The sequence below is a fragment of the Mycolicibacterium sp. XJ879 genome, assembly GCF_053483935.1.
Genome location: NZ_JBEFTH010000015.1, coordinates 1 through 82,122, shown reverse-complemented (window position 1 = coordinate 82,122; position 82,122 = coordinate 1). Strand labels below are relative to the sequence as shown.

Annotated in this window: 74 protein-coding genes; 44 read left to right on the top strand and 30 right to left on the bottom strand. The window is 68.2% G+C overall.

All coding sequences use genetic code 11. The features are described from left to right. Positions 1 to 328 precede the first annotated feature (328 nt). Positions 329 to 1,312, bottom strand: coding sequence for a sigma-70 family RNA polymerase sigma factor (locus ABQF13_RS23280; protein ID WP_448395164.1), 984 nt, complete (start codon positions 1,310 to 1,312; stop codon positions 329 to 331). 58 nt (positions 1,313 to 1,370) lie between these two features. Here ABQF13_RS23280 and ABQF13_RS23275 point away from each other — a divergent pair, with 58 nt between their 5' ends. The 4 genes from ABQF13_RS23275 (at position 1,371) to ABQF13_RS23260 (ending at position 4,526) form a co-directional block, all read left to right on the top strand. Further along, positions 1,371 to 2,210: an alpha/beta hydrolase gene (locus tag ABQF13_RS23275; RefSeq protein WP_416584166.1), complete on the top strand. Its 840-nt coding sequence runs from the start codon at positions 1,371 to 1,373 to the stop codon at positions 2,208 to 2,210. Further along, positions 2,207 to 3,199, top strand: coding sequence for a hypothetical protein (locus ABQF13_RS23270; protein WP_448395163.1), 993 nt, complete (start codon positions 2,207 to 2,209; stop codon positions 3,197 to 3,199). Before ABQF13_RS23275 ends, ABQF13_RS23270 begins: the two co-directional genes overlap by 4 nt. A gap of 86 nt (positions 3,200 to 3,285) precedes the next feature. Then, complete coding sequence (locus tag ABQF13_RS23265) at positions 3,286 to 4,035, top strand: DUF2786 domain-containing protein (protein ID WP_448395162.1); 750 nt, start codon at positions 3,286 to 3,288, stop codon at positions 4,033 to 4,035. After that, positions 4,032 to 4,526 carry a TIGR04338 family metallohydrolase gene (locus ABQF13_RS23260; RefSeq protein WP_448395161.1) on the top strand — a complete coding sequence of 165 codons (495 nt, stop codon included), beginning with the start codon at positions 4,032 to 4,034 and terminating at the stop codon, positions 4,524 to 4,526. The genes ABQF13_RS23265 and ABQF13_RS23260 overlap by 4 nt, the downstream gene beginning before the upstream one ends. 4 nt (positions 4,527 to 4,530) lie before the next feature. On the opposite strand, the gene ABQF13_RS23255 is transcribed toward ABQF13_RS23260, so the two are convergent. The 5 genes from ABQF13_RS23255 to ABQF13_RS23235 form a co-directional block, all read right to left on the bottom strand. Further along, positions 4,531 to 4,860 (bottom strand): YbaB/EbfC family nucleoid-associated protein, encoded by a 330-nt coding sequence (locus tag ABQF13_RS23255; protein ID WP_448395160.1) that lies wholly within the window; start codon positions 4,858 to 4,860, stop codon positions 4,531 to 4,533. Next, on the bottom strand, positions 4,857 to 6,317 hold the full coding sequence (locus tag ABQF13_RS23250) for a PPE domain-containing protein (protein WP_448395159.1): 1,461 nt from the start codon (positions 6,315 to 6,317) through the stop codon (positions 4,857 to 4,859). The genes ABQF13_RS23255 and ABQF13_RS23250 overlap by 4 nt, the downstream gene beginning before the upstream one ends. Positions 6,318 to 6,319: 2 nt before the next feature. Next, positions 6,320 to 7,717, bottom strand: coding sequence for a type VII secretion protein EccE (gene eccE / locus ABQF13_RS23245; RefSeq protein WP_448395158.1), 1,398 nt, complete (start codon positions 7,715 to 7,717; stop codon positions 6,320 to 6,322). After that, entirely contained in the window at positions 7,714 to 9,060 is a 1,347-nt protein-coding gene (gene mycP / locus ABQF13_RS23240) for a type VII secretion-associated serine protease mycosin (RefSeq protein WP_448395157.1), read from the bottom strand. The genes eccE and mycP overlap by 4 nt, the downstream gene beginning before the upstream one ends. 314 nt (positions 9,061 to 9,374) lie before the next feature. Continuing rightward, positions 9,375 to 9,791 carry a DUF3224 domain-containing protein gene (locus tag ABQF13_RS23235; RefSeq protein WP_448395156.1) on the bottom strand — a complete coding sequence of 139 codons (417 nt, stop codon included), beginning with the start codon at positions 9,789 to 9,791 and terminating at the stop codon, positions 9,375 to 9,377. A 221-nt stretch (positions 9,792 to 10,012) separates the two neighbouring features. Here ABQF13_RS23235 and ABQF13_RS23230 point away from each other — a divergent pair, with 221 nt between their 5' ends. From ABQF13_RS23230 to ABQF13_RS23220, 3 genes are read left to right on the top strand one after another with little or no spacing between them, the layout of a single operon-like run. Beyond that, positions 10,013 to 11,248 (top strand): MMP alpha-(1->4)-mannosyltransferase, encoded by a 1,236-nt coding sequence (locus tag ABQF13_RS23230; RefSeq protein ID WP_448395155.1) that lies wholly within the window; start codon positions 10,013 to 10,015, stop codon positions 11,246 to 11,248. After that, positions 11,242 to 11,973, top strand: a complete 732-nt coding sequence (locus ABQF13_RS23225) for a class I SAM-dependent methyltransferase (protein ID WP_448395154.1) — start codon at positions 11,242 to 11,244, stop codon at positions 11,971 to 11,973. The genes ABQF13_RS23230 and ABQF13_RS23225 overlap by 7 nt, the downstream gene beginning before the upstream one ends. Then, positions 11,960 to 13,045, top strand: coding sequence for an MMP endo-(1,4)-3-O-methyl-alpha-D-mannosidase (locus ABQF13_RS23220; protein ID WP_448395153.1), 1,086 nt, complete (start codon positions 11,960 to 11,962; stop codon positions 13,043 to 13,045). The genes ABQF13_RS23225 and ABQF13_RS23220 overlap by 14 nt, the downstream gene beginning before the upstream one ends. A 4-nt stretch (positions 13,046 to 13,049) precedes the next feature. Here ABQF13_RS23220 and ABQF13_RS23215 read toward each other — a convergent pair whose 3' ends face one another. Next, positions 13,050 to 13,721 carry a class I SAM-dependent methyltransferase gene (locus tag ABQF13_RS23215; protein ID WP_448395152.1) on the bottom strand — a complete coding sequence of 224 codons (672 nt, stop codon included), beginning with the start codon at positions 13,719 to 13,721 and terminating at the stop codon, positions 13,050 to 13,052. 63 nt (positions 13,722 to 13,784) lie between these two features. On the opposite strand from ABQF13_RS23215, the gene ABQF13_RS23210 reads away from it, so the two are divergent. After that, a complete protein-coding gene (locus ABQF13_RS23210; protein ID WP_448395151.1) occupies positions 13,785 to 14,387 on the top strand; it encodes a TetR/AcrR family transcriptional regulator in 603 nt (200 codons plus the stop codon). On the opposite strand, the gene ABQF13_RS23205 is transcribed toward ABQF13_RS23210, so the two are convergent. Beyond that, positions 14,384 to 14,986 (bottom strand): TetR/AcrR family transcriptional regulator, encoded by a 603-nt coding sequence (locus ABQF13_RS23205; RefSeq protein ID WP_448395150.1) that lies wholly within the window; start codon positions 14,984 to 14,986, stop codon positions 14,384 to 14,386. The genes ABQF13_RS23210 and ABQF13_RS23205 overlap by 4 nt on opposite strands. A gap of 100 nt (positions 14,987 to 15,086) precedes the next feature. On the opposite strand from ABQF13_RS23205, the gene ABQF13_RS23200 reads away from it, so the two are divergent. Further along, positions 15,087 to 16,424: a cytochrome P450 gene (locus ABQF13_RS23200; RefSeq protein WP_448395149.1), complete on the top strand. Its 1,338-nt coding sequence runs from the start codon at positions 15,087 to 15,089 to the stop codon at positions 16,422 to 16,424. A gap of 63 nt (positions 16,425 to 16,487) precedes the next feature. Here the strand turns inward: ABQF13_RS23200 and msrA are convergent, their stop codons facing one another. Beyond that, positions 16,488 to 16,955, bottom strand: coding sequence for a peptide-methionine (S)-S-oxide reductase MsrA (gene msrA / locus ABQF13_RS23195; protein ID WP_448395168.1), 468 nt, complete (start codon positions 16,953 to 16,955; stop codon positions 16,488 to 16,490). A 147-nt stretch (positions 16,956 to 17,102) separates the two neighbouring features. On the opposite strand from msrA, the gene ABQF13_RS23190 reads away from it, so the two are divergent. From ABQF13_RS23190 to ABQF13_RS23170, 5 genes are read left to right on the top strand one after another with little or no spacing between them, the layout of a single operon-like run. Next, the gene (locus tag ABQF13_RS23190) at positions 17,103 to 17,441 is read left to right on the top strand and encodes a hypothetical protein (RefSeq protein WP_448395148.1); all 339 of its coding nucleotides are present in this window, start codon (positions 17,103 to 17,105) and stop codon (positions 17,439 to 17,441) included. A gap of 17 nt (positions 17,442 to 17,458) precedes the next feature. After that, positions 17,459 to 17,863 carry a hypothetical protein gene (locus ABQF13_RS23185; protein ID WP_448395147.1) on the top strand — a complete coding sequence of 135 codons (405 nt, stop codon included), beginning with the start codon at positions 17,459 to 17,461 and terminating at the stop codon, positions 17,861 to 17,863. A gap of 38 nt (positions 17,864 to 17,901) precedes the next feature. Further along, positions 17,902 to 18,408, top strand: a complete 507-nt coding sequence (locus tag ABQF13_RS23180; protein WP_448395146.1) for a nuclear transport factor 2 family protein — start codon at positions 17,902 to 17,904, stop codon at positions 18,406 to 18,408. After that, positions 18,405 to 19,418, top strand: coding sequence for an NAD-dependent epimerase/dehydratase family protein (locus ABQF13_RS23175; protein WP_448395145.1), 1,014 nt, complete (start codon positions 18,405 to 18,407; stop codon positions 19,416 to 19,418). The genes ABQF13_RS23180 and ABQF13_RS23175 overlap by 4 nt, the downstream gene beginning before the upstream one ends. Positions 19,419 to 19,466: 48 nt before the next feature. Continuing rightward, the gene (locus tag ABQF13_RS23170; protein ID WP_448395167.1) at positions 19,467 to 20,240 is read left to right on the top strand and encodes a class I SAM-dependent methyltransferase; all 774 of its coding nucleotides are present in this window, start codon (positions 19,467 to 19,469) and stop codon (positions 20,238 to 20,240) included. 84 nt (positions 20,241 to 20,324) lie between these two features. On the opposite strand, the gene ABQF13_RS23165 is transcribed toward ABQF13_RS23170, so the two are convergent. After that, positions 20,325 to 20,981, bottom strand: coding sequence for an enoyl-CoA hydratase-related protein (locus ABQF13_RS23165; protein ID WP_448395144.1), 657 nt, complete (start codon positions 20,979 to 20,981; stop codon positions 20,325 to 20,327). Further along, complete coding sequence (locus ABQF13_RS23160; protein ID WP_448395143.1) at positions 20,981 to 21,460, bottom strand: SRPBCC family protein; 480 nt, start codon at positions 21,458 to 21,460, stop codon at positions 20,981 to 20,983. Before ABQF13_RS23160 ends, ABQF13_RS23165 begins: the two co-directional genes overlap by 1 nt. A gap of 26 nt (positions 21,461 to 21,486) precedes the next feature. Here ABQF13_RS23160 and ABQF13_RS23155 point away from each other — a divergent pair, with 26 nt between their 5' ends. The 3 genes from ABQF13_RS23155 (at position 21,487) to ABQF13_RS23145 (ending at position 23,420) form a co-directional block, all read left to right on the top strand. Then, positions 21,487 to 21,861 carry a DUF427 domain-containing protein gene (locus ABQF13_RS23155; RefSeq protein ID WP_448395142.1) on the top strand — a complete coding sequence of 125 codons (375 nt, stop codon included), beginning with the start codon at positions 21,487 to 21,489 and terminating at the stop codon, positions 21,859 to 21,861. Positions 21,862 to 21,870: 9 nt separating this feature from the next. Next, on the top strand, positions 21,871 to 22,794 hold the full coding sequence (locus ABQF13_RS23150; protein ID WP_448395141.1) for a DNA-3-methyladenine glycosylase family protein: 924 nt from the start codon (positions 21,871 to 21,873) through the stop codon (positions 22,792 to 22,794). 77 nt (positions 22,795 to 22,871) lie between these two features. Continuing rightward, positions 22,872 to 23,420, top strand: coding sequence for a Dps family protein (locus ABQF13_RS23145; RefSeq protein ID WP_448395140.1), 549 nt, complete (start codon positions 22,872 to 22,874; stop codon positions 23,418 to 23,420). Between the two features lie 234 nt (positions 23,421 to 23,654). Here ABQF13_RS23145 and ABQF13_RS23140 read toward each other — a convergent pair whose 3' ends face one another. Further along, positions 23,655 to 25,037 carry a chloride channel protein gene (locus ABQF13_RS23140; protein ID WP_448395139.1) on the bottom strand — a complete coding sequence of 461 codons (1,383 nt, stop codon included), beginning with the start codon at positions 25,035 to 25,037 and terminating at the stop codon, positions 23,655 to 23,657. 43 nt (positions 25,038 to 25,080) lie between these two features. Next, positions 25,081 to 25,884: a PaaI family thioesterase gene (locus ABQF13_RS23135; RefSeq protein ID WP_448395138.1), complete on the bottom strand. Its 804-nt coding sequence runs from the start codon at positions 25,882 to 25,884 to the stop codon at positions 25,081 to 25,083. A 60-nt stretch (positions 25,885 to 25,944) separates the two neighbouring features. On the opposite strand from ABQF13_RS23135, the gene ABQF13_RS23130 reads away from it, so the two are divergent. From ABQF13_RS23130 to ABQF13_RS23110, 5 genes are all read left to right on the top strand, one after another. Next, a complete protein-coding gene (locus tag ABQF13_RS23130; RefSeq protein ID WP_448395137.1) occupies positions 25,945 to 28,083 on the top strand; it encodes a heavy metal translocating P-type ATPase in 2,139 nt (712 codons plus the stop codon). A gap of 408 nt (positions 28,084 to 28,491) precedes the next feature. Next, entirely contained in the window at positions 28,492 to 33,123 is a 4,632-nt protein-coding gene (gene gltB / locus ABQF13_RS23125) for a glutamate synthase large subunit (RefSeq protein ID WP_448395136.1), read from the top strand. Then, positions 33,116 to 34,582 (top strand): glutamate synthase subunit beta, encoded by a 1,467-nt coding sequence (locus ABQF13_RS23120; RefSeq protein WP_448395135.1) that lies wholly within the window; start codon positions 33,116 to 33,118, stop codon positions 34,580 to 34,582. Before gltB ends, ABQF13_RS23120 begins: the two co-directional genes overlap by 8 nt. Before the next feature lie 123 nt (positions 34,583 to 34,705). Then, positions 34,706 to 35,542, top strand: coding sequence for a polysaccharide deacetylase family protein (locus tag ABQF13_RS23115; protein ID WP_448395134.1), 837 nt, complete (start codon positions 34,706 to 34,708; stop codon positions 35,540 to 35,542). Between the two features lie 23 nt (positions 35,543 to 35,565). Then, complete coding sequence (locus tag ABQF13_RS23110; protein WP_448395133.1) at positions 35,566 to 36,228, top strand: O-methyltransferase; 663 nt, start codon at positions 35,566 to 35,568, stop codon at positions 36,226 to 36,228. 18 nt (positions 36,229 to 36,246) lie between these two features. On the opposite strand, the gene ilvD is transcribed toward ABQF13_RS23110, so the two are convergent. Beyond that, complete coding sequence (gene ilvD, locus ABQF13_RS23105) at positions 36,247 to 37,971, bottom strand: dihydroxy-acid dehydratase (RefSeq protein ID WP_448395132.1); 1,725 nt, start codon at positions 37,969 to 37,971, stop codon at positions 36,247 to 36,249. Between the two features lie 77 nt (positions 37,972 to 38,048). Between ilvD and ABQF13_RS23100 the strand changes: the two genes are divergently transcribed. The 3 genes from ABQF13_RS23100 to ABQF13_RS23090 all read left to right on the top strand — a co-directional run bounded on the left by ABQF13_RS23100 (position 38,049) and on the right by ABQF13_RS23090 (position 40,167). After that, positions 38,049 to 38,669, top strand: coding sequence for a DUF305 domain-containing protein (locus ABQF13_RS23100; RefSeq protein ID WP_448395131.1), 621 nt, complete (start codon positions 38,049 to 38,051; stop codon positions 38,667 to 38,669). Next, positions 38,662 to 38,970 (top strand): copper-sensing transcriptional repressor RicR, encoded by a 309-nt coding sequence (gene ricR, locus ABQF13_RS23095; RefSeq protein ID WP_448395130.1) that lies wholly within the window; start codon positions 38,662 to 38,664, stop codon positions 38,968 to 38,970. The genes ABQF13_RS23100 and ricR overlap by 8 nt, the downstream gene beginning before the upstream one ends. A 162-nt stretch (positions 38,971 to 39,132) precedes the next feature. Then, positions 39,133 to 40,167 carry a L,D-transpeptidase gene (locus tag ABQF13_RS23090; protein ID WP_448395129.1) on the top strand — a complete coding sequence of 345 codons (1,035 nt, stop codon included), beginning with the start codon at positions 39,133 to 39,135 and terminating at the stop codon, positions 40,165 to 40,167. Between the two features lie 76 nt (positions 40,168 to 40,243). Here the strand turns inward: ABQF13_RS23090 and ABQF13_RS23085 are convergent, their stop codons facing one another. Continuing rightward, the gene (locus tag ABQF13_RS23085) at positions 40,244 to 42,247 is read right to left on the bottom strand and encodes a M13 family metallopeptidase (RefSeq protein ID WP_448395128.1); all 2,004 of its coding nucleotides are present in this window, start codon (positions 42,245 to 42,247) and stop codon (positions 40,244 to 40,246) included. 59 nt (positions 42,248 to 42,306) lie between these two features. Here ABQF13_RS23085 and ABQF13_RS23080 point away from each other — a divergent pair, with 59 nt between their 5' ends. After that, on the top strand, positions 42,307 to 42,909 hold the full coding sequence (locus ABQF13_RS23080) for an Rv1363c family protein (RefSeq protein WP_448395127.1): 603 nt from the start codon (positions 42,307 to 42,309) through the stop codon (positions 42,907 to 42,909). After that, on the top strand, positions 42,906 to 43,595 hold the full coding sequence (locus tag ABQF13_RS23075) for a hypothetical protein (RefSeq protein WP_448395126.1): 690 nt from the start codon (positions 42,906 to 42,908) through the stop codon (positions 43,593 to 43,595). Before ABQF13_RS23080 ends, ABQF13_RS23075 begins: the two co-directional genes overlap by 4 nt. Positions 43,596 to 43,652: 57 nt before the next feature. Here ABQF13_RS23075 and ABQF13_RS23070 read toward each other — a convergent pair whose 3' ends face one another. Genes ABQF13_RS23070 through ABQF13_RS23060 form a run of 3 tightly spaced genes read right to left on the bottom strand, consistent with a single transcriptional unit; the run spans position 43,653 to position 47,438 of the window. After that, positions 43,653 to 44,048 (bottom strand): CoA-binding protein, encoded by a 396-nt coding sequence (locus tag ABQF13_RS23070; protein ID WP_448395125.1) that lies wholly within the window; start codon positions 44,046 to 44,048, stop codon positions 43,653 to 43,655. Beyond that, a complete protein-coding gene (locus ABQF13_RS23065; RefSeq protein WP_448395124.1) occupies positions 44,038 to 44,544 on the bottom strand; it encodes a helix-turn-helix domain-containing protein in 507 nt (168 codons plus the stop codon). Before ABQF13_RS23065 ends, ABQF13_RS23070 begins: the two co-directional genes overlap by 11 nt. Continuing rightward, complete coding sequence (locus ABQF13_RS23060) at positions 44,541 to 47,438, bottom strand: MMPL family transporter (RefSeq protein WP_448395123.1); 2,898 nt, start codon at positions 47,436 to 47,438, stop codon at positions 44,541 to 44,543. The genes ABQF13_RS23065 and ABQF13_RS23060 overlap by 4 nt, the downstream gene beginning before the upstream one ends. Before the next feature lie 313 nt (positions 47,439 to 47,751). On the opposite strand from ABQF13_RS23060, the gene ABQF13_RS23055 reads away from it, so the two are divergent. The 4 genes from ABQF13_RS23055 (at position 47,752) to ABQF13_RS23040 (ending at position 50,990) form a co-directional block, all read left to right on the top strand. Then, positions 47,752 to 48,321: a hemophore gene (locus ABQF13_RS23055; RefSeq protein ID WP_448395122.1), complete on the top strand. Its 570-nt coding sequence runs from the start codon at positions 47,752 to 47,754 to the stop codon at positions 48,319 to 48,321. Between the two features lie 190 nt (positions 48,322 to 48,511). Continuing rightward, positions 48,512 to 48,904 carry a heme-binding protein gene (locus tag ABQF13_RS23050; protein ID WP_448395121.1) on the top strand — a complete coding sequence of 131 codons (393 nt, stop codon included), beginning with the start codon at positions 48,512 to 48,514 and terminating at the stop codon, positions 48,902 to 48,904. A 56-nt stretch (positions 48,905 to 48,960) separates the two neighbouring features. Further along, entirely contained in the window at positions 48,961 to 49,629 is a 669-nt protein-coding gene (locus ABQF13_RS23045; RefSeq protein WP_448395166.1) for a response regulator transcription factor, read from the top strand. Between the two features lie 23 nt (positions 49,630 to 49,652). After that, positions 49,653 to 50,990 carry a HAMP domain-containing sensor histidine kinase gene (locus tag ABQF13_RS23040; RefSeq protein WP_448395120.1) on the top strand — a complete coding sequence of 446 codons (1,338 nt, stop codon included), beginning with the start codon at positions 49,653 to 49,655 and terminating at the stop codon, positions 50,988 to 50,990. Here the strand turns inward: ABQF13_RS23040 and ABQF13_RS23035 are convergent. Together ABQF13_RS23035 and ABQF13_RS23030 are read right to left on the bottom strand one after the other, a co-directional pair. Next, positions 50,961 to 51,341: a DUF3054 domain-containing protein gene (locus ABQF13_RS23035; protein ID WP_448395119.1), complete on the bottom strand. Its 381-nt coding sequence runs from the start codon at positions 51,339 to 51,341 to the stop codon at positions 50,961 to 50,963. The two genes, ABQF13_RS23040 and ABQF13_RS23035, sit on opposite strands and share 30 nt — an antisense overlap. A gap of 12 nt (positions 51,342 to 51,353) precedes the next feature. Further along, positions 51,354 to 52,424 (bottom strand): lysylphosphatidylglycerol synthase transmembrane domain-containing protein, encoded by a 1,071-nt coding sequence (locus ABQF13_RS23030; RefSeq protein ID WP_448395118.1) that lies wholly within the window; start codon positions 52,422 to 52,424, stop codon positions 51,354 to 51,356. Positions 52,425 to 52,511: 87 nt separating this feature from the next. Between ABQF13_RS23030 and ABQF13_RS23025 the strand changes: the two genes are divergently transcribed. Then, on the top strand, positions 52,512 to 53,660 hold the full coding sequence (locus ABQF13_RS23025; protein WP_448395117.1) for an AI-2E family transporter: 1,149 nt from the start codon (positions 52,512 to 52,514) through the stop codon (positions 53,658 to 53,660). A gap of 87 nt (positions 53,661 to 53,747) precedes the next feature. Here ABQF13_RS23025 and ABQF13_RS23020 read toward each other — a convergent pair whose 3' ends face one another. From ABQF13_RS23020 to trmB, 3 genes are read right to left on the bottom strand one after another with little or no spacing between them, the layout of a single operon-like run. After that, entirely contained in the window at positions 53,748 to 56,765 is a 3,018-nt protein-coding gene (locus tag ABQF13_RS23020) for a trehalose monomycolate exporter MmpL3 (RefSeq protein WP_448395116.1), read from the bottom strand. A gap of 40 nt (positions 56,766 to 56,805) precedes the next feature. Then, the gene (locus tag ABQF13_RS23015; protein ID WP_448395115.1) at positions 56,806 to 57,507 is read right to left on the bottom strand and encodes an NYN domain-containing protein; all 702 of its coding nucleotides are present in this window, start codon (positions 57,505 to 57,507) and stop codon (positions 56,806 to 56,808) included. Continuing rightward, complete coding sequence (trmB, locus tag ABQF13_RS23010) at positions 57,504 to 58,361, bottom strand: tRNA (guanosine(46)-N7)-methyltransferase TrmB (protein WP_448395114.1); 858 nt, start codon at positions 58,359 to 58,361, stop codon at positions 57,504 to 57,506. The genes ABQF13_RS23015 and trmB overlap by 4 nt, the downstream gene beginning before the upstream one ends. A gap of 150 nt (positions 58,362 to 58,511) precedes the next feature. On the opposite strand from trmB, the gene ABQF13_RS23005 reads away from it, so the two are divergent. The 3 genes from ABQF13_RS23005 (at position 58,512) to ABQF13_RS22995 (ending at position 62,989) form a co-directional block, all read left to right on the top strand. Further along, positions 58,512 to 59,531 carry a hypothetical protein gene (locus tag ABQF13_RS23005; RefSeq protein WP_448395113.1) on the top strand — a complete coding sequence of 340 codons (1,020 nt, stop codon included), beginning with the start codon at positions 58,512 to 58,514 and terminating at the stop codon, positions 59,529 to 59,531. Next, positions 59,528 to 60,973 carry a hypothetical protein gene (locus tag ABQF13_RS23000; RefSeq protein WP_448395112.1) on the top strand — a complete coding sequence of 482 codons (1,446 nt, stop codon included), beginning with the start codon at positions 59,528 to 59,530 and terminating at the stop codon, positions 60,971 to 60,973. The genes ABQF13_RS23005 and ABQF13_RS23000 overlap by 4 nt, the downstream gene beginning before the upstream one ends. A gap of 189 nt (positions 60,974 to 61,162) precedes the next feature. Further along, positions 61,163 to 62,989 (top strand): phosphoenolpyruvate carboxykinase (GTP), encoded by a 1,827-nt coding sequence (locus ABQF13_RS22995; protein WP_448395111.1) that lies wholly within the window; start codon positions 61,163 to 61,165, stop codon positions 62,987 to 62,989. A 36-nt stretch (positions 62,990 to 63,025) separates the two neighbouring features. Here ABQF13_RS22995 and ABQF13_RS22990 read toward each other — a convergent pair whose 3' ends face one another. After that, positions 63,026 to 64,624 (bottom strand): GMC family oxidoreductase, encoded by a 1,599-nt coding sequence (locus tag ABQF13_RS22990; protein WP_448395110.1) that lies wholly within the window; start codon positions 64,622 to 64,624, stop codon positions 63,026 to 63,028. 144 nt (positions 64,625 to 64,768) lie between these two features. Here ABQF13_RS22990 and fadD4 point away from each other — a divergent pair, with 144 nt between their 5' ends. Continuing rightward, entirely contained in the window at positions 64,769 to 66,295 is a 1,527-nt protein-coding gene (gene fadD4, locus ABQF13_RS22985) for a fatty-acid--CoA ligase FadD4 (RefSeq protein WP_448395109.1), read from the top strand. After that, positions 66,292 to 67,176, top strand: a complete 885-nt coding sequence (locus ABQF13_RS22980; RefSeq protein ID WP_448395108.1) for an enoyl-CoA hydratase/isomerase family protein — start codon at positions 66,292 to 66,294, stop codon at positions 67,174 to 67,176. Before fadD4 ends, ABQF13_RS22980 begins: the two co-directional genes overlap by 4 nt. A gap of 50 nt (positions 67,177 to 67,226) precedes the next feature. Here ABQF13_RS22980 and ABQF13_RS22975 read toward each other — a convergent pair whose 3' ends face one another. Continuing rightward, positions 67,227 to 67,976 (bottom strand): GntR family transcriptional regulator, encoded by a 750-nt coding sequence (locus ABQF13_RS22975; protein ID WP_448395107.1) that lies wholly within the window; start codon positions 67,974 to 67,976, stop codon positions 67,227 to 67,229. Then, positions 67,977 to 69,137 (bottom strand): acyl-CoA dehydrogenase family protein, encoded by a 1,161-nt coding sequence (locus tag ABQF13_RS22970; protein WP_448395106.1) that lies wholly within the window; start codon positions 69,135 to 69,137, stop codon positions 67,977 to 67,979. Positions 69,138 to 69,158: 21 nt separating this feature from the next. On the opposite strand from ABQF13_RS22970, the gene ABQF13_RS22965 reads away from it, so the two are divergent. From ABQF13_RS22965 to ABQF13_RS22955, 3 genes are read left to right on the top strand one after another with little or no spacing between them, the layout of a single operon-like run. Beyond that, on the top strand, positions 69,159 to 70,151 hold the full coding sequence (locus tag ABQF13_RS22965; protein WP_448395105.1) for a MaoC family dehydratase: 993 nt from the start codon (positions 69,159 to 69,161) through the stop codon (positions 70,149 to 70,151). A 52-nt stretch (positions 70,152 to 70,203) separates the two neighbouring features. Next, positions 70,204 to 71,319, top strand: coding sequence for a CoA transferase (locus ABQF13_RS22960; RefSeq protein ID WP_448395104.1), 1,116 nt, complete (start codon positions 70,204 to 70,206; stop codon positions 71,317 to 71,319). Then, positions 71,313 to 72,617, top strand: a complete 1,305-nt coding sequence (locus tag ABQF13_RS22955) for an amidohydrolase family protein (RefSeq protein ID WP_448395103.1) — start codon at positions 71,313 to 71,315, stop codon at positions 72,615 to 72,617. The genes ABQF13_RS22960 and ABQF13_RS22955 overlap by 7 nt, the downstream gene beginning before the upstream one ends. A 1-nt stretch (position 72,618) precedes the next feature. Here ABQF13_RS22955 and ABQF13_RS22950 read toward each other — a convergent pair whose 3' ends face one another. Together ABQF13_RS22950 and ABQF13_RS22945 are read right to left on the bottom strand one after the other, a co-directional pair. After that, positions 72,619 to 73,494 (bottom strand): alpha/beta hydrolase, encoded by an 876-nt coding sequence (locus tag ABQF13_RS22950; RefSeq protein ID WP_448395102.1) that lies wholly within the window; start codon positions 73,492 to 73,494, stop codon positions 72,619 to 72,621. A 297-nt stretch (positions 73,495 to 73,791) separates the two neighbouring features. Beyond that, entirely contained in the window at positions 73,792 to 75,960 is a 2,169-nt protein-coding gene (locus tag ABQF13_RS22945) for an acyl-CoA dehydrogenase family protein (protein WP_448395101.1), read from the bottom strand. Positions 75,961 to 76,137: 177 nt separating this feature from the next. Here ABQF13_RS22945 and ABQF13_RS22940 point away from each other — a divergent pair, with 177 nt between their 5' ends. Together ABQF13_RS22940 and ABQF13_RS22935 are read left to right on the top strand one after the other, a co-directional pair. Beyond that, positions 76,138 to 77,361, top strand: a complete 1,224-nt coding sequence (locus ABQF13_RS22940; RefSeq protein WP_448395100.1) for an alpha/beta hydrolase fold domain-containing protein — start codon at positions 76,138 to 76,140, stop codon at positions 77,359 to 77,361. An 8-nt stretch (positions 77,362 to 77,369) separates the two neighbouring features. After that, complete coding sequence (locus tag ABQF13_RS22935; protein ID WP_448395099.1) at positions 77,370 to 78,782, top strand: WS/DGAT/MGAT family O-acyltransferase; 1,413 nt, start codon at positions 77,370 to 77,372, stop codon at positions 78,780 to 78,782. Here the strand turns inward: ABQF13_RS22935 and ABQF13_RS22930 are convergent. After that, positions 78,772 to 80,028, bottom strand: a complete 1,257-nt coding sequence (locus tag ABQF13_RS22930; RefSeq protein ID WP_448395165.1) for an alpha/beta hydrolase — start codon at positions 80,026 to 80,028, stop codon at positions 78,772 to 78,774. The two genes, ABQF13_RS22935 and ABQF13_RS22930, sit on opposite strands and share 11 nt — an antisense overlap. 44 nt (positions 80,029 to 80,072) lie before the next feature. Next, positions 80,073 to 80,888, bottom strand: a complete 816-nt coding sequence (locus ABQF13_RS22925; RefSeq protein WP_448395098.1) for a lysophospholipid acyltransferase family protein — start codon at positions 80,886 to 80,888, stop codon at positions 80,073 to 80,075. Between the two features lie 55 nt (positions 80,889 to 80,943). On the opposite strand from ABQF13_RS22925, the gene ABQF13_RS22920 reads away from it, so the two are divergent. Together ABQF13_RS22920 and ABQF13_RS22915 are read left to right on the top strand one after the other, a co-directional pair. Next, complete coding sequence (locus ABQF13_RS22920) at positions 80,944 to 81,759, top strand: crotonase/enoyl-CoA hydratase family protein (protein ID WP_448395097.1); 816 nt, start codon at positions 80,944 to 80,946, stop codon at positions 81,757 to 81,759. A gap of 37 nt (positions 81,760 to 81,796) precedes the next feature. After that, positions 81,797 to 82,120: a DUF8129 domain-containing protein gene (locus ABQF13_RS22915; RefSeq protein ID WP_448395096.1), complete on the top strand. Its 324-nt coding sequence runs from the start codon at positions 81,797 to 81,799 to the stop codon at positions 82,118 to 82,120. Positions 82,121 to 82,122: the final 2 nt, after the last annotated feature.

Below are 82,122 nucleotides of genomic sequence, written 5' to 3'. Positions count from 1 at the left end.
ACGAAACCGAGGCTTCCGCCATGGCCGCGAACGACTCCGGCGTTGACAACGACGATCTGATAGACGGCGACTATGACCTCCTCACCGTTGCCGAGGCCAGCAGCCGACTCGAGCGTGAGGTTCAAAGCTGCCGAGCCGAGCTCGAACGTGCCACAGACCATCATGATCGAACGAGGCACGAAGCCAGGCTCGCGGCACTCCAGAGTGCCCTCGGCCGTGTGCGGAGAAACGCCACCGGGCGGAAGGACGCGGACGAGACTCCTTCGATCAGTCCTCAACGTCACGCATAGGGCTTAGCCGCGACCTGCGGCGATGCCGTGAGTGGTCGCTAGACCGAGTCGGGGAGGCCCCACTTCTCGAATGACTTGGCGTGAAACGCTACGACGTGCGTGATGCCGTCGGCACCGACGTCGAGAACGTGCAGCTGAAAGGGTTCGTGCACGCCGGTTTCCGGGTTGCGCATGTACATCGCCCCGGCGGGTTGACCGTTGGCGGTGGTGGGGATCAACCGCATGTCGCCGGGCCGCTCTGCGGGGCAGTGTGTCTTCGACAGCAGCACGATCTCGCGCGGACCCTGGTACCAGCCGTCGAACGGCGGCATCTCCCACACCGCGTCGGCGGTGAACAGCTCGACGAGTTTGTCGATGTCGTAGCTCTCGAACGCCGCGATGTAGCGCGAAAGCAGATCCTGCGCCTCGGGTGACTCCGGCGGCGCCGACACATCGTCCTCGCTGGGGCCGACCGCGTCGAGTTGCGCGCGCGCCCGCTGCAGGAGGCTGTTGACCGCCGCCGTCGAGGTGCCGATCGCGTCGGCCACCTCGGCGGCCTTCCACTGAAGCACCTCACGCAACACCAGCACCGCCCGTTGCCGCGGTGAGAGGTGTTGCAGCGCCGCGACGAACGCCAACCGGACCGACTCCCGCGATCCCACGATGTTCGACGGGTCGGTGGCGTCGTCGGGAAACGGCTCCAGCCACGGCACCTCTTCGCGCGCCACGATGTCGTCGGCCGGATCCGAGCTGGGCGCGCCCAGCCCCGTCGGCAGCGGCCGGCGTTGCCGGCCCTCCAGCGCGGTCAGGCAGGTGTTGGTGGCGATGCGGTACAGCCAGGTGCGCACCGACGATTTGCCCTGGAACCCCTTATAGGACTTCCACGCCCGCAAGTACGTTTCCTGCACCAGATCCTCGGCGTCGTGCACCGATCCGGTCATCCGGTAGCAGTGCGCGAGAAGCTCGCGACGGTACTGCTGCGCGTCGGCCAGAAAGGCGTCCTCGGTGCTGCTGTCCCCGAGATCATGGGCCAGAACGGTCACCTTGCCGAGCTTAATCGCCGTCACCGACAAGTGACGGCGCGACCGCTAGTCTCCGGGGATGGCCACAACCCGCAGCGAACGAAGCTTCGACGGTGTCAACGGTGTGCGCATCGTCTACGACGTGTGGACCCCCGACGGTGAACCCCGCGGTGTGGTGGTGCTCTGCCACGGGTTTGGTGAGCACGCCCGCCGCTACGACCACGTCGCCGAACGCTTCGGCGAGGCCGGGCTGATCACCTACGCGCTGGATCTCCGCGGGCACGGCCGCTCCGGTGGCAAACGTGTCTACCTGCGCAACATCGGCGAGTACACCACCGACTTCCGCACCCTGGTCGGCATCGCGACCCGCGATCATCCCAGCCTCAACCGCGTGGTGCTCGGCCACAGCATGGGCGGCGGGATCGTGTTCGCCTACGGCGTCGAGCACCTCGACGAATACTCCGCGATGGTGCTGTCCGGGCCCGCCGTGTACGCCCACGACATGGTGTCCTCGCCGATGATCGTGCTGGCCAAGGTCGTGGGCTCGATCCTGCCGGGTCTGCCGGTCGAGCAACTCGAGACCGAGGCGGTGTCCCGCGACCCCGAGGTGGTGGCCGCCTACATGGCCGATCCGCTGGTGCACCATGGCAAGGTGCCCGCCGGCGTCGCCAAGGCGCTGATCAAGGTCGGCGAAACCATGCCGCAACGCGCCGCGAAGCTCACCGCGCCGCTGCTGGTCGTGCACGGCGAGCAGGACAAGCTGATCGCGGTCGAAGGCAGCCGCCGACTGCTCGAGTGCGTGGCATCGACCGACGCCCACCTCAAGGTCTATCCCGAGCTCTACCACGAGGTGTTCAACGAGCCGGAACGCGCGCTGGTGCTCGACGACGTCACTGCGTGGATCGAGGCCCGGCTTTGAAAGCCGTTCTCGGACTTCTTCTCTCGCTGACACTGGTGCTGGCCGGTTGCTCAACTGACGAACCGCAGGGCTGGGTCGAGGACGACGTCAGCTTCGTCGACGACGGGCTGACCATCCACGGCACGTACCGGCACCGGGCCGACGCCGCACCGGGGCCGGCCGCGCTGCTGATCTCGGAGAGCGGCAACACCGACCGCAACGGTGACAACGCCGTTGCCGGCCCGGTCGGCAACATGCGTCAGCTCGCCGAGCTGTTGTCCGAGCGTGGGGTGGCCAGCCTCCGCTACGACAAGGTCGGCACCGGCAAGACCGGTCTGGGTCCCTACGCGCAGCGGCCCGCCGACGTGGTCAGCGCCGTCTACACCTCCGGCGCCAAGGCGGCGCTGCGTTTCCTGGCCGATCAGCCGGGCACCGACACGGACCGCGTCTCGGTGTACGCCCTCGGCGAGGGCACCGTCCACGCGATGTCGCTGGCCACCGACACCGGCGCGGACGCGCCGAGGATCGGTGCGCTCGGCCTCTTCCAACCGCTGCCCGGCCGCTACCTCGACATGGTCACCAACCGGGTGCGCGCCAACGGTGACCCGGTTGCGCTGCAGGCGTGGCTGGCCGCCGTCGACCAGGTCCGCGCCACCGGCACCGTGCCGGACCACCTGCCCGAAGGCCTCGGCGCGCTGCTCAACGCGGGCAACGTCAAGGCCGTCGTCGAGGCCGACAAGATCGACCCGGTGGCGCTGGCCGCGCAGGTGCCGGCGGACACCCGGGTGCTGCTGACGTGTTCGGACGCCGACGGTCAGGCCAGGTGTGACGACGTGAAACCGCTCGTCGATGCGCTCGCCCACACCGTGCTGACCGTCGTGGAACTCACCGGGGTCAACCACGTGCTGCGCGACGACGCCAGCGACAACGTCGCCAACTACGCCAACCAGGAGCCGCTTTCTCCACAGGTTGTGGAGGCGCTGGATGGATTTGTCGGCAACTCGACCTAGATTTGGCCCATGAGCACCCGAAGACGACCGCGAGTGAGGATCGCAGCGAGGCACGAACGAGGACCGGAGCGAGCGGGAGTCGAGGCATGACAGACGACAAGATGCTGGCCCGCATCGCCGCGCTGCTGCGCCAGGCCGAGGGCACCGACAACCCGCACGAAGCCGACGCGTTCATGGCCGCCGCCCAACGGTTGGCGACGGCGACGTCGATCGATTTGGCGGTGGCGCGCTCGCATTCCGATAACCGCACCAAGGCGCAGACGCCCGTGCAGCGCACCATCACGATCGGCAACGCCGGCACCCGCGGCCTGCGCACCTACGTGCAGCTGTTCACGGTGATCGCCGACGCCAACGACGTGAAATGTGACGTCGCGTCGAACTCGACGTTTGTGCACGCCTACGGTTTCGCCGAGGACATCGACGCCAGCCACGCCCTCTACGCCAGCCTGGTGATGCAGATGGTCAAGGCGTCGCAGGCCTACATCTCCTCCGGCGCGCACCGCCCCACACCCACGATCACCGCGCGGATCAACTTCCAGCTGGCGTTCGGCGCCCGCATCGGCCAGCGGCTGGCGCTGGCCCGCGAAGAGGCCCGCCGAGAGGCCACCAACAGCCGCGACAGTCAACCGGGAACTGCGCTGGCGTTGCGGGACAAGGACATCGAGCTCAGGGACTTCTACCGGGAGACCTCACAGGCCCGGGGAACCTGGCGGCCCACCAGCGCGACGGCGGGATACTCGTCGGCAGCGCGACGCGCCGGTGACCGCGCGGGCAAGCGGGCGCGGCTGGGCGCCAGCCCCGAGCTCGCGGGGGCGCGCTCGGTGCTGGAGAGGTGACTTCGCGGGACTTTCAACGGGCCAAGGTCTATGCCGCAGAGGATTTCGTGCGCACGCTGTTCGACCGGGCCAGTGAGCGCGGCAATCCGGTGGTGGAGTTCTTCGGCACCCAGTTGACGCTGCCACCCGAGGGACGGTTCGCTTCGGTGCCTGCGGTACAGCGCTACATCGACGAGGTGTTGGCCATGCCGGCGGTGCGGCAGCGCTGGCCTGACACCGTGCCGTTGACGGTCCGTGCGCGACGGGGGGTCTCCGCCGCGCACTATGAACGCAGCGACGACGCGGCGCTCATCGCCGTGCCTCCGCGGGGCAACGGTTGGGCCCTGCGCGAACTCGTCGTGCTGCACGAGATCGCACACCATCTGTGCGACAACCTTCCGCCGCACGGGCCGCAGTTCGTCGCGACGTTCTGCGAGCTGACCGAAACCGTGATGGGCCCGGAGGTGGCCCACGTGCTGCGCGTGGTGTACGGCAAAGAGGGTGTGCGCTAAGGGGTTACGACGCGGGATCAGTGATCTCGGCGACCGCAGCGTCGATCCGCTCGCGATCGGCTTCGATGGCGGTGCTGGCGGCGGCCGAGGCGTTACGCAACGCCTCGTTGAGCCTCTGCTGGAGTTCCTCGACGCCCAACCGCATCGTGCCTTCGGCGATGGACGCCGCCTTCAGTTGGTGGTGGCCGTCCACCGTCACCTCGACGGTGCCGGATTCATCGGCGGCGGTGAAGGTTCGGCTGTTCATTTTGTGAAGCTGCTCATCCATGATCGACTGCAACTGCTGCGCCTGCTGCAAAACAGCGGCGACCTGCGGATGCATCTCGTCGGTCACTGGTCTTCCTTGCTCTCCCTGCGTCGACGGTTCCCGATGACCCCCTCCGTCCAGGGTCGATCCTCGGTGTAGAGGTCCTCATCGGGTGCCAGCGCCGGGTTGCGCCGCTTCTCCTTACCCTGCCCCGCGCCGGCGGCACCGTGCATGGGCGCCATACCCATCCCGCCGCCTGCCATCATGCCGGTCGTCGAGGGACCGGGTGCCGCGCCCGACGCCGACGTCGACACGGGAACCGGGGCCGGCGCCACCGTCTCGGCGGTCACCGCAGGCGACAGCGGTTGCGAGCCCGCCCCTTTGGCTCCCCCGCCCCCGCCTGCGGATCCACCACCGGCGACCGCGGCCGGTCGCAGGCTCGGGTCGGAGTGACGCGGCGGCGCACCCGTCGACGCCCCGCCGGGTGTGCCACTGGGCGCACCACCGGGAGCACCGCCGCCGGACGGTGACCCGCCACCCGAGGGTGCACCGCCACCTGTGGGCGCCCCGCCGGGGTTACCGCCGGCAGCGGGACTCTGCGCAGCGAGCGACTCACCCAGCCGCTCCGCCATCGCAGCCGGATCACCGCTGGGCTGACCACCCGCCCCACCGCCCGCGGACGTACTCACTGCGGAACCCGAATTCGGTGGATTGTCAACGCGCACCGCATCGAACGAGGCGTTCCTGGCATACTCCGCGCGTATCTCGTCAGACTGCCGCTGAAGCTCTTTCATCTCCTCGACGGTCGCGGAGACGTCTGTGCCCGCGCCCGCCTGCGCCAACGACGCCTCCAACGCCACGTACCGGGCATAGACTGGAATGTGCTGCGTATTTGCGTTCAGATGTGACGCCTGGACCTTGGCGGCGGCCATCGCCAGCTTTCGCCACGCGCCGGACAGGTCGTGCAGCCACGAACTGAACGCGTTCATCCTGGCGTGTGCGGCGTCGGCGGCTTCCCCTTCCCAATCGGTGATGTTCTTCGACGCGGCATGGCCCTCGGCGAAGGTACCGGCCAACCCCCACTGAACCTCGGCCACCTGCAACGAGTTTCCGTGGTCGCCTCCGTCGAGCAGGGCGTGGGTCTGCGGCACGGGACTGTATTCGTCGGCGCGAAGCGACGCCGGTGCTGGCGTTCCGGCGGGCAGCGGGGGCATCGCGGTCGACGGGGCGGGCAGCGCGATGTTGCCGATGGCCTCCGCGCGGCCGGGGTCGTCGAGCTTGTCCTGGTAGCTTTCGTCGACCTCGCGGTACGCCTTGGCCGCGTCGTCGAGGATTTCGGCGATACGCAGGTTCTCGGCCTCGGCCCACTTCTGGTATTCGGTGAGCACCCTTGCGGTTTCGTTGAGCCGGTCGACCGCGTCCTTGGCGAACGGCAGCGCGTCAGCGGGGATGGGCGCCACCTCCGGCGTCTGCCAGGTGATCGACCGCATGGCGGACGCCTGCGCCGCCAGCTTCGCCGGGTCGACACGCACTTCGCTGCTCATGGTCAGCCCTCCAGCACCATCTGATAGCGGCTTTCCTCACGCGGGTTGATCAACCGGATCGGCAGCTGGCGATGCCGAGGAGTGCCGATAAAGGTGTCGCGCAACACCACTCGGCCGACACCGGCATGCGGCCCGAGATAGGTGGTCGCGTTCGGCCATGCCACCTTGGCCACCTCGCCGATGCGGCCGTTGACGAACCCCGCGAACTCACCGAACTGCGGCAGCAGCGTGACGACGCCGCCCGCCGCGGCCGAGCGCACGATGAACTGGGTGAACAGCCGCGCATCGCCCAGGTTGATGCTGGCGTCGACGTCGTCGAACGGCATGTACACCGGGTAGCGGTCGGCGGTCTCCCCGACCAGCACTCCCGCCGAGCCGATCGGCAGCTCGTAGTGGCGGTCGGTGACTGGGCTGATGCCGTGGTACGCGGCCCGCTGGCCACCGAACAAGCACGAAAAACCGCGCGGCGTCGTCGGATTGGCCAGCGTCGTCAACAGCACTGTCGTCGTCGGTGCCGCTCCCGGCCGCACCCGCACCCGGGTGATCGTGTGATCGGCGCGCGCCGACCACCACACGTCGGGGCCGCCCGGCGCGCTGTAGGCGGCGGTGAACGTGCTGCGTCCCTTGATCGCCGACCACGTTTCGCGTTCAAAGCTGATCTCGGTCGCGTGGTCGTATGCATCGAAGCTGCGGACCACGCGGGCGTCGATTCCATTGCTGGCCAACTGGTCTGCGATGCGGGTGGCCGAGGCCACCAGGTAACGCGCCAACCCGGCCACGCCGGCCTCGCGGCGCTGCGCGGATCTTCGAGTGTGTTCCGGGTCGGCGCGCAGCACGATCCAGGTACGCCGGTTGGCCGGCGCCGGGTACGGCCCGACCACCTGCTCGTAGAGCGACAGCAGCGCCGTCGGCGCCGTCCTGCCGACCCGGTAACCCCCCGACACCACGTCGGCTTCCAGGTCGGGACAGTGCGCGGCCAGCAGTCGTTCGACGAGCATCGTGTCGACCACGTCGTCGGTGTAGGCCTCGCCGTTGACGATCACCGTCGGCGTGAACGGCCGCGGTACCAGTTCGATGGCCGACGTCAGCCGCTCGTCCTGCCAGCGCACCGCCACGTGATCGCCGGGCATCACCGTCGCGCCGACGGCCGGTTCGGAGGGCCGCTCGGGAACGTTGCGGTGCCTGCGCCGCCACGCGAACACCGCAGCCACCCAACCGGTGACCCGCCGGCCGCGGATCGTCACCATCGCGGCAAGAGCGATGAGCACCGCAAGCGTGATCCCCAACCAGAGCAGGTCGAGTTGGGCGAACGCCACGATGGCGGCCGGTGCCAGGACCGCCGCCCAGGCGGTGTGGCCGGTCGTCACGCGCAGCCCGAACAGGGCACGGATCTTGTTCATTGACGCCTCAGCGCGCGTCGGGCCAGCGCGCCGAGCCCGAGCGCCAACGCCAGCCCCGTGCCGATGACGACGACCGTTGTGATCGGCCCGCGGTCCGGCGGCGGGATGTGCACGGGCGGCGGAATCTCTTTGACCTTGTAGGGGGCCCGTTCGGGCCCGGCGGGTACGTCCCACGTCAGCGCCGCCACCGGGTCGATGACGCCCGCGCCGACGTAGTTGTCGACCCCACCGCCCGGATGCCGTGCAGTCGCGGTGATGCGGTTGATGATCTGGGCGGGTGTCAGGTCGGGGAAGCGCTGTTTGAGCAGCGCCGCCAGACCCGAGACGTAGGCGGCCGCGAACGAGGTGCCGCTGATCGGGATCAGGCCCTCGTCGCCGTGCAGGGCGTTGACCGGGTTGCCGTCATAGCCCAGCGCGATCAGGTTCTCGGCGGGCGCGGCGGCTCCCAGCCACGGTCCCGACATCGTGAAGGTGCTGGGCTGTCCGTTCTGGGCGATGCCGCCGACCGTCAGCACCAGCGGCGCGTACCAGGCCGGGCTGACGACGGTCTGCACCTGCTCCCACCCGCGCGGATCGTTCGGTAGCGCCGGATCCGGTGGCGGGTTCTGCGTGCAATCCTGGCCGGTGTTGCCTGCGGCGACGATGAGGACGGTGTTCTTCACGTGGACCGCGTAGTTGATCGCCGCGCCGAGGCTGGTCTCGTCGATCGGGCGGGTGACTTTGTAGCAGGCGGCCTCGCTGATGTTGATGACCTGCGCGCCGAGGTTGGCGGCGTGGACGACGGCGCGGGCCAGGCTGCGCAGGGATCCCGCGGTCTGCGTGGTGTTGGGGTCGTTGGGGTCGGTGCGCGACCCGACCGGCTGAAACGCCGCCGAGGTCTGGCGCAGCGAGAGGATGCGGGCGTCCGGGGCCACGCCGATGAACCCGTCGGTGGGTGCGGGCCTGCCCGCGATGATCGACGCGGTGAGCGTGCCGTGCGCGTCACAGTCCGACATGCCGTTGCCGGCCGGGTCGACGAAGTCGCCGCCGGGTTCGGCGGGCACCCGCGGTGAGCCGTTCACGCCGGTGTCGATCACCGCGACGGTGATGCCCGCTCCCGTCGCGAACTTCCGCGCTTCTTCAAGCCGCAGATAGTCATTTGCCCACGGCTTATCAGCGAAGTTGGAGTCGGGAAACACCGCGGGCGCCGCACACGCGCTGCGCTGTTCGGTGGGCTGGTCGGGGCCGGTCTCGTCGGGCGGGACGGCCGAGGGGTCGATCGTCGGCGGTTCGAGCGCACCTGCGACAGGTGCGCTGATGAACGCCAACAGCAGCGCGGCCAACAGCGCAGCGATGCGGCGCATGCGCTTACCGACCTCCCGCCGTGCGCCGGCGGAACCACAGCAAACACCACGGAGCTGTCTGGTCGGCACGAAGTCTCACGTCAAGCCGATGGGCCGATAACACGCAGCCAATCTTAAGGGCCTGGCGAGGCACCGAGTTCCGCATTCTGCCGGCGCGACGCTGCTGTGCAGGTGAGACCGTCGCCTCTTGTGGGCGCGAACGTGGGTTACCCGCACGCGATCGCGCCGGTTTGCGTGACACGAGCCCACACTCGCGGTCACAGGGTCAATGCGGTCAGGCCCTGTGGCCGGGTTCCAGCAGGTGTCCGACGTGGTCACCCAGGTCGTAGCGGCGCGATAGCGGTGTCGAGGCCGTCGAGGTCCAGCGTGATCGAACCGTTCGGATCGGCGCGGAAGCTGCCGGTGCCCGCCGCGTTGGCCAACTCGCCGGTGCCCGACGCGATGCGCAGTTCCGCGCTGGCCACTCCGTCGCGGTAGCTGCCGTCGTGCAGCAGCACCAGGCCGCCGGCGCGGCCGCCCACGGTGCCCGTGAGGTGTTCGATGCCGACGTAGAGCGCCGACTTGTCCGGCGCGTAGGCCAGCAGCCACTTGGTGGTCGACGTGCCCTTGATGTCGCCCTCGTAGCGCTTGGCCACTAGCGCCTCGGTGAGTTTGGTGGCGTCGTCGCCGTCTTCGAACGGTGTCTCGTCCCAGCTGCCGATCTGGAAGGTGGCCTCGATATGCCTGCTCATGGTCGGCGGATACCCCGTCGGCGGGGGGCGGAACCGAGAGGCCGGAAGCGCCGTCTCCGACGACTGTGGTAGTCAAGGCAGTGCGGCCGCTTTGCGTCCCATAGCCCGTCAAACTATAGTCTGGACACATGTCCAGAGGGTTCGGAGTTGTTGCGTGACACGTTCTGTCCTGGCCGCCGACCTCGGATTTTTCCGCTGCAGCGCATTGTCGTGAGTTGAGCATGCGCATCGCTTTGTTGTCGTACCGGAGCAAGACCCACTGTGGCGGACAGGGGGTCTACGTCCGCTATCTCAGCCGCGGCCTGGCCGAGTTGGGCCACGATGTCGAACTGTTCTCCGGTCAGCCCTACCCCGATGGGCTCGATCCGCGGGTCCGGCTGACCAAGGTGCCCAGCCTGGATCTGTATCGCGAGCCCGATCCGTTTCGCATCCCGTGGCCCAACGAGATCAAGACCCGAATCGATCTGCTCGAGTTGTTGACGACGTGGACGGCCGGCTTTCCGGAACCGCGCACGTTCAGCCTGCGCGCCGCGCGGATCCTCGCCGAGCGCCTGGCGGACTTCGACGTCGTGCACGACAACCAGTGCCTCGGCACCGGGCTGCGCAAGATCGCCGAGATGGGTCTTCCGGTGGTGGCCACGGTGCATCACCCGATCACCCGCGACCAGGTGCTCGACGTGGCGGCCGCGAAGTGGTGGCGTAAGCCGTTGGTGCGCCGCTGGTATGGCTTCGCCGAGATGCAGAAGCAGGTGGCCCGCGAGATCCCCGAGATCCTGACCGTGTCATCGACGTCGGCGGCTGACATCGCCGAGGACTTCGGGGTCGCTCCGAGCCAACTGCACGTAGTACCGCTCGGTGTGGACACCGAGATGTTCAAACCGGCCCAGCACCGGGTCCGCAACCGCATCATCGCGATCGCCAGCGCCGACGTGCCGCTCAAGGGCGTCAGCCACCTGCTGCACGCGATCGCGCGGCTGCGCGTCGAGCGCGACCTCGAGCTTCAGCTGGTCGCCAAGCTCGAGCCGAACGGGCCCACCGAGAAGCTGATCGCCGAGTTGGGCATCTCCGATATCGTGCACAGCTCGAGCGGGCTGTCCGACGCGGAGCTCGCCGACCTGCTGGCATCGGCCGACGTCGCTTGTATCCCTTCGCTTTACGAGGGTTTCTCACTACCGGCGGTAGAGGCGATGGCCAGCGGCACCCCGATCGTGGCCAGCCGTGCCGGCGCGCTGCCGGAAGTGGTCGGCGCCGACGGTGAGTGCGCCAGGCTGGTGCAGCCCGCCGACGTCGACGAGCTGACCAAGGTGCTCGGCGAGCTGCTGGACTCACCGCAGGAACTGTGCCGGCTCGGCGCCGCGGGCCGGCGCCGCGCGCTGGAGGTGTTCAGCTGGGAATCGGTTGCGGCGCAGACGGTTGCGGTCTACGAGCGGGCGTGTGAGCGGGTCAGCGCATGTTGACCGTCGACTTCGACCGGCTCGGTGTCGGTGCGGGCACCAAGGTGATCGACGTCGGATGTGGTGCGGGGCGGCACAGCTTCGAGGCGTATCGACGCGGTGCTCACGTCATCGCGTTCGACCAGAGCGCATCCGACCTCAACGACGTCGACGAAATCCTGACCGCGATGCGCGAGCAGGGCGAGGTTCCGGCCGCGGCCAAGGCTGAGGCCGTCAAGGGTGATGCTCTTGACTTACCTTACGGTGACGGCACTTTCGACTGCGTGATCGCCTCGGAGATCCTCGAACACGTCCCCGAGGACGACCGCGCGATCGCCGAACTGGTGCGGGTACTGGCTCCCGGTGGCACGCTGGCGGTCACGGTGCCGCGCTGGCTGCCCGAGAAGATCTGCTGGGTGCTGTCCGACGAGTACCACGCCAACGAGGGCGGCCACGTGCGGATCTACCATGCCGACAGGCTGCGCGACAAGGTGCTGACCCACGGCCTGAAGCACACCCACACCCACCACGCCCACGCGCTGCACTCTCCGTTCTGGTGGCTGAAATGCGCCGTGGGAACTGAAAACTCGGATCATCCGGCGGTCGCGGGGTATCACCGGCTGCTGGTCTGGGACATGGTCAGCCAGCCGTGGCTCACCCGCACCGCGGAGTCGGTACTCAACCCGCTGATCGGTAAGAGCGTGGCGATGTACTTCAGGAAGCCGGGGGTCGCTGTTGCTGCGGGATGATCTCGCCGACGTGCCCGGCGTGTGCGGTGTCTTTACGCCCGCGCAGTGTCGACAGACCGCTGAGTCGATCGCCGCAATCCAGGAACCCTCCGGCGCCATCCCGTGGTTCGACGGCGGCCACACCGATCCGTGGGACCACGTCGAGAACGCGATGGCGCTGAGCGCGGCAGGCCTGCTCGAACCGGCCCGCGCCGCGTACGATTGGTGCCGGTTCAACCAGCGCGCTGACGGCTCGTGGCCGCTACAGGTCCGCAACGGCGTCATCGAAGATGCCAACAGCGACAGCAACTTCTGCGCCTACATCGCCACCGGCGTCTGGCATCACGTGCTGATCACGCAGGATCGCCGGTTCGCCGAGACCATGTGGCCGGTGGTGAGCAAGGCCATCGACTTCGTCATCGACATGCAGCTCGACGGCGGTCAGATCTCCTGGGCCAGGAGTGCATCGGGACTGGAGCCCGACGCGTTGCTGACCGGTTGCGCGAGCATCCACCACAGCATCCGCTGCGCGCTGGCGCTGGCGGACTACCTCGACGAGCCCCAGCCGGAATGGGAGGTGGCGGTCGGGCGACTCGGTCACGCGATCGCCCACCACCAGGACCTGTTCGTGCTCAAGGACCGGTGGTCGATGGAGTGGTACTACCCGGTGCTCGGCGGCGCCGTGCGTGGTGCGCAGGCCAGCGCCCGCATCGCCGAGCGGTGGGACGACTTCGTGGTCCCGGGCCTCGGCATCCGGTGCGTCGACGACCGACCCTGGGTGACCGGTGCCGAAACCTGCGAGTTGGTGCTGGCTTTGGACGGGATGGGCGATACCGTCCGCGCCCATGAACAGTTCAGCGCCATGCAGCACCTGCGTGACGACGACGGCTCCTACTGGACGGGCCTGGTCTATGCCGACGGCAAACGGTGGCCGGTGGAGCGGTCCACCTGGACCGGCGCGGCGGTGATCCTGGCGGCCGACGCGCTGTCGCGCACCACCACGGCCAGCGGCATCTTCCGCGGCACCCACCTGCCGCGCGGGCTGGAAAGCGACTACGACTACGACTGCGCCTGCGCGACCAGCGACCGGTAACGCGCTAAAGCACCTCGCCGGGCACACCGGAGATGCGCTCGAGCACCCGCATCGACCCAGTGGCCGACACCTCGCGAAAGTCGCCGGTGTCCAGCGCGCGACGGTAGACGTGGTACGGCGCCTGCCCACCGTCAGCGGGGTCGGGGAACACGTCGTGGATGATCAGCGCGCCGCCGACCTCCACCCATCTGGCCCAGCCGTCGAAGTCGCGTTGCGCGGCCTCCTCGGTGTGGCCGCCGTCGATGAACAACAACCTCAGCGGGGTGCGCCAACCACGCGCTGCCACAGGGGATTTCGCGACAATCGCGGCGACGTGTTCGTCAAGGCCGGCGGCGTCGAGCGTATGCCGCAGCGTCGGAAGCGTGTCGAACAGTCCGGTGACCGGGTCGACCATGGACGTGTCGTGATACTCCCAGCCGGGCTGGTGCTCTTCGGAGCCGTGGTGGTGATCGACGGTGTAGAGCAGGCCGCCGCTCTGCTGCGCCGCGGCGCCCAGCATCACGGTCGACTTGCCGCAGTAGGTGCCGATCTCCACACCGACGCCGTCGCCGAGGTAGCGCAGCGCGGCGTCATAGAGGGCGCGGCCTTCGTCGGCGGGCATGAAGCCGGTGACCTGCTCGGCGAGCGCGAAAAGGCGTGCGGCGGGCGGCGGAAGGGCGGTGTCGGTGTTGCTCATCGCGTCCAACCTATCGTGTCGAATCGTTGCTGGTGCAGGGGTGTTGTAGTAGCGTCCGGACATGTGTCCGACACGGCCCTCGAGGGGACTCGCCGCCGTCTGACCGCCAAGCAGGCCGGCACCGTCGAACGTCTCGGCCGCGCCGCGCTCGAGCTGCTGTGCCGCGACGGATTTCCCGCGCTGACCGTGCGTCGGGTGGCCGCCGAGGCCGGTGTCGGAGCGGCCACCGCCTACACCTACTTCTCGTCGAAGGAACACCTTGTCGCCGAGGTGTTTTGGCGTCGGCTGGCCAGCTCGCCGCCGGCGGCGCACGAATCGACGGATCCGGCCGCCCGGGTTATCGAGGTGCTGCGCCATATCGCGTTGCTGGTCGCCGACGAGCCCGAGTTCGCCGGCGCGGTGACCACCGCCCTGCTCGGCAAGGACCCCGACGTCGAGGTGCTACGCCAACGCATCGGCCGCGACATCCGCCAGCGCCTGGCCAGCGCGCTGGACGCCGACGTCGATCCCGACGTCATCGATTCGCTGGAGATGCTGTATTCGGGAGCGTTGGTACGCGCCGGGATGGGATACGCCTCCTACACCGACATCGCCGAGCGGCTGGAGAGGTCCGCGCGGCTGATCCTGGGGCTGACCGCAGTCTCGACGCAAAAGCCAAAGACCTAGGGCCCGAGGATCGCCGTCGACGCGGTGAACGCCGGCTCGACGATGCCGCGCAGATCGCGGCCGTCCTCGACGAACAACGCCGTCAGCTCCCGCAATCCGCCGAGCAGGATGAGCGCAAGCGGACGCGATACCGGTGCCAGCCCCGCCCGCCGGAACCCGGGGCTGTCGCTGAGATCGACCAGCATGTCGGTCAAATGCTCCATGGCCTGACGGTGCAACGGCGCCGCGACGTCGCCCAACGCCGGGGCTTCGCGGATCCAGCTCAGCGTCACCGCGGTTCGCTCCGAGATGTGCACGACGTAGGCGTCGACCGCGCAGCGAATCTGCTCGGCCCAGTCGTCCTCGGGATTCACCGCGGCGCGGATGCTGGCGATCAGCGTCTCGTTGTTGCGCCGCAGCAACTCGATCAGGCATTCGGCCTTGCTTCCGAACTGCTCGTAGAAGGTGCGCTTGGACGTGTGGGCGTGTCGGACGATGTCGGCGACGGTGGTGTCGCGGTAGCCGCGTTCGGTGATCGACGCCGCCATCCCGTCGAGCAAACGGTCGCGGAATTGCACGGTGGGGCGCGAATCGGGCGCACCGTCCAGCGCGGTCGTCATATCGCCTCCCCGGATCTCTTGCGGTCGTTGGTACCAAGCGGTACCGTACTACACACACCTGCGGTACATGGCTGTACCAAAGAGCCGGCTGGGAGTGATCATGAGCGAATCATCGACCGTCGAAGCACCCGCCACCCCGCTGCGCGCGGTGAACCTGCCGCCGGGGCCGCGGCTTCCCAAGGCGCTGCAAGGGCTGGCGTTCATCGCCAACCGCCGCTGGACGGTGCACGAAATGATCCGTCGCTACGGCGAGGTGTTCACCCTCAACATCCCGATCTTCGGGCGCACGGTGGTGGTCGCCGATCCGCAACTGGCCAAGCAGGTGTTCACCGCCAACCCCGACGACCTGGGCAACATCCAGCCCAACCTGTCGCGGGTGCTCGGCCCGGGTTCGGTGTTCGCGCTCGACGGCGCCGAGCACCGCCGCAGGCGCCGGCTGCTCACCCCGCCCTTCCACGGTAAGAGCATCAAGAACTACGAAAAGATCTTCGAAGAGGAGACGCTGCGCGAGTCGGTGAACTGGCCGGAGGGTCAGGCGTTCGAAACGCTCGAGCCGATGATGCGCATCACGCTCAACGCGATCCTGCGGGCCGTGTTCGGCGCCGACGGTGAACGCCTCGACGACCTGCGCCGCATCATCCCGCCCTGGGTCACCCTCGGCTCGCGCCTCGTCAGCCTGCCCACGCCGAAACGGACATACGGGCGGTTCAGCCCGTGGGGCCGGCTGGCCGAGTACCGCCGCCAGTACGACGAGGTCATCAACCGGCTCATCGACGAGGTGACCGCCGACCCGTGCTTCGACGACCGCAACGACGTCCTCGCGCTGCTGTTGCGCAGCACCTACGAGGACGGCACGGCGATGACGCGCCGCGAGATCGGCGACGAGCTGCTCACCCTGCTGGCCGCCGGCCACGAAACAACGGCGGCCACCCTGGCGTGGGCGTTCGAGCGGATCACCCGCCACCCCGAGGTGCTCGCCAAGCTCGTGGAAGAAGTCGACACCGACGACAACGCGTATCGCCAAGCCACGATCCTCGAGGTTCAACGCAACCGCACCATCATCGACTTCGCGGGCCGCCACGTCTACTCGCCGACCTTCGAACTCGGGAAGTGGGTTATCCCGCAAGGCTATTCGGTCATGACCAGCATCCTGCTAATGCATGAGCGCACCGACGAGTTCCCGGCGCAGGAGCGGTTCGACCCGCAGCGGTTCCTCGGCAACCGCCCGCCGATGTTCGCCTGGATCCCGTTCGGCGGCGGCACCCGTCGCTGTGTGGGTGCGGCGTTCGCCAACGTCGAAATGGACGTCGTGTTGCGCACCGTGCTGCGCCACTTCGTGCTCGAGACCACGTCGGCGCCGGGGGAGAAGTGGCACTCCCGCGGCGTGGCGTTCACCCCGAAGAACGGCGGTCGCATGATCGTGCACCGCCGCGGGTGACGAGCAGACACAAACTCGCACCGCCACGCCGGGATTGACGCGATTTTGCGTCTGCTCGCCGCGCTATGACGTGGCCTTCTCCCGCTTCGGCAGCTTCCAGTCGGGCCGGGGGAAGTGGCAGGTGTAGCCGTGGGGGTAGCGCTCCAGATAATCCTGGTGTTCGGGCTCGGCCTCCCAGAAGTCGCTGGCCGGGGTCACCTCGGTGACGACCTTGCCCGGCCACAGCCCGGATGCCTCGACGTCGGCGATGGTGTCCAGCGCGACCTGCTTCTGCTCATCGTCGAGATAGAAGATCGCCGAGCGGTAGCTGGTGCCGACGTCGTTGCCCTGGCGATTCTTCGTGGTCGGATCGTGGATCTGGAAGAAGAACTCCAGCAGCGCCCGGTAGTCGGTCTGCGCTGGGTCGTAGACGATCTCGATGGCTTCGGCATGGCCGGGATGGTTGCGGTAGGTGGCGTTGGCGTTCTCCCCGCCGGTGTAGCCCACCCGCGTCGCGACGACGCCGGGCTGCTTGCGGATCAAGTCCTGCATGCCCCAGAAGCAACCGCCGGCCAGGATGGCCTTTCGCGTAGTGGTCACGCTTTCTCCTTGAGTCTGTGGTGCCTGTCTACAACCATCGTCCACGCCGAAATCTTCCGGCGCACGTATGAAGTCTGCAGCCCCGGGTAAGCATCAGCCATGAAGCTGCTGCGATGGTTGCTCGTGCTGTTGGGCACCGCAGCCGTGTTGGTCGGTGCGGTAGGGCTGCTCAACCCGGTCAACGTCGGCCCAGAGGACGTCGAATGCGGCAGCGCGGCCTTCCCGGATCTCACCGCGGCGCGCGCTGCCACCGACTTCGGCGGGGCCAATATCCCGGTACTCGACGAAGTCATCACCAACCCCGACTACGAAGAGTTGTGCCGGATGGAACTCGAGGATCGGCGGGTGTGGACGCTGACCGTTGCCGCGGTCGGTGCCGTCGTGCTCATCGGTACCGGGGTCATGTTCTTCGCCGCGCGACGCAACCGGGCCGGGTAGTCGTTTACCGTGAGGTGATGCGCCTTCTCGTGTGCGCGGCCCTGGCCGCCCTGGCCACTTGTTTTGCGCCGACGGCGACGGCCGAGCCGACGACGGTGGCACCGCCCGAGGTGCCGCCGCGGCCGGGGGTGCCCTTCGTCGACAACCCGGCGATCGTCGACGCGCATCCGATGCCCGTCGAGTCCTGGAGCCGGATCGGTGCCGGCGAGGTGGTGGCGCTGCACTTCACCACCGGCACCCCGCAGTGCTACGGCGTGACGGCGACCGCACACGAAACCCCCGACACCGTCACCGTCGAACTTCGCGGTGGCATCGTGCCCGATGCGGTCGGCCGGGCGTGCATCGAGATCGCGGTGTTCGGCACGCTCGAGGTGCCGTTGCAGCATCCGGTCGGCGCGCGTGGCGTGCTCAGCGTCTATTGATGCTCGACAAACCCAATAGAACGTGTTCTAGTTTTGACGTGACCGGCAAGGTGTTCAGCCGCGACGAGCTGGCTGCAGCGTTTGAACAATTCGAGGCGACCGTGGATCGCGCCGCGCAGACCCGCGACTGGGATCCGTGGGTTGCGCAGTACACCCCCGACATCACCTACGTCGAGCACGCCGCGGGCACGATGCGCGGCCGCGAAGAGGTCCGGTCCTGGATCTGGAAGACGATGGAGAGCTTCCCCGGCAACCAGATGACGTCGTTCCCCGCCTTGTGGACTGTGATCGACGAACCGACCGCCCGCATCATCTGCGAACTCGACAACCCGATGCGCGACCCGGGCGACGGCACCATCATCAGCGCCACCAACATCTCGATCCTCACCTACGCCGGCGACGGGTTGTGGCGCCGTCAGGAGGACATCTACAACCCGCTGCGGTTCGCCAGCGCGGCGTCAAAGTGGTGCCGCAAGGCCGAGGAACTCGGCACGCTGCCCGACGAGGCGCGTAGCTGGATGCGCAAGTACGGCGGTGCAGAATGAGCTCACCACCCAAACTCGTCATCGGCGCCAACGGCTTCCTCGGCTCACACGTCACCCGGTTGCTCGTCGCCGACGGCCAGCAGGTGCGCGCGATGGTGCGCCCGACCGCCAACACGATCGGCATCGACGACCTGCCCGTCGAGAAGTATCACGGCGACATCTGGGACGACGACACGCTGCGCGAGGCGATGGCCGGCTGCGACGACGTCTACTACTGCGTGGTGGACACCCGCGGCTGGCTGCGCGATCCGGCGCCGTTGTTTCGCACCAACGTCGACGGCACCCGAAACGTGTTGGAGGTGGCCAAGACTGCCGATTTGCGACGGTTCGTCTACACCAGCAGTTACGCCACGGTCGGCCGACGCCGCGGCCGCGTGGCCGACGAGAACGACGTCGTGTCCGAGCGCGGGCTGACCGCGTATGTGCGCTCCCGGGTGCAGGCCGAGAACATGGTGCTGGCCTACGCCCACGAGCATGGTTTACCCGCGGTGGCGATGTGCGTGTCGACCACCTACGGCAGCGGGGACTGGGGCCGCACCCCGCACGGCGCGATCATCGCCGGGGCGGCGTTCGGCAAGATCCCGTTCGTGCTGCGCGGCATCGAACTCGAAGCCGTCGGCGTGGATGACGCCGCCCGCGCGATGCTGTTGGCCGCCGAGCGCGGCCGCGTCGGCGAGCGCTACCTGGTCTCGGAGAAGATGATCAGCAACGCCGAGGTGATCAATATCGCCGCCGAGGCGGCCGGTATGCCGGCACCCAGCAAGTCCATCCAGCTGCCGGTGGCCTACCTGTTGGCCACGCTCGGCAGCGTCAAGGCGCGGCTGCGCGGCACCGACGAGAAGCTGTCGCTGAACTCGTTACGGCTGATGCGGGCGGAGGCCCCGGTCGACTGCAGCAAGGCCAGACGTGAATTGGGTTGGCAGCCAAAGCCGGTGGAGGAGTCCATCCGGGAAGCTGCCCGGTTCTGGGCGGGTCTGCGCGACGCCAGGCGGGCCAGCAGGGCGGGTTGACGCGTGGCTGAGAAACTGCACGTCGACCTGTCCGGCGCACCGCAGACCATGCTGGCGACGTTCTACGCCAAAGCGCTCGACGCCGACCTGCCGAAACCGATCCTCGGCGACCGCTTCGCCAAGGAGATCGTCGACCGCATCGACTACGACTGGTCGAAAACGACGATCAACAAAGCCAATTCACCATCGGTGACCACCCGCACCGCACACTTCGACATCTGGGCGCGGCAGTTTCTGGCTGTGCACCCCGAAGCCGTTGTGCTTCATCTGGGTTGCGGGTTGGACGCACGTGCGTTTCGGCTGGACCCGGGACCCGGCGTCGAGTGGTACGACGTCGACTACCCGGAAGTCGCCGAGTTGCGCCGGGCGCTCTACCCGGCCCGTGACCACTACCACGTCGTGCCCGCATCGGTCACCGACCCGGCGTGGCTGGCCGACATTGCCACCGACCGGCCGACGCTGATGATCGCTGAGGGCCTGACCATGTACCTGCAGCCGTCCGACGGTGTCGCTCTGCTGCGCCGCGTGGTCGACGGATTCCCGTCCGGCGAACTGCAATTCGACGCGTACGGTCGCCTCGGCATCCGATCGCAAGGGATGAACGTGGTGGTGCGTCGCGCGGGCGCGACGCTGCACTGGGCCATCGACGGACCCGACGACATACTCGACGCGGTGCCGGGGACGCGGCTGCTGGCGTGGGTTTCACCGTTCGACTCGCCGACGTTCGACGACGTGGCCTGGTACTACCGTGCGCTGGCCAGCGTGATGCGGGCAGTGCCGCCGTTGCGGCATATGGCGCAGTACCACCGCTACGCGTTCTGACCCCGGACGCCCGGGTCGAAACCGATGCTACCCAGGGCATTTGGCGGATTCCCCTGCACAATGCCAGTTTCGGCGCCGGGAGTCCTAGCTGGCCCTCAGTTCGGCGATCACCTCGCCATAGAGCCGCTCCTTGATCGTGCCGAACACCGCGCCCGCCTTGGCCGCGCGTTCCTCGGCGCGCGCGACGGCGACGTCGAGCAGTTCGTCTTCACCGGCGGTGGCGGCGACGATGCCGGCCTCGCGGGCGTCCTCGCCGCCGTACCGGCGACCCGTCGTCATCGCCTCGTGCGCGGTGGCGATCGGCAACCGGGCGCGGATCAGCGCGTTCATCCCCGCGGTGAACGGGATGCCGAGATCGACTTCGGGAAGGCAGAAGAAGCCGCGGTCACCGCGCATGACGATCAGATCGTGCGCCAGCGCCAGCATCGCCCCGGCGGCGAACGCGTGGCCCTGCACCGCGGCGACGATCGGTGCGGGAAAGGCCAACACGCGGGCGAACAGGGCGTGCACGTCGCTCAGGTTCGCCTCAGCGGCACCGGGATTGGCGGCCATGTAGTCCAGATCCAGACCGTTGGAGTAGAACTTTCCGACCCCGGTGGTGACGACGGCCTTCGGACCGTCGGCGGCCTCGACCTCGTCGAGCGCGGTGTTGATCTGCCCCAACCGGTCCGGGTGGAAACGGTTTTCGTCCTCGCCCAGCGGCAACACGAAAACCGCACCGCGGCGCTGCAAATCGGCCATCAGACGGCCCTCGCGCTTTCGGCCTTCTCCTTGAGCCGCTGCAGCGTCAAGCGGATGTGCTGGGCATTGGCGGTGTCACGGTCCCTGACACCGGTGGCCATGCTCGCCGGTTTGCGGAACCAGCCGGGCCGCCTGTCCCAGGTTCGCTCCGTCACCGTGCAGCCACCGTTACCGGCGACGATGTCGTAGCGCCAGTGCGCGACGGGCACCGCCAGCGAGCGCACGTCGAACGCGAACGTCTGCCCAGGCTCGGCGTCGGTCACGGTGCAGGTCGTGGTCCACGTCCTGGAGCCGTTGCGGTTCTGCCCCTTGAACACCGCGCCCGGTTGCGCACTTGCGCCCTTGGACCACTGCATCGCGTGGGTTTCCTCGGCCAGCGACGCCAGCGTCGACAGATCGGTGATCAGCGCGTACACCGCCGACGGGTCGGCATTGATGCTGATCGAGGCCTCCGCGGAGGCCGGCCCGTGTTGACTCATGTCGCGATCGTAGCCACCGTGAGAACATGACCGACCGCCCCGTGCTGAAACCCACCGGATCGCATCCGATCACCATTGAGCCCACCGGCAGACACGTCACGGTCCGGGTCAACGGCGAACTGGTCGCCGACACCGATGAGGCGCTGACGCTGCAGGAGTCGACGTACCCGCCGGTTCAGTACATCCCGCAGCGTGACGTCGTGGCCGGCCGGCTCGCGCCCAGCGGCACCCAGACGTACTGCCCCTTCAAGGGGCAGGCGAGCTACTACCACGTCGTCACCGAGGCAGGCGAACGTGTCGACGACGCGGTCTGGACCTACCCGGACGCCTACCCCGCGGTCGCGCGCATCGTCGGCCACGTCGCGTTCTATCCGGACAAGGCCGACCTCAGCATCGCCTAACCTGAAGCGGTGCACAGCTCGGTCAGCGTCGTGCACCGGGTTGTCTTCGACGGGCCGGTGAGCCCAGGACTGACGCTGTCCCCGCTGCGCCGTGGCCGCGCCGACCCGTGCTACCAGGACGCCCCCGACGGCGCCATCTGGCGCACCAGCCTGATGCGCAGTGGCCCGGTCACCGCCCGCATCGCCAGGTCCGCACCCGACGCCGTCGACTGCGAGGCGTGGGGAAGCGGTGCAACGGAATTCATCGAGACACTGCCCGCCCTGCTCGGCGCCTTCGACGACAGTTCGGGTTTCGCGCCCGAGGAACCCACCATCGCCGCGGCGCACCGGGGGGTGCCGCATCTGCGGCTGGGACGCACCGACCGGGTGCTCGAAGCGCTGATCCCCGCGGTTCTCGAGCAACGGGTGTACGGCAAGGACGCGCGCCGGGCGTGGCGGACGCTGGTCACCAAGTACGGCGCGCCCGCGCCCGGGCCCGCGCCCGCCCACCTGCGGGTCCCACCGTCGGCGGAGGTGTGGCGGCGCATTCCGTCGTGGGAGTTCCACAAGGCCAACGTCGACCCGCGGCGCGCCCGCACGGTCGTGGGCTGCGCGCAGCGCGCGGACGCGCTGGAGCGGCTGGCCGCCCGCCCGCCCGAGCAGGCGCGCCTGGCGCTGACGTCCCTTCCGGGGGTCGGGGAGTGGACGGCCGCCGAAGCCGCCCAGCGCGCGTTCGGCGACGCCGATGCGTTGTCGGTCGGTGACTTCCACCTCGCGAAGATGATCGGCTGGAGCCTGCTCGGTCACCCGATCGACGATGCGGCGATGGTCGAACTCCTCGCGCCGCTTCGCCCGCACCGCCACCGCGCCGTGCGGTTGTTGGAGGCCAGCGGTCTTGCGGTGCTCCCGCGGTTCGGCCCGCGCCAGGCCATCCCGCGCCTGCGTGCGATCTAGCCGACACTTCGCATACCTGCCACGCCGCGTGGGTACTCGGCGCAGTACCGGACGACGACTTTCAAAAGGAGCTTTCGATGCCGAGTGAATACACCGTTCCTGGCCTGTCTGAACGTGACGGCACCAAGGTGGCCGAGCTGCTGCAGAAGCAGCTGAGCACCTACAACGATCTGCACCTGACGCTCAAACACGTGCACTGGAACGTCGTTGGGCCCAACTTCATCGGCGTACACGAGATGATCGACCCGCAGGTCGCGCTCGTGCGCGGGTATGCCGACGAAACGGCCGAGCGCATCGCCGCATTGGGTAATTCGCCGCTGGGCACGCCGGGTGCGATCATCAAGGACCGCACCTGGGACGACTACTCCGTGGCACGCGACACCGCGCAGGCGCACCTGGCAGCCCTCGACCTCGTCTACACCGGGGTCATCGAGGACACCCGCAGGTGCATCGACACGCTGGAGGAGCTGGACCTGGTGTCGCAGGACATGCTCATCGACCACACCGGCGAGTTGGAGAAGTTCCAGTGGTTCATGCGGGCCCATCTGGAGAACTCCGGCGGCCAACTGTCCAGTGGCGGCGCCCGCACCGAGAAGAGCGCTGCCAGCAACGCCAAGAAGAAGTAACCGAAAGACAATTGGCGACCGGGGTCCCCCAAAACCCCGGTCGCCAACCGCCTGAGCGGCTATCGGCCGCGTGTGCGCTGGCAACCCCCCTCGTCTGCCAGCTGCGTCGGTAGTCAGCAATATCGTAAAACACGATCAGCCAAGATCAACAGTCGTTTCAGCGAATTGATCGGAAACGGTCCGTCGTCCCTGGTTGTGATGTCCCGCAAACAATATATTGCAGGCCAGCAAGCATCATGGCACGGCGGAGTCGCTCTGCCGGTCGGTGCGCTGGGCCTGGTAGATCGACACGTCCGTGCGCAGGATCAGCAGATAGGCGATGCCGACGGCGACCATCGCGCACGGGATGACAGCGAAGGATCCGGTCATCTCAGCGACCATGATCATCACCGCCAGTGGGGCGTGGGCGACGCTGCCGAAGCAGGCCATCATGCCGACGACGACGAAGACCGCGGGGCTATCGGGAATCCCGGGTGCGCCGAGGTCGTGTGCCAGCCGCCAGATCGCCGCGCCGACGAAAGCGCCGACGACGACGCCGGGTCCGAAGATGCCGCCCGAACCGCCGGTGCCGATCGACAGCGAGGTGGCCACGATCTTGGCCAGCGGCAGCAGCAGCACAATCCACAACGGGATGGCCATCAACGTGTCGGTGGCTCCGGCCTTCTGCGCCCAGCCGTATCCACTGGCCAGGATCTGCGGGATCAGCAGGGCCAGCAGACCGACCGCAAGGCCGCCGAGCGCCGGTTTGATCACCTTGTTGCCGGGCAGTTTCGCGGTCAGCGCGACGGTGCCGTAGAACATCTTGGCGTAAAGGTATCCGAAGAACGCCGCGACGACGCCGATCACCAGGTACCAACTCAGATCCAGCGGATGGTCGAAGCGAAAGTCGGCGGCCATGAACCCGAACAGCGGATCGAACCCAAGGATCGAACCCAGCACCGCGTAGGCCGTCGCCGAGGTGATGAACCCGGGGATCAGCGCCTTGTAGTCGAAGTCCTCGCGGTAGACGATCGAGGCGGCCAGCACCGCGCCGCCCAGCGGGGCACCGAAGATCGCCCCGATGCCGGAGCCGATGCCCAGCGACACCGCGATACGCCCGTCCTCATAGGAGAGGTTGAGCCAGCGGGTGAGCAGCGACCCGAAACCCGCCGAGATCTGCGCGGCGGGGCCTTCGCGGCCGCCGGACCCACCGGAGCCGATGGTCAGCGCGCTGGCGATCGTCTTGACGACGATGGCGCGGCCGCGGATCGCGCGCGGGTCGGTGTGCACCGCCTCGATCGCGCTGTCGGTGCCGTGGCCTTCGGCCTCGGGGGCGAACTTGGCCACCAGAAACGCCGACACCAGCGCACCGCCGAACGCCACCAGCGGGATCGCCCACGGCCGGTCGAACCCGGGCGAGCCGGCGTCGCCGCCGTCACCGATCGGCTTGGGAATGTCGTAGCCGGCGAGGTAGCCGAGCAGGAAGCGGCCGGCGTAGTCGAGGGCCAGATAGAACGTCACCGCGCCGAGGCCGGCGATGACGCCGATCGCGATGCCGAGGATCAGCCATTTGCGCAGATACCCCGAGCGTCGGATGAATCCGCCTAGTCCACCGCCGGTTTCGGGGGGAGCTGGCATGGTCTGAGATGCTAGTCCACGATGACGTTGCGCTATCGGCTTTTCACCGGTAGGCCGTGACGCGGGCGATGATCGCGGTCCTGCCGTCGGCGCTGATGGCCTGCGCCTCGGCGATACCCGTCCGGCGTCCGACACGTAAAGCCGTTCCGACATAACGAGATTCGGGACCACTCTGAAACTCACGCAGGAAGTTCACCCGCAGCGACGCGGTGCGCAACGGTTCGCCGGCACGGCCGTTGTTCAGCGCGGCCGCGGCCACCATCTCCAGCGCCATGGCCGACACGCCGCCGTGCACGACGCCGAGGCTGTTGTTGAGGACCGGATCGGCGGCCTGCAGCAGAACCTGTGCGGCGCCGCCGGATTCGGCGACGCTGAGCGCCATCTTCTCGGAGAGCGGGATGGGCGGCGGCGGGCCCGTGGCACCGGCGGGGAACTCCGCGACCCGGTCCTGCGCCTTGATGAAAAACGAGCGCACGGTGGCGGTAGCCAGCGCGATGCCGCGGTGGGTGAAGTCGCACAGCGCCAACGCCACCTCGCCCTTGGGGCCGAACGGTCGGGCCGTCGCGATCACCGGTTCGTCGGGCGCGGCCGCGATGATGTCCACCGCCTCGGGCCTGCACTCCAACGACAACTCGGTGGTCACCGTCCACTCGTCGGCTGCTCGAAGATGGTGGTTGACCAGGCCCCCGGCGTGGTCCACCAGCATCGCCAGCGGCGCGATCGTCGGCGCGCCGGTCAGTGGGTTGACCGCATCGCCCGCGGGAATCGAGGCCACGCAGCGGTGCGGCCCGTCCTCGAAATTCCGGACGCCGAACCGGCCCAACGGGGTACTCAGCGGATATGTCATCAGGATCCAGCCTGACCGCTCCGGTTCCCCTGATACCCCCTAGGGGTATATAGTGTCGTCATGACGCAGCACGGCACACACGTCGGTCACGGCGCGTCGACCGGCCACGGCGACCACGAAAGACACGGCGGGCACAACGGCCACGGAGATCACGGGGGCCACGTGGCGCAGTTCCGACGGCTGTTCTGGATCATGCTGGTGCTCGCGATCCCGACGGCCGGGCTGTCGACGATGTTCGCGATGATCCTCGGCTACTCCATCCCCGACGTACCCGCTGTGCAATGGGTGTCGCCCGTCCTGGGCACGGTGATGTACCTGTGGGGCGGACGTCCGTTCCTCACCGGTGCTGTCAGCGAGATCCGTTCCCGCACACCGGGAATGATGCTGCTGATCGGCCTGGCGCTGACCGTGGCGTTCGTGTCGTCGTGGGGGGCGAGCCTGGGCCTGCTGCACCACCAGCTCGAGTTCTGGTGGGAGCTGGCGCTGCTGATCGTGATCATGCTGCTCGGCCACTGGATCGAGATGCGCTCGTTGGCGCAGACCACCTCTGCGCTCGACTCGCTGGCGGCGCTGCTGCCCGATGAAGCCGAACGCGTGGTGGGCGACGACGTCGAGGTCGTTGCGCCCGCCGAACTGCGCGCCGGCGATGTGGTGATCGTGCGCCCGGGCGGCAGCGTACCCGCCGACGGCGAGATCACCGACGGTGCCGCCGACGTCGACGAGTCGATGGTGACCGGCGAATCCCGGCCGGTACGCCGCGGCGTGGGCGATCACGTGGTCGCGGGCACCGTCGCCACCGACTCGGGCCTGCGCGTCGAGGTGACCGCGGTCGGCGACGACACCGCGCTCGCCGGGATCCAGCGCTTGGTCACCGAGGCGCAGAACTCGTCGTCGCGGGCGCAGCGGATCGCCGACGTCGCCGCGGGCTGGCTGTTCTGGTTCGCGCTGGGTGCCGCCGCGATCACGGCGGTGGTGTGGGGTTTCATCGGGATTCCCGAACAATCGGTGATCCGGACGATCACCGTGCTGGTGATCGCCTGCCCGCACGCGCTGGGGCTGGCGATCCCGCTGGTGGTCTCCATCGCGACCGAACGCGCGGCGCGGGGCGGGGTGCTGGTCAAAGACCGGCTCGCGCTGGAGAGCATGCGCACGGTCGGCGCGGTGCTGTTCGACAAGACGGGCACGCTGACCAAGGGCGAGCCGACGGTGGTCGGCGTCACCGCGGCGAGCCGCGCAGAAAAGACCGCGGCGAGCCGCGCAGAAAAGACCGCGGCGAGCCGCGCAGAAAAGACCGCGGCGCCAGGGCACTCCGAGGACCAGGTGGTGGCGCTCGCGGCTGCCGCCGAGGCCGCCTCCGAGCATCCGCTGGCCAAGGCAATCGTGGAGACCGCGCGTCGCCGCAACCTGACCCTGCCTGCCTGGTCGGACTTCACATCCTCACCGGGCGTCGGCGTCATGGCGACGGTCGATGGCAAGACGGTACAGGTCGGGGGCCCGCGCGCGCTCTCCGCAGCCGGTCAACGTGAACTGCCCGAAGCCGACCGGTGGCGCGAGCAGGGCGCCACCATCCTGCACGTGCTGGTCGACGGGGCGATCGTGGGCGCGCTGGCGTTGGCCGACGAGGTACGCGAGGAGTCCCGCCAAGCCGTCGACGCCCTGCACCGGCTCGGCATCGAAGTGATGATGATCACCGGAGACGCGCAGGCCGTCGCGGACTCGGTGGCGGCCGAACTCGGCATCGACCGTGTTTTCGCAGGTGTACGGCCCGAAGACAAGGCCGCCAAGGTGGCATCGCTGCAGTCGGAGGGGCTCAAGGTCGCGATGGTCGGCGACGGCGTCAACGACGCACCCGCGCTGGCGCAGGCCGAAGTCGGTATCGCGATCGGGGCGGGCACCGATGTGGCGATCGCCTCGGCCGGGGTGATCCTGGCCAGTTCCGATCCGCGATCGGTGCTTTCGGTGATCGAGCTATCCAAGGCCGCGTATCGAAAGATGAAGCAAAACCTTTGGTGGGCAGCGGGATACAACCTGATCGCGGTGCCGTTGGCGGCCGGCGTGCTGGCTCCGGTGGGCTTCGTGATGCCGATGTCGGTCGGGGCACTGTTGATGTCGGCCTCCACGGTGGTGGTGGCGGCCAACGCACAGCTGCTGCGACGGCTGGATCTGTCCCCCGAAGCCGGTGTGCGGGCCGTTGTCTAAGAATCTGACTAGGCTTTACGCAAAGACTATGTGATGTGGTTCACCCAGCGTACAGTGGTGAACGGAGTATCACAGCAAATTGTGAGACCTGGGAAAAGTTAGGATCGCTTAGTGCTGCGGCGCGCGGCCGCTTCCGGGCGGAGCGTGAAATCCGAAGCGGCCCAACGCTGTTCGAAACCGATGACGGTGTGGGGAATTGACCGGCCCAACGGGGCGCCACCACTTAGTTAGGCTCGACTAAGTTGGCATGTCAGGCATGGTTTGTCATATCGTTTTTCACTTAGGCGAGTTGGGTTCGAGCAGTCGTTCGATGTCGCACGGAGGCGCCCCTCGCAGGCCGGCCGCAACGCCGCTGTACGGCCGCCGTTGAAAACAGCTCAAGGCGTGCGGATAAAAGGGTAGGTGGGAATGACGCCCAGGATTCAAGGGCTCTACAACCCCGCGTTCGAGCACGATGCGTGTGGTGTGGCCATGGTGGCCGATATGCACGGTCGGCGCAGTCGCGACATCGTCGACAAAGCGATCACCGCGTTGCTGAACCTGGAGCACCGCGGCGCCCAGGGCGCTGAACCGCACACCGGTGACGGGGCAGGCATCCTGCTGCAGGTGCCCGACGAGTTCCTGCGGGCAGTGGTCGATTTCGAACTGCCGGAGTACGGCAGCTACGCGACCGGGATCGCGTTCCTTCCGCAGTCGTCCAAGGATGCCGCGGTGGCTTCTGAAGCCGTCGAGAAGATCGCCGAGGCCGAAGGGCTTCAGGTGCTGGGGTGGCGGGAGGTGCCCACCGACGAATCGTCGCTGGGCGCGCTGGCCCGTGACGCGATGCCGACCTTCCGGCAGCTGTTCATCGGCCTGGGCGAGCGAAGCGACGGGAAGGGGCAGGGCGCGTCGGGGATGGACCTGGAGCGTCGTGCGTACGTGGTGCGCAAGCGCGCCGAGCACGAGCTGGGCACCAGGGGACCTGGTCAAGACGGTCCCGGCCGCGAAACCGTGTACTTCCCAAGCCTTTCCGGTCAGACCTTCGTCTACAAGGGGATGCTGACCACACCGCAGCTCAAGGCGTTCTACCTCGACCTGCAAGACGAACGGCTCACCAGTGCGCTGGGCATCGTGCACTCGCGGTTCTCCACCAACACGTTCCCGTCGTGGCCGCTGGCGCACCCGTTCCGACGCATCGCCCACAACGGTGAGATCAACACCGTCACCGGCAACGAGAACTGGATGCGGGCCCGCGAGGCGCTGATCCGCACCGACCTGTTCGGCGACGCCGCCGACCTGGAAAAGATCACGCCGGTCTGCACCCCGGGGGCATCCGACACCGCGCGGTTCGACGAGGTCCTCGAGCTGTTGCACCTCGGCGGTCGCAGCCTGCCGCACGCGGTGCTGATGATGATCCCCGAGGCGTGGGAGCGCCACGAACAAATGGACGCGCGTCGCAGGGCTTTTTATGAGTTCCACGACTCGCTGATGGAGCCGTGGGACGGCCCGGCCTCGGTGTGCTTCACCGACGGCACCGTGATCGGCGCCGTGCTGGACCGCAACGGCCTGCGACCGTCGCGGATCTGGGTGACCGCCGACGGCCTCGTCGTGATGGCGTCCGAAGCCGGTGTGCTCAACCTCGACCCGTCCACGGTGGTGCGCAAGATGCGGCTGCAGCCGGGCCGTATGTTCCTGGTCGACACCGCGCAGGGCCGCATCGTCGACGACGAGGAGATCAAGGCCGAACTGGCCGCCGAGCACCCCTATCAGGAGTGGCTGGACGCTGGGCTGTTCCGTCTCGACGAGCTGCCGCAGGGCGACTACGTCCGCATGCCGCACCACCGGGTGGTGTTGCGCCAGCAGGCTTTCGGCTACACCTACGAAGAGCTCAACCTGCTGGTCGCGCCGATGGCCCGCACCGGTGCCGAGCCGATTGGTTCGATGGGCACCGATACGCCCATCGCGGTGCTGTCGCAGCGGCCCCGAATGTTGTTCGACTACTTCCAGCAGATGTTCGCTCAGGTGACCAACCCGCCGCTGGACGCGATCCGCGAAGAGGTGGTGACCAGCCTGCAGGGCGCCATGGGGCCGGAGGGCGACCTGCTCAACCCGGGCCCTGAGTCGTGCCGCCAGATCGTGCTGGCGCAGCCGATCATTCGCAACCACGAACTCGCCAAGCTGATCAACCTCGACCCCGAGCAGGAGATCGACGGTCGCCGCCACGGCCTGTCGACCGCAGTGGTGCGCTGTCTGTACCCGGTGAACCGGGGCGGCCAAGGTCTCAAGGAAGCCCTCGACAACGTCCGCGCGAAGGTGTCGGCGGCCATCCGGGAGGGCGCCCGCATCATCGTGCTGTCCGACCGCGAGTCCAACGAGCAGATGGCGCCGATCCCGTCGCTGCTGTCGGTGGCCGCTGTACACCACCACTTGGTGCGCGACCGGACCCGCACCCAGGTCGGCCTGGTCGTGGAGGCCGGTGACGCGCGCGAGGTGCACCACATGGCCACGCTCTGCGGTTTTGGTGCGGCCGCCATCAACCCGTACATGGCGTTCGAGTCGATCGAGGACATGGTCGATCGCGGGGTGATCACCGGCGTCGACACCGATACCGCCAAGGCCAACTACGTCAAGGCCGCAGGCAAAGGCGTGCTCAAAGTGATGTCCAAGATGGGCATCTCCACGTTGGCGTCCTACACCGGCGCGCAGCTGTTCCAGGCCATCGGCATCAGCCAGCAGGTGCTCGACGAGTACTTCACCGGGCTGACCTGTCCGACCGGGGGCATCGGCCTCGACGACATTGCCGACGACGTGGCCGCCCGGCACCGGTTGGCCTACCTCGACCAGCCCACCGAGTGGGCGCATCGTGAACTCGAGGTCGGCGGCGAATACCAGTGGCGCCGCGAGGGCGAGTACCACCTGTTCAACCCCGACACGGTGTTCAAGCTGCAGCACTCAACCCGCACCGGCCAGTACTCGATCTTCAAGGAGTACACCAAGCTGGTCGATGACCAGAGCGAGCGGATGGCCTCGCTGCGCGGGCTATTCACGTTCAAAGACTCCAAAGATGCAGGGCGCCAGCCGGTCCCGCTCGAGGAGGTGGAGCCGGCCAGCGAGATCGTCAAGCGGTTCTCGACCGGCGCGATGAGCTACGGTTCGATCTCCGCGGAGGCCCACGAGACCCTCGCGATCGCGATGAACCGCCTCGGCGGCCGGTCGAATTCCGGTGAGGGCGGTGAGCACGTCAGCCGGTTCGACCCCGAGGAGAACGGCGACTGGCGGCGCAGCGCCATCAAGCAGGTGGCCTCCGGTCGGTTCGGCGTCACCAGCCACTACCTGACCAACTGCACCGACATCCAGATCAAGATGGCCCAGGGAGCGAAACCCGGTGAGGGCGGCCAGCTTCCGGGCAACAAGGTGTATCCGTGGGTGGCCGAGGTGCGCCACTCCACACCCGGGGTGGGGCTAATCTCGCCGCCGCCGCACCACGACATCTACTCCATCGAGGATCTGGCGCAGCTGATCCACGACCTCAAGAACGCCAACCCGCAGGCCCGCGTACACGTCAAGCTGGTCAGCGAAACCGGGGTGGGCACGGTGGCCGCCGGAGTCTCGAAGGCGCACGCCGACGTGGTGCTGATCTCCGGGCATGACGGCGGCACCGGTGCGACGCCGCTGACGTCGATGAAGCACGCGGGTGCGCCGTGGGAGCTCGGCCTGGCCGAGACCCAGCAGACGTTGCTGCTCAACGGACTTCGTGACCGCATCGTGGTACAGGTCGACGGGCAGCTCAAGACCGGACGCGATGTCGTGGTCGCCGCGCTGCTCGGCGCCGAGGAGTTCGGCTTCGCCACCGCGCCGTTGGTGGTGTCGGGCTGCATCATGATGCGGGTGTGCCACCTCGACACCTGCCCGGTGGGGGTGGCGACGCAGAACCCGATACTGCGGCAACGCTTCACCGGCAAGCCCGAGTTCGTCGAGAACTTCTTCATGTTCATCGCCGAAGAGGTGCGCGAGCTGATGGCGCAGCTGGGGTTCCGCACGCTCAACGAGATGGTCGGCCAGGTCGACGCGCTGGACACCACCCGCGCCGCCGAACACTGGAAGGCCAACAAGCTGGACCTGGCGCCGGTGCTGCATCAGCCCGAATCTGCGTTCATGAACCAGGACCTGTACTGCAGCTCACGGCAGGACCACGGGCTGGACAAGGCGCTCGACCAGCAGCTGATCGTGATGTGCCGGGAAGCGCTGGATTCGGCGACGCCGGTGCGCTTCTCGACGACGATCGCCAACGTCAACCGCACCGTCGGCACCATGCTGGGCCACGAAGTCACCAAAGCCTATGGCGGGCAGGGACTTGCCGACGGCACCATCGACATCACGTTCGACGGGTCGGCGGGCAACAGCTTCGGCGCTTTTGTGCCGCAGGGCATCACGCTGCGGGTGTACGGCGACGCCAACGACTATGTCGGCAAGGGCCTGTCCGGCGGTCGCATCGTGGTGCGGCCATCTGATGATGCGCCGGCCGACTATGTCGCCGAGGACAACATCATCGCCGGCAACGTGATCCTGTTCGGCGCCACCAGCGGTCAGGCGTTCCTGCGCGGCCAGGTGGGGGAGCGGTTCGCGGTGCGCAACTCCGGCGCGCACGCGGTCGTCGAAGGTGTCGGCGACCACGGCTGCGAGTACATGACCGGCGGACGCATCGCCATCCTCGGCCCGACCGGCCGCAACTTCGCGGCGGGGATGTCCGGTGGCATCGCCTACGTCTATGACCCCGACAACCGGCTGCCGCAGAATCTCAACGCCGAGATGGTGGAACTCGAGGACCTCGACGACGAGGATCTGGCGTGGCTGCAGGACATGATCACCGCCCATGTGGATGCCACCGATTCCGCTATCGGGCAACGCATCCTCGATGACTGGAGCACCAACGTGAAGCACTTCACCAAGGTGATGCCCCGTGACTACCGGCGGGTGCTGGAAGCCATCGCCGACGCCGAACGGACCGGCGCTGACGAGAACGGAATTGCCGAAGCGATCATGGCGGCCGCCGGTGCCTGATCCCCGCGGCTTCCTCAAGCACACCCACCGCGAGACCCCGCCGCGGCGGCCGGTCCCGCTGCGCCTGCAGGACTGGAAAGAGGTCTACGAAGACTTCTCTCACGACACACTGCGGGAGCAGGCTGCCCGCTGCATGGACTGCGGTATCCCGTTCTGCCACAACGGCTGTCCGCTGGGCAACCTGATCCCGGAGTGGAACGACCTGGTCCGCACGGACCGCTGGTACGACGCGATCGAGCGGCTGCACGCCACCAACAACTTCCCGGAGTTCACCGGACGGCTGTGCCCGGCGCCGTGTGAGGGCTCGTGTGTGCTCGGCATCAACCAGGATCCGGTCACCATCAAGCAGGTCGAGGTCGAGATCATCGACAAGGCCTTCGAGGAGGGTTGGGTGGTGCCGCTGCCGCCCGCCGTGCGCACCGGCAAGACCGTCGCCGTCGTCGGCTCGGGCCCGGCCGGGCTGGCCGCCGCCCAGCAGCTCACCCGCGCCGGCCACACCGTGACGGTGTTCGAGCGCGACGACCGCATCGGCGGCCTGCTGCGCTACGGCATCCCGGAATTCAAGATGGAAAAGCGCCACATCGACCGTCGTCTCGAACAGATGACCGCCGAAGGGACCCAGTTCCGCGCCGGTGTGAACGTCGGCGTAGACCTCACGGCGCAGCAACTGCGTAAGGACTTCGACGCGGTGGTGCTCGCTGGCGGCGCGACGGCATGGCGCGATCTGCCGATTCCGGGCCGCGACCTCGACGGCATCCACCAAGCCATGGAATACCTGCCGTGGGCCAACCGGGTGCAGCACGGCGACCCCGTGACGGGTCCGGACGGGGAACCACCGATCACCGCGAAGGGCAAGAAGGTCGTCATCATCGGCGGCGGCGACACCGGCGCCGACTGCCTGGGCACCGCGCACCGCCAAGGCGCGGTCAGCGTGCACCAGTTCGAGATCATGCCGCGCCCGCCGGACACCCGCGCCGACTCGACGCCCTGGCCGGTCTACCCACTGATGTTCCGGGTCTCCTCGGCACACGAGGAAGGCGGCGAACGGATGTACTCGGTCAACACCGAGGAGTTCGTGGGCCGCGACGGCCGCGTCACCGGGTTGCGCGGCCACGAGGTGCGCAACGAGGACGGCAGATTCGTCAAGGTCGACGGCACGGAGTTCGAGCTGGAGGCCGACCTGGTGTTACTGGCCATGGGTTTCGTCGGGCCGCAGCGGGAGGGCCTGCTCAGCGACCTCAGTGTGGAGCTCACCGACCGCGGAAACGTCGCGCGCGACGCAAACTTTGCCACCTCGGTGCCCGGGGTGTTCGTGGCCGGCGACATGGGCCGCGGCCAGTCCCTGATCGTGTGGGCCATCGCCGAGGGCCGCGCCGCCGCGGCCGGCGTCGACCGCTACCTGATGGGGCAGAGCGCGCTACCGGAGCCGATCAAGCCGACCACCGTCCCGCAGCGCTAGTCCTTTCTGCCGCGAGCTTTGTAGCGCCGAGCTGGGCCCACACGCACGCCGAGCAGACGCCGAAGGTGGCGACACGCCGCGTAATCAGACGTTTCTGCGTCTCCTCGCGGGACAGTAGGGACGATGGCCGCCCGCTACCGCATACCCCGCGCCGGAACCGAGCTCGACCGGCGCCACTTCATCGCGGCCCTGACCGTTGCCAGCCTCGGCGTGATCGGGCTCAGCCGATGCTCGGCGGCCGGGCAGACGCAGGTGGTCGGCGCCGCCGCCGAGGCAGCCACGCCCACGGCGGCCGCACCCGCGGGGTTGCTGCCGCCACCGCCGCCGTCGGCGCGGATCCCGCTGCTGCCGGGGGTACTCAGCAACCTTCCCGGAAACGGCGACCTGCTCGCGCTCACCCTCGACGACGGGGTCAGCAGCGACGTGGTGCGGGCCTACACCCAGCTGGCGAGGGACACCGGGATGCGGCTGACGTACTTCGTCAACGGCGTCTACCGGTCGTGGACCGAGCATGCCGAACTGCTGCGGCCGCTGGTCGACGACGGCCAGATCCAGCTGGCCAACCACACCTGGACGCATCCGAACCTGACCAAGCTGGCGTTGACCGACGTCGCAGAAGAATTCCGGCACAACCACGACTTCCTGTGGAAGACATACGGTGTCGACGCCCGCCCGTACTTCCGGCCACCGTATGGCGCCCACAATCCGCACGTCGACAAGGTGGCAGGCGATCTGGGGTACACCGTCGACACGCTGTGGTCGGGGACGCTGGAAGACCACGTGTGGATACCGGCGGTCGAAGTCGTGAAGATGGCCGAGCGATACTTCCAGCCGCAGACCATCGTGATCGGACACCTCAACCACGAACCCGTCACGCAGGTGTACGCGCAGCTGGTGGACATCATCCGCGCGCGCAAGCTGCGCACCGTCACCCTCAACGACGTATTCCTCGCTCGGTAACCCCATGGGCTAACGTGACGTCGATGGCGGACCCGGATCCCAAAGCGCTCGACGAACTGTTCACCCGGGTGTTGGACACCGAAGACGGCGCGTTGACGGCGGCACGCGAATCAGCCGCGGCCGCGGGCATGCCTGCGATCGAGGTATCGGCCCAGCACGGCAAGCTGCTGTACCTGCTCGCGACCGCGACGCGGGCCACCCGCGCTCTGGAGATCGGCACCCTGGCCGGCTACAGCACCATCAACCTAGCGCGCGGCGTCGGCTCCGGGGGTCGCGTCGTCACGCTCGAGTACGAGCCCGAGCACGCCGACGTCGCGCGGGAAAACCTGGCCCGTGCGGGGGTGGCCGATCGTGTCGAGATCGTCGTCGGTGCCGCGCTAGACACGCTGCCCACTCTGGCCGACCGCGACGAGAAGTTCGACATGGTTTTCATCGACGCCGACAAGGAGAACAACGTCGCCTACGTCGAATGGGCGATCAAGCTCAGCAACGCCGGCGCAATTCTCGTGGTGGACAACATCGCCCGGTTCGGCCGGGTGCTGGACCCGGCGCCCGACGATCAGCAGGCCAAAGCCGTGCGCGACATGCTGGACGTGATGGGCAGCCATCCGCGGCTGGACACCGCGGCCATCCAGACCGTCGGGACCAAGGGCTGGGACGGCTTTGCCATCGCGGTGGTCAAGTAGGCGGCCCCTGACCCACGGTCAGCCGCAGACCGCCCCCGTCGCGGCCGTGCCGACCAGCTTGATGTACTTGGCCAACACACCGCTGGTGTAGCGCGGCGGCAGCGGCTCGAAACCGGCCTTGCGCGAATCGAATTCGTCCGGATCGACCAGCACGTCCAGCGTGCCCTTACCGACGTCGAGCCGGATGCGGTCACCGTCGCGCAGGAACGCGATGGGGCCACCGTCCACAGCCTCGGGGGCGATGTGGCCCACGCACAGCCCAGTCGTGCCGCCGGAGAACCGGCCATCGGTCATCAGCAGCACGTCCTTGCCGAGGCCGGCACCCTTGATCGCGCCGGTGATCGCGAGCATCTCGCGCATACCCGGTCCGCCCTTGGGGCCCTCGTAGCGGATGACGACCACATCGCCGGGGACGATGGTGCCGTCCTCGAGCGCATCGAGCGCCGCGCGTTCACGCTCGAAAACCCTTGCGGTGCCTTCGAACACGTCGGAGTCGAACCCCGCCGACTTGACCACCGCACCCTCCGGTGCCAGCGAGCCGTGCAGGATCGTGATGCCGCCGGTCGGATGGATCGGATCGTTCATCGCGCGCAACACCTTGCCGTCTGGGTCCGGCGGTTCGATGTGGGCGAGGTTTTCGGCCATGGTCTGGCCGGTGACTGTGAGGCAATCCCCGTGCAGCAGACCGGCATCCAGTAGCGCCTTCATCACCACGGGCACTCCGCCGATTTCGTCGACGTGCTTCATCACGTGCCGGCCGAAGGGCTTCACATCGGCGAGGTGTGGCACCTGCTGCCCGACGCGGGTGAAATCGTCAAGTGACAGCTTGACGTTGGCCTCGTTGGCGATGGCCAACAGGTGCAGGACCGCGTTGGTCGACCCGCCGAACGCCATCACCACCGCGATCGCATTCTCGAAGGCTTCCTTGGTGAGGATGTCGCGTGCGGTGATGCCGCGACGCAGCATCTCCACGACCGCTTCGCCGGATCTGCGTGCGAACTCGTCGCGGCGCTGGTCGATGGCCACGGGGGAGGCGCTGCCCGGCAACGACATGCCCAGCGCTTCGGCGGCCGAGGCCATCGTGTTGGCGGTGTACATGCCGCCGCAGGCGCCCTCGCCGGGGCAGATCGCTCGCTCGATGATGTCGACGTCCTCGCGCGGCATCAGTCCACGCGCACAGGCGCCGACGGCCTCGAACGCGTCGATGATCGTCACTTCCTTTTCGGAACCGTCGGTCAGCTTGGCGACACCCGGCATGATCGAGCCGTTGTAGAAGAAGACGCTGGCCAGGTCGAGCCGTGCGGCCGCCATGAGCATGCCCGGGATCGACTTGTCACAGCCGGCCAACAGCACCGAGCCGTCGAGGCGTTCGGCCTGCATGACCGTCTCGACGCTGTCGGCGATCACCTCGCGGCTCACCAGCGAGAAATGCATGCCTTCGTGACCCATGGAGATGCCGTCGGACACCGAGATCGTGCCGAACTCCAGCGGGAAGCCGCCAGCGGCATGTACGCCGCCCTTGACCGCCTGCGCCAACCGCTGCAGCGACATGTTGCACGGGGTGATCTCGTTCCACGACGAACCGACGCCGATCTGGGGTTTGCCCCAGTCGTCGTCGCCCATGCCTACCGCGCGCAGCATCCCGCGAGCAGCGGCTTTCTCGAGGCCGTCGGTGACGTCGCGGCTTCTGGGCTTAATATCGGGCTCTGCCCGACGGGGCTCGATGTCAGGACCTGAGGGCATGACGCTAAGTATGCCTCCGGTGGGCATCCCGCCAAAACCGTTTTATACCCCGAGGGGGTATCGGGTACCCTGGCCGCATGACGTCTTTCGCTACCCGGATTCTCGCGGTGCTCGCCGCACTTGCCACCGCGCTGTTCCTGACCTCGTGCACCCAGTCTGAGTCCGCCGACGGGCACACTGACCACGAGCATCCTGACACTCCGGCGATCAGCGGCGAGCCGGCCGGTTACAACGCCGAGGATGTGGCGTTCGCCACCAACATGATCCCGCACCACGAGCAGGCCATCGAGCTGTCGGCAATGGTGCCCGATCGGTCATCGAACCCCGAGTTGATCGCGCTGGCCGAGCAGATCTCGGCCGCGCAGGAACCCGAGATCAGGGCGCTTCGGGTGTTCTTGGTGCAGTGGAACGAGAACCCCGACACCGCCACCGGTGAGGGGCACGCAGATCACGCCGAGATGCAGGGCATGGTCGACGAGGCCACGATGGAACGGCTGCGATCGCTGCGCGGCGAGGAGTTCGACACCCTGTGGCTGGAATCGATGATCAGCCACCACGAGGGCGCGGTCAAGATGGCGCAGGCCGAGATCGCCAACGGTGCGAACGTCGACGCCAAACGCATGGCCCAGACCATGATCGACACCCAACAGGCCGAGATCACCCAGATGCAGCAGATGTTGAGAGGACCCAATGGCTGAGCAGACCACCACAGTCGCTGCGCACGGCTATTCGGCGCAGAAAGACAACTACGCCAAGCGGTTGCGACGCATCGAGGGGCAGGTGCGCGGCATCGCCAAGATGATCGACGAAGACAAGTACTGCATCGACGTGCTCACCCAGATCAGCGCGGTCAACAACGCGCTGCAATCGGTGGCGTTGGGCCTGCTCGACGAGCATCTGGGGCATTGCGTCGCCCAGGCGGTCGCGGAGGGCGGCGAGCAGGGCGACGCCAAGCTCGCCGAGGCCTCGGCAGCGATCGCGCGGTTGGTGCGGTCCTGAACGCGGGACGCCGTAACGTTTCGCGCTCGCAGCAGCGATAAGCCTGCAGGTCAGCGCGTTCTATCCGGCCATTTACGCTGGTCCAGCCGCCGCCCGGCGGCGTGGGATGAAGTCCCGAGCTATGCCACACTGGTTGGAAGTTCTGCGACTTGGAGGTTACGTATGCCGCAGCCGATGAGATATCGACTGCTCACCGCGATGTGCGCAGCCGGCTTGGTCGGCGCGATGGTGCTGAGCACCCCGTCCGCGCTGGCCCAGCCCGGCGTTCCGCCGCCGCCCCCGGCGCCTGTCGATCCGGCTGCCGCGGCCGCGCCGGTCCCACCGCCGCCCCCGCCCCCGGGTCCGGTCGTCCTTCCACCGGCCCCGCCGCCGGCGCCGAACGCCGCGCCTGCACCCAACCCGTTCATGCCGGCGAATCCGTTCGCGGCGCCGCAGCAGATTCCGCCCGGCACTCCGGCAGGACAGAACCCGCTGCCCTACACCGGTGAGCCGGTGTTCTCCCCGCCGAGCTTCAACCCGGTCAACGGCTCCATCGTCGGGGCCGCCAAGCCGATCTACATCAACTTCCAGCGCCCGATCGCCGACCGCAAGATGGCCGAGGACGCCATCCACATCTCGTCGGTTCCGCCGGTGCCCGGCAGGTTCTATTGGACCAGCGACACCCAGGTGCGCTGGCGGCCCCAGGACTTCTGGCCGGCAGGCACCGTGGTGAACATCGACGCGGGCGGCACCAAGTCCAGCTTCAGCGTCCCCGAGCAGTTGGTCGCCACCATCGACAACGACACCAAGCAGATGGAGATCATGCGCGACGGCGAGTTGGTCAAGACCTTCCCGGTGTCGATGGGTAAGTCGGGCTACGAAACCAAGAACGGCACGTACTACGTGCTGGAGAAGTTCAAGGACATCGTGATGGACTCCTCGACCTACGGGGTGCCCGTCGACGACCCCGAGGGTTACAAGCTCAAGGTCAAGGACGCCGTCCGGATCGACAACCAGGGCATCTTCGTGCACAGCGCGCCGTGGTCGGTTGGCGCCCAGGGCAACAGCAACGTCAGCCACGGGTGTATCAACCTCAGCCCGGAAGACGCCAAGTGGTTCTACGACAACTTCGGCAGCGGCGACCCGGTTGTCATCAAGAACACCAACGGTGGGTGGTACGACCAGCCCGACGGCGCATCCGACTGGCAGATGTTCTAACTGCCGAGCAGACGCAAAAGCCCCTATTTTCCACGGGAAATGGGGGTTTTTGCGTCTGCTCGCGCGGCGTGGGAACCTAGCTCCAGATCCGCACCCGGTGCTCGGGTTCCAGGTACAGGTCGTCGTCCTCGCTGACGTCGAACGCCTCGTAGAACGCGTCCATATTGCGGATGACGCCGTTGCACCGGAACTCCGGTGGTGAGTGCGGGTCGATCGCCAGGCGCCGGATCGCCTCGGCGTCACGGGATTTCGTCCGCCACACCTGCGCCCAGCCGAAGAACACGCGTTGCTCACCGGTGAGCCCGTCGAGCACCGGTGCCTCTTTGCCCTGCAACGACAGCCGGTAGGCCAGCAGCGCGATCGACAGCCCGCCGAGATCGCCGATGTTCTCGCCGACGGTAAAGGCCCCGTTCACATGCGGAACAGGGGAGTGGCCGTTGCTTAGTTGGCGCGGTACATACTGCTCGTACTGCTCGATCAACTTCTTTGTCCTGGCGCCGAACTCGGTGCGGTCCGCATCGGTCCACCAGTCCACCAGGTTGCCGTCGCCGTCGTACTTGGCGCCCTGATCGTCGAACCCGTGCCCGATCTCGTGGCCGATCACCGCGCCGATACCGCCGTAGTTGGCGGCGTCGTCGGCGTCGGCGTCGAAGAACGGCGGCTGCAGAATCGCTGCGGGAAAGACGATCTCGTTCATGCCGGGGTTGTAGTAGGCGTTGACCGTCTGCGGCGTCATGAACCACTCGTCGCGGTCGACCGGGCCGCCCAGCTTGGCCAGCTCACGCTCGTACTCGACGGCGTAGCCCCTGCGGTAGTTGCCGTAGAGGTCGTCGCGGTCGATCACCAGCGCCGAATAGTCGCGCCACTTGGCCGGATAACCGATTTTGGGCGTGAACTTGTCGAGTTTGGCCAGCGCCTTCTGCCGCGTCTGCGGCGTCATCCACTCCAATGAGTTGATGCTGACGCGGTAGGCCTCGCGCAGGTTGGCCACCAGCTCATCCATGCGCTCCTTGGCGTGCGGCGGGAAATGCCGCTCGACGTAGAGCTTTCCGACCGCGTCACCCATCAGGCTCTCCACCACCGACACGGCCCGCTTCCACCGGTCACGGATCTGCTCGGTGCCCGACAACCTGCGTCCGTAGAACGCGAAATCCTCGGCCACCAGCTCGTCGGTCAGCAGGAACGCGCGGGCGTGGATGACCCGCCAGCGCAGCCACGCCTTCCAGTCCTCGATGTTTTCGGCTGACCACGCGTTCGCGAACGCCGTGAGGTAATCAGGCTGGCGCACAACAACTTCCGCCGGGCCCGGGCCGGGTGCGAAAATCTGTGTGCCCAGTGCGGTCACCCAGCCGGTCCAGTCGAAGCCGGGCGCCTCTTGGACCAGGTCTGCGAAGGTGCGCAGGTTGTAGGCCAGATCGGCGTCGCGGCGTTTGACCACGTCCCAGTGCGCGGCGGCCAGCTTGGTCTCCAGCGCGACGATGCGTTGCGCGGTCTCGGTGTGCTCGCCCGCACCGTAAACCAGCGTGAACATCGCGGCGATGTGCCGCGGGTAGGCCGCCAGGATGTCGGCGTGCTGCTCCTCGCGGTAGTACGACTCGTCGGGCAGCCCCAACCCGGACTGGTTGAAGTGCAACAGGTACCGGGTGGAGTCCTTGGCGTCGGTGTTGACGTAGACGCCCGCGCCGCCGCCGACACCGGTGCGCTGCAGCGCACCCAGCACGGCCGCCAGCTCGGCCGGCGTCGTCGCCGCGTCGATGGGCGCGAGTTCTTCATGCAGCGGAGCCACCCCGCGTGCGGCGACGGCCGCCTCGTCCATGAAGCTGGCGTACAGGTCGCCGATGCGCTGCTCGTCGGTGCCCGGCGCGGCGCCTGCGGCCGCCGCCTCGGTGATCAGGTCGCGCACATGTTCTTCGGCCCGGTCGTAGAGCGAGCGGAACGCGCCGTCGGTGGCACGGTCGGCCGGCATCTCGTACTCGGCCAGCCAGCGGCCGTTGACGTGGCCGAAGAGGTCGTCTTGCGGGCGGGCGTCGAGATCGACATGGCTCAGGTCGATGCCTGATCGGATCGTTTCCACAGTCACCACACCAGGGTGCCAGATCCCGATCAGCCCCCGCGGCCTCGGCGGGTAGCCTCACGCCCATGCCCGACGACGCCGCCGCACCGCCGGACCCCGATGACCAGGACGGTCCCGTCTTCACCAGCTACGGCATCGCCTCGACGGTGATCGGCGTCATCGCGGTGGTCGCCGTCGCGCTGGCCGCGCTGATCTGGACCCAGCACCGCGAGGACGTCGAGGAGTTGCAGTACCGCACCCGCGCCATGGCGGCAGCCGCCGACTGGACGGCCACGCTGATCAACATGGACTCCGGCACCGTCGAAGCCAGCATGACCAAGCTGCACGAAGGCACGGTCGGGCAGCTCCACGCCGACTTCGACGCGGCCATCAAGCCCTTCCGCGAGCTGGTCCAGACGCTGCAGTCAAACACCCGCGGTCAGGTCGACTCCGTCGCCGTCGAGTCGATTCACCGGCCAGGAGCCGGCGCCACCACCGCGCCGCCCCCGCCGCCGCAGCCCGAGCTCACCGAGTTCGCGGCGCGCACCGACACGGTGATGGTGGTGGCGACGTCGGTCAGCGAGAACGCCGGCGACGACGAGCCCCGCACGGTGCGCTGGACGCTGCGCCTGGACGTCTCCGACGTGGACGGCGACCTGCTGATCTCGCGGTTGGAACCGATCCGATGAGAAATGCGTGGCGGGTAGCGGCATTCGACGTGGTCCCTCCGCTGGCGGCGGTCGCGGCGCTGGTGTACATCGGTGTCGCGCTGGGCTGGCCGCTGTGGTGGGTGGCGACCTGCTCGGTGCTGTGCGTGCTGATCGTGGAGGCCGTCATCGTCAACGTGGTGTTGGCGCGCCGCGACGGGGTGACCATGGGCACCGACGACGACGGGCCCGGCCTGCGGTTGGCCGCGGTGGCCGTGGCCACCGCGGCGGTGGTGGCCGGGGTGGCGGTCGGATACTTCCGCTGGACGGTGCCTGACCGCACTCTGCACGCCGACACCGACGCGGTGGTCGGCATCGCCACCAGCATCGCCGAAGCCTCCGCGACGTTCACCCCGCAGAACCCGACCGCCTCGATCGACCGCGCCGCGGCCATGATGTCGGACGCCAGCGCCGAGGCACTCAAGAACCAATTTGCCACCGTCGCAGAACAATTGACCAGCAGAGGTGTCTCCGCACAGGCCAGCACCATCTCCGCGGGCGTCGAGGCGATCGGCCCGAACGCGGCCAGCGTCGCGGTGATCCTGCGCGGCACGCAGAACGCACCGGACAAGCCGCCGGAGAACGCGATCCTGGCGCTGCGGATCCAGCTGACCAAACACGACGGCCGCTGGCTGGTCGACGACCTGAGCCCGATCCACTCCCGCTAAAACCAGCGATTTCGGTGCGCAAGCCAGCGCTCAGCGCGCCTTAGCGCACCCAATTCCCTAACCGAGCAGGCGGGCGTGATCGACCTTCAGGCAGCGGTCCATCACTACCTGCAGGCCCGCCGCCGCACCGTCGCGGGCCACCTGCTCGTGGTGCAGACCCAGCTGTAACCACAGCACCTTCGCGCCGACCGCGACGGCGTCGTCGAGCACCGCAGGCAGATGCTCGCGGCGGCGGAACACGTCGACGAGGTCGGGCACCACGGGCAGATCAGCCAGCGACGGGTACACGGGGGTGCCGTCGAGGTCGCTGATCGTCGGGTTGACCAGATACAGCTCGTAGTCGCTTGCCGACTTCAGATACGTCCACACCTCGTGGCTGGCCCTGGCCGGGTTGGCCGAGGCGCCGACGATCGCGACCGTGCGGGTCTCCCGCAGGATCTGCTCAAGATCCATCGGAACGCGCCGACCGCATCTTGGCGAACCGATCGGCCAGCTTGCTCATCCGCACCATCAGCGACGCCGTCGGGCTGGCCTGGCCGGACAGATAGGTGGCGAAGTCGGCGCTCGGCACACCGATCCGCGACGCGAACTCCTGCTGACCCAGACCGGACTTCTCCAGCAGCGCACGGATGTGGCGGGCCACCTCGGCGCGCTCGTTGGCCTCCATGTGCTCACGGGTGCGGCTGAGCACCTCCGAGAGCGCCTTGGAAACCCCGTACGGGCGGGCGGTTTCCACCACCTCCTCGACCTGGCGCGCGGTGCGGCCGAACGGGTCGCGTTTGATCGCGGCCACGATCCGCTGCCAGATCGCGAGGTCGTCGGTCTCCAGGGCCGCGCGGATGGCTGCGGTGGGCCAGAACTCCACCGGCCGGTCGTCGAACACCGGGCGCTGCGGAGCGTCGGGGGCGGTCTCACGGCTGTCGTCCCGGATCTCCGAAGTCACCGTCACCTCGCCTCCTCCAACATCGCCACGGCCACCGACAGGCAACGCTGCCTGACCCTGGCCCAATCTGCCTCCGCCTCAGGGCCCGACATTTCGATGTCGGGCTCATCGGAAGGCTGCGGGTCGGCCAGCCGGCGCACCAACTGGGTGGCGACCCATTGTTCTCTCGCCTGATCTCCAGCGTAATACCGGTCCATCCCGGCCAGTACCAGCGCGGCCGTTCGAGTGTCCAGCGCGTCGACCAGCTCGGCGAACTCCGCGTAATCCCGAGCGCTGTTACGGCACATGATCAGGTAACCCTGCAACCGCAATGTCTCAGCGCCGGTGGGGATCTGAAGCCGGTCACCGGTCGGCAGCTGAACGTTGGTGGTCTCCACCGGGCTGCGCCGCTTCAGCGGAGCGCCCTCGTATTCCGATGCCGCCTGCAGCGCGTCGAGAGCGACCGCGAGCCGGCCGCGCCACATCGTCACCGGATGCTTCGCCAGCGTCGCGGTGGCGACCTTGGTGGCGCTTCCGTTTCGATGTCCCTGATCGACGGCATCGATGGTGCGCAACATGGTGGTGACGGGTTCGCAACCGCTGAGCGCCAGCGGGTCAGCCACGGTAACCGCTTGGGGTGCAAGAGTTTTCAGCCGCGCCGCGGACTTGACCACGGTGCGCAGGTCGGATCCCGTCGGCCCGAGCGACGAGATGTCGTCGGGGATGATGACGAGATCGGGTGTCTGGACCTTGGGCAGCGGCTTCTCGAAATCCACCGACGGCAGGATCCGGTCCAGCCAACGCGGCAGCCACCAGTTCCACTCGTCGAACATCGCCATCAGCGCGGGCACCAGCACCAGCCGCACCACGGTGGCGTCGACGGCGATGGCCACCGCACACGCGACGCCGAGCTGGGCCACCAGCGGCATCCCGGCGAACGCGAACCCGGTGAACACCGCGATCATGATCAGCGCCGCGCTGGTGATGGTGCGTGCGCTGGTGCTGACGCCGTAGGCGACCGCGTCGCGGGTGTTGTGGGTCTGCAGGTAGCGCTCGCGGATCCGGGTCAGCAGAAAGATCTCGTAGTCCATCGACAGACCGAACGCGATCGCCAGCACCAGCGGCGGGATCGTGCTGTCCAGCGACGAGATCGGCTCCAAACCGAGCCCTTCCAGCCAGCCCCACTGGAACACCACGACCAGGCTGCCGTAGGCCGCCGCCACCGACAGCACGGTCATCAGCACGCCCTTGATGGCCAGCACCGGTGACCGGATTGCCACCAGCAGCATCACGAACGCGATCAGCGCCACGAACACGAACACCAGCGGCTGGGTCGCCGACACCCGGTCGTCGAAATCCTTGATCAGCGCCGTCGGCCCGCCCACGTCGATGCGGGCGCCGTCCAGGCCCGGCGTCTGCGGCAGCTCCGCGCGCATCCAGTCCACGGCGTCGCGCGCGGCCGTGTCCTCGGGGTCAACCGAGAGCACCGCCGAAAGCAGGGCATGACGGTAGTCCTCACCGAACAGCGGCGGGCTCACCGATACCACGTTGGGGCCCTGCGTCATTCGCTCCCGGATCGTGTCGAGGATGGGTTCTTTGGCCGGCGCCGACGCCGCGTTGCCGTCGGGGAAGCTCACCAGCACCCGCACCGGACCCAGCGCGCCGGGCCCCAGCGCCTCGGCCGCCGCGTTGACTCCGCCGCGAATCTCGTGGGTGGGCTCGAACTGCCGCTGCATGCTGTTGCCCAGCACCATTGAAAATGCAGGGAACGCCAGAAGCAGCAGGAACGCCGACGCGGCCAGCGCCGAGAGCCACGGCCGGCGCATCACCTGACCGGTCCAGCGCGTCCAGAACCGCGACTGGGTGGTCTCCGGCCGACGCGACCAGTGCAGGTACGACGACCGTTTGGCCGCCGCCCGCCCGAACGTCGCCAGCACGGCCGGGGTCAGCGTCGTCGACGTCAACACGGCCACCGCGACCGCAAGGATCGCGCCGGTGGCCATCGACACCAGAACCGGGGTCGCGATGAGATAGATGCCCGTCACCGAGGCGATCACCGTCAGACCGGACAGCACCACGGCCAGACCGGAGGTGGCCATGGCCGCGTCGGCGGCCTGGTCGGCGTCGCGCCCGGCGCGCAGCTCCTCGCGGAACCGCATGAGGATGAACAGCGAATAGTCGATGGCCACCGCGATGCCGAACATCGACACCGTCGACGTGACGAACACCGACATCGTGGTGACCGTCGACAGCAGGAATACCAGGCCCATGGTCACGACCACCGTGCAGATGCCGAGTAGCAGCGGCATGGCCGCGGCCGCCAGCGAGCCGAATACTGCGAGCAAGATGATCAGGACGATCGGCAGGTTCCACCGCTCGGCCTGGGCGATGTCGTGTTTGGTGGCCTGCGACGCGGCGGCACCCAGGGCGCCCTGGCCGATGACGTACAGCTTGACCTTGCCGTCGGCGATCTCGCCGGGCTCCTCACCGTCGATGCCGACCTTCTCGCGCAGCTGTTTGGCGACGTCGACGGCACCGGTGTTCTCGAAGTCCAGCTCCAGCGTGACGACGTAGGGCCGGTCGGGTTGCGGCGGTGGCTGCCCCCTCGTGGGCACCGTGGTGACGCTGGGCACTTCGGCGGCCACCTGCTCCAGGTGGGCCACCGCGATGTTCATGTCCCCATAGGAGGCGTCGGCGCGCGGTGCGGCGACCAGCGCCAACGGCGAGGCGCCCTCGTCGGGGAAGTGCTCTTCGAGCTCTTGCTGCACCCGCAGCGACTGCGAGCCCTCGACCTCGAACCCGCCGCCGGTCAGCTGGCCGCCGTGGGTCATCCCGAGGTAGATCGAGGGCACCAGAAGTAGCAGCCATACCGCGAACACCGCCCAGCGATATCTGCGCAGGGTGCCACTCAAGCGCATCATGAACTGCTGGATGGTGAACTCCCCATTTCTGCACGGCGTTTCGTAGCGTGAGCGTACCGCAGCATGTGGTATTGCGCGGTTCTGCAGACAACCTGCCAGCAACGCTTTAAGCACTTCTAATCCTGCGCCGCAGCCGACGTCGGACGGCGGTCGGTGGACCTGCTCAATTCGCGGGTCCGACGGGGCAGATGGCAGTATGTGCGCTGGCAGGTTGGCCGCGTAGTTCGTCGGCCTTGTCGTCGGGGACACCACCGCCGCCCAGCGCATGTCTTTGCGCGGCAGCGCAAACGTTTGCAAGCCGTTAGGAGTGCCCATGAGACCGACCTCTGCCGCCCTGCGCCGCAGCCTGACCGCGGTGCTTGCGGCGACCGCCGCCGCCGGCGCCGTGGTGGCTGGTACGACGCCGACGGGATCGCTGACGCCCTCGGCCACCGCTGCCGCCGATCCGTGTGCCGCCAGCGAGGTCGCCAAAACGATCGGTTCGGTCGCCACGTCGATCGGCGACTACCTCGACGAGCATCCCAAGACCAACCAGGCGTTGACCACGATCTCCAAGCAGCAGGCCGGCCCGCAGTCGCTGGGGGCGGTCAAGGCCTACTTCGATGCGAACCCGAAGGCGGCCAAGGAGATGCAGCAGTTGCAACAGCCGCTGGCCAGCCTGGCGGGCCAGTGCAAGCTGCCGCTGACCCTGCCGCAGGTGATGGGTTTGATGCAGCAGGCGCAGCAGACTCAGCAGGCGCCGGCGGGTTTGCCAGCTGAGTTGCCGTCGGCGCAAAACGTCGGGCTGCCCGGCACCTCTGCGGCGGTGCAATCACCGGCGGGGTCGTCGGTTTCGGCAGGTGAGGGCCGGCTGCCCGGCCCGCCGATCGCTGGCTTGCCGTAACCGCCGCCGACCCGAGCGCCCGCGCAGTAGGGGCCTGAACTGCGATTTCGGACTTTTCGGCGATTCGTTCACCACAAGACAGGAAAGTCGGCCGACATTCTGCTTAGCTTTTCTGCGTTGGTCCCAGTTGGTTTATGTCGGTAACCGCCTATGGTTACGGCCACTCCACACTCGACGAAGGAGCTTGTTTATGTTGCTCTCGGCCCGTTCTGCGCGACGTGCGGTAGCTGGCGCAGTCGGCACCGGCGCGATTGCCGGTGCGATGTTGTTTGGTGCTGCGACCGTGGCGCCGTCGGCTCTTGCTGAGGCGCCGCCGAACTGCACCGCGGCCGACCTGGCTGGCGTGGCGTCCGGTGTCTCGGCCGCGACGTCGGCATACCTGTTCACCCATCCCGATGTGAACTGGTTCTTCACCAGCCTCGAGGGCATGGAGCGTGAAGAGGTTCGCCCCAAGGTCACGGAATACCTGGACGCCAATCCTCAGGTGCGAGCCGAACTGACGAATATCCGTCAGCCGCTGGTCGACCTGAAGAATCGCTGCGGCGACACCAACGGCGACGGTCTCGCCGATCCGCTTCCCTAGTCCGCGTGCCGGCTGGGCCGCCCGCGCAGCAGGACAGCGCGGGCCGCACCGTGCTGATGGTCGACGACGACCCGGATGTGCTGACGTCGGTTGCGCGCGGATTGCGCCATTCCGGGTTCGACGTCCGGGTTGCGGCGAGCGGTAAAGAGGCGCTGCGGCTGTTGTCGGCCGAACCGCATGACGCGCTGGTGCTGGATGTGCAGATGCCGGAACTGGACGGTGTCGCGGTGGTGACCGCGCTGCGCGCGATGGGCAACGACATCCCGATCTGTGTGCTGTCGGCGCGCGACACCGTCAACGACCGCATCGCCGGGCTGGAGGCCGGCGCCGACGACTACCTGACCAAACCGTTCGATCTGGGCGAGTTGGTGGCCCGGCTGCACGCCCTGCTGCGCCGGTCCGGCCACTCCGAGCGGGCGTCGCATCCGATGACCGTGGGGCCGTTGACGATCGACAGCGCGCGCCGGCTGGTCTTCGTCGAAGGTGAACGCGTCGATCTCACCAAACGCGAGTTCGACCTGCTGGCCGTCCTCGCCGAGAACGCCGGCGTGGTGCTCAGCCGCCAGCGTCTGCTGGAGTTGGTCTGGGGCTACGACTTCGACGTCGACACCAACGTCGCCGACGTGTTCATCTCCTACCTGCGGCGCAAGCTCGAACGCGAAGGGCTGCCGCGGGTCATCCACACCGTTCGCGGGATCGGGTACGTGCTGCGGGACGACTCGTGAGTCCCGCGAACGGGATCTGATCCGTGCGGGTACCGAGGTTTCTGCGATCGGCGTCGCTGCGCACCCGGGTGGCGGTGGCGGCAGCGGTGGCCGCAGCCACCGTCGTCGCCGCGTTCACCGTGCTGACCTCAGTGGTACTGGCCAATAACGATGCGGCACAACTGGATCGGCGACTCGACGCGATCATCGCGGCGAGTATGCGGCCCAGCGAACTCGACGATCCGCGCCAAGGAGTGCTGACCACGGGCCGGTCGGCGTCCACCGGCCAGGTGGTGTTTCAGCGCGGGTTACAGCTGCCGCAGCTGAAGCCGGGCACCGAGACGGTGGAAGTCAACGGGGTCGAGTACCGGGTGCGCACCATCGTCGTCGAACAGCAGGGTGGGCTGCTGATGTCGGTCGGCATCCGCGCCGACAGCATCTTGTTGAGCCCGTCGCGGATTCCGTCCTACGTCGCCGTCGGTGTGGTGACGGTGTTGATCGCCGGCGGGCTGGGCTGGCTGCTCGCGGGTCCGGCGATCCGCCCGCTGCGCAAGCTCACCGAGCACACCAAGCGGCTCGGCAAGGGCACCCAGAAGCTGCCCGAGGTGCGCGGCGTGCGCGAGGCCGAGGACCTGTCGGAGGCGATGTCGGGAATGCTGCGCCGACTGGCCGCCGCCCAGGAATCGACCACCAACTCGTTGCAGGCCGCCCAGGACTTCGCCGCCAATGCCGCCCACGAACTGCGCACGCCGTTGACGGCGATGCGCGCCGATCTGAACACGCTGCGGATCCGCGACCTGCCCGCCGAGGAGCGCCAGGAGGTGGTCGACGACCTGGACCGCGCGCAGCGGCGGGTGGAGGCGATGATCACCGCGCTGGGTCAGCTGGCTTCGGGACAGCTGGCCCAACCCGAGGACCGCGAGCTCATCGACGTCACCGACCTGCTTGACCGCGTCGCGCGCGAGAACAGCCGGCCAGGCAGCACCGTCGAGATCGTCGTGCAGCCCGACGAGGGGCTCGGCGCGATCTGGGGCTGGCCCAGCGGCCTGCGGTTGGCCGTGGACAACCTGGTGCGCAACGCCGTACACCACGGGCAGGCCACCCGGATTGTGCTCACCGCGCACCGCGACGACGACGCGGTGACCATCATCGTCGACGACGACGGGCGGGGGCTGCCAGCCGAAGAGCACCAGTCGGTTCTGGGCCGGTTCGCCCGTGGCAGCACCGCCGCACCCGGCGGCTCCGGGCTCGGGCTGGCGCTGGTCGCACAGCAGGCCAGCCTGCACGGCGGGCGCATCGAACTGTCCGACGGTCCGCTCGGCGGGTTGCGCGCGACGCTGACCGTAACGTCGTCAGCGGCGGCTGATCAGGACCGCAGCTAGGACCCGCCAGCCGAGTAGCAGCACCGCCGTCGAAATCGATGCCACCGCAATGAAACTCGGCGCTATACCGGCTGACGTGAGCTTGCGCAGCAGCATGCCCACCACGATCGTGCACAGCCACACCAGCACGCCGGTCGGCACCACCGCGACCGGTCGGCGCCACCCGAGCGACACCAGCCAGCCGACCACCGCGCCGGACAGAAACGGCCACGCCGTCTCGGCGATCCCCGCGAGGTTCAGGCCCTCGGCGTGGCTGCGCCTGCCGATCGTGCAGAACACGACCACGCACACGAGGTCGGTCGCCAGCGCGGTCAACGCGGGCCGGGTCTGCTCATCGACGACGGGCGGCATAGCGGGCTCCAATCACGCCTGGGCGGCGTCGGCAATCGCGTCGGGATCGATCTCCGACTCGGTACGGAACATGAAGAAGAACACCACCCACCCGATCACCGCGATGAACACCCAGCTGATCAGGCGGTAGATGAGCATCGCCGAAATCGCCGAGGCCAGCGTCATCCCGCTCGACACCAGGCCGGGCACCAGCACCGCCTCCACCACCAGCAGCCCGCCGGGCATCAGCGGGATCGAGCCGACCGCGCGGGCGGCGACAAAAGCCACGACCACCCCGAGCAGCGACGGCCGCTCCCCGGTGGCGTAGCAGGAGAACAACAGCGTCCCGACCCCGGTCACCAGCGTGAACATCGACCATACGAACGCGACGCCCAACTGCGGGCGGCTCAGCTTCACCGATTCGAGCTGGGCCAGCGTCTCGCGCCATTTGGCCACGCCGTTGTCGGACGGTTTGGTGCGCAGGTAGTTGACCCAGCCCAACACGCGCACCCCGATGCCGTCGAGCAGGTCCGGGCGCGACGCGACCGCCTGGGCCAACACGATAAGCAAGATGAATCCGGCCAGGGTGAAGATCAACGAGAACGGGTTCTGGCGCGCGCCGAGGAAGAATGCGCTGCCGAGCCCGAGCAGGGTCAGGCTGATGACCTGAAGCGCGCCCGACATCACCAGCTGCCAGGACGCGATGACCGGCGTCGCGCCCCAGATGCGTTGCTGCCGGTAGATGAACGTCGCTGAGAGCACTGGGCCGCCGGGCAGCGTGGTGCTCAGCGAGTTGCCGCCGTAGAACGCGGCCTGAGATCGCCACTGCCGCACCGGAACTCCCGCGGAGCGCAGCAGCTTGCGCTGGATATCGCCGAAGAAGTGCATCGAGGCCAACGCGGTGCCCACTGCCGCCAGCACCCACGCCCACTTGGCGGTGTAGAGGCTGTGCCAGGCCTTCGCGAGCTGATCCCACACCAACACCAGTTCGACCGTGAGGACGACGGCCACGACGGCGATGACGGCCCAGCGCAGCCACCAGTACTTACCGCGGGCGGAGCGCCCCTGGCTGTGGGCCTCGCTCGCCGGCGCGTCGTGCGACACGACCTACAGGGTAGAGCGTGGTGTCCGCGATTCCGGGACCACTGCAGAGTTCGGCGGGTGGTCACGATAGGCCGTTACGCTGTCGGGATGCCCGCGGGTCTGTCGGTGGATGACGAGGCGGTCAGTCCGCTGGTCCGGAAAGCCGCGGCGTGGTCGTGGCGACTGTTGGTGATCCTGGCCGCCGTCGTGGCCGTGCTCTGGGTGGTCAAACGGCTCGAGATCATCGTCGTCCCGGTCGCGTTGGCCACGATCCTGGCCGCCCTGTTGTTGCCGGCCGTGGATTACCTGCACCGGCGGGGCGCGCCGCGCGGCGGTGCGGTGGCGCTGATGCTGCTCGGCGGGTTCGCGATCGTCGGCGGGATCATGACGTTCGTCGTCAACCAGTTCATCGAGGGTGCACCGGCTCTCGTGGAACAGGTGACCCACAGCATCGACGGCGTCGGCAACTGGCTGACCGACGGCCCTCTGGGGGTCAGCGACCAGCAGATCGGCCAGCTGCAGACGGCGGCCGTGGAGGCGCTGCGCAACAACCAGGAGCGGTTGACCAGCGGTGCGCTGTCGACGGCGACGACGGTGACCGAGATCGTCACCGGCGCCCTGCTGGTGCTGTTCACGCTGATCTTCCTGTTGCACGGCGGGCGCAACATCTTCGCGTTCGTCACCAAGATCTTTCCCGAACCGGTGCGGGAGCGGGTGCGCGACGCGGGCAGGGCTGGGTTCCGTTCGCTGATCGGCTACGTCCGGGCGACGTTTCTGGTGGCGCTGGTCGACGCGGTGGGCATCGGCACCGGCCTGGCGATCATGGGGGTGCCGTTGGCGCTGCCGTTGGCGTCGCTGGTGTTTCTCGGCGCGTTCATCCCGTTGGTCGGCGCGGTGATCACCGGTTTCCTCGCGGTGATCGTGGCGCTGATCGCCAAAGGTTGGATCTACGCGCTGATCACGCTGGGCCTGATCATCGCAGTCCAGCAGTTGGAGGGCCATGTCCTGCAGCCGCTGGTGATGGGTCGGGCGGTGTCCATCCATCCGTTGGCCATCGTGTTGGCGATCGCCGGGGGCGGGGTGCTGGCCGGCATTGTCGGCGCGTTGCTCGCGGTGCCGGTGATGGCGTTCCTCAACAGCGCGGTGCGGGTGTTGACGGCGCCGGACCCCGCGGCTGAGGAGGCCGCGCTGGCGGCCGAGGATGGCGGCCGGGTCGAGGCCGATCCGGACGAGGTCCCGGTGCGCCGGCAGGAGTAGCCCGCCCGCCTTGCGCCGAGACCGACGAAAGGCGACGGCGAAAACCTTCTCACACTTTCCTGCCCGTCTGTTCCTTTGGGCGACTAGTTAGAGGCGGCCTTCGCGGCGCAGCAGATCTTGCGCGCTCATACCGCCGCCGCGGCGCTTGGGCTGCTCGTCCTCACGGGTGTCGATCTTCTCGGTGGCCTCGGGATCTCCCGAGTTCTCCGGTGGCCGTGATGTGGGGATCGCCGTCGTGGCCTCTGTGTCCTGGGCATCCTGCGAGTTGGCGCTTTCGGGCGCCGTGCCCGCCGCCGGGAACGCCGTCGTCGGCTCGTTGCCGGGCTCGGGCCGTGGTGACCGCGGCATGGCCCGGGTGGCCTCGGCCGACGGCCGCGCCCGTCCCGCAGGTGGGGGCGGCGGACCGGGCGGTGTTGCGGTGCCGCGCAACTCACCCAGCCACGATTCGATCTGACGGTCCTCCCGCGGTGCGCGGGCCGGCGGAGGTGGTGGGCTCGGCGGTTTGGCCGCCTCGCGGGCGGCGGCGGCCGCGTTGTTCACCGCGTTGCGCACGGCGTTGCGGGCCATCGCCAGCCGGGTGGTCGGCGGCTCTTCGGGTTGCTCGGGGCCAGGGATCCGCGCCGTGCCCGCGCTCGACGGAACCGCGCGCGGCGTGGTGATCCGCGTCGTCGCACCGGCGGGCGGACCCTGCGGGACCGGATGGGTGGGGTCGTGTGGTGGCCGCGCCCGCGCAGCGGGACGCGGCGGAACCGGGGCGCCCGCCCCGACCAACGCCTCTGGGTTCGCTTCCGAGTGCGGGCCGGTTTCGCGGACCGCGGGGCGTTTGCGCTCGTCGGGCAGTTCGGTTTCACCCAGCCCGAGGCGCTCCTGCAGCCGTTTCATCCACTGCGGCGCCCACCAGCAGTCGTCGCCGAGCAGCTTCATCACCGACGGCACCAGGAACATCCGGACCACGGTGGCGTCGAGCAGCAGCGCGATCAGCAGACCGAACGCCAGGTACTTCATCATCACCAGGTCGGAGAACACGAACGCGCCCGCGACCACAGCCAGCACCAGCGCGGCGCCGGTGATCAACCGGCCGGTGGTCGCGGTGCCGATCCGGATGGCCTCGGCGGTGGACATGCCACGCTCGCGGGCCTCCACCATGCGCGAGACCAGGAACACCTCGTAGTCGGTCGACAGACCCCAGATCACCGCGATGATCAACCCGATCATCGGCGCCATCAACGGCTGCGGCGTGTAGTTCATGATCCCGGATCCGTGCCCGACGACGAACATCCACGTCAGGATGCCCATCGTCGAGCCCAGCGTGAGCGCGCTCATCACCGCGGCCTTGATCGGCAGCACCACCGACCCGAACGCCAGGAACATCAGGATCGTCGTGGTGACGATCAGAAGCGTCACCATCAACGGCAGCTTGTCGAACAGGCTGTGGATGCTGTCCTGCTCCAAAGCCGGTGTGCCACCGATGGATACATCGATGCCCCGAGGCGGGGACAGCGCGCGCAGCTCGTCGATCTTCTTCGCCGCGTCGTTGCGGTTTTCCAAACCGTTCTGGATCACCCGAACCGATGGGTCCTTGGATCCGCCCTCCTGGACCGACCGCTCCTGCCACATCTTCGACCGATCCCCGTCGGGCACGATGAAGCCGGGCACCGTCATCGCCTTGCTACGCACCTCGGCGATCTGCTGATCGGTGATCGACTCGCCGTCCTCGCGTTCCATCACGATCGTCAACGGTTCGGTGCGGAAACCGGGGAAAGAGCTGTCGAAGTCCTCCTGGGCCAGGCGGACCGGGTTGTCCGGGGGCAGATACTTCTCGCTGATGCCGCCCAGGGACAGCTGACCGAGCGGAATGATCATCAAGATCATCACGATGACGATCGGCGCCGCGAAGGCGATGGGCCGCTTCATCACCCGGTTGACCAGCTTGCCCCAGAAGCCCTTCTCGACCTCGGCGCGGGTCTTGGTCTTCTGCGTCTTCTCCGCCAGCCACTCCAGGTAGACCCGCATCGGCTTCCAGTTGCGGAAGAACGGCACCCGCAGCAGCGTGCGCACGCCGAGCGCGTCGACGTTGGGGCCGAGGATGGCCAGCGCCGCGGCCAGCACGGTGATCGACAGGATCGCCGCCAGCATCACCGAGGCGATGATCGCGTAGGTGATCGACTTGAGGAAGCCCTGCGGGAACAGCAGCAGCGGCACCGAGGAGGCCACCAGGATCACCGCGGAGAACATCACGGTGCGCCCCGAGGTCATCACCGTCCGGCGCACCGCAGCCTCGGTGTCGTAGCCCTCGGCGATCTCCTCGCGGAACCGGCTGACCATGAACAGCCCGTAGTCGACGGCGATGCCGAGCCCCATCAGCGTCACCACCGGCTGAGCGAAGAAGTGCACGGGCATGAACTCGGCGAGCAGCCGCATGATGCCCAGCGCGCCGGCGATGGTCAGGCCGCCGATCAACCCGGGTAGCGCGGCGGCGACCACACCGCCGAAGACGAAGAACAGCACCACACAGACCAGTGGGATGGCGGCGATCTCGGCGCGGCGCTGGTCTTCGCCGATGCTGCCGGTCAGCTCGCTGGCCAGCGGGTTGAGGCCGGCCAACCTGATGTTGCCGTCGTTGATCTGCTGCAGATCGGGTTCGACGGCCTGGTAGTTCTTCAGGATCTCGTCGTCGGTGTCGCCTTGCAGCGGGATGCTGATGAATGTCTTGGACAGATCACTCGTCTTCATCTGCTGGACGGTCTCGCTGGCCGCATCGGGTGCGCGCAGCCAACCGACCCAGCTCACGATCTGGTCTGGATGGTCGGCGACGAAGGCGTCGAGTTCAGCGACGACGTCGCGCTGCCACTCCGGGTTGTCCACCTTCTCGCCGTCGGGCGGGGTCAGGATCGCGACGACGTGGCTGGTGCGGTCGCGGCCGTAAACCTCGTCACCGACCAGCGAGGCGTGCACGGACTCGCTGCCTTCGTCATAGAAGCCGCTTTGGGTGACGTGGTCGCCCAGGGAGATGCCGAAGACACCGCCACCAAGGCACAGCGCGACCATGACGCCGATGACGATGTATCGAAACCGATACACCGTTCGACCCCACCAGGCGAACACGTGAACTCCTTACAAGTCTGTGTAGACGACGCTGCGCATTTCAGTTGTTGACGCGCGAGGTCAGTAGCGAGGACAGCGGCCGGAACGGCTGCAGCCATGCCCCCTGCTCGGGCAGCGAATCAAGGCCGATTCGCGGTAGCGGCTCCCGGAAAACACCAGGAATGTCCTCCAGGTCGACGAACTCCAAGGTATCCGACGCTAGCGCCCAGCTGGCATGTTCGCGAAATCCGAGCACTGCCACCGGTATGCCGTCGCGGGCGATCTCCTCCAACGGTTGTTTGAACGCCTGACCGTCCGCGGAGGCCACCAGAACACCGGCCAGACCCTCGCTGCGGCGCAGCGCGATGTGGCTGAGCATGTCGACGTCGACATCGCTGTCCTCGTCGATCTTCGGTTTCGCGAAGACCGCGAAGCCAACGTTACGCAACGCTTCCACCCACGGGCGAACAACATCGGCGCTACCTGGGGCGATATTGGTGAACACGGTGGCCTCGGGTTCCAGCGAGACCTCGGGGCGGCCCGCCGACAGCTCGGCGGTGCGCGCCAGCAGCCACCGGCCCAGCGCGTCGAAGCGGGGCCGGTGCGCGGCCGTCGGCCTGCCGCCCAGGATGGAACCCAGGCCCATGTCGAGGTTGGGGGCGTCCCACACCAGCAGGACCCGGGCGGTGCCGTCCGTCGGGGCCGGTTCCGCGGCCTCGGGCGGCGCCTCCTCGGTGATCTGGATCTCCTCGGTGACGCTCATGACCGCTTCTCCCAGAGCAGCTCGGCGACAGCGCTGCCGGCGTGCTGCGCCTTGTTTTCGTACTTGGTGACCGGGCGCTGTACGGAGATCGGCAGCTGGTCCGTGGCGCTGACCCGGTGCAGCAGGGGTTCAGCGTCACCCACCTCGGCGATGTGCTCGGCGTAGCCGGCGTGGTCGGTGGCCGCGTGCAGCACCCCGCCCGGACGCAGCCGGTCGGCGATCAGCGCGACGGTCGACGGCTGCAGCAGCCGGCGCTTGTGGTGGCGGGCCTTGGGCCAGGGGTCGGGGAAGAACACCCGCACGCCGGTCAGCGAGTCGGGGCCGAACATGTGGGCCAGCACGTCGACGCCGTCGCCGCGCACCAACCGGATGTTGGACACGCCGTCGCGGTCGATTCCCGACAGCAACTGCGCCAAACCGCGCCGGTACACCTCCACGGCCACCACGTCGAGGTTCGGCTCCGCCTTGGCCATCGCCAGCGTCGAGGTGCCCGCACCGCAGCCGATCTCGACGACCACCGGCGCTCGGCGTTTGAACCACGCGTCGGTGTCCAGGCGTGGGGCGGGGCCGCCCGCGTCGCGTGCGTGGGTGCCCAGCTCCGGCCAGAGCCGGTCCCAGGTCGCCTGCTGAGCCGCGGAGAGCGTCGTACGCCGGGTCCGGAAGCTGGTGACCCGGGGATAGCGATGGTGCGCATCGGCGACATCGGGCGACGGAGCCGACCCGTCGGCGACATCGGGCGACGGAGCCGACCCGTCGGCGACATCGGGCGACGGAGCCGACCCGTCGGCGACATCGGGCGACGGAGCCGACCCGTCGGCGACATCGGGCAAATGCATCCGTCCATGTTCGCTCATGTGCGTCCGAGTACCCGCATCGTGGTGCAGATTGATATCCAACAGTTGCCTTCGGCTGGTATGTGCCCGGTTTGTCCCCAGCGCCGGGAACTGCCGCTCACCTCCTACGCGTGGCAGTGTCACCATCGACGCAGTGGCCCGCTCGGTGCGGTGCCGACGTCCGGAAGACACGACAGGGAAGGCCGCCAGATTTTCGGCATTTTCGTTGCGGCGCTGACACAGCACGCGCAGGACAGCCGCAACCCGCGGCTGCGGTCGATCATCCGGCAGCTGCGCGCGCCGTTGCGGGTGGCGGTGCGGGGCCGCCGCGGCGCCGGCGCGACGACGGTCGGTGCGGCGCTGACCGCGGGCGGCGTTGTCGTCACACCCGATCCGGCCGATGCCGACGTCGACGTCGTGGTGCTGGCCGAGGTGCTCAAACCCGAGGACACCACGTTGATCGGCGCTGCCCGGCGACCGACCGTGCTGGTGCTCAACAAAGCCGACCTCACCGGGTTCGGTGCGGGCGGCCCGCTGGCGACGGCGCATCGCCGCGCGGGCCACTACCGCGCGCTGACCGGCGTGCCGACCGTGCCGATGGTCGCGCTGCTGGGCGCGGTCGTGCTCGACGACGCAATGCTCGACGCGCTGTCGGCCCTGGTGCGCGAGCCCGCGGATCTGACGTCCACCGATGCGTTTCTGCAGTGCGCGCACCCGGTGGCGATGCCGGTGCGACGACGCCTGCTCGACGCGCTGGACCGGTTCGGCATCGCCCACGCGGTGCTGGCGCTCGGCGGCGGCGCCGAACCCGCCGCGCTGCCGGGGCTGCTGCGCAGGCACAGCATGCTCGACCGCGTCGTCGCGCAGATCGACGCGGCCGGCGCCGCGCTGCGGTACCAGCGGGTGCGCTCGACGATCACCGAGTTGCGGGCGCTGGCCGCCCAGGGCGGTGACGAACGGTTGGCAGCGTTTCTAGCAGGTGACGACGCGGTCGTCGGCGCCATGGCCGCCGCCGTCGAGGTGGTCGAGGCCGCCGGCGTGCAGGTGGACCGGGCCGATGATCCAGCCGCGCACCTACGCCGCGCCGTGCAGTGGCGGCGCTACGGTAGCGGCCCGGTCACCATGCTGCACCGCGATTGCGCCGCCGACATCAGCCGCGGCTCGCTGCGTCTGCTCGGGCGGTCTCGGTGAACGATCCGATCGCGTCGGCCGATGCCGTGGTGTCGGCGATCGAACCCGCACTGAGCCCGCCCGCCGTGCGGCGTCGAGACGTGGTGGCAGTGACCGGTCCCTGGCTGGCGGGCACCACCAGCGTGGTCGCTGCGCTGCGCGAGCGCCTGCCCGAGCACACGTTTATCGAGGGTGCGGACCTGTCGGCGACCGACGCTCCGAAGGCGGTGGTGTTCGTGGTCTCCGCGGTGGCGCCGCTGACCGAATCCGACTGTGTGCTCATCGATCTGGCGACGCGCCACACCGACCTGGTGGTGGGTGCGGTGTCCAAGATCGACGCGCACCGCGACTGGCGCGACGTGCTGGCCGCCGACCGGGCGACGCTCACCGAACGGGCGCCGCGATACGTCGACGTGCCGTGGGTGGGGGTGGCCGCGGCGCCGGATCTCGGTGAGCCGCAAGTCGACGAGCTGGTGGACTTGCTGCAAAACCGGCTCGCCGATCCCGACCTGGACCGACGAAACCGGCTGCGCGCGTGGGAAACTCGGATATCCGCCGAAATCGAGCGCTACCGCGCCGACGGCGACGGCCTGGACCGGCAGGCCCGTGTCGACGCGCTGCGCGCCCAACGTGACGAGGTCGTGCGCGGTCGTCGGGTGGCCAAATCCGAGCACACCATCGCGCTGCGCAGCCAATTGCAGCAGGCCCGCCTGCAGCTCACCTACTTCGCGCGCAACCGGTGCACGTCGGTGCGCGCCGAACTGGCCGAGGACGCATCGCAGACCGGCCGGCGCGGGCTCGGTGACTTCGAGTCCTACGTGCGCAGGCGCGCCGACGACGTCGTCGCCGAGGTCGACGAGGGCGTGACCGCCCACCTGCGCGATATGGCCGCCGGACTGCAACTGCCCGCGCCACCACTGCCAGGCCCGCCGTCGACGCCGGCCCTGCCGGGGCCGCCGCTGAAGTCGCGCCGCCTGGAAACCCAGCTGATGATGATCTTCGGCGCTGGCTTCGGGCTGGGCGTGGCGCTGATGGTGACCCGGCTGTTCACCGGGCTGGCGCCGGGCCTGGCGGCCGCAGGGTTGGTAGCAGGGGGACTTGTCGGGCTGGTGGTGACGGTGTGGGTGGTGGGACTTCGTGCGCTGCTGCAGGATCGGGCGGTGCTGGACCGCTGGGTCACCGACGTGACGACCGCACTGCGTTCCGCGGTCGAGGAGCGGGTCGGCAGTCGGGTGCTGGCCGCCGAAACCGCGCTGACATCGGAGCTGCACGCCCGCGAGCAAAGCGACAGCACCGCCGCCGAGGCCCGGCTCGCCGAGATCAACGCCGAGTTGCGCGAGCATGCGATGCAGACCGCCCGCGCAGCCGCCCTGCGCGACCGGCGGTTGCCGTCACTGCAGCGGGCGCGCAACGCGGTGCGCGCCGATTCGGCGGGTGAGAAAAGCGAAAATCAGCCCGACTGAATGTTCCGAACCGCCAGGAGAGCGTTTCTGAATCGTTCTTGTGAGTTAACGGACATACTCCCGAATGCCCACGGCTACGTCACGGACGATAACCTCGTATATAAGGGACGACCGATTTCCCGGCCTTTCCTGTCGGGCCGGCGCTCTCGGTGCGTACGTCCTGGCAGAAACCGTACACAGGAGATTTTGATGACCGCAGCGACTATTCCGGGTCTCGATACTGCACCGACGAAGCACAAAGGGCTGCTGGCCTGGGTCCAGGAGGTCGCAGAGTTGACGCAGCCCGATCGGGTGGTCTTCACCGACGGCTCCGACGAGGAGAACGCACGGCTGTGCGACAAGCTCGTGGCGGCGGGCACCTTCACCAAACTCAACGAGGAGAAGAAGCCCAACTCCTACCTGGCGGTGTCCGACCCCTCCGACGTGGCGCGTGTCGAGTCCCGCACGTACATCTGCACCGAGCGCGAGCTCGACGCCGGTCCGACCAACAACTGGATGGATCCGTCGGAGATGCGCGCCACCATGACCGACCTGTACCGCGGTTGCATGCGCGGGCGCACCATGTACGTCATCCCGTTCTGCATGGGCCCGCTGGGCGCCGAGGACCCCAAGCTGGGCGTGGAGATCACCGATTCCGAGTACGTCGTCGTGTCGATGCGCACGATGACCCGGATGGGCAAGGCCGCGCTGGACAAGCTCGGCGACGACGGCTTCTTCGTCAAGGCGCTGCACTCGATCGGCGCGCCGCTGGAACCCGGCCAGAACGACGTGCCGTGGCCGTGCAACGACACCAAGTACATCAGCCACTTCCCGGAAACCCGCGAAATCTGGAGCTTCGGCTCGGGTTACGGCGGCAACGCGCTGCTCGGCAAGAAGTGCTACGCGCTGCGCATCGCGTCGGCGATCGCCCACGACGAGGGCTGGCTCGCCGAGCACATGCTGATCCTCAAACTGATCTCGCCGGAGAACAAGTCCTACTTCGTCGCCGCGGCGTTCCCGTCGGCGTGCGGTAAGACCAACCTCGCGATGCTGCAGCCCACCCTGCCGGGCTGGCGCGCCGAGACCGTCGGCGACGACATCGCGTGGATGCGGTTCGGCAAGGACGGCCGCCTCTACGCCGTCAACCCCGAGTTCGGCTTCTTCGGGGTCGCGCCGGGCACCAACTGGTCGTCGAACCCGAACGCGATGAAGACCATCGAGGCCGGCAACACCGTGTTCACCAACGTCGCGCTGACCGACGACAAGGACGTGTGGTGGGAAGGCCTCGAGGGCGACCCGCAGCACCTCATCGACTGGAAGGGCCGCGACTGGACTCCGGACTCCGAGGAGAAGGCCGCGCACCCGAACTCGCGCTACACCACCCCGATCTCGCAGTGCCCGACGCTGGCGCCCGAGTGGGACGACCCGCAGGGCGTGCCGATCTCGGCGATCCTGTTCGGCGGCCGGCGCAAGACCACGGTCCCGCTGGTCACCCAGGCCCGTGACTGGCAGCACGGCGTGTTCATCGGCGCCACGCTCGGCTCCGAGCAGACCGCGGCCGCCGAGGGCAAGGTCGGCACCGTGCGCCGCGACCCGATGGCGATGCTGCCATTCCTCGGCTACAACGTCGGCGACTATTTCGCGCACTGGATCGACGTCGGCAAGCAGTCCGACGAGTCCAAGATGCCGAAGATCTTCTTCGTCAACTGGTTCCGCCGCGGCGACGACGGCCGCTTCCTGTGGCCGGGCTTCGGTGAGAACAGCCGGGTGATGAAGTGGATCGTCGACCGCATCGAGCAGCGCGCCGGCGGGCGCACCACCCCGATCGGCACCGTGCCCAGCGCCGAAGACCTGGACCTGTCCGGCCTCGACGTCGACCCGGCCGACGTCGACGCCGCGCTGGAGGTCAACGTCGACGAGTGGCGCGAGGAGCTCCCACTGATCGAGGAGTGGTTCGAGTTCGTCGGCGAGAAGCTGCCGACGGGCATCAAGGACGAGTTCGACGCCCTCAAGCACCGCCTGAACGACGCGGAGTAGCTTTTTCCTGCTCGGCCGCGGTGGCTGGCGCCGTCCCTAGCCGTCGAGGATGAACTCGGCGGCGCGGCCCGCCCACGCCATCGTCGGGCCCATCAGGTTGCCGGAGATCATCGTCGGCTGGCTGGCGCAGTCGACGATGCGCAACCCCGCAATACCGCGAACCCGGCACCGGTCGTCCACGATGTCGTCGTCGTTCGGGCCCATCGCGCAGGTGCCGACGGCGTGGCTGCCGGTCGCGCCGGTCGCGGTGATGCCCGCCAGGATCTCCTCATCGGATTGCAGATTCGGTCCGGGCCGGCTTTCGGCGCTGACCTTCTCGGCGATCGGCGACTGCTCGAACCACTCCCGCATGCGACGCAGCAGCGCGACGCTGGTCGTGCGGTCGTATTCAGTGGCAAGGTAATTGGCGTCGACAGCCAACGGCGCGTCCGGGTCGGCCGAGGTGATCCACACGCTGCCTTCCGATGTCGAGCGCAGCACCTCACCCATGCAGGACACGCCGCCGACGGACTCGATGCCCGCCGGGGCGTCGGGCCGCACCGAGCCCACCGACATCATTCGCACCAGGACCTGCCCGTCGACCCGGTCCGCCTCGGGCGTGGTCTTGAAGATCGCCATCACGTCGCCGGTGGGGGTGGCCAGCGGTCCCTTGCGGGTGGCCAGGTACTTCAGTGCGGTCAGCCCCTTGGCCTTGGTGTTGCGCAGCAACCGGTTGTAGCCGATGTCGTCGGCCAGTTGATAGGTGTTGATGACGCAAAAGTGCTCGAGCATGCGGCGCCCGACGTTGTCGCGCTCGAGGTACACCGGAACACCGGCCGCACTGAGCACCTCGCGCGGCCCAATCCCGGAGAGCTGCAACAGCTTCGGTGACTCCAGCGCCCCCAGCGCCAGGATCAGCTCGCGGCGCGGCCGCAGCTGGCTGGTGTTGCCGTCGCTGCGGACCTCGACGCCGGCCGCGCGGCCGTTCTCGAAGATCAGCCGGTGGGCCTTGGTGTTCAGCGCCAGGTGCAAGTTGGGCCGCGTGCGCACCGGCCGCAGGAACGCCTTGGCGGCGGTGACGCGGACGCCGCGGCGGATCGTGGCCATGGCGGGGCCGACGCGCTCGTCGTCGCTCTCGTTGTAGTCAGCCACGCTGCGCAGCCCGAGCTTCGCGCCGGCGTCGATCAGGTCGAAGACCAGCTGGTCGGGGTCGCGGGGGGTGGTGATCGGCAGTTCACCGCCCGCGCCGCGCGTCGGCGACGCGCCGAACTGGTGGTCCTCGAAGGCACGGTAGACGGGCAGGATGTCGTCCCAGCCCCAGCCGGTGTTGCCGCGGCGCACCAACTCGTCGTAGTCCTCGCGGTCGCCGCGGTTGTAGACCAGCCCGTTGATCGCGGTGGAGCCGCCGAGCACTTTGCCGCGCGGCCAGGTCTCGGTGCGGTTCTCGGGTCCGAACGGCGCCAGCTGATAGCTCCAGGAGTACTTGTCGTTGCCGAACAGCGCGGCGCTGATCATCGGCACGTGGATGTAGGGGTTGCGGTCCCGCGCACCGGCTTCGACCAGCAGCACCTGGTTGGTGGGATCAGCCGACAGTCGGTTGGCCAGCACACATCCGGCCGCACCTGCTCCGAGGATGACGTAGTCGTACTCGGCCATGGGGTGGCTGTCCTTTCATCGTTTGCTGCCCGTGTCGGCGTCGCCCCCGGTCCGCGCCAGCAAACAGGTTACGGTAGCGGAGGCACGCCCGACGCCCGAGACCCTCTTGACACCCGTCAAGTCCAGTCGTCGTAAAGTCTCTACATGCAGATCCGCGAACATGCCGAGGCCACGCCCGACAAGCCCGCCGTCATCATGCATCCCAGCGGCACGGTGGTGACGTTCGCCGAGCTGGAGGCGCGCGCCAACCAGCTCGCCCACCACTTCCGGCAGGCCGGGCTGGTGGAAGGCGACACCATGGCCGTGCTGATGGAGAACAACGAGCACCTGCACGCGGTGATGTGGGCGGCGCGCCGCAGCGGCCTGTACTACGCGGTGATCAACACCCACCTCACCGCGGCCGAGGCGGCCTACATCATCGACAACTGCGGCGCCAAGGCAACCGTCGGCTCCGCGGCGCTGCGCACGCTGTGCGAGGAGTTGGCCGAGCACTTACCCAACGGTCTGCCTGAGCTGCTGATGATCGCCGACGCCGATCTCGACGGCTGGCAGCGCTACCCCGAATGCGTAGCCCACCAACCCAGCACGTCCATCGACGACGAGATCGAAGGCGACCTGCTTCAGTACTCTTCGGGAACCACCGGGCGGCCCAAGGGAATTCGGCGTGAACTGCCCCATGTGCACCCGTCGGACTCACCGAACCTGCTGTCCGCATTGCTGATGGCGATCCAGATGGACAGCGACTCGGTGTATCTGAGCCCGGCGCCGCTGTACCACACTGCGCCGTGTCTGTGGACGATGGCGGCGCAGGCGATGGGTGTGACCACCGTGGTGATGTCAAAGTTCGAGCCCGAGTCGGCACTGCAGGCCATCGAGAAGTACCGGGTCACCAGCGGCCAGTTCGTGCCTGCGATGTTCATCCGGATGCTCAAACTGCCTGAGTCGGTGCGCAATTCCTACGACGTTTCCAGCATCAAGCGGGTGGTGCACGCGGCGGCGCCGTGCCCAGTCGACATCAAGAGACAGATGATCGACTGGTGGGGCCCCGTCATCGACGAGTACTACTCGTCCTCTGAAGGCGCCGGTATCACGTTCATCACCGCCGAGGAGTGGCTCAAGCGGCCGGGTTCGGTCGGTCGACCGCTGCTGGGCGAGGCGCACGTCCTCGACGAGAAAGGCGACGAGGTGGCCCCCGGCCAGGAAGGCCAGATCTACTTCGCCATGCCCGGTATGCAGTTCGTCTACCACAAGGATCCGGAGAAGACGGCCGAGTCCCGGGACCGGCGCGGATGGGTCACCGTCGGCGACGTCGGATACCTCGACGACGACGGCTACATGTTCCTCACCGACCGCAAGCACCACATGATCATCTCCGGCGGGGTGAACATCTATCCGCAGGAGGCCGAGAACCTGTTGGTGACCCATCCCAAAGTGATGGACGCCGCGGTGTTCGGCGTACCCGACGACGAGATGGGACAACGGGTGCACGGCGTCGTGCAGACCGTCGACCCGGCCGATGCCACCGAAGAGTTCGGCGAGCAGTTACTCACCTGGCTGCGAGATCGGTTGGCGCACTACAAGTGTCCGCGGGCCATCTCGTTCGAGACGCAGCTGCCGCGCACCGAGACCGGCAAGATGATCAAACGAGAGCTGGTCGAAAAATACTCGTGACCTCCGTCGAGCTCACCGGCGGCATCGTCGTTGCCGTCGGAACACCTTGTGACGACGCGACATTCACGCTGTCCGAGGACGACACCGACGACCGTCGGGCCATCACCGTGGAATCGGTGCCCGACGCGCTCGATGAGATCACCGAGCGCTGTGCGCGATGGCCGCAGGCGGCCGCCGTGTGCGACGACGTGCTACGGGCCCTCGATCCCGCAGCACCAGCCTTCGGCGGCGTCGTCACCGAATCCCTGGCCTACTCGACGCTGCAGTCCGGCCCCGAGTTCGCGCGCTGGCTCGCCGAACGCGGACCCGCCCGGCCGGTGACCATCCCCGAGCCGGTGCAGGCCGAGCGCATCGACGACGCGTTGTACGTGCGGTTCAACCGCCCGCAACGGCACAACGCCTTCTCCACCGACGCCCGCGCCGCGCTGCTGGAGGTCCTCGAGGTCGCCCGGCTCGACCCGTCGATACGAGGGGTGACCCTGTCGGGCAACGGCCCGTCGTTCTGCAGCGGAGGTGATCTCGCCGAGTTCGGCACCTTCGACGACCCGGCCAGCGCACACTTGGCCCGCACCCGGCACAGCCCGGCGTTGGTGCTGGCCGAACTGACTGCACGCCTTGGCTATCGGTGCCGCGCCGAGGTGCACGGTCAGGTGCTGGGCAGCGGGATCGAGATGGCGGCGTTTTGCGGCTGGGTGCAAGCACGCGCCGACGCCGTCTTCGGTCTGCCCGAATTGAGCCTCGGCCTGATCCCCGGGGCCGGCGGCACCGTGAGCGTCGCCAGGCGCATCGGCCGGTGGCGCACCGCTTACCTGGTGTTGTCGGGTCGTCGCATCGACCCGCCGACCGCGCTGCGGTGGGGCCTGATCGACGCCATCGTGTGATTTCGGTGCGCAAACCATCGCTCATCGCTGGTTGACGCACCGAAATCCCCTCAACCGGAGCGGCGCAGCGTCACCCGGTAGGTGTACTGCTCGGGCAAGAAGTGGCTGACCGACAGCTCGACGGGTCGGCTGGCGGCATCGGAGTAGAGCCGGTCCACCCGCAGCATCGGATGACCCGACACGCAGCCCACCGCGGCGGCGACGGCGTCGTCGGCGGGGGCGACGGTGATCCACTGCGCCGCTTCGGTGATCGGCGCATCCAGGTGCGGTTCGAGCAGTCCGATCACGGTCTGGGTGCCCACGGCGCCGGCGGCCAGTTCCGGGGCGCCCGACAGCGCGGCCGCGGCCGACGGCACCAGGTGCACGGTCGTGGACACGAACGGCACGCCAGGTTCAGCCCCGGGTTCGGCAGCATGCAGACGGCGAAGCATCACCGAGAACACCACGTCGTCGTCGAGGCGCAACCGGCTGGCGGCATCGACGTCCACCCGTCTGCGCAGCCCGGACAGCACCTCCATGGTGGTGTCGTCGGACAGGCTCATCAGGTCTTCGATGGACCCGAGCTGGCGCAGGTAGCGCCGTCCCGGATCGCTGGCGTAGGTGCCACGCCCCGGCACCCGGTACACCACCCCCTCGGCGGCCAGGTCCTGAAAAGCCCGTCGCACCGTCTGCCGCGACAACCCATGGGCGGCAACAAGTTCCGACTCGGTAGGCAACCGGGTGCCGTCCCGGTAGTGGCCCGCGGCGATCTGCTCGCGCAACTGTTCGCGCAGCGTCTGATACGCCGGAAGCTGCTTCACCTATATCCCGCCCCGGGCGATGAGTTGCCCGGCGATCACGTTGCGCTGGATCTCGTTGGTGCCCTCGCCGACGATCATCAGCGGCGCGTCGCGAAAGTAGCGTTCGACGTCGAATTCGGTGGAATAGCCGTACCCGCCGTGGATCCGCACGGCGTTCAGCGCGATCTCCATCGCCACCTCGGAGGCAAACAGCTTGGCCATGCCGGCCTCCATGTCGCAGCGTTCGCCGCTGTCGTAGCGTTCGGCGGCATACCGGGTGAGCTGGCGCGCGGCGGTCAGCTTGGTCGCCATATCGGCCAGGTAGTTGCCGATGGACTGGTGCTTCCAGATCGGCTGCCCGAAGCTTTCGCGCTCCTGCGCGTAACGCAGCGAGTCCTCCAGCGCCGCCGTCGCCACCCCGAGCGCGCGTGACGCGACCTGAATCCGGCCTGTCTCAAGGCCTTTCATCATCTGGGCGAACCCCTTGCCCGGCTCGCCGCCGAGGATCGCCGACGCGGGCACCCGGCAGTCTTCGAATGTCAGCTCGCAGGACTCCACCCCCTTGTATCCGAGCTTGGGCAGATCACGCGAGACGATCAGGCCCGTGGTGCCAGATTCGACCAGCACCACCGAGATGCCCTTGTGCTTGGGCGTGGCGGTGGGATCGGTCTTGCACAGCAGCGCAACCAACCCGGACCGGCGCGCGTTGCTGATCCACGTCTTGGACCCGTTGATCGCCAGTCCCTCGCCGGGTGACGGTAGCGCCGTGGTCTTCACGTTCTGCAGGTCGCTGCCACCGCCGGGTTCGGTCAGCGCCATCGTGGCGCGCACCTCACCGGTGGCCATCGGCGGCAGGTACCGCTGCTTCTGCTCGTCGGTGCCGAACAGGTCGAGCAGCTTGGCCACCACGGTGTGCCCGCCCATGGCGCCGGCCAGGCTCATCCAGCCCCGCGCCAGTTCCTGCGTCACCTCGACGTAGCACGGCATCGACACCGGCGAGCCGCCGTAGGCCTCCGGAATCGCCAGCCCGTAGATACCGATTTGCTTCATCTGTTCGATCCACGCCTCCGGGTAGGTGTTGGCGTGCTCGACCTCGCGGACCTGGGGTTTGACGTCGCGGTCGATGAACATGCGCACGGTCTCGACCAGCATCGTTTCTTCGGCATTCATAGGTACGGCCATATTGACACTTTGTGCGGCCCAATGCCAGCATGGGCAGCCGTGAGCGGCCCCTATTTTGACGATCTCCACGTCGGTCAGGTCTTCGACACCGCGCCGTCGATGACGCTGACGCCCGGCGCGGCGGCCGTGCACCAGTCGATCCTCGGCGACCGGCTGCGCCTGGCGCTGGACGCCGAACTGGCGATGGCGGTGACGGGGGCGACGGGTGCGCTGGCGCATCCGGCGCTGGTGTGCGACGTGGCGATCGGCCAGACGACGCTGGTCACCCAGCGGGTGAAGGCCAACCTGTTCTACCGCGGGCTGACGTTTCACCGGTTCCCGGTCATCGGCGACACGCTGTTCACCCGCACCGAGGTCGTCGGCCTCAAACAGAACTCCGCCAAACGCGGCCGAGCCCGCACCGGGCTGGCGGCGCTGCGGATGACGACGGTGGACGGCGTCGGCCGCCTGATCCTCGACTTCCACCGCTGCGCGATGCTGCCGCTGCGCGACGGGGCGCCCGATACCGGCCACGCCGACGACCTGAGCGCGATCGGCACCGTCGAACCCGACCTGCCCGACCCGACGGCCGACTGGAACGCCGAGGCCTACCGCGCCAAAGTGCCGGGCGCGCACTTCGACGCGGACATCGCGGGCACCGTGCTGCACAGTTCGGCCGACGCGGTCAGCAACGCCCCCGAGCTCGCCCGGCTGACGTTGAACATTGCTGCGACCCACCATGATTATCGCAGTGCAGGTCAGCGGCTGGTGTACGGCGGTCACACCATCGGGCTGGCGCTGGCTCAAACCACCCGGCTGCTGCCCGATCTGGTGACGGTGCTGGCCTGGCGGTCCTGCGACCACACCGGCCCGGTCCACGAGGGCGACACCCTCTACAGCGAGTTGCACGTCGAGGCGGCCGAACCGCTACCCGACGACCGCGGCGGTGTGTTGACGCTGCGGTCGCTGGTCTACGCCGTCGATGAGCCGGACCGGCAGGTGCTCGACTGGCGGTTCACCGCGCTGCAGTTCTGAGGGGACCCGGACCCCGCGCCGACGGCGGCTGGAGGGGCACCACAATGGAGGCGTGGCCTCTTTGGTCGTCCCGCGCGCCGTGCTCACCGGGGCACGGCGGGTCGCCGAGGCGTTCGGGCAGCTCACCGGTGTCGAGGTGGACGCCGCAGAACTGCTGGCCGGCCGGGCCACGATGCTCGGCCTGACACCGAAGGGCCGCGTCTCCGCAGGCGGTGCGACACACCTGATGCGCAGCCGCGACGGCTGGTGCGCGCTGACGCTGTCGCGTCCCGACGACGTGAACGCCGTTCCCGCGCTGGTGCAGTCCGATGCCGTCGACGACGATCCGTGGCCGGCCGTGCACCGCTGGGCCGCCAACAACGACACCGCCGACGTCACCGAACGCGCGCGCCTGCTGGGCCTGCCGGTCGCCGCGCTCGGCGAGACCCCGGCCGGATCGCCGCGGCACTATCCGTTCGGTGCGGCCACCACCCCGCGCGGGCCGGGCGGGCTGCTGGTCGCCGACCTGTCAACGATGTGGGCGGGCCCGTTGTGCGGGCAGTTGCTGGCCCGGGCCGGGGCCACCGTGGTCAAGGTCGAAAGCACCGCCCGCCCCGACGGTGCACGGTCCGGCCCGCCCGCGTTCTTCGACTGGATGAACGCCGGAAAACTTTCCTACGTCGCCGATTTCGACGAGCCCGCCGGCCTCAAGGCGTTGTTGTCGGCCGCCGACGTCGTGCTCGAATCGTCGCGTCCGGCGGCGCTGACCCGCCGCGGCCTTGGCCCGACCGATGTGGCGCCGCGCGACGGACGGGTCTGGTTGCGGATCACCGGGCACGGCACCGACGGTGAGCGTGCCAACTGGGTCGCGTTCGGTGACGACGCCGCGGTGTCGGGATGCCTGATCGCGGGCGCCGTCGAGAACCCGCAGTTCTGTGGTGACGCCATCGCCGACCCGCTGACCGGCCTGCAGGCGGCGTTGACGGTCGCCGAGTCGTTGCACGCCGGCGGCGGTGAGCTCATCGAGATGTCCATGGCCGCCGTCGCCGCCACCTACGCCGAACTGCCGTTCGACGGGGAAACCGAGTGCGCCGCCATGCCCCAACTCAGCGACCGGGCCGCGCCCCTCGGCGCCGACAACGTCGCCGTCGAGCAGTTGCTGACCGAGCGAGGGGCGGCGCAGTGCTGATCCAACGGGCGTCGCTGCTCGACGGCTCCGTCGTCGACATCCGCGTCGCCGAGCACATCGTCGACATCGGCGAGCGGCTTGATCGCCAACGCGGCGAACAGGTTTACGACGCGAAAGGTGGCACCGTCATCCCCGGTCTGCACGACCACCACGTGCACCTGCGGTCGGCTGCCGCGGCGCTGCGGTCGACGCGCGTCGGACCCGGCGACGTGGCCACCCGCGCGGACCTGGCCAGCGTCCTGGCCGCGGCCGACGTCGGCGAGGACGGATGGATCCGGGCGGTCGGCTATCACGAGGCGGTCGCCGGGCCGCTGGACCGAACGGTGCTCGACGATGTGGCCCCATCGGTACCGGTGCGCGTGCAACACCGCAGCGGGGTGCTGTGGACGCTGAACTCGGCCGGTCTGGAGCGAGTCGGCCTGCCCGACCACCCCGACGGCCGGTTACCCAGCTCGGATCCGACATGGGCGGAAAGCCTGCAGCGCAACGAGTCCGGTCTGGCCGAGGTCAGCAGGACGCTGGGCGGGTACGGCGTCACCGGGGTCACCGACGCCACACCGGATCTCGGCGTCGACGATGTGGTGAAGTTGAACGTGGCGCACCGGCGCGGCGAACTGCGTCAGCGGGTGCACTGTTTGGCGCCCGGCAAGCGGATCCTGCACGACACCGACCTCGACCTCGACGAGCTCACCGCCTGGATCACCGCGCGGCACGCCGCCGGCGTCGCGATCGCCGTGCATTGCGTCACCGCCGCGCAGCTGGTCCTCACCTTGTCGGCGTTGCAGTCGGCGGGCACCCACCCGCGCGATCGCATCGAACATGCGGCGGTCGTGCCCGACGACACCGTTGCGCAGGTCGCCGAGTGCGGCGTCACGGTGGTGACACAGCCCAACTTCGTCTTCGAGCGCGGCGACCAGTACCTCGTCGACGTCCCTGCCGATGAACATCACGAGCTGTGGCGGGTCGCCACGCTATTGGATGCCGGTGTGCCGGTGGCGTTGTCCACCGATATGCCGTTCGGTAACGGCGACCCGTGGCAGACGATGCGCGCCGCGGTGCGCCGGGCGACCGGCAGCGGCGCGGTGCTCGGCGCCGACGAAAGCGTCCGCGCGGCAACGGCGTTGAAAATGTTCTTCGGCACGCCCGAGCGCCCCGAGGAGCCAAGGACCGTCGATGCGGGTCAGCCTGCCGATCTGGTGGTGCTGTCTGCGCCGCCTGCCGCGGTGCTGCGCGAACTCGACGCCGCCATGGTGGCCGCCACGCTGATCGCCGGTGAGTTCGTGTTCGAACGCAGCTGAGTCAGGCCGCCGCGGGCGTCAGCACTTGACGCAGCATCGCGCACTGGCTGTTGAAGAAAGCCTGCGACACAGCGGCTTTGGGCGCGATCCCGTCGAAGCCGTGAAATGCACCGTCGACGACCTCGACCTCGCAGTGGACGCCCGCGGCCTGCAGCCGTTCGGCGTAGGCCAGGTCCTCGTCGTGAAAAAGGTCCAGTGTCCCGACGCCGATCCAGGCGGGCGGCAGCCCGCTGAGATCATCGCGGCGTGCGGGCACCGCCACGTCGGGATCCGCATCTCCGAGGTAGGCCGCCCACCCGAACTTGTTGCTCGTCTGGTTCCACAGCCGAAGGCCCGGATTGTCCAGATCGCGGCGGTCGCAGGTGCGGTCGTCGAGCATCGGGTACACCAGCAACTGCGCGGCCACCGGGACCTCGCCGCGGTCGCGGGCCATCAGCGCCAGCGCCGCAGCCAGTCCGCCGCCCGCGCTGGCCCCGCCGATCGCCACCCGCGCCGGGTCCACCGACGGCAGGGTCGCCAGCCAAGTCAACGCCGAATAGCAGTCCTCCAGCGAGTCGGGATACGGGTGCTCGGGCGCCAACCGGTAGTCGACCGAGGCGACCGTGACACCTAGTTCTCGGGCGAAGCGGCGGCACAACACGTCGTCCTGGGCCGGGTGGCCGATGACGTATCCGCCGCCGTGGATCCACAACAGCGCCGGGCCGGCCGCGGACCCGTTGCCCGGCCGGAACAATCGCACCCCGACCCCCGAGGGCAGGGTCAGCGCATCGACGTCGCGCGGTACCCGCCGCCACAACGCGCGCGTCGCCATCCGGACGATGGGCAACGTCACCGGGGTGATGACCTGTTTCGGAATGAACCGGGCGGTACGGCGCAAGTCGGGATGAAAGTTGGGCTGGGCACGGCGAGACGATCGGTTACGCGACACCTGATCAGTAAAGCCTCGACATCGCCACCGTGGCCGAGGATCCATGAAAACCGGGGCCGGCGCGCCCCCGCGCTTCCTTCTTGGCCCCCGCGAGCGTCTGCTGGATGTCAGAGTTGCGTGTGCCCGCCGCCCCGCGGGGCTACTGCTGGAGGGCGAGGCGGGGATCGGCAAGACCACCTTGTGGCTGGCGGCCAAGCTGTTCATCAGCGTCAAGACGGTCGAGGCGAACCTGACCCGGGGTAGGCGCTACTTGAGCAGCGGATCACGCGGCAGACCGAGGATGCGCTCGGCGATCGTGTTGCGGGTGATCTCCGAGGTACCGCCCGCGATCGTCATCGCCCGGTTGCCTAGGTAGGCCAGCGTCAGCACCGGCGTCTGCCCGACGACCGGTGCCGGACCGGCCAGTTCCATGGCCAACTCGGTCGTTCGCTGCCCGGACTCGGCGACCAGCAGTTTGGTGACGTTGCCTTCTGGACCGGCTTCCGAACCTGCGATCGCGCGGGTGACCCGGCGCAGGTTCAGCAGCCGCAGCGTGTGGGTCTCCGCGATCGCCTCTCCCACGCTGCGCACGTAGTGCGCCGCGGTCTCGGCGGGCGCATCGTCGAGCAGCTTGACGAGATGTGCTGTGGTGAAACCGGTTGTGCCGCCGGAACCTCCGCCGATCGAGACGCGCTCGTTGCCCAGCGTCGCGCGGGCCACCAACCAACCCTTGTTGACGTCGCCCACCACGTCGGCGTCGGGCACGAAGACGTCGTCGAAGAAGACCTCGTTGAAGTGCGAGTGCCCGGTCAGGCCCTTGAGCGGATTGACGGTCACCCCCGGCGCCTTCATGTCGATCGCCATCATCGTCACCCCGGCGTGCTTGGGCGCGTCGGGGTCGGTGCGCACGGTGGCCAGCCCCCACTGGCACTCGTGCGCCAGGCTGGTCCATACCTTCTGACCGGTGACGCGCCAACCGCCGTCGACCTTCTTGGCCGACGTTCGCACCGCGGCGGCATCCGAGCCCGCACTCGGTTCGGAGAACAGCTGACACCACATCACCTGCCCGCGCAGCACCGGCTCCACCCAGCGTTCCCGCTGCTCGTCGGTGCCGGCCTGGGCGATGGTCAGTGTCACCCAGCCGGTGATCCCCATATCGGGGCGTTCGATGCCGCCGAACTCCTCTTCGATGACCAGTTGTTCGAGCACATCGGCGGCGCGACCCCACGGCTTAGGCCAGTGCGGCACAAGGTATCCCGAGTCGACGAGGAAATCGCGCCGCTTCTCGGCGGGCAGCGACTGCAACGTCTTGACGGCCTCGCGGGCCTGCTCGCGGTACTTCTCCGCCTCGTCGGGCAGGCCGAACGACGCGCCGCGGGCCTGGCCGCTGCGCTGGGCCTCGACGATATCCAGCAGCGGGTCACCGGCTTCGGCCATCAACGCGGCCAGGGTGCGGGCCCGGCGCAGATACAGGTGAGCGTCGTGCTCCCATGTGAAGCCAATACCGCCGTGCAGCTGGATGTTGTTCTGCGCGTTGAAGATCTGTGTGCGGATGGCATGTGAGGCGGCCACCGCCGCGGGAAACCAGGCGCCGTCGAGGTCCTCGGCGCGGGCGGCATCCCAGGTGGCCGCGGTGCTCACCTCCGCGTTCACCAGCATGTTGGCGGCGTGGTGTTTGACGGCCTGGAACGTGCCGATGGTGCGGCCGAACTGTTCACGCACCTTGGCGTACTCGACCGCCATTTCCAAGCTCGCCCAGCTGACGCCGACCGCTTCGGCCGACGCCAGCGTCCGGAACACGGTGCGTGCCTTACGTGCGGCGCCGCGCAGCATACGGTCCTCGGGCACCGACACGCCCTGCATCGCGACGGCTCCGACGCTGCGGGTGGTGTCCAGGGACTCCAACGCCGTGACGGTGACCCCGTCCGCGCCCACGTCGACCACCACGACGTCCTCACCTGCGACGACAACCAGCACGGTTGCGTCGGGGGCGGCCAGCACCGCGCGGCACTGGCCGGTCACCACCAGGTCGGGGCCGACGGTCACGTCCCCCGAAACCGCGAGCGCGCCGACAGTGGACCCGTCGGCCAGGCCTGGAAGTAGTTGGGCGCGAACCGAATCGGGTGCGCAGCGATCGATCACCACCGCTGCGGCAACGCTCGGCAGAAACGGGCCGGGGCACAGCTCGTGGCCCTGGGCCTCCAGAACTACCGCCAGCTCGGCCAGACCGAACCCGGAGCCGCCGTGCTCTTCGGCGACGGCCAGCCCGGTCCAGCCGATCTCGCCGGCCGCCGACCAGATGTCAGCCGGATGCGAGGATGCGTCCTCCAGCGTGGCACGCGCGGCGGCGCGGCTGTTCAGCCGGTTGAGCTGGCCAAACGCCGCATCGGCCAAGTCGTTGTGCTCTTCGGTGATGGCCAGGGCCGACTTACTCACAGTGGAAGTCCTCGTTTTACATTTTGGCGTACTTTTGGCACTCGTCGAGTAACGCTAACCCCTTTGCCCAGCTCAACCTATACGTGACGCCGATCACACTGATCTTGACCAGAATCGGGCGCCGACATCTTCGTCATGTCGCCGTTTACGAATCGGGCTGCGGGGTACAGTTCCGCAATGGCGGTACGGCCCGAGGCCCGGAATCCCGGCGTGACGATGTGGAAACGTGCCAGGTGGTTTCTCAACGCCGGGCCCTCCGACTACATGCTGGCCATGAGCGTCGCGTCGGCGTCGCTGCCCGTGATCGGGAAACACCTTGAGCCACTTGGTGCTGCGACCGCCATGAGCGTGTGGGGGTCCCGTCATCTTCCGGATTTCTTCGGTGCGGCGGCCAAGTCTTGGCTGAGTCCGGGCAACGCGGAGCTGAAACGCAGCGAACGCGACTGCACCCACACCGTCACCGCGGCCGCGCTGCGCGGCCTCGTCAATCCCCATGACCTCGACATCGACTGGCCGGCACCGCAACGGGTACCGCCGCTGTGGAACATGCGCGAGCATCGTCGCAGCGTCTACCGCACCTCGGTGCGGTACGGGCCACGGCCGTGCCAGCTGCTCGACGTGTGGCGACCCAAGGACCTGCCGGTCCAGCCCGCGCCGGTCCTGATCTTCGTGCCGGGCGGCGCCTGGGTGCACGGCAGCAGGATGCTGCAGGGCTACGCGCTGATGTCGCATCTGGCCCAGCAGGGCTGGGTGTGCCTGTCCATCGACTACCGGGTCGCACCGCACCATCGCTGGCCCGCGCACATCACGGATGTGAAGACCGCGATCGCATGGGCCCGCGCCAACGTCGACAAGTTCGGTGGCGACCGTAGCTTCGTTGCGATCGCGGGTACCTCAGCAGGCGGGCACCTGTCGGCGCTGGCCGGTCTGACCGTCAACGACCCCGAGATGCAGGACGAACTCCCCGAGGACTCGGACACGTCGGTGGACGCGGTGGTCGGCATCTACGGTCGCTACGACTGGGAGGACCGTTCGACGCCCGAGCGGGTGCGGTTCATGGATTTCCTGGAGCGGGTGGTCGTCAAACGCAAGAGCGCCAAGCATCCCGAGGTCTTTCGCAAGGCGTCGCCGATCGCGCAGGTGCATCCGGACGCGCCGCCGTTCCTGGTGATCCACGGATCCGGGGATACGGTGATACCGGTGGCGCAGGCCCGCGCGTTCGTGGAACGGCTGCGCGGGGTGTCGCGGGCCCCGGTGAGCTACCTTGAACTGCCTGGCGCAGGCCATGGGTTCGATATGACGGACGGCGCCCGCACCGGTTCGATGGCGACCGCGATCTCGTTGTTCCTCAACCATATTCACCGGCACCGGGCTCTGATCGGGGCCAAGGAAGTTATTTAGGGTGGCTGTTGAAGAGGCTGAGCGGCTGGGACGCGGTACTTCTCTACAGCGAGACACCCGAAGTGCATATGCACACCCTCAAGCTCGCGGTGATCGACCTTTCCGAACTGAAGGGCCGCAAGTTCGGCATCGAGGACTTTCGTAAGGTCATCCACGGTCGGCTCTACAAGCTCGACCCGTTCCGCTACGAGCTCGTCGACATCCCGTTCAAGTTCCACCACCCGATGTGGCGGGAGAACTGCGAGGTCGACCTCGAATACCACGTGCGGCCCTACCGGGCGGCCAGCCCCGGCGGGCGGCGCGAACTCGACGAGGCCGTCGGCGAGATCGCCAGCACACCGCTGGACCGCAGCCGGCCGTTGTGGGAGATGTACTTCATCGAGGGGCTCGCCGACGGCCGAATCGCGGTGCTCGGCAAGATCCATCACGCCCTGGCCGACGGCGTGGCTTCGGCCAACTTGCTGGCGCGGGGGATGGACCTGCAGGCCGGGCCGCAGGACCGCGACTCATATGCGACCGATCCCGCACCCACCCGTGCCGAACTGGTGCGCACCGCATTCGGTGACCACATGCGCCAAATCAGGCGGCTGCCCGCGGTGCTGCGCTACACCGCCCAGGGTGTGCGGCGGGTGCGCAAGAGCACCTACCGGCTGTCGCCGGAGCTGACGCGCCCGTTCACGCCGCCGCCGTCGTTCATCAACCACCGCGTCGACGCCAAACGCCGGTTCGCGACCGCCACCCTGGCGCTGGCCGACATCAAGGAGACCAGCAAGCACCTCAACGTCACGATCAACGATATGGTCCTCGCGATCGCCTCCGGAGCGCTGCGGCAGCTGTCGCTGAAGTACGACGGACATGCTGATCACCCGCTGTTGGCTTCTGTCCCAGTCAGTTTCGACTTCTCCGCCGAACGCATTTCGGGCAACTACTTCAGCGGTGTGATGATGACGGTGCCGATCCAACTCGCCGACCCCCTCGAGCGGGTGCAGGCCGTGCACGACGCAGCGGTGAGCGCCAAGGAAACCCACCACCTGCTCGGCCCCGAACTCGTCAGCAGGTGGTCGGCCTATCTACCGCCCGCACCCGCCGAGCGACTGTTTGCCTGGCTGGGTGAAAAGGACGGTCAGAACAAAGTGCTCAACATTCCGATCTCCAATGTGCCCGGCCCACGTGAACACGGCCGGGTCGGTGGCGCGCTGGTGACCGAGATCTACTCCGTAGGACCGCTGACGACCGGCAGCGGTTTGAACATCACGGTGTGGAGCTACGTCGACCAGCTCAACGTTTCGGTGCTCGCCGATGGCGCCACCCTCTCCGACCCGCATGAACTCACCGATGCGATGGTCGAGGCGTTCACCGAGATCCGTCGTGCCGCAGGACTTTCCGAAGAGCTGACGGTCATTGATTCCGTTATTGCCTAACTGTCTGAACCTTGGTGCGCTTGGCGTGCGCCCACGACAGGAACTTCTCGGCCGCCTGTGCGGTGTAGTGGCCCCGCGGTGAGCCGTAGTAGAAGTCGAACGCATGCTGTGCGTGCGGGATCTCAGCGTAGGCGACGGTGGATGTCGACACCTTACTCAACGCGTCGGCGAAATCGCGTCCCTCCTGCACCGGGATGATCGAGTCGTCCTGGCCGTGCAGGATGAAAAACGGTGGCGCATCGGGCCGTAGCCGCATGATCGAGGACGCGTCGACGTAGGTCTGCTTGTGTTCGACGATGCGTTTCTTCACCACGAACTTCTGCAGAAACGAGATGAACTCCCTGCGCCCGGACCCGCGCGCCGACACCCAGTCGTAGCGGCCGTAGATCGGCACCGCGGCGGCCACCGAGGTGTCGGCGTCCTCGAACCCGGGCTGCCACTGCGGATCGTTGGGCGTCAACGCGGCCAGCGACGACAGGTGCCCGCCAGCCGAACCACCCGTGATCGCCACGAAGTCCGGGTCACCGCCGTAGTCGGCGATGTTGTCCTTGATCCAGGCCAGCGCGCGTTTGACGTCGATGATGTGGTCCGGCCAGGTGTGGCGCGGGCTGACGCGATAGTCGATCGACACGCACACCCAACCGCGCTCGGCCAGATGGCTCAGCAGCGGATAGGCCTGTGGCCGTCGCATACCGATCGCCCAAGCGCCGCCTGGCACCTGGAGCAGCACCGGTGCCTTGCCGTCAAGGGGCAGGTCCGCGCGGCGCCAGATGTCGGCGCGGTTGACGCGCGAATGCGGGCCGTAGACAACGGTGTTCGCCTTCCCGACATACCGGCGGCGCACCAACTCGTTGGGCCACACGCCGATCATGCGTCGGCGCACCGCGGGCTGCGACTGCGCGGCAACCGCCTTGTAGTCGTCGCCCAACTCCTTGCGCAGCGGCTCCTCAAAGTACGGCTGCGAGGTGAGGTTTCGATAGTGAATGAGGCCAAGCAGCCCCCATGCGATCGCGGTGAGCAGCAAGGCGATACGCCCGCTGGCGCCGCGGAAGTCACCGCGCCAACCACGGCGTACCGCGTCGAGCACCGACGCGGCCAGGTACAGCGGGGACATCTCGGTGGTCGGCCACCCGAACGCGAACACCGGCAGGGTGATGTAGCCCTCGCGGCCCAACGGGCGCACACCGTTGGCGGCGTTGACGAGTTCGGCGACCGCGCGCAGCAGCGGATAGCGGGGAAGTTTGATCAAGGTGGCAATCCCTCGGGGAAGCTTACAGATTCAAATCCACGCTAGCCCAGTACCGGAAGCCGACGCTTGGCGGCCAATTCGTCCAGAGCCCGCTGCATCACCCGGCGCACGTGGGCGTCGACCTCGTCGATGTCGGGATCCGTGCCGAACTCGTCCTCGATGTGGATCGGCGGCAGCACTTCCATGACGATCTTGGCGGGCAGCGGAATGTTGGGCGGGATCACCAGCGACAACCCGAACGGGAAGCCGAACGAAATCGGCATGATCTTCGTGCGGGCCAGCCGCGCGATCGGCCCGAGACGCTCGGCCAACCACGTGCCCCGCGACAGGAAGATCTGGGTCTGCTGCCCGCCGATGCCCACCGTCGGCACAATCGGCACGCCGGCGTTCAACGCCGCCTTCACATAGCCCGTGCGGCCGCCGAAGTCGATCACGTTCTCCGAGAACGTCGGCCGGTACACGTCGTAGTCACCACCGGGGAACACCACGACCAGACCACCCGAACGCAGTGCGGCGTCGGCGTTTTCATGGTTGGCGCTGATGTAGCCGATCCGCCGGAAGAAATCCCCCGTAGGACCGGTCAGCAGCATGTCGTGACTCAGCGTGTACAGCGGCCGGTGGTAACCGTGGCGGTCGTAGTAGTCGGCCGCCAAGATCGGCACATCCATCGGGAACAAGCCACCGGAGTGGTTGCTGACCACCAGCGCACCACCGGCGGGGACGTAGTCGAGGCCGTGCACCTCCGAGCGGAAGTAGCGCTTGAGCAAGGGGCGGGTGACGCCCATGACGCGTTCGGTCAGCCCGGGGTCCCATTTGGCGAGCTCCGACGGTATGGTCTCGGTCTCGGTCGCGGCCATGCGGCCCCCTTCGATGGAAAACTGAAACGTGTTCTAGTTTACCTTGGCGCCCGCGATGCGCGCTTTCGCGGCCGTTACGATCACCCGCGTGAGCGACGAAACCAGTGGAACCAAAGAAGCAGTACTGGTCGAGCAGCGTGACCGGATCCTGATTATCACCATCAACCGGCCCGAGGCCAAGAACGCGGTGAACGCCGAGGTGAGTCGGGGCCTGGCCGCCGCGATGGACCGGCTCGACGACGACGCCGGCTTGTCGGTGGCGGTGCTGACCGGCGCGGGCGGCTCGTTCTGCGCCGGGATGGATCTCAAGGCCTTCGCGCGCGGAGAGAACGTCGTGGTGGAGGGCCGCGGCATGGGCTTCACCGAGCGGCCGCCGGTCAAGCCGCTGATCGCGGCGGTGGAGGGTTTCGCGCTGGCCGGTGGGACCGAGCTGGCATTGGCGACCGATCTGATCGTGGCGTCGAAGGAGTCGGCGTTCGGCATTCCCGAGGTCAAGCGCGGCCTGGTCGCCGGCGGCGGTGGGCTGCTGCGGCTGCCGCAGCGCATCCCGTACGCGATCGCAATGGAACTGGCGCTGACGGGGGAGAACCTGACCGCGGTGCGCGCCCACGACCTCGGCCTGGTCAACGTGCTTGCCGAACCCGGTCAGGCGCTCGAGGCGGCGATCGCGCTGGCCGAGAAGATCACCGCCAACGGACCGTTGGCCGTGGCAGCGACCAAGCGGATCATCGTCGAGTCGCGCAATTGGAGCCCCGACGAGATGTGGCGTGAGCAGATGAAGATTCTCGGGCCCGTGTTTGCGTCGAACGACGCCAAGGAAGGCGCGATCGCCTTCGCCGAGAAGCGGCCGCCGAACTGGACGGGCACCTGACGGTTTTCCGTTGCGCCGCGGTGGGCAACCGAGGGGTATGGAACTTCCGCTGACGGATTATGACCAACTACCCCTGACGGAGTTGCGCCACCGCATCCGCGCGCTCGACGAACCGCAGCTGCGCACGCTGTTCGAGCACGAAACCGAGCACGGCAACCGCATACCGGTGCTCGAGTTGATGAACGCACGGCTGCGGGAGCTGACCCACGGTGCCGAGCCCTCTGATGGTGACCCCGACGGCGGACCCGGGGTCAGCGGGACGTCGGGTGGCTCACCGGTGCAGGAATCCACCGCGGCCGAGCCCGGAACCCCATTGCGACACGGGGTGGCGTCCCAGACGCCGTCGCGCGGCAAGCCGTAGGG

What these genes read in the sequence shown, in the direction of transcription:
- ABQF13_RS23275 (WP_416584166.1), top strand. Translation starts at nt 1,371, where the DNA reads ATGGCCACAACCCGCAGCGAACGAAGCTTCGACGGTGTCAACGGTGTG.
- ABQF13_RS23265 (WP_448395162.1), top strand. Translation starts at nt 3,286, where the DNA reads ATGACAGACGACAAGATGCTGGCCCGCATCGCCGCGCTGCTGCGCCAG.
- ABQF13_RS23250 (WP_448395159.1), bottom strand. Translation starts at nt 6,317, where the DNA reads ATGAGCAGCGAAGTGCGTGTCGACCCGGCGAAGCTGGCGGCGCAGGCG.
- eccE (WP_448395158.1), bottom strand. Translation starts at nt 7,717, where the DNA reads ATGAACAAGATCCGTGCCCTGTTCGGGCTGCGCGTGACGACCGGCCAC.
- mycP (WP_448395157.1), bottom strand. Translation starts at nt 9,060, where the DNA reads ATGCGCCGCATCGCTGCGCTGTTGGCCGCGCTGCTGTTGGCGTTCATC.
- ABQF13_RS23235 (WP_448395156.1), bottom strand. Translation starts at nt 9,791, where the DNA reads ATGAGCAGGCATATCGAGGCCACCTTCCAGATCGGCAGCTGGGACGAG.
- ABQF13_RS23230 (WP_448395155.1), top strand. Translation starts at nt 10,013, where the DNA reads ATGCGCATCGCTTTGTTGTCGTACCGGAGCAAGACCCACTGTGGCGGA.
- ABQF13_RS23225 (WP_448395154.1), top strand. Translation starts at nt 11,242, where the DNA reads ATGTTGACCGTCGACTTCGACCGGCTCGGTGTCGGTGCGGGCACCAAG.
- ABQF13_RS23215 (WP_448395152.1), bottom strand. Translation starts at nt 13,721, where the DNA reads ATGAGCAACACCGACACCGCCCTTCCGCCGCCCGCCGCACGCCTTTTC.
- ABQF13_RS23205 (WP_448395150.1), bottom strand. Translation starts at nt 14,986, where the DNA reads ATGACGACCGCGCTGGACGGTGCGCCCGATTCGCGCCCCACCGTGCAA.
- ABQF13_RS23200 (WP_448395149.1), top strand. Translation starts at nt 15,087, where the DNA reads ATGAGCGAATCATCGACCGTCGAAGCACCCGCCACCCCGCTGCGCGCG.
- msrA (WP_448395168.1), bottom strand. Translation starts at nt 16,955, where the DNA reads ATGCAGGACTTGATCCGCAAGCAGCCCGGCGTCGTCGCGACGCGGGTG.
- ABQF13_RS23190 (WP_448395148.1), top strand. Translation starts at nt 17,103, where the DNA reads ATGAAGCTGCTGCGATGGTTGCTCGTGCTGTTGGGCACCGCAGCCGTG.
- ABQF13_RS23185 (WP_448395147.1), top strand. Translation starts at nt 17,459, where the DNA reads ATGCGCCTTCTCGTGTGCGCGGCCCTGGCCGCCCTGGCCACTTGTTTT.
- ABQF13_RS23175 (WP_448395145.1), top strand. Translation starts at nt 18,405, where the DNA reads ATGAGCTCACCACCCAAACTCGTCATCGGCGCCAACGGCTTCCTCGGC.
- ABQF13_RS23170 (WP_448395167.1), top strand. Translation starts at nt 19,467, where the DNA reads ATGCTGGCGACGTTCTACGCCAAAGCGCTCGACGCCGACCTGCCGAAA.
- ABQF13_RS23165 (WP_448395144.1), bottom strand. Translation starts at nt 20,981, where the DNA reads ATGGCCGATTTGCAGCGCCGCGGTGCGGTTTTCGTGTTGCCGCTGGGC.
- ABQF13_RS23160 (WP_448395143.1), bottom strand. Translation starts at nt 21,460, where the DNA reads ATGAGTCAACACGGGCCGGCCTCCGCGGAGGCCTCGATCAGCATCAAT.
- ABQF13_RS23155 (WP_448395142.1), top strand. Translation starts at nt 21,487, where the DNA reads ATGACCGACCGCCCCGTGCTGAAACCCACCGGATCGCATCCGATCACC.
- ABQF13_RS23145 (WP_448395140.1), top strand. Translation starts at nt 22,872, where the DNA reads ATGCCGAGTGAATACACCGTTCCTGGCCTGTCTGAACGTGACGGCACC.
- ABQF13_RS23140 (WP_448395139.1), bottom strand. Translation starts at nt 25,037, where the DNA reads ATGCCAGCTCCCCCCGAAACCGGCGGTGGACTAGGCGGATTCATCCGA.
- ABQF13_RS23135 (WP_448395138.1), bottom strand. Translation starts at nt 25,884, where the DNA reads ATGACATATCCGCTGAGTACCCCGTTGGGCCGGTTCGGCGTCCGGAAT.
- ABQF13_RS23130 (WP_448395137.1), top strand. Translation starts at nt 25,945, where the DNA reads ATGACGCAGCACGGCACACACGTCGGTCACGGCGCGTCGACCGGCCAC.
- gltB (WP_448395136.1), top strand. Translation starts at nt 28,492, where the DNA reads ATGACGCCCAGGATTCAAGGGCTCTACAACCCCGCGTTCGAGCACGAT.
- ABQF13_RS23115 (WP_448395134.1), top strand. Translation starts at nt 34,706, where the DNA reads ATGGCCGCCCGCTACCGCATACCCCGCGCCGGAACCGAGCTCGACCGG.
- ABQF13_RS23110 (WP_448395133.1), top strand. Translation starts at nt 35,566, where the DNA reads ATGGCGGACCCGGATCCCAAAGCGCTCGACGAACTGTTCACCCGGGTG.
- ilvD (WP_448395132.1), bottom strand. Translation starts at nt 37,971, where the DNA reads ATGCCCTCAGGTCCTGACATCGAGCCCCGTCGGGCAGAGCCCGATATT.
- ABQF13_RS23100 (WP_448395131.1), top strand. Translation starts at nt 38,049, where the DNA reads ATGACGTCTTTCGCTACCCGGATTCTCGCGGTGCTCGCCGCACTTGCC.
- ricR (WP_448395130.1), top strand. Translation starts at nt 38,662, where the DNA reads ATGGCTGAGCAGACCACCACAGTCGCTGCGCACGGCTATTCGGCGCAG.
- ABQF13_RS23090 (WP_448395129.1), top strand. Translation starts at nt 39,133, where the DNA reads ATGCCGCAGCCGATGAGATATCGACTGCTCACCGCGATGTGCGCAGCC.
- ABQF13_RS23080 (WP_448395127.1), top strand. Translation starts at nt 42,307, where the DNA reads ATGCCCGACGACGCCGCCGCACCGCCGGACCCCGATGACCAGGACGGT.
- ABQF13_RS23075 (WP_448395126.1), top strand. Translation starts at nt 42,906, where the DNA reads ATGAGAAATGCGTGGCGGGTAGCGGCATTCGACGTGGTCCCTCCGCTG.
- ABQF13_RS23070 (WP_448395125.1), bottom strand. Translation starts at nt 44,048, where the DNA reads ATGGATCTTGAGCAGATCCTGCGGGAGACCCGCACGGTCGCGATCGTC.
- ABQF13_RS23060 (WP_448395123.1), bottom strand. Translation starts at nt 47,438, where the DNA reads ATGATGCGCTTGAGTGGCACCCTGCGCAGATATCGCTGGGCGGTGTTC.
- ABQF13_RS23055 (WP_448395122.1), top strand. Translation starts at nt 47,752, where the DNA reads ATGAGACCGACCTCTGCCGCCCTGCGCCGCAGCCTGACCGCGGTGCTT.
- ABQF13_RS23050 (WP_448395121.1), top strand. Translation starts at nt 48,512, where the DNA reads ATGTTGCTCTCGGCCCGTTCTGCGCGACGTGCGGTAGCTGGCGCAGTC.
- ABQF13_RS23045 (WP_448395166.1), top strand. Translation starts at nt 48,961, where the DNA reads ATGGTCGACGACGACCCGGATGTGCTGACGTCGGTTGCGCGCGGATTG.
- ABQF13_RS23035 (WP_448395119.1), bottom strand. Translation starts at nt 51,341, where the DNA reads ATGCCGCCCGTCGTCGATGAGCAGACCCGGCCCGCGTTGACCGCGCTG.
- ABQF13_RS23025 (WP_448395117.1), top strand. Translation starts at nt 52,512, where the DNA reads ATGCCCGCGGGTCTGTCGGTGGATGACGAGGCGGTCAGTCCGCTGGTC.
- ABQF13_RS23015 (WP_448395115.1), bottom strand. Translation starts at nt 57,507, where the DNA reads ATGAGCGTCACCGAGGAGATCCAGATCACCGAGGAGGCGCCGCCCGAG.
- trmB (WP_448395114.1), bottom strand. Translation starts at nt 58,361, where the DNA reads ATGAGCGAACATGGACGGATGCATTTGCCCGATGTCGCCGACGGGTCG.
- ABQF13_RS22995 (WP_448395111.1), top strand. Translation starts at nt 61,163, where the DNA reads ATGACCGCAGCGACTATTCCGGGTCTCGATACTGCACCGACGAAGCAC.
- ABQF13_RS22990 (WP_448395110.1), bottom strand. Translation starts at nt 64,624, where the DNA reads ATGGCCGAGTACGACTACGTCATCCTCGGAGCAGGTGCGGCCGGATGT.
- fadD4 (WP_448395109.1), top strand. Translation starts at nt 64,769, where the DNA reads ATGCAGATCCGCGAACATGCCGAGGCCACGCCCGACAAGCCCGCCGTC.
- ABQF13_RS22970 (WP_448395106.1), bottom strand. Translation starts at nt 69,137, where the DNA reads ATGGCCGTACCTATGAATGCCGAAGAAACGATGCTGGTCGAGACCGTG.
- ABQF13_RS22965 (WP_448395105.1), top strand. Translation starts at nt 69,159, where the DNA reads ATGCCAGCATGGGCAGCCGTGAGCGGCCCCTATTTTGACGATCTCCAC.
- ABQF13_RS22940 (WP_448395100.1), top strand. Translation starts at nt 76,138, where the DNA reads ATGGCGGTACGGCCCGAGGCCCGGAATCCCGGCGTGACGATGTGGAAA.
- ABQF13_RS22925 (WP_448395098.1), bottom strand. Translation starts at nt 80,888, where the DNA reads ATGGCCGCGACCGAGACCGAGACCATACCGTCGGAGCTCGCCAAATGG.
- ABQF13_RS22920 (WP_448395097.1), top strand. Translation starts at nt 80,944, where the DNA reads ATGCGCGCTTTCGCGGCCGTTACGATCACCCGCGTGAGCGACGAAACC.
- ABQF13_RS22915 (WP_448395096.1), top strand. Translation starts at nt 81,797, where the DNA reads ATGGAACTTCCGCTGACGGATTATGACCAACTACCCCTGACGGAGTTG.